This is a genomic window from Pseudarthrobacter sp. H2 (assembly GCF_050157045.1).
Classification (GTDB): domain Bacteria; phylum Actinomycetota; class Actinomycetes; order Actinomycetales; family Micrococcaceae; genus Arthrobacter.
The window spans coordinates 339237-451025 of the sequence record NZ_CP189594.1 but is presented as its reverse complement, the minus strand read 5'-3'; the positions used below and the strand labels follow the sequence as shown (position 1 = coordinate 451025).

The following is a 111789-nucleotide window of genomic DNA, read 5'->3' as shown; positions in this document are numbered from 1 at the left end:
CACCCGGGCGGCCCGTTCGACCTTCCCCAGACCATCGGCCCCCTCCTGCGCGGCCACGGCGATCCGTCCATGCGCACCGCCCCTGACGGGGTCTGGATGGCGTTCACGACGCCGGCCGGCCCGGCCTCGCTGCGCCTCACCGCGGCGGGCCCGCGGGCGGACCCGGCCCTCGATGTGCAGGGCTGGGGGCCGGGCGCGGACGCCGCCGTCGGCTCCGTCCCCCGCATGCTGGGCCGCGACGACGACTGGTCGGCCTTTGACGAGCCCGCCTTCCACGCCACCCTTCCCCGGATGGTCGTGGAGGCCCGACGACGGAACCCCGCCCTCCGGCTGCCCGCCACCGGCCGGATGATCGATGCGCTCGTCCCGACCATCCTGGAGCAGAAGGTCACGGTGATCGAGGCCCGCCGCGGCTACCGCTACCTGATGGACCGCTTCGGAACCGCGGCCCCTGGGGCGGGCACCGTGGCCCCCGCCGGCCTGATGGTCCAGCCCACTGCCGGGCAGTGGCTGCGCATCCCGTCCTGGGAATGGCACAAGGCCGGCGTGGGTCCGCAGCGCTCGGCGACCGTCATGCGGGCGCTGCGCTCCGCCGTCGCCCTTGAACGCCTCGCCCGGCTTCCGGCCGCGGAAGCTGCGGCGAAGCTGCAGGCCATTCCCGGGATCGGCGCCTGGACCGCGGCGGAGGTGGTGCAGCGCACGCACGGCTGCCCGGATTCGATCGCGGTGGGCGACTACCATCTGGCGGCCTACGTGGGCGCGGCGCTGACCGGACGGCGGACCGATGACGCCGGCATGCTGCGGCTGCTCGCGCCGTGGGCCGGCCACCGGCATCGCGTGGTCCGGATGATCGGGCTGAGCGGCTTCCGCAAACCGGTCTTCGGCCCGCGCATGACCATCCAGGACCACCGCGGCCACTGAAGCAACGCGGGGTCACTTACGGCCCATCCGGGGCGCGTTTATGGGCGCTATCTGACCCCGCGTTGGACTAGACAGAGCGGAATCGCGCCTTTTTGATCCTGGCGATGACGCCGTGGAAACCGCCCGCGAGATCGTCGGCGTTGGCCTTGAAGTAGGACCAGCCCGCGTTGAGGAAAGCCTCGTCCCGGTAGTTGTCCCGTGACTGCTGATCCCTCGTGCGATGGTGGGCGCCGTCGTACTGCACCGCTATCCGGAACCGCCGGTAGCCAAGATCGGCAGCGGGCGACCATGCGTCGTGCGGGTCGAGGCGAAGCTGCAGTTCGGGTTCCGGCAGCCGTGCGTCCAGCATTGCCAGCCGCAGGAACGTCTCGGGGAAAGAGTCGGCGCCCACCCGCATCTCGTCCAGGGCAAGCCGGGCCTTCTCAACGCCCTTCAGATTGGGATGCTGCCGGATGAGCAGCCGCAGCCCGTCCTTGTAGGCGTAGGGGACGGACCTGCCTTCCAGTCCTGGCCTGGGCATCCGGATCAGCTGGTCGCCCATGGCAATGAGGTAGCTGATCGGCAGTTTCGCGGCCAGGTCCAGCCAGGTCCGGGGCCGGCCGGAGACCGGAATGCCGTCGATTTCGGTCAATTCTCCGGGGATTACCCGAACTCGGTGGCCTGTGACTCCGGCCCGGCGCACCCGCGGCAGTTCGTGCGGCTTGCTCAGGTGAATTGTTGATTCGACGTCGGACCATGGCGGCAGGCCGAGCGCGGTCAGGTATGCCGCCGTCTCATGCGAGACCCAGGCGCGGGGAGTTGCCGTGGCAAGGACCCGCGCTCGCTCGATCGTCTCCAGATGGCGACCCGCCGGCAGATAGATCAGCCGGCCGCCGTCGGACAGATCCTTGGCCCGCAGGCGTTTGGAAGGTATGCCCAACGCGCGGGACTCATAGACGGTGAACGGGGTCTGGCTGAGGCTCTCCGGGAGCGGCGTAATTCGGACCATGGGCACCAGTGTGGCCTCTCGCCGGCACCCTCGCAGAAGTTATCCACAGGTTGCGTCACGTCCCCGGCAACGAGGGGTCAGATACAGCCGGTTCCAGCCGCCAACATGGGCGCGAAGTGACCCCGCGTTGCCTTCAGAGACCCAGCCGGGCCACCGCCTCTTCGCGCATCTCCACCTTGCGGATCTTGCCGGAGACCGTCATCGGGAAGCTGTCCCGCACGTCGACGTAGCGCGGGATCTTGTAGTGCGCCAGCTTGCCCCGGCAGAACTCGGCCACGCCCGCGGCGTCCAGGGGTGCGGCGCCGGGCTTGAGGATCACGCAGGCCATCAGTTCCTCGCCGTAGCGTTCATCCGGGACGCCGATCACCTGCACATCCTGGATGTCCGGGTGGGTGTACAGGAACTCCTCGATCTCGCGCGGGTAGACGTTTTCGCCGCCGCGGATCACCATGTCCTTGATCCGGCCCTCGATCACGACATACCCGTCCTCGTCCATCCGGGCCAGGTCCCCGGCGTGCATCCAGCCCTCGTCGTCGATCGCTTCGGCGGTCTTCTCCGGCTGGTTCCAGTAGCCCTTCATGACGGCGTAGCCGCGGGTGCACAGTTCGCCGATCTCCCCGCGCTGCAGCACCCCGCCCCCGGCCGGGTCCAGGATGCGGCTCTCCAGGTTCGGCATGGTCCGGCCCACGGTCCCGGTACGCTGGGCCAGGGTGTCCCCGCCGCGGGTCATGGTGGAGACCGGTGAGGTCTCGGTCATGCCGTAGCAGATGGCCACGTCCGCCATGTTCATCTCCGAGATGACCCGGTTCATCACCTCGACGGGGCACGGGGAACCGGCCATGACGCCGGTGCGCAGCGTGGAGAGGTCGTAGGAGCCGAAGTCCGGCAGGGCCAGCTCGGCGATGAACATGGTGGGCACCCCGTACAGCGAGGTCCCGCCGAAGTCCTGCACGGCCTCCAGGGCCGCGGCGGGTGCGAATCCGCGGCCCGGGATGATGGTGGCCGCGCCGTGGCTGAGCGCGGCCAGGTTTCCGATTACCATCCCGAAGCAGTGGTAGAACGGCACCGGGATCACCACCCTGTCATCCTCCGTGTAGCCCAGGAGCTCCCCGATGGAGTAGCCGTTGTTCAGGATGTTGCGGTGGGTCAGCGTGGCACCCTTGGGGAAGCCAGTGGTGCCGGAGGTGTACTGCAGGTTGATGGCGTCGTGCGGGTCCAGTTCGGCCATGCGCGACTTCAGGGCCGAATGCCCGATGTCGTCCGCGCGCCTGAGCACTTCCGCAAAGGTCCGCTCCGCCCCGGCCTGCGGCTCGCCGGCGGTCAACCCGGCCAGGCCTGCGTCCGGCAGGAACACCAGTTCGCGCAGTTCCGGGCATCCGGCCAGCGCCTGGCGGGCCATTGCGGTGTAGTCGCTGGTCTTGTCCGACGGCGCCGTGACCAGCATCCGCATGCCGTTCTGCCTGACCACGAACTCCAGCTCATGGCTGCGGTAGGCGGGGTTGACGTTGACCAGGACCGCACCGATTTTCGCCGTCGCGTACTGCAGGATGGTCCACTCCGCGCAGTTGGGGCTCCAGATGCCGATCCGCTCCCCCTTGGCCACGCCGAGCGCGAGCAGCGCGCGGGCGAGGCGGTCGACGTCGTCGTTCAGCTTGGTGTAGCTCCACCGCCGGGCCTCCTCGCCGGGGACAGCCGCGGCTTCGATCAAGGCATCGTGGAGGGGGAACCTGGCCACAATCCGCTCGAAATTCTCGCCGATGGTCTCGTCGAGCAGCGGGACGTCAGTGTCCCCGGCTGTGTAAGCAAGCATGGTGTGACGCTACCAACAGACGGACGCCAAAAGAAGACTGAAGCCTGGCGGCCCTGGGAAATTTCGGGGCTTGCGGCCGGCTGGCGGGTATTGTGGTCGGATGAGCGCTCCCCTTGACCTCCAGGCCACCTACATCCCCAACGCCGGCGAATTCTTCCGTGTGAAGCTCGCCCTGGAAATCGCGATGGACGAGGTCGTCAACGAACCCGGCTGCCTCCGTTACGAGCTCACCGAAGCCACCGAGGAGCGCCTCGTGCTGACCGAGCGGTGGGCCTCGCAGGACGACCTGGACAAGCATGCCAAGGGCACGGCACTCCAGGACCTGAACGAGTCCCTGAGCGCGCTGCTGGCCGAGCCGGCCACGTTCAAGCAGCTCTAGCCGCGTCTGCGCACCACCGGATAGCCCCACCAGCCCCACAACGCGGGGTCACTCCGCGCCCATGATCCTTGTCATCATGGGCGCGGAGTGACCCCGCGTTTCAGGTCAAGGGCGCTTAGAACTCGGGGATCTGGGTGCCGTCCTGCTTGTTCGCAGCGGCGGCAGCCTCGGCCTGCGAGCGGGCCACGTGGGCGTGGACCTCGTCCATGTCCAGGGCCTTGACCGCATCCACGACCTGCTCCAGCTGCTGGGCGTTCAGCGCGCCGGGCTGGGAGAACACCAGCACCTTTTCGCGGAAGGCCATCAGGGTGGGGATGGACGAGATGCCGGCTTCCGCGGCGAGCTGCTGCTCCGCCTCGGTGTCCACCTTGGAGAAGACGACGTCCGGGTGCTTCTCGGACACGGCTGAGTAGGTGGGTCCGAACTGCTTGCACGGGCCGCACCATTCGGCCCAGAAGTCGACGAGGACGATGTCGTTGTCCTCGACGGTCGATGCGAACTGTTCACTTGTGATGTTGACGGTTGCCATGCGTTCAACGGTACGCGAGCGGTCCGGGTATGTCCCCTGCGTTTCGCTGATGGCACATCCTGGAAGGCCCGACGCCGCTCGCCGGGTACGGAGTCACGCCCAGACGTGCGGGGCAGGACGCCGCGCCCCGGGGAGCGCGTTGGTTCGCGCCATTCGTGGATCCACTCGGGCAGCTCCAGGTCCGCCGGGGGCTGGCCGAACTCCCGCAGGATCTCCTCCTGGCTGACCGGCTTGCCCTTGCTGACCAGCCGGGTGGCGATGTAGGCGCGGGCGTAGATTTCGCCGTCGACCACCATCCGCTGCTCGAAGTAGATCGCCTTCGCGTCGAGTCCGATGATCTTTGTTTCGATGATGTACCGCTGCCAGAGCTGCAGCGAGCGCCGGAAGGCGATGGTCTCCCCCGCGGCCACCGGGGTCCAGCCGCGGCGGCGGATCTGCTTCCAGGTCCCGCTGCGCGCCATCAGGTCGAAGCGGCCGAGGTCCATCAACGAGAAATACATGCCGTTGTTGACATGCATCGCGATGTCGATGTCGGTCGGCAGGACCCGCAGCGGCAGCGAAGACGTGCCCCAGATGCTCAGTGGCGGCTGCCGGGAGGACGTGAACAGCAGGATGAGAGTGCGGAGCAGCAAATGCATGGACACGATGTTACCCACCAGTAACTAAACGGCCAAGTGGCCGGGCCGGGCGACATGGCCGGTGGGCGTCATGCATGGCGGGCGGCCATCCGGAGCGGCTTCAATCACAGCCTCCTGGGGGAGGCACCCGGGGCTTCCCCGCCGAGCCAGCCGGTGCCAGAGTCGAATCATGAATGAGCAAGCAACCGGCCTCACACTGGAGCTGAGTCCTGCCTTCAGCGCGCCCCGGGAGCGGATTTTCGCCATGCTGACCGAACCGGCCGAGCTGGCGGAGTGGTGGGGTCCGCGCGGGTTTGGACTGCCCGCGGCCGAGCTCGAGCTCAGGGTGGGCGGCCGGTACCGCTTCACCATGAAACCGCCCGACGGCGAGCCGTTCCATCTCTCGGGCACGTTCCTGGAGATCGGCCCTCCCGGCCGCCTCGCCTACACCTTTAGCTGGGACGAGCCCGCGCCCGATGACAGGGAAACGGTGGTCACGCTGATGCTCCACGCCCACGACGGCGGCACGCGGGTCGCGCTGTCACAGGGCCTGTTCGCGACCGAGGAACGACTCGCCCTGCACCGGAACGGCTGGACCGAGAGCTTCGAGAAGCTGCGCGAGGTTCTTACGGCGCGCGGCTGACGCCTGACCGGTTCAGGAACAAGGGCACGGCACTTCGAGAACGGTCTCCAGTCCGTCCACGTCGTCCCACTGCTCCCCCACTTCCTGGAAGCCGTACTGGTCCAGGAGCCGCCGCGAGGGGGTGTTGTCCGGCCGCACGGAGGCCCGGACGACGCTGATCCCCGGGTGCTCCCGCGCCGTCTCGAGCAGAATCACGAGGGCGGCACGGGCATATCCCTGGCGGCGGTGGACAGGATCGATCGAGTAGCCGACCTCCACCATGCCTGCCTCGTCCGGAGGCCCGTGGTACCCGGCCCGGCCCACCACCTTCCCTGATCCCCGGTCCACCGCGAGCCGGGTCACCCACGCGGCGTCGGCCGGGTTCCGGGCAAGCTGATCGCGCCTGATCCGCCAGACGCCCACACAGTCGTCACTGGCAAGGTACGGCGTGAGGTCCCGGGCCGTCGCGCGCCGGGCCGCAACGAGGTCACCGCCGGCGAGCGCGGCCAGGACTGACGGCTCCAGTTGCACCAACTGGAGCCGTCCCGCCGCCGGGTTCCGGCACGTCCAGGGTTCTTCGCTGATTTCCATCCGGCCATCATGGCAGACGGGCCCCCGCCCGCCGGAGCCGTCAGCTTCCCTGTTTGAGCTTTCGCCAGCCGCCGGCACGGTTGTTCGCGATGATCTGCCGGAACATCTCCACCAGGGCCGGCGCGTTGATGGCTTCGCCCTCGCGGAAGGCCACGGTCCGGGCGGTCTTGTTGCCGTGCCCGGCGGTGATGATCCCCGCCGGATCCGGGACGATCCCGCCGTCGTACAGGAAGACGTTGACGTGGTCCCTGGCCGCCAGCAGCGCGCAGACGTTGCCGTCCAGCACGAAGTAGGGCTGGGTGGTGCGCTTGATGGTCTCGGAGACGTCCGGGTCGGCGGCATGCACGAGGTCGCGGACCTCGCGGCAGATGACCTGCTGCCAGCCGGGCAGCGCCCCGATGAACGCATCGACGCGGGGGTCCCGGCTCGAGCCCGGACTGCCGGCCGGGCTCATGCCGCCAGGTCCCGGCGGCGCCATCCCGAATAGCCGACGGCGGCGAGCGCCGCCGCGGCAAGGGCCAGGCCCAGCAGCGGGGCGAGGTCGCCGGAGTCCAGCGGCAGCAGCGGCGTGTGCCGGAACGGGGACAGGTCCATCAGCCATTGCGGCGCGTTCCAGAGCACCCCGAACTCGCCCAGGGCGACAAAGGCGAGCAGCAGCCCCCAGACCGCCCCGGTCAGGCGGGGCGCCCAGCCGAAGACGGCCAGCACGGCGCTCGTGACGACCCAGGCGGCGGGGATCTGGGCGAGGGCGGCCAGCGTCACCCGGCCAAACTGGGCGCCGTCGGCCAGGACGACGGCGGCACCCGCGCCGACCGACAAGCCGGCAAGCAGCATGAGCAGCGCCGCCCCTGCCAGGGCGGCCGCGAAATGGCTGGTGGCCCACCGGGTCCGGGTTGTCGCGGTGCCCAGCAGCGCCTCGACGTGGCCCGCGGTCTCCTCCTCGCGCAGGCGGGTGGCCGCGGAAAGCCCGTAGGCGGAGGCCAGGAGGCCCATGAAGCCGACTTCCGCGGACAGGAACGCATCAGTCATGGCCTGGCTTCCCCCCAGCGTCCTGATCAGCTCCCGGGCGTTCGGGGAACTGAGCAGATCCGCGACGTTGCCGGCCAGCGAGCCGATCATGACCCCGAACACCAGGAACGCCACGGACCAGGCCACCAGCATGCGGAACTGAAGCCGCACGGCCAGGCCCCGGACGCCACGCAGTCTTCCGCGCGCCGGGCCGGGACGCGGCTCGCGCAGGCCGGAGCCCAGGTCCCGGTGCGCCCGGAGGTTGAGGGCCACCGGGACGAGGGCCGCGCACAGCGCCAGCGGCAGGGCGAGCACCCACCAGCGGTCCCCGGCAAAGGCACGGATCTGCTGGTTCCAGCCGATCGGGGACAGCCAGGACAACGCGGAAGGCCCCGGTTCGGCCAGGTCCCCCACCGCCCGCAGGGCGTAGGCCACGGCGATGACGCCGATGCCGAGCCCGGTTGTGGACCGGGCGCTGGAGGCCAGCTGGGCGGCCACGCCGGCCACGGCACTGAACGCCATGCCGGTGGCCGCCCAGCCCAGCCCGAATGCGAAGGACCCGACAGCCGGCAGCCCTCCTGCCGCCAGGGACGCGGCGGTCACGAGCCCGAGCACGAGGCTGGCGCCGCAGCTGATCACGAGGGCAGCGGCGAGCGGGGCATCGCGCCCCAGCCGTCCGCCGCCGAGCAGCTCCAGCCGCCCGGACTCTTCGTCGGCGCGCGTGTGCCGGACCGTGATGATGACCATCAGGACGGCCACGATGGCCGCCATGAAGGCGGTGTACTTGATCAGTGACAGCGCACCCAGAGAGGCGGGGTCGTAGATCCGGCCGAACACCGCCACCAGGGACGCTGTGGCGTTCAGGGCGGTGGCCGCCTCAACCCGGCTCGCGGCGTCGGGATAAAGCCCGGCTCCGGCCACAGCCGTGGAATACGCCAAAATGGCGAAACCGGCGATCCAGACCGGAAGCAGCCAGCGGTCCCGCCGCAGGCCCAGCCGGATCAGGACCCCGGTCCCGGCGAGCGGCTCAGGCATGGCCGGGCTTTCCGGTGCGCGATGCTGCCACGGCGGCGGGCCCCGCCGGCACCGACCGGCCTGCGGGGCCGTAGTGCCGGAGGAAGAGGTCTTCCAGGGTGGGCGGCTGGCTGATCAGCGAATGGAGCCCGACGTCGGTCAGCGCCCGCAGGAGCGGGGCCAGGCCGGAGGGCTCCACCTGGGCGCTGATCCGGTGGTCCACCACGACGACGTCGTGCACCCCCGGGATGGCGTCGAGCCCCGGCGGCACCGCTGCGACGTCGGCCGAGACCGAGGTCCGGGTCAGGTGCCGGAGCTCCTCCAGGCGGCCGGTGTCCACCACCTGGCCCTCGCGGATGATGCTGACACGGTCCGAGAGCGCCTCGGCCTCGCTGAGGATATGGCTGCTGAGCAAAACGGTGCGGCCCTGGTCCCGCAACTCCCGGACACAGCCACGGAATGCCTCCTCCATAAGCGGGTCCAGCCCGCTCGTGGGTTCATCGAGCAGGAACAACTCGGCGTCGGTGGCCAGTGCAGCGATCAGCGCCACCTTCTGGCGGTTCCCCTTGGAGTAGGCGCGCGACTTCTTCGTCGGGTCCAGGTCGAACATGGCCAGGAGGCGGTCGCGCCGGGCCGGGTCCTGGCCGCCTTGGAGCCGTCCCAGCAGCTCGATCACCTCGCCCCCGGTCAGGTTCGGCCACAGCGCCACATCCCCGGGAACATAGGCCAGGCGCCGGTGCAGCGTGGCTACGTCGCGCCAGGGATCCAGGCCCAGCACCCGGATCGAGCCCGCGTTGGCCCGCAGCATGCCCAGCAGCAGCCGGATCGTCGTGGACTTGCCGGACCCGTTGGGGCCGAGGAAGCCGTGGACCTCGCCCGCTTCGACTGAAAAGTCCAGTCCGTTGAGGGCAGTCACGGGCCCGAACCGTTTAACCACCCCGGCCATTTCCAGGACGCTCGCCATAGGGAACACGATACGCCCGGTCCCTCGCCGGCGACCCCTGAACCCCCGTCAACGGTCCGGGCACCCGCCCGGCGACGGATATCCTGCCGGGCGTTTCCCTTCCGCCGCACGGCCCCTCCCCATAGCATCGAAGTAGGCCGCCCATTTGAACAGACGGCAAACTTGCGGTCACGGAATTGGGGACGTACATGATTGACGATCGTGCCAGCACATCAGGTGGCATCACCGACCCGTTGCTGGACCTTGTCCTTGCCGCCACCGACGCCGCCACGGATGCCGATGCCGGCGTCGACGATTTCCTGACTGGATTGGCGGCGCACGCCACGTGGCACTTCGCACGTCCCGACCGCCCGGTGTCCTGCGGAATCAGTCTCTTCCAGCGGAAGAAGCTTCCCCTGGACGTCGGCAGCAGCGGCGCTGGAGCCGGCTCCACCCTGCGCATCCCCCTGGCTCTGGATGGCGGCAGCACCGCCGTTCTCGAGCTGTATTCGGTCCCGCCCGATGCCTTTTCCACCGACGACGCCGAGTCCGCCGAGGCCTTCGCGGAACGGGCTTCGCGCTTCCTGCTGCTGGCCCTGCGGCTGGCCCGGCTCGCCGAATCGCGCGACGACATGGCCGCCGCAATGCAGTCAAGGACAGTGATCGACCTGGCCGTCGGCGCCATCATGGCCCAGAACCGCTGCAGCCGGGAGGCCGCCTTCAAGATCCTGCGGAACACCTCCAACAACAGGAACATGAAGATCCGCGACGTCGCAGCTTCCCTGATCTCATCGATCGCGGGAGACGAGGACCTGTCCCCGCACTTCGACGAATGACGAACGAGGCACCGGTGGAGGATCCCTTCGAGCTTGAACGGTTCGTGACGGCCCAGGATGCCGGCGGAACGTATGCACGGGCCCTCACGGAACTTCGAGAGGGATACAAGCGGAGCCACTGGATGTGGTTCATCTTCCCCCAGCTCGCCGGCCTGGGGCAGAGTCCGACCTCCCGGAAATATGCCATCTCCTCTTTGGCCGAGGCACAGGCCTATCTGCGGCACCCGGTGCTGGGTCCGCGGCTGAAGGAAAGCGCCGGGGCCGTCGCCGGCCAGCAGGGGCTCACCGCCGGCCAGGTCTTCGGCGGCGTCGACGCCCGGAAGCTGCACTCCTCCATGACGCTGTTCCTGCGGGCGGACCCGCAGGCCTCCGTCTTCGAACAGGTCCTCGCGAAATACTTCGAGGGCGTGCCTGATCCGGCCACGGAGCAGTTGCTGGGGAACCTGGGCTGAGCTGACCCGTCCCCGGAAGTATCGACGGCGGGGCCGATACGGAGGAAGATTAATACGCAGTCACCATAAGGAGGTCAATTATGTGCTATGGGTACAGCAGGGATTTCCGGCGGGACATCAAGAAGGATGCCTCACGGGAACCTGAGGAGCGCCCCGAGCCCCGGGTGGAAGCGAAGGACACCAAGTTCTGGGCCTTCCCCCGCCGCAGCAGGGAATTCACGGTCGAGGAGGCGGAGCCGGCTATCGATCGGACCCGCGAGAAGGTGTAGCTCCAGAAACCAAAGGGAAGGCTCCTCGGCGAGGGGCCTTCCCTTCATCACGCGCCGTCGTCCTGTCCCGTCGTCATGTCCCGTCGTGCACGGGACCTGAAAAGGTGCGCAAGACTGGGAGCTCTCGATCACGAAGGTGGGACCCACATTGATAAATCTCCAGCAGGACGCCGAAGGCTTCATCCGGATGAACAGGCACTTCCCCGACAGCGCGCTCATCTCCATCACTTTCACCGATGGACAGTCCGAGGAGTTCTCGGGCCGTCAGCTCAACCGGGTCTACGACGAAGCGCTTGCAGAGTACCGGGCGCAGAACCACCTGGATGCCAAAGGATTTTCGCGGGGCCCGAGGAAGATCGCCCACCCCGGGAACCACATCGAGTTTGTGCGGGTCCATGCCGGGATGGCCACGTAGCGTCCCGGCGACCCATTGACACGGCCGGACCGTCGAATTATCCAGCGCGCGGATCGGATCGCGGACATTCCCACCGAAGGATAGAAAGGGTTCAGCCATGGCAGTCATCAGTTCCGTCAAGAATCTGGAGGCGCTGAGCCTCACCCTCGTCGCCGAGTTCGACGCCGGCGTTGAGCGCGTCTGGCAGGTCTGGGAGGACCCGCGCCAGCTCGAGCGCTGGTGGGGTCCGCCGGCCTGGCCTGCCACCTTCGACCGGCTTGACTTCGTGCCCGGGGGAAAGGCCAGCTACTACATGACCGGGCCGGAGGGTGAGAAGAGCCGGGGCTGGTGGCTCATTACCGCCATCGAGGCACCGCACCGCCTCGAGTTCGACGACGGTTTTGCCGATGAAAACGGCAACCCGGTGGGCGACATGGGCACGACCCATGGCGTCGTAACGCTGGAGTCAATCGGCGACCGCACCCGGATGACCATCATGTCCACGTTCGAGGCGGAAGAGCAGATGGAGCAGATCCTCGCCATGGGCATGGAAGAAGGAATGAAGGAGGCGATCGGCCAGATCGACGCCATCCTCGCAGAGCCCGCAAAATCCTGATTGCAAAATCCACGATCGGCGTATGCTAGTAAGCGTGCTGATCGATTCGGTAACGTCGCCGGCACAGAGCCGTCAGCGTTTCAACGAAAGGAAAGTGCAGTCATGGGAATTCTCGGATTTCTCCTGCTCGGGCTGATTGCGGGAGCCATTGCGAAAGCCATCCTTCCCGGCAGGCAGGGCGGAGGCTGGGTAATCACGCTCGTCCTGGGCGTCGTCGGGGCAATACTCGGTGGCTGGATCGGTTCGCTGATCTTCGGCGGCGGTCTTGGCAATTTCTTCGACCTGCGGACGTGGTTGCTGTCCATCCTCGGCGCCGTCATTGTGCTGCTGATTTTCGGTGCCGTCGCCGGCCGCAGAAGCAGGGGAAGCAGGGTCTGACACCCGGTCCCGACCACGCGCACGTCTGGCCTGCTGTCCCTGCCAGCCATCCGGCAGGACGCGGAATAGGACGTCCCGGCGGGAAGTGTGCAGGAAAAGAAAAAGCCTCCGGAACCTGTTGGTTCCGGAGGCTTTTCCAAGGGTGGCAGATGAGGGATTCGAACCCCTGTTAGCGGCCATGAAAAACTGCCCGTAGGCGGCCACGGAACTGCCCACTGACGGCCATGAAAACTGCCCGTTGGTGGCCATGAGATCTGCCCACTTCCTTACTGACCCTGCTGCTTAAGCGGCGGGAGCCTCTTCCCGGGGTTTGATGACGGTGTCTAGTCGCACCAAAGTCGCCCGGGAAGAGGCCCTAATGAAGTTTGACGGAGAAATCATGGAAATACTTGCTGCGTACGATCTGACCGGATCGTTGCGTGCTGCCGCGGAACTCACCGGTTGTTCGCACCACACCGTTGCCAGGCACGTCGCTGCCCGGGACGCCGGCCAGCCGATCGCCGAGCCGGCCTACCGGGGCCGGGTCACCGACGCGTTCCTGCCCAAGATCGAGGAATGGATCGAGGCCTCCAAGGGCAAGATCCGCGCCGACAAAGCCCACGAGAAACTCCGGGCCCTCGGCTACGAGGGCTCGGAACGCTCGACCCGCCGGGCCGTCGCCCAGGTCCGCGCCGCCTGGCGGCTCGGCCATGTCAGGGTGCACCGGCCCTGGGTGACCGAGCCTGGTCAATGGATTCAATACGACTTCGGCGACGGGCCCCTGATCGAGGGGAAGAAGACCGTGCTGTTCGTGGCATGGCTGGCATGGTCCCGCTTCAGGATCGTCATCGCGCTGCGGGACCGGACGGCGCCGAGCGTGTTCGCAGCGCTGGACCGCACGTTCCGGGTCCTGGGCGGCGCCCCAACCTATGTCCTGACCGATAACGAGAAGACCGTGACGGTTTCCCATGTCGCCGGCGTCCCGGTGCGCAACCAGCAGACGGTCGACTTCGCCCGCCACTACGGCGTGACGGTGTTGACCTGCCGGCCGGCGGATCCCGCGTCCAAGGGCGGCGTGGAGTCCTCGGTGAAGCTCGCCAAGGCCGACATCGTGCCCAAGGACACCAACCTGCGTGCCGAATACGCTTCCTTCGCGGAGATCGAAGCGGCCTGCCAGGCGTTCATGGACGAGGTCAACCACCGGGAGCACCGGGCCACCCGCCGCAAACCCGCGGTGATGCTGGCCGAGGAGGCGCCGCGGTTGCACCGGATCCCGGACACCGCGCACACGGTTGCGTTCGGCCTCTCCCGGGCCGTCCCGGAGAACACGCCGATGGTCACGTTCGAGAACGGCCAGTACTCCGTGCCTGCACATTTGCTCGGCGCGCGGGTGTTCGTCAGATCCCACGGCGCCGGAGGTGACGAGCAGGTCATCGTCGTCCACCACGGCAGCAAGGGCCCGGTGGAAGTCGCCCGGCACCGGCGCGCCCGCCCGGGCAGCCCGGCGATCGACGACGCCCACTTCCCGGACCACCGGCCCAGGATCCCGGGCGACTACACGGCGAAAGCCAGGACGGCCGCGGAGGCGGAGTTCCTTAGCATCGGGGACGGCGCGGACCTGGCTGCTCGAGGCCGCCGCGGCAGGCACCGGGCGAATGAACGTGAAAATGGCCGAAGCGGTCGCCCTGGCCAAGATCGCCGGGCAGGCCGAAGTCGATCACGCGTTGGGGACCGCGGCCATCCATGGCCGCTTCGCGAACAAGGACCTCGCCTCGATCCTGAACGCCGCGGGTTCACGCACCACCACCCATGCCGCCGGGGAAACCCAGTCCCTCACCCAAGGCACCGCCGGGTGGGCCGCGATCGGCCGCCCACCTGTTGCCGCCCGTGTTGACGGCGCCCTGGGAGAAAGCGCATGAGTCCGGTCCCGGTCACCGCACCGGCGTTGCCGGCGGAGCTGGAGGCGTTGATGCGGCAGTTGAAGATGCCCCATGCGCGGGCTTTGGCGCCGGAACTGATCGCGACTGCCCGCGCCCAGCGCTGGGAGCCGGCCGAGGTCATCAAGGCGCTCTTCACCGAGGAAGTCGCCGGTCGGTCCCGGTCCATGCTCGCCACCAGACGCAAGGCCGCGGGCTTCCCGACCGGGAAGACCTTCGACACCTGGGACCCGGCAGCCTCCTCGATCCCGGCCCCGACTCAGCAGGCGCTGCGGACGCTGGAATGGATCGGGCGGAAGGAAAACGTCGTGATCTGCGGCCCCTCCGGCACGGGCAAGACGTTCTTCCTTGAGGCTCTCGGCCAGCAGGCCGTCGAGGCCGGCCTGCGGGTGGCATGGTTCCGCCTCGAGGACCTCGGCGCTCTCATGCGCGCCCACCGCTCCGATGACAGCGTGACGGTCGTCGCGCGGATCCTGCGCGCAGATTTGGTGGTGGTCGATGACATAGGCCTCTTGCCGGTGGGCACTGACGCGGCGGAGGGGCTCTACCGTCTCGTCGACGCGGCCTATGAAAAACGGTCCATCGCGGTTTCCTCAAATTTGCATCCTGCCGGCTTTGACGAGCTCATGCCCAAAACCCTCGCCACGGCGACCGTGGACCGGCTGCTGCATCACGCGCACGTCTGCCAAACCTCAGGGGAATCGATCCGCCTCAGCCAGGCCCTGGCCGGAAAAGGAGTCACGCCAATGAGCTAAACAAGTCCCGAACATGGCCAACGCCACCGAACATCTGGTGGGCAGATCCGGTGGCCATGACTGGGCAGTTTTCATGGCCACCAGCGGGCATTTTTGCTGGCCGCCCGTGGGCACAAACTATTGGCCATTGACAAACCCCCTTTGCGTCCAAGCTCAGAGGCCAGTTCCGCTGAATTTAGGGGCTAGTGCGTATCCGGTTAGCTCAGGTCGGCAGGGTGAATAAACCAGACCCGGGCTGATCGCGGGCGATCCTGACGTTCCATGAGGGTTTCGGCGATGAACAGGCCTGTTTGGTCTGCGTTTTCGAGTGCCGCTGACACAACCTGAGCTAACGGGATACGCGCTAGTGCCGTTTTGGCGCTCCACAAGGGCAGTTGTGAAGCAACCAATGGGGTTTCGCGGCTATTCCAGGCCGGCGCCGTGCCCTCACTCCGGCCATATGACGGAAATGGCCGCTATCGGGCCCGCATTCCGGCCGTCTGCGGCAATCGGGTGCCGTCCCTGGACGCAGCCTCCCGATCCCGTCCGGATCCGCTGCGGATTCAGCGACTTCAACGACCCGTGCTGCCTCAATCACCGGCGATCTGACGGATATGGCCGCAATGAAGCCGTCATTCCGGCCATATCCGGCAATCGGCGGCCCGCCTGGCTACCTCCCGACGTGCCGGTCCAGACCCGGCTGCGGTTTCGGCGATGAACAGGCCTGTTTGGGCTGCGTTTTCGAGTGCCGCTGACACAACCTGAGCTAACGGGATACGCACTTAGGGGCTTATGGTGCCACCAGCCCATGCCATTTCACGCGCCTTCCATCCATGTGTGCTCAAAATGTGCGCACGGAAATGCTTCGTCCCCTACGGGGTCCCGCGGGATCGGGCCGGACACTTCCGGTGGCAGGGCGGGCGCCGTTTCTTGAGCTTAAGTTCCGATACTCGGTCCTGGGACTGCCCTCGTGGAGTAACGTGTGTCTCAACTCACTAGGAGGGGTCGACATCAGCTACAAGTATCGAACCGTCAGGGTTCGCGGCACCGACATGGTTGGAACCATTGCGCGCAAGCACGGGAGCGCGCCCGAGATATACGAAACTTCAAAAGACCCGAGCACTTCTGTAGTTCCGGTGTTTTTTCAGGCAACGGGCGAGGTCCGTTTCTTTGACAGGTCTGTGCTGGAGGACGTACCCACGCCTGCCGACTAGCAGCCATAACGGGCCCTTCGCAGATGAGCATGGTTAGGGGCATCTGACGCCGGTCTTCTATCGGAAACCGGACCGCGGGCAGACCATGAAGCGCGGCTTCACGTCCAAGCGGGACGCTGAATTGTTCCTGGCCTCCGTCGAGGTCTCAAAAGCACGCGGTGAATACATCGAACATGCCCAGAGCTGGGCGACCGTGGGGCTACTGGGGACTGCTTGGCTGGCAAGGCAGACGCATCTGAAGCCGCCGTCTCTGCGCCCTGTCGAGGCCGCTTGGCGAGTGCAGCGAATGCTCGGCCACAGCAGCACTGCCATGACCCTGGACATCTACGCGGATCTATTCGATGACGATCTGGACAGGTTGCCGACGCACTGGATCAGGCCGTTTCACAGGAAGGTGTGCTCAAAATGTGCTCAAACGAGACTTTTGACAAATAACAAAGGGCCCTACTTCCTTGCTATTGCTAGGAAGTAGAGCCCCTCGTAAGGGTGGCAGATGAGGGATTCGAACCCCCGTAGGCGTTGCCAGCTGATTTACAGTCAGCCCCCTTTGGCCGCTCGGGTAATCTGCCGAACTTCAAAAGAAGATCACTCGCGGCCACTATGGTCAGAACGGCTGTTTCCAGTTCGTTCCGCTTCCAGTAACCGCGGGCAAGACAACTTTACAGAACTTCCGCCGAAGAATCGAATCGGCGTCCCGCGGCCCCAAAAAGCCCGGAATTTCAGGCTTCTTCAAGGATGCGGCCAGCCAGTTTCGCCTCGAACCTCGCGGCCTGCTCCTCCGTTACCTGGTTCAACTGCACCGCGCGGGCCAGATCCGCATGGACGCCGTCCAGCCGGGAGGAGGCAGCCGCGGCCGGACTGAGGATGATGGAGGCGGCCAACGCCGCGGCGGCCACCGACGATGCCGCCGTGGCAATCGTGCCGGCGGCGGCAGTGGAACTGGTGACATAACGGACGGCCTTGCGCTGCATGTGCTTTTGCCTTTCGACTGACTCTTCCAACCCATCCAACTCTGGCAGTCAAACCTTCGTTCCCGCCCTGTCCCGGCTTTGAACGGGCTGTGAACTTGGCCCGCGCCGGCCGGCCTTCACATCGGGGGCATCCGTACTAGTCTGGAACGCAGATATCATCGCCTTTCAACAGGCACCCCGGCAACCATCAGGAGGACAGTCATGGCAGGCGAATCCACATTCGACGTCGTCAGCAAGGTAGACAAGCAGGAAGTCGCCAACGCGCTGCACCAGGCGCAGAAGGAACTGGTCCAGCGCTACGACTTCAAGGGCGTCGGCGCCGAGGTCGATTTCAGCGGCGAAACGCTCCTCATGAAGGCCAACTCCGAAGAGCGGGTGCTCGCTGTCCTGGACGTGCTGCAGTCCAAGCTCATCCGCCGCGGCATCTCGCTGAAGTCGCTGGACACGGGCGAGCCGTACCCCTCCGGCAAGGAGTTCCGGCTGGAAGCCACCATCAAGGAGGGCATCGCCCAGGACCTGGCCAAGAAGATCAACAAGCTGATCCGCGACGAGGCCCCCAAATCGGTCAAGTCGCAGATCCAGGGCGACGAGCTCCGCGTGACCTCCAAGTCCCGTGATGATCTCCAGGAGACCATGAACATCCTCAAGAAATTCGACGAGGCCGATCTGCAGTTCGTGAACTTCCGCAGCTGACCTGCCGCGGCCGACGCGCAGTCTGCCGTGCGACGCGCAAAAAGGCTGGCGACACCGGGATTCCGGTAGCGCCAGCCTTTTCCGCAGCGCGGGGCAGTTCGCGCATCGCGCGTCCGGGAAGCCGCCTGGCCGGGAAGCACGACGGCGGCGCTCAGCCCAGCGGCCGGCCGGCCATCCGCTCCAGCCGGCTGATCCGCTCGCGCATCGGCGGGTGTGTCGAGAACAGCTTCACCATGCCGCCGCCGCGGAACGGGTTGGCGATCATCAGGTGCGAGGTGTTGACCAGCCGCTGCTCCGGCGGCAGCGGCGCCACTTGCACGCCCTGCTCGATCTTGCGCAGGGCTGAGGCGAGCGCCAGCGGGTCTCCCGTGAGCGCGGAGCCGTCCTCGTCGGCGTCGAACTCCCTGGTCCGGGAGATGGCCATCTGGATCAACGACGCCGCAAACGGGGCCAGCAGCGCCATGGCGATCATGGCGAGCGGGTTCGCGTTGCGCCGGTCCCCGCCGCCGAAGAACAGGAGCAGCTGCCCCACCGAGGTGATCACGCCTGCGACGGCGGCGGCCACCGAGGAGGTCAGGATGTCCCGGTTGTAGACGTGCATGAGTTCGTGGCCCAGCACGCCCCGGAGTTCCCGCGCGTCGAGCAGCCGGAGGATCCCCTCGGTGCAGCACACCGCCGCGTTCTGCGGGTTCCGGCCGGTGGCGAAGGCGTTCGGGGCCGTCGTGGGCGAAAGGTAGATCCGCGGCATCGGCTGGTTGGCCCGGGCGGACAGCTCCCGGACAATCTGGTGCAGCTGCGGCGCCTGGGCCTCCGTGACCGGATAGGCCTGCATGGACCGGATGGCGATCTTGTCACTGTTCCAGTACCCGTAAGCCGTGGTGCCGACGCCAATCAGGGCCATGATCCAGATCGGGCCGGAGCTGCGCGTGCCGGCTCCGATGAGGGCACCCAGGGCAAGCAGCACCGCCCACAGCACCCCGAAAAGCGCCGCGGTCTTCAGTCCGTTGTGATGCTGGTGCACTGTTCCTCCCAGGCTGCGGGCTCCCGGCTGCGGGCTCCCTTTTTGTCAGGAAATTCGTCAGGAAAAGTTTTGTCAGGAAAGGTCTCTTCAGGAAAACGAACTGCTACGGGACCGGGTTCCGGGCGTCGTACTCCAGGAAACCGGACTGGACATGCGCCACCGTCCATGCGAGCACAACGCACACCAGCCCGCCCAGGAGCACCACCCAGCCCTCACTCAGAAGCTTAGTCCCGCCGCCCGCGAGCAGGTCCCCGATCCGTGGGCCGCCCGCCACGACGACGATGAAGACGCCCTGGAGCCGCCCGCGCAGGTGGTCCGGGGCGGCCGCCTGCAGGATGGTGTTGCGGAAGACGGCGCTGACGGAGTCGGCGATGCCGGCCAGCGCGCAGCACGCAGCGGCCGGCAGCAGCCATCCCGTCGCACCGTCCGCACCGGAGCGGCCTGCCAGCAGCACCACGAGGCCGAACCCGGCGATCGAGGCGCCCCAGCCCATCACGGACCAGACGACGGCGGCCCCCTGCCGCCGGACCGCGCCGAGCGGCCCGGAGAACAGGCCGGCCAGGAACGCCCCCACGGCGGTGGAGGCCAGCAGGATGCCGACCGTTGCCTCCCCGCCGCCGATCATCAGCGCACCGATCGCGGGCATCAGGGCCCGGGGCTGCGCGAAGATCATGGCCACGAGGTCGATCACGAACGTCATCCGCAGGTTGGGCCGGGTACCCAGGAAGCGGAAGCCTTCGACGACGGACCGCAGCCCCGCCGGACGGGCATGCTCCCCCGGCGGCATCGGCGGCAGCCGCAGGATCGCCCAGACGGCAAAGCCGAAGCTGGCGACGTCGATCGTGTAGGTCCAGGCGAAGCCGATCCAGGCGACCAGCACGCCGGCCAGGAGCGGCCCGGCCGTCATGGACAGGCCGAAACTGATCATGCTCAGGGCGTTGGCGGCCGGCAGCAGTTCCTTGCGGACCAGTACGGGGATGATGGCGCTGCGGGCCGGCTGGTTGATGGCCTGCGCGCCGCTCTGCACCGCGACGAGCACGTACAGCACCCACACGTTCCCCAGCTGCAGCCAGGCCTGGAGCGCCAGGCAGGCCGTGGTCAGCCACAGCACGGAGGAGGCCAGCAGGGCCACCTTGCGGCGGTCGTGGGCGTCCGCGATCGATCCTCCGAGCAGGCCGCCGAACACCAGCGGGACCAGGGCGAAGATGCTGAGCAGACCCACGTACAGGCTGTCCTGGGTGAGCCGGTAGACCTCCAGGCTGACAGCGACCAGGGTCAGCTGGCTGCCCAGGGCGGCGACGGCGGACCCCAGCCACAGGCGGCGGAAGGCCGGACTCTCGCGCAACGGCGTGATGTCCGCCAGGAATTTCCCCACCCGGCAACTCTAGGTGCGTGGGTCGGTAGTGGTTTGACGGTTCCGCTGGTTTGAGTCGTGATGGTCCAGAGGCCGGCCGCCTTTTCGTGGAAGGGGGCCGGTCTCCGGGCGTTTTCGCGGAAGGAAGCCTGGGAGGCTCCCGCGGGGCGCGGTCCGGTGCTGCAGGTTTGATCCCGGGGCATCGTCCCGGCCGTGTTCAGGCCGTGGCGGTGCGGTAGGTGAAGAGTTTGAGCAGGTTGTGGCAGCCGGCCATCAGCTTCCATTCCCCGGATGCCTTCTCCAGCCCGCGCAACAGGACATGCTTGCCCTGGCGGGTGTTGATCTGTCCGAAGACCGGTTCGACGATGGCTTTGCGCCGGGCATAGACCGCTTTGCCCTTCTTCGTTTTCAGTTTCCGGGCCATCCGCTCGGCCAGGGTCGCGTCCGCCGGGATCCTGCCCCTGGGCGAGTCCGGGACCGGGCGTCCGTGTTTCATCCGCCGGGTGGAGATGAAGAACTCGGTGCCGGCGCCGGCTTCGAGGTCTTTGACGTGTTCCAGGTTCGCTGCCGAGCAGTACCCGGCGTCGGCGCTCCACTTCCCGGGCATGGCTTCCAGGGTGTCCTGCGCGTTCTTGACCATCGGGACCAGTTGCTGGACGTCCACCGCGGTGTTGGTCAGTTCGGTGGCAACGATGACCTGGTGATCTTTATCAACGACGCCCTGGGCGTTGTAGCAGTAGTGGTAGGAACCGTCCGCGGTCTTCATGATCCTCGCGTCGGGGTCGGTGAAGTTGCGCTGGGCGGTGGGCTTGGGCACCGCCGCGGCAGCGGCGGCATCGCCCTTGCCCGAGACATCGTCGTCATCGTCCCCGCGGGACCGGGCCTTCTCCTGGGCCTCACGGCGGGCCCTGTCCGCGGCCTCGGCCTCGATGGATGCCCGGGCGGTCTTCATCGCCTCGGCGCGCCGGGCCCGGTTGGCCAGTTCGGCAGGCAGTTCATCGCCGCGTTTGCCCGGCCCGAAGCGGGCGTCCTCGGCCGCGTCCACGGTCTTCGCCTCCGCCATCAGGTCGCTGATCTCATCGGCCAGGACCTTCTGTTTCTCCGTCAGCCGGGCATAGCTCATGGCCTTGTGCCGGGAAGCGTTGGCACGCACCTTCGTCCCGTCCAGTGCGACATGGCCCAACGAGACCATGCCCGCGGCCCGGCAGAGCTCCAGGGCCTGCAGGAACACGTTGGCCAGCGCCGCGAGGTGGCGTTCGCGGAACCGGGCGATGGACCGGAAATCCGGGGCCTGCTGGGCGGCCAGCCAGCGGAACGCGACCACGTCCGTGCAGGATTTTTCCAGTTCCCGCGAGGACCTTACCCCGACGCAGTACCCGTAGAGCAGGATCCGCAGCATCAGCCGCGGATCATACGGCGGCTGGCCCTTGGCCTTGGCGTAGGAGGCGTGGAACCGGGTCAGGTCCAGTTCCCCGTCGACGAGTTCGGCGATGAACCGGGCCAGATGGCCCTGGGGCAACCATTCATCCAGCGACGGCGGGACCAGCATCACCGCATCGGGCTCGAAGGCCTTGAAGCGTTTGTTGACCCCGCCGTTGGCATCCATCGGCACATCGGTGGGCTGCCCGACCCGCTCCACGAGCGACTTGTCGAACAAACCATCCTGCGCGGAAGAACCGGTATCCATACCCCGATTCTCCCAGCCACCCCCAACCGGCCCCGGTTAATCTGCCGGCGTTTTAAAAACCGGCACCCTCACTACTGACCCACGCACCTAGTGGCGCCTGCAGCCGGCCCTGCGCCGCCGGCACTGCGCAGCCGGATCCGGAACGCCAGGGGGCGTGCGAGCGCCACGGGCGCGGGCGTCCTTAGGCTTGCCTTATTGTTAGCGAGTCATAATAAGTGCTTGAATAGGGGCATGACGGATCAGATGGGCACCCACGAAGCATGGGCTATGGCCCTGCGTGCCCACGGCCGCCGGGTGACCAAACAGCGCCTGGCCGTGCTCGCCGCCGTCGAACACCATCCGCATTCCCCGGCAGAGGGCATCCTCGCCGCCGCCCGGCAGGAGCTGCCCGAGCTGACGGCACAGTCCGTCTATGTGGTCCTGGGCGACCTGACGGAGCTGCAGATGCTGCGCCGCTTCGAGCCGCCGCACTCCCCCGCCCTTTATGAGACGCGGGTGGGCGACAACCACCACCACGCCATCTGCGTCGGCTGCGGCCGGGTCGAGGACGTCGAATGCGCCGTCGGCCACGCACCCTGCCTGACCCCGCACTGGGGCGGAAACGCCAGGCCGATGACCATCCAGATCGCCGACGTCATGTACCAGGGCGTCTGCCAGGACTGCCAGCGCACCCAACAACTTCCCTCCGAATCCAAGTAAAAACCCAACCAGAAGGAGAAAGATGACTGCGAACATTTCTGCGCCCATCACCCCTGCCCACTCGACGACGCAGTCGGGTGCCCCCGTCACGTCGGATGCCCACTCCCAGGCAACCGGCGCCGACGGCGCCATCATCCTGACCGATCACTACCTGATCGAAAAGCTTGCCCAGTTCAACCGCGAGCGGGTGCCGGAGCGCGTCGTGCACGCCAAGGGCGGCGGCGCGTTCGGTACCTTCACCACCACCGCGGACGTCTCGAAGTACACCAAGGCCGCACTGTTCCAGCCGGGCACCGAGACGGACCTGCTCATCCGCTTCTCCTCCGTCGCCGGCGAAAACGGCTCCCCGGACACCTGGCGCGACCCCCGCGGTTTCGCCGTGAAGTTCTACACCACCGAGGGCAACTACGACCTCGTCGGCAACAACACCCCGGTGTTCTTCATCCGCGACGGCATCAAGTTCCCGGACTTCATCCACAGCCAGAAGCGCCTCCCGGGCACCCACCTGCGCGACGCGGACATGCAGTGGGACTTCTGGACCCTCTCCCCCGAGTCCGCCCACCAGGTCACCTGGCTCATGGGCGACCGCGGCCTGCCGGCCTCCTGGCGTGAAATGCAGGGCTACGGCTCGCACACCTACCAGTGGATCAACGCCGAGGGCGAGCGGTTCTGGGTCAAGTACCACTTCAAGTCCAACCAGGGCGTCAAGTCCATCACGGGCGACGAGGCCGAGGCACTGGCCGGCGCTGACGGGGACTTCTACATCCGCGACCTGCAGGAAAACATTGCCGCCGGCAACTTCCCGTCCTGGGACCTGCACGTCCAGGTCATGCCGTACGAGGACGCCAAGACGTACCGCTTCAACCCGTTCGACCTCACCAAGGTCTGGCCGCACGCGGACTACCCGCTGGTCAAGGTCGGCACCATGGAGCTGAACAAGAACCCGGAGAACTACTTCGCGCAGATCGAGCAGGCCACCTTCACGCCGTCGAACTTCGTGCCGGGCATCGCCGCTTCCCCGGACAAGATGCTGCAGGCCCGCATCTTCTCCTACCCGGACGCACACCGTTACCGCGTGGGCACCAACCACGCCCAGCTGCCGGTGAACCTGCCCAAGAGCCAGGTCAACAACTACAGCCAGGACGGCCAGGGGCGTTACAACTTCAACGCCCCGTCTGTTCCGGTGTACGCTCCGAACTCCCTCGGCGGCCCCGCCGCCGTGGAGCCGCAGAACCCGGCCGGCGGCTGGGAGAATGACGGCGCGCTGACGCTCTCCGCGCACTCCCTGCACGCCGAGGACGGCGACTTCGGCCAGGCCGGCACGCTGTACCGCGAGGTGTACAACGACGGCGAGAAGGCCCGCCTGCTGGAGACCATCACGGGCGCCGTGGGCGGGGTCAAGAACCCGGGCATCAAGGAACGCGCCATCCAGTACTGGACGAACGTCGACGACGAGCTCGGCGCCAAGCTGCGCGCCAACCTGGGCGCTGAGGCTGCGGCTTCCCCGGCCGCTTCCGCCTCCGAGGCAGCCAACAAGATCGGCTGATTCCCCTCCTGCGGCCCTTGGGCCACAACACGAAACACCCCGCCACGGATCTTCCGTGGCGGGGTGTTTCGTGTGTTGTCGGTAAGGGCTACGCGACGTCGGTCCGGGCACCCGCCGCGGGCGGGGCCGGCGTCGGGCCGGCAGCGTGGCGTGCCGGCGTCGGGCCTGCCGCTGATGAGCCGGCCGCCGCGGGGCGGTGGCCCTTCTTGGCGAGCTGGATCTGTTCGTAGACGTGGTGGCGGAGTTCGGTGAAGCGCGGCAGGGACCGGGTCTCCAGCTGGTCACGGTCCACCGGAAGATCAATGGTGATGTCTTCCTGGACCACCGTCGGGGAGCTGGAGAGGATGATGACGCGTTCGCCGAGGTAGACGGATTCGTCGATGTCGTGGGTCACGAAGAGCACCGTGATGCCGAGTTTTTTCCAGACCGTGCGGATCAGGTCTTCCAGGTCGGCCCGGGTCTGGGCGTCCACGGCGGCGAAGGGCTCGTCCATCAGCAGGACCTCGGGCTGGTAGGCGATGGCGCGGGCGATCGCCACGCGCTGCTGCATGCCGCCGGAGAGCTGCCAGGGGTAGGAGCGCGGGACGTGGGACAGTCCCACCGCCTCGAGGGCCTCGTCCACGAGCGTGTCGCGTTCGGCCTTGGGCACGCCCCGGTTCTTCAGCGGCAGCTCCACGTTGTCCCGGACCCGCATCCACGGGAACAGCGACCGGCCGTATTCCTGGAATACTACGGCCATCTTCTTCGGCGGGCCCACCACTCGCTTGCCGTCCAGGAGCACCTCGCCCTCGGTGGGGGCCATCAGCCCGGAGATGCACTTCAGGAGCGTGGTCTTGCCGGAGCCGGAGGGGCCCACGAGGCAGGCCAGTTCCCCGGCGCGCAGGTCGAAGGTGAGGTTCCGGACCGCCTCGATGTCGCCGCCGTCGGTCTGGTACACCTTTTTCAGGCCGCGGACCGAGAGCATCGCCTCCGGCAGTGTCTTCCCGGCCGGGGCCGGGGTTAGGTCAGGCTGCATTTTCTACCTCTTTCTGGCCGTGGTACCAGCGCAGGATGTTCCGCTCGGCCCACTGGAAGATGAATGACAGGCCCACGCCCAGCAGGCCGAGCACCACGATGCCGGACCACATTTCCGGGATGGCGAAGGACCGCTGGAACTGGACGATGGTGAAGCCAAGCCCCGAGGACGAGGCGAACATTTCGGAGATGACCATCAGGATCAGCCCGAGGGACAGGCACTGGCGCACGCCGGCCATGATCTGCGGGCTGGCCGAGGGCAGCACGAGGTACCGGACCCGGGCCCAGCCGTCGATGCCGTAGGTGTGGGCCGAGTCCGAGAGGACCCCGTCGACGGCGCGGACGCCTTCGATGGTGTTCAGCAGCACCGGCCAGACGCAGCCGGAGATGATGACCGCGACCTTCATGGAGTCCGTGATGCCCATCAGCAGGATCAGGACCGGGACCAGGACCGGCGGCGGGATGGCGCGGAAGAACTCCAGCACCGGTTCGAGCAGGGCGCGGAGCCATCTGACCGATCCGATCAGCACCCCGCCGACGACGCCGATCACGATCGCCGCGATTACGCCGACGAGGAGCCGGGCGATACTGGGCAGCACGTCGGAGAGGAAGCGGGGGCCGAACCAGACTTGGCCGAACTTACTGACCAGGGTGGCCGGGGTGGGGACGAAGAAGTTGACCGCCCCGAGGGTGGAGGCCCACCAGAGCAGGACAAGCAGGACGGGCAGCGCCAGGACATAGCCGAGGGTCTTCAGGGCTTTCATGCGATCACCTCGGAACGGACGGAGGGGTGCCAGGACAGGGTCTTGCGCTCGATGAAGCGCATCAGGACGTTGATCAGCACGCCGATCAGGCCGGTGGCGAGCACCAGGGCATACATGCCGGAGATGGCGCCGCCGGACTGCGCGAGGGCGATTTCACGGCCCAGGCCCGGCGAGCCGATCACCAGTTCCGCCGTGATGGCCAGGACCAGCGCCACCGTGCCGGCGAGCCGGACGCCCGTCATCAGGTAGGGCAGGGCGGTGGGGAACACGACGTAGCGGATCCGCGCCATCCGGCCCAGGCCGTAGGTCTTCGCGGTGTTGTTGGCGACCATGTCGACGTCGGCCACCCCGTAGAGGACCTGGATCAGGACCTGCCAGAAGGCAGCGTACGTGATCAGCATGAGGGACGATTCGATCTTCACGCCGAACAGCAGCACCGCCAGCGGGATCAGCGCCACCGACGGGATGGGCCGCAGGAACTCGACGGTGGAGTTGGTCGCTTTCCGCAGGAAGTCACTGGAACCGATGATGAAGCCCAGCAGCACGGCCAGGGCGACGGCGATGACCAGGCCCAGGAACCAGGCCGTCATGGTTTCGCCGACCGAGATCCAGAACGCGGTCAGGCCGAAGTCCCGCACCAGCGCCAGGATCACCTCGGACGCGGGGGGCAGGTAGCGTTCATCGATGATGCCCAGCCGGGGAACCAGTTCCCAGGTGGCCAGGAATCCGAGGATTCCGGCCAGGCCGAGCAACTGTTTTGCCGGCAGTTTGCGGACGGACCCGCGGTCCAGTCCCACGCTGGGGGCGGGACCGCGGGAGGCTGGAGCGTCGGAACTCATGGGAGGAGGTCGCCGGCGTTCGGTGCCTTGGTCAGCGTGCCGTACTTGGTGGCGGCGTCACCGAGGGTCTTGAAGGCGTCCTTGTTGAAGTCGACCTTGTAGTGCGGCAGCACGATCTTGGCGCGGGCGGCCTCGTCGATCTTGGTGTAGGTGCCTACGATGTCGCGGACTTCCTGCGGATGCGCCTGGGCGTACTCGAGGGACTTGTTCATGGCCCGGGTGAACTTCTGGGTCAGTTCAGGCTTGTTCTTGATGGTGTCCGCCTTGGTGAAGTAACCGGCGATGTCCAGGTCCGGGCTCATGTCCACGAAGTTCCAGGACACGACGGTCCCGCCCTCGGCGACAGCCTTGGACAGGAACGGCTCCAGGATCCAGGCAGCGTCCACCTGCTTGTTGGCCAGGGCGGCGGGGGCGTCCGGGAAGGCTACCTCGACGAACTTCACGCTTGAGGGATCGCCGCCGTCCTTTTCGATGGCGGACTTGATCGTGGTGTCGCCGATGTTGGACAGGTTGTTGACCGAAACGGTCTTGCCGGCGAGGTCCTTCGCGGATTTGATGCCCGAGCCGGCCGGGACGACGACGCCGCCGACGTCCTTGCCCTTCTCACCGGTGGTGGATGCGCCGTTGGCGACGAACTTCAGGTCAAGGCCCTTGTCCTTGGCGACCATGACGGAGATCAGGTTGGAGAAGGCGAAGTCGAAGCTGCCGCTGACCACGCCCGGGACGATCGCTGCGCCGCCGGTGGCCGTCTGGATATCCAGCTGCAGGCCCTCATCCTTGAAGAACCCCTGCTTGGTGCCCAGGTAGATCGGTGCGCAGTCCACGATCGGGATGACGCCGACGCTGACCTTCGTCAGTTCCGTGCTTCCGGTGGATCCGGCGGACCCAGTTCCACCCCCGGTGGAACTGGGTGAGCCGGACCCACAGGCTGACAGGCCTAGGACGGATGCTGCGGCAAGCACCGCGATGATACGACGTTTCATGTTCACTCCTTTGTGCGCACGGGCATGGGAGTGCGAAGCCCCCAAGCCCCAGTTGTTCGCTATCCGAACAAGCGTTCAAAGCAAGTCTGGTTTAGGGGCGCTGTGGGGTCAACCACATCTGTCCATTGTTATCCTCCTGATACGTGAGTAACCGGATGGTGGGCGCGGACGCTTTCCACATACGCGCCGCCGGCTCTGGCTGGAGCAGGCTGCGGTGCCTAGGATCACTGCATGACGACATTCCAGGGCATCCCGGCGGGTGCTTTCGCGTTCTATGCCGAACTTGAGCACAACAACAACCGGGAGTGGTGGCTGGAGCACAAGGACACCTACGACAGCCTGGTCAGGAATCCGGTCACGGCGCTGCTGGCGGAGCTGGAACCGCGGTTCGGGCCGGGGAAGGTTTTCCGGCCCAACCGGGACATCAGGTTCTCCCTGGACAAGTCGCCCTACAAGACTGCCCAGGGCGCGTTTGCCTCAGCACAGGAAGGGGTCGGGTATTACCTGCAGATCAGTGCGGACGGCCTGTTGGTGGGCGGCGGCTACCATTCCCATGCACCGGCCCAGCTGGTCCGCTTCCGGAACTCCGTGGATGCGTCCGGGACGGGTGAGTCGCTGCGGCACATCGTCGACGGCGTGGCCGCTGCCGGCTTTGCGGTGGAGGGCGAGAAGCTGAAAACCGTGCCCCGCGGCTTCGACAAGGACCATCCCCGGGCGGAGCTGCTCAAGCACAAGTCATTGTCCGCCGGCATGGAACTGGGCCAGCCGGAGTGGGTGGATTCACCGGCTGCGGCGCAGGAAATCGCGGCATTGTGGGACCGGCTGCGGCCCCTGGTGGAGTGGGTCGGCCGGCACGCCGCGCCCTGACCCCTGCGAGGGGCAGGCTTCAGTGGGCAGGCCGGCCCTGGACATGGGATGGCTCCCTATACATGGGATAATTGCGGCATGGAAGCTAATCCCGCAGGGGCCCGGACGCTGGAGCGCGGACTCAGCCTGATCGACCACGTTGCTGCGGGCGCCCACCGGCTGGAAGAGATCACCCAGGCCTCAGGCCTCAGCCGCTCCGCCACCCATCGCATGCTGACCTCGCTCGTGGCAGGGAGGTATCTCAGCCAACAGCCGGACCACAGTTATCATCTGGGCATCAAACTGCTGGAACTCGGCACCAAGGCGGAGGCGAAGATCAGCCTCCCCGACGCCGTGCAGAGCATCCTTGCCGGCATCGCAAAGACCACGCAGGACACCACGCACCTTGGAATTCTCAGCGGCGACGACGTCCTGTACCTGGCCAAGGCCCGCGGCCACCGTGGCATTGAGATGGCGTCCCGTCCCGGCGCCCGGCTGCGGGCCCAGAACACCGCTATGGGCAAGGCGCTGCTGGCCCAGCGCGGCAACGACGAGGCGGCCAGGGCTTTCGACACCGCCGCGATCGCCACGCCGCGCTCGATTCAGGACGTTCAGGCCTTCAGGGCGGTCCTGGATCGGGTCCGGCTCGATGGCTACGCCCTGGACGACCAGGAGAACGAGCTCGGTATCACCTGTGTGGCTATCGCCATCCCGGATCTGCTGGGCAAGGTCGCGGCGGCAGTCTCCATCTCGGCCCCCAGCGTCTACATGACCCCGGAACGGATCCAGGCCCTCGTGGCTCTGCTCAAGGATGCACAGCCGGAGCTGAGCCGATGCCTGCCGCCAGGATTTGAAAGGGCCTGGATCTAGCGCTCACGCGCCGGTCCAGGCCCTTCCCGGCACCCTCTTACGGGGTCAGATCCGGTCAGCGTGCCACAGGTTCCGTGGCGTCCAGCATGGCAAGCTCGTGCCGGCGCGGCATGCCCTCCCAGTCGCCGGGCACCAGGCAGGCAAAGGCTCCCGTGCGGACCGCCGTGAGCAGCCGCGCCTGCACCGGGGCGCCGGCGAGCAGGTCTGAGATGTAGCCGGCAACGAAGGCGTCGCCGGCGCCCACGGTGTCGATGGCGTTGACCCGGACCGCGGCCTGCTCGTATTCCACACCGTCGACCACCGCGGCACAGCCTTCGGCCCCACGCTTGATGACCGCCTGGCTCGGCCCCAGGGAGGCGACCCTTCGGGCCAGCTCCAGGGAGTCCTCCGACTTTCCCACCGCAATCCCGGCTTCGTCGTCACCGGCGAACACGATGTCCGCCTGCGCGATAAAGTTCCGGAAGACCCCACGGGCTTCCTCGGGCGGCCACAGCGCGGACCGGTAGTTGAGGTCGAAGGAGACCAGGACACCGGCCTCACGGGCGACATCCAGCGCGTATTGGGCCGCCTGGGCCGCCGATGGCGAAAGGGCGGGAGTGATCCCGGTGAGGTGCAGCAGGCGGGAATTGGCAATCCGCTCGGCCGGGATGTCCTCCCGGGACAGCCGGGAACCAGCGCTTCCGGCCCGGTAGTACCAGACCTTGAGCTGGTCCATGGTGCGGCGCTCCTTGATCATGAGGCCGGTGGGCGCCGCCGGATCGCGCAGGGGATCAACCACGATCCCCTCGGCCGCGAGCTCGCGCAGGACGAGTTCACCCAGGCTGTCGTCGCCTACGCGGCCTACCCACGTCACCGAGGTGCCCAAGCGCCGCAGCGCAATGGCAAAGTTACTCTCGGAGCCACCCATGCCCAGGCTGAGGGAGGACACCTGGGCCAGCGGACCCGGCGTCTCGGCCTTCATCAGGCCCATGGTTTCGCCGATGGTGACGACGTCGGTGAAGGTCACCGGGTACCCCTCGCCTGGACGGCGTCCGCGACCAGGGAACTGAGCTGCTCGGCGCGGGCGGTGAGGGCGGCGAGGTCACCGCCGGAGAAGGCGTCACGCAGCAGCGGGCCGCCCAGGCTGACGGCAAGCGCCCCTGCCGCGATCCAGTCTGCGGCGTCGTCGATGCCGATGCCGCCGGACGGAATGACCCGCATGTCCGGGAACGGCCCGCGCAGCTGCCCCAGGTAGCCGGGACCGACCGTGGAGGCGGGGAAAAGCTTCACGGCCGTGGCCCCCGCCTGCATGCCGGCGAGCAGTTCGGTGGGCGTCAGGCCGCCGGGAAAGACGGGAACGCCGGCCGCAACCGCCGCGTGGATCACGTCGGTCACCATGGCTGGCGTCACGAGGTAGTCCGCGCCGCCGTCGAGCGCCTGTGCAGCCTGCTCACCGGTGGTGACGGTGCCGACGCCGATTTCCGCGTCGGCGCCGAACTGCCGTTTGATCTCGGGCAGCAGATCGAACACGCCGTCCGTGCTGAGGGTCAGTTCGATGGACCGGACGCCGCCCCTGACGAGGGCGTCGATGACCGGCGCGTACTCGCGGGCATGCCGCGCGCGGAGCACGGCCACCACAGGATTGGCCTGCAGGATGGCGGAGACGGGCGTGCTCTGGACATTACTCATCGGGCCAGCCACCCGCCGTCGACCGGCAGTACCACGCCGTGGATGTAGTCCGCGGCCGCTGAGGCCAGGAACACCACGGCCCCGGCGAGGTCGCCGCCGGTGCCCCAGCGTGCCGCCGGGATCCGCACCGAGATCTGCTCGTTGCGCTCGGCATCCGCCAGCAGGGCCTCGTTCATGTCGGTGGCGATATAGCCCGGCGCGACCGCGTTGACGTTCACGCCGCGGGGCGCCCATTCGTTGCACAAGGCCTTGGTCAGCTGCGCCACGGCGCCCTTGGAGGCGGCGTAGGCCGGAACGCGCAGGCCGCCCTGGAACGTAAGCAGGGACGCCAGGTTGATAATCTTCCCGCCGCCGCGTTCCACCATCGGGCCGCCGAAGCCCTGGCACAGCTGGAAGACCGCTCGGGTGTTGATGGCCATCACGCGGTCGAAGTCGGACAACGGGAACTCCACCGCATCGTGCCGGATCTGGGTTCCCGCGTTGTTGACCAGGATGTCGACCTGCTGTCCGGCGAGCGTTTCCGCCGTGGCTGCGGCGACGGACTCTTCGCTCGCCAGGTCCAGGTGGACCGCTGATGCGCTGACGCCGGCTGCTTCCGCAGCTTCCGCCAGTTCCGGAGACAGGGGCCCACGCTGCAAGGCGACGACGCTGGCGCCGGCGTTGACCAGCCCGAGGGCAATGCCAAGGCCGATCCCGCGTGATGCGCCGGTCACGGCTGCGGTTTTGCCGCTGAGGTCAAACGGCGATTTCTCTACTGTGTGGTTCATGAACTTTCCTGGGTTTTCGCGGCGGGCGCCACGGCTGGGCTGACAAAGACTTTGAGGACACGTCCGGAAGCCATCGCCTGGTCAAAGGCCTGGCGCGTGTCCTCCAGCGCGAACACCTGGGTGGGAATACGGTCCAGCCCCAGCTCACGGCTTTCAATAAGTTCCACCGCGCGTTCCACGGCGGCCCTGGTGTAGACCCGGACTCCCACCACGGTGTTCTCGGCAAACGTCAGGGCCTGGAGGTCCAGTTCGACGGGCTTCTTGTAGACACCCACCAGGACAATTGTGCCGCGGACCCTGACCGCACGGGGCAGCATCGCCGCGACCGACGAGTGGGCGGCGGAATCGAAGACGATGTCCGCCCCGTCCCCGCCGGTGGCGGCAAGGATGGCCTGGATGGGGTCGTCCCCGGGTGCCACCGTGGCGAAACCGAGTTCTTCGGCCACCTGGCGGCGGGCCTCGGAGGGCTCCGAAATGAGGACGCTGCGGGCTCCCTGGTGGCGTGCCACCAGGGCTGTCAGGATGCCGATGGGCCCGGCGCCGAAGACCACCACGCGTTCCCCGCCGGCCAGGCCGGCACGGGATACGGCGTGGACGGCGACGGCCAGCGGTTCGGCGAGGGCGGCCTCCTGGAGGGGCACGGAGGTGCTGACCGGGATGAGGGCGGAGGCAGGCAGGGCCACGTATTCGGCGAGGGAGCCTGCGACGTCGATGCCGTACAGTTTCAGCGCCCGGCAGACGTGGGTGTCTCCTCCGCTGCACGGGTGGCATCCGCCGCAGTGGATGAGGGGCTCCACGGTGACGCGGGTGCCCGCGGCCGGGCCGGATTCCGCCGCGACCTCCACGATGCCGGTGATCTCATGGCCCATGACCAGGGGAGCCTCGGCGCGCGGGTGCGTTCCGTGCAGGATGGAAAAGTCGGAGCCACACAGTCCCGTCATTTCCGTCCGGACCAGCGCCCAGCCTGCGGGGATCTCGGGCAGGGGCAGCCGCCGCGGCTCGACCGTGTCCGGCGCCGTCCACACGGCGGCGCGCATGGTCGTGTCCAACAGCGCGGGGCTCACACCAGCACCCCGGCGTTGAGAAGGTTCCGCGGCACGCGCCCCGCGCACACCTCCACGACGTTTTCGATGGTGCGGCGTTTCAGTTCCGCATAGGATTCCTCGCTGTACCAGGCGGCGTGCGGCGTCAGCACGGCATTTTCGCAGCCAATCAGGGGACTGTCCAGGGCCAGCGGCTCTTCCTCAAAGACGTCCAGCCCGGCACCGTAGAGCTGCCCGCTGGCCAGGGCCTCGGCCACCGCCGCGGTGTCCACTACTCCCCCACGGCACGTATTGACCAGCACCGCGCCGCGCTTCATCCGCGCCAGCACGCCGGCGTTGATCAGGTGGTGCGTATGGGAGTTGAGCGGAACGTGGAGGGAGACCACATCAGCGCGGGATATCAGGTCCTCAAACCCGACGACGGCGACTCCGCCCGCCGTCGTCGTACCGATTTCAGCGAGCAGGTCAGACCCGATCACCGTGTAGCCCAGCCCCCTGGCCTTGCGGGCGGTGGCCGCGCCGATCAGTCCCAGGCCCACCACCCCGAACACCCGGGTGGACATCCGGTGCAGGGGCTGGACCGGGAGCAGCGAATGCTCGCCGCGCCGCATGCCGCGGTCCAGCCGGGTGATTCCCCGGGCGAGGCTGACGGCCAGGGCAATGGCGTGGTCGCTGACGTCTTCGGTGCCGTAGTCCGGCACATTGCAGACCGCGACGCCGCGGGCGGTGGCCGCGTCGACGTCGAGGGTGTCCACCCCCACGCCGTAACGGCCGATCGCCTTCAGCTGCGGCAGGGCCGCGAGGACGCGGTCGGTAATGGGGGCGTACTGGACGACGATTCCGTCGGCGCCAGCCGCGGCGGCAATGACGTCGTCCTCGGTCCGGCACTGGGCCAGCACGAGCTCCACGCCGGCGGCGTCGGCGACGTCCTGCTCTATGGCGATGGAGTCGTGGTCGCAGTCGGTGATGACGATGCGGGTGGGGGTGGCTGGCATTACTTGGCGTCCTCTTCGGTGAGCAGGTCACGATCGACGGTTTCCGGAGCCTTGATCGTGGTGAACAGGCTGATGGCCATCATCGCCATCATGTAGATGGCGACGGGGAGCCATGATCCGCTGAACGCCGTGACCAGCGAAGAGCAGATGAGCGGTGCGATGCCGCCGCCGAAGACGGAGGAGAACTCGCGGCCCAGGGCGACTCCGGCATAGCGGTACCGCGATCCAAAGAGCTCCGGGAAGTACGCTGCCTGGACGCCGACGGATCCCTGCGCGGCGAAGATGAACCCGAGCACGATCACCAGGGAGATCAGGAACAGGTTTCCGGTGTTCAGCAGCACGAAGGCGGGGATGGGGAAAACGAACAGGAAGGCCGTGACGATCAGGTACATCCGGCGTCGACCGAAGCGGTCTGACATGGAGCCGAAGGCGTACGCCGAGACGCAGGCGAAGAGCGCGCCGACGAGCAGCACCTTGGGAATGAACGTCGCATCGATCTTGAGCTGGGAAATCAGATAAGAGCCCAGGAAGACCTGGAAGATGTAGGAGTGCGCGTTGGCGCCCACGTTCATGAAGAAGACGCGGACCAGGCCCTTGCGGCCGTTCTTGACGACGTCGGCGACGGGAGTGGCACGGACGACGCCCGCGATCTCCTCCTTCTTTTCCTCAAAGACCGGTGATTCCTTGAGCTTGCGGCGGATGACGTAGGCGGCGATGGTGACGAAGATCGAGGAGAAGAACACGAGCCGCCAGCCATAGGCTTCCAGGGCTTCGCGGGGCATCAGCTGCACCAGGATCCAGACGACGGCGCCGAGCGCGGTGCCGGCCGCGGCACCGACGAACACGAGCGAGGCATACCGTCCGCGGCTGCCCGTGGGCGCCGTTTCCGCAACCAGGACCACACCGCCTGCCTGTTCAGCGCCTGCGCCGAACCCCTGCAGGAAGCGGCAGGCAACCAGCAGCACGGGGGCCCAGATGCCCGCCTGCCCGTAGGTGGGCAGCAGGCCGATGGCGAACGTGGCGATGCCCATCAGGAAGAGCGTGGCAACGAGCACCCATTTGCGTCCCAGCCGGTCGCCGTACTTCGAGAAGAAGAGGCCGCCCAGGGGGCGTGCACCGAAGCCGACGGCGTAGGCACCGAACGCGGCGATGATGCCGATGGCGGGGTCAATGTTGGGGAAGAAGATTTTGTTGAAGATGATCGCCGATGCGGTTCCGTAGATCACAAAGTCGTACTGCTCAAGCGCCGTGCCGATGAGGCCGGCCCAGGCGGCCCTGCGGACGGGTGCTTTGTCGGTGGTCCCGGGGGCCACCTCATGGTCTTGGGGGTCGAGGACCGCCGACTTACTGCGAACAACATCGTTCTCAGCCACAGTTCACCATTTCTCTCTTGAGTGCCTAAGCACATTCCGATTATCGGGACGACATCCCGAAAACTCCAAGCACGACTATATCGGGCTTGTCGGCCAGATCACAACAGCTGGGATTCACGGTTCCTCGGATGCCTCTGCACCACCGGACATGCCCTCCGCCCAGCCCCGGGCCTGGACGTATTCCCCTTCTGCCCAGTCCCGGGCACAAAAAATGGACATGCCCTCCGGATAAGGGAGGGCATGCCCATTCAGGGGCCGGAACCGGTCAGGCGCGGGTGAGCACGTCCTCGGACTTGGCGTCGCCGGCCGGAACCGTAGCGTCGTTGTCAGCACTGCCGTTCACGCTGGCCCGCGCCTCGGCGAACTTCTCGTTCAGCCGGGAGTGGCGCTGGCCGTAGGCGAAGTAGATGACGATGCCGATCACGAGCCAGCCGGCAAAGAAGATCCAGGTCTCCACGGCGAGGTTCGTCATGAGGTAGAGGCAGAGCACCGCCGAAACAATGGGGAGCACCTTGCCGAACGGCACGCGGAACGCCGGCTTGAGGTCCGGGCGCTTCTTCCGCAGCACCAGGATGCCCAGGCTGACCGTCACGAAGGCGGACAGCGTGCCGATGTTGATCATTTCCTCCAGCAGGTCCACGTTGGTCAGCCCGGCGACGACGGCGACGCCGGCGCCGCAGATCACCTGCAGCCGGACCGGCGTCGAACGCGTGGCGCTGGTCCTGGACAGCGAGCGCGGCAGCAGGCCGTCGCGGCTCATGGCCAGGACCACGCGGGACAGGCCCATGAGCAGCACCATGATCACGGTGGTGAGGCCCACGAGGGAGCCGAAGGCGATGATCTTGGCGGCGTCGGTGTTGCCCACGGCCTCGAAGGCCGTGGTGAGGGTGGGGTTCTTGGCCTCGGCCAGCTGCGTGTACGACACCATGCCGGTCAGCGCCAGCGACACCAGGATGTACAGGACGGTGACCACGGCGAGGCCGCCGAAGATGCCGCGCGGCAGCGTTTTCTGCGGGTTCTTGACCTCTTCGGCCGAGGTGGCCACGACGTCGAAGCCGATGAAGGCGAAGAACACCAGGGCCGCGCCGGCGAAGATGCCCAGGGTGCCGTACTGCGCCGGGGCGGCGCCCGTCAGGAAGCCGAAGAACGACTGCTTGAGCACGTCCGCGGCGCCGGCGGATGCGGTGGGCTCGGACGCCGGCACGAACGGGGTGTAGTTCTCGAACTTCACGTACGTGAAGCCCACGACGATCACAAACAGGACGACGGCGATCTTGATCAGCGTGAACACGTTGCCGACGCGGGCGGACAGCTTTGTCCCCATCACGAGCAGCAGGGTGAACACGGCCACAATCAGGAAGGCGCCCCAGAAGAGGTCGACGCCGCCGATCGAGATGGACGGCGGGATGTCCACGCCCATCAGTGCGAAGACCTTGCTGAGGTAGATCCCCCAGTACTTGGCGATGACCGCCGCGGCCGTGAACAGCTCAAGGATGAGGTTCCAGCCGATGATCCATGCCAGCACCTCGCCCATCGTGGCGTAGGTGAAGACGTAGGCGGAGCCGGCCACCGGGATGGCGGTGGCGAATTCGGCGTAGCACATGATGGCGAGCGCGCAGGTGACCGCTGCGATGGCGAAGGAGAGGGTCACGGCCGGGCCGGAGAAGTTCGCGGCAGCCTTGGCGCCGACCGAGAAGATCCCGGCACCGACCGCGACGGCGACCCCCATGATCATCAGGTCCCAGGAGCTCAGCGAGCGCTTCAGTTTGCGTCCGGGTTCATCGGCGTCGGCCATGGACTGCTCGATTGATTTGGTCCGGAAAAGATTCATAGGAAAGTCAACAATCTCCGTAGCGTGTTGGAAACAGACCTATTTATCTTAGGGTCCATCCAGTGGACGGCCATTTTAATCCCACATGTTGAGACAGCGCCCGGGCCTCCGTCCCGGCGCGAACGGACACTTGAGGCCCCATCCCCGCACCGCGGAGGGCCTCAAGTGTCCGTTCGCGCTGTTGGATTGGGCTGGTCAGCGCTGCGGGTCAGACCGGCCAGTCAGGCCGGCCAGTCAGACCGGCCAGTCCATCAGCGTGGACCGGATCAGGAACCTCTTCCCCTCCGGCGCTTCCACCGAGAAGCCGCTCCCCCGGCCCGGGACGACGTCGACGGTCAGGTGGGTGTGGCTCCAGTAGTTGAACTGCTCCCTGGACATCCAGAACTCGAGGGGCTGGGGTTGCACGCCATCAGTGATGTCGAACAGCCCCAGGAGAACGTCCGCATCGGCGGTGATGAACTCTCCCGCCGGATAACACATGGGCGAGGAGCCGTCACAGCAGCCGCCCGACTGGTGGAACATCAGGGGTCCGTGCTGGACCCACAGCTTCCTGAGCAGTTCCACGGACTCGGCGGTGAGCGCCACCCGGGAGATATCCTCCCCGGGCAGCGTCACTGCCGCATCAAGCCTCACCGCCGTCATCAGAACGCCTCCGTCTTCAGTACTTGATGACGACGCGGCCGTCGATCTTGGCGTGCTTCATCTCGTCAAGAACGGCGTTGACCTCGGAGAGTTCCCGGGTGGACACGGTGGGGTGGATCTTGCCCTCCGCGTAGAACTCGAGGGCTTCCTCAAGGTCCTGCCGGGTTCCCACGATCGAGCCGCGGACCGTCAGGCCCTTGAGCACGATCTCGAAGATCGGCGCCGGGAAGTCACCCGGCGGGAGCCCGTTGAACACGATGGTTCCGCCGCGGCGGGCCATGCCGATCGCCTGCCCGAACGCCGAGGGGTGCACGGCCGTGACCAGCACACCGTGGCAGCCGCCGGTTTCGCGCTGGATGACTTCCACGGGGTCCTCATGCAGGGCGTTGACGGTCAGCTCCGCACCGTGCTTCTTCGCCAGGGCGAGTTTGTCGTCGGCGATGTCCACAGCGGCGACGCGCAGGCCCATGGCAACCGCGTACTGCACGGCAATGTGCCCGAGCCCGCCGATGCCGGAAATCGTGACCCACTGGCCGGGCCTGGCCTCGGTCATCTTCAGGCCCTTGTAGACCGTGACGCCGGCGCAAAGCACCGGGGCGATCTCCACGGGGTCCGAGCCGGCAGGGATGCGGGCCGCGAAGCGGGTGTCCACGAGCATGTATTCGCCGAAGGAGCCGTCAACGCTGTAGCCGGCGTTTTGCTGCGCCTCGCACAACGTTTCCCAGCCGGTCCGGCAGTACTGGCAGTCGCCGCAGGCGGACCAGAGCCAGGCATTGCCCACGAGGTCGCCGACAGCAAGGTCCGTGACGCCTTCTCCCAGCGCAACCACTTCGCCCACGCCTTCGTGGCCGGGGATGAACGGCGGTGTCGGCTTGACCGGCCAGTCGCCCTCCGCCGCGTGGAGGTCGGTGTGGCAGACGCCGGTGGTCAGTACCTTGACCAGTGCCTCGCCGCGGCCCGGGACGGGAACGGGGAGCGTCTGGATCTGGAGATCCTTGCCGAATTCGGTTACTACAGCTGCTTGCATCGTCGTCATTGTCGAAATCCTTGCGTAGTCATGCGTTGGTGTGATTCGTACGGTGTAAGCGTTCGTACTGCCTTCCGGAGGGGTGCCCAGGGTGCGGGCGGGGACGCATCAGTGCTAATCCGTCCCCGCCCGGTTCAGAACGGCTTAGAAGAAGCCGAGCTTGTTCTCGTTGTAGCTGACCAGGAGGTTCTTGGTCTGCTGGTAGTGGTCCAGCATCATGGAGTGGTTTTCACGCCCGATGCCGGAGGACTTGTAGCCGCCGAACGCGGCCCCTGCCGGGTAGGCGTGGTAGTTGTTGACCCACACGCGGCCGGCCTGGATCTCGCGGCCGGCACGGTAGGCGACGTTGCCGTTGCGGGACCAGACGCCGGCGCCGAGGCCGTAGAGGGTGTCGTTGGCGATTTCCATGGCGTCGTCGTAGTCACTGAACCGGGCAACGGAGACGACGGGTCCGAAGATTTCCTCCTGGAAGATCCGCATCTTGTTGTGGCCTTCGAAGACGGTGGGCTGGACGTAGTAGCCGCCGGCCAGGTCGCCCTCCAGCTGGGCACGGGCCCCGCCGGTGAGCACCTTCGCGCCTTCCTGCTTGCCGATGTCGATGTAGGAGAGGATCTTCTCGAGCTGGTCGTTGGAGGCCTGGGCGCCGAGCTGCGTGTTGGTGTCCAGGGGATTGCCCTGGATGATCTTCTCCACCCGGGCCACGGCGTCGGCCATGAAGGAATCGTAGATGCCTTCCTGGACCAGGGCACGGGACGGGCAGGTGCAGACTTCGCCCGAGTTGAAGGCGAAGAGCGCGAAGCCTTCCTGTGCCTTGTCATAGAACGCGTCGTCGGACTCGGCAACATCGTTGAAGAAGATGTTCGGGCTCTTGCCGCCGAGCTCCAGCGTGACCGGGATCAGGTTCTGGCTGGCGTACTGGCTGATCAGCCGGCCGGTGGAGGTCTCGCCTGTGAAGGCAATCTTGCGGATCCGCGGGCTGGAAGCCAGCGGCTTGCCGGCCTCGACGCCGAAGCCGTTGACCACGTTGAGCACGCCGGCCGGGAGCAGGTCGCCGATGAGTTCCATCAGGACCAGGATGGAGGACGGCGTCTGCTCGGCAGGCTTGAGGACCACGGCGTTGCCGGCGGCCAGGGCCGGGGCGAGCTTCCAGACGGCCATCAGGATGGGGAAGTTCCAGGGGATGATCTGGCCCACGACGCCGAGCGGCTCGTGGTAGTGGTAGGCGGTGGTGTCGTCGTCGAGCTGGGACAGCCGGCCCTCCTGGGCGCGGACCGCGGAGGCGAAGTAGCGGAAGTGGTCGGCGGCGAGCGGGATGTCGGCGTTGAGGGTTTCGCGGATGGGCTTGCCGTTGTCCCACGATTCGGCGACGGCCAGCATCTCGAGGTTCTCGTCGATCCGGTCCGCGATCTTGTTCAGGATGGCGGCGCGCTCCGCGACGGAGGTCTTGCCCCAGGACGGTGCGATCTTGTGGGCGGCATCCAGCGCCAGCTCAATGTCCTCGGCGGTGCCGCGGGCGACCTCGCAGAAGGCCTTGCCCGTGACCGGGGTGATGTTTTCGAAGTACTGGCCCTTGACGGGGGCGACCCATTCGCCGCCGATCCAGTTCTCGTAGCGGTCCTTGAACGTGACCTTCGAACCCTCGGTACCGGGCTGTGCGTAAACAGTCATTGCTAGCTCCTTTGCTATGGCATTTGCTATGCCTTCAGCGTAGGAGCCGGGAGGTTGCAGTCAGGTTGCAACCGTGTGATTCAGCTCACGCACCCTGTCAGGCGCTGAGTTCCGTTTCGAGCCGTTCCAGATCGGCGACGACGGCGGCCCGCTTGGGCGAGCGGGGCGGCAGCAGCTTCAGCGCTGCAGTCCGGACCCCGACGTCGTCCCTCGCCTCGGGCAGCTCCGCGTACTTCAGCAGCGCCTCGGCGCTGCCGTCCGTCAGCAGGGCTTCGCGCAGCAGGGAGGAGACCCGGTGGCGGAGCTCCGCGATGCCGGGCGCTTCCGAGCGGGGCAGCACGGCGCCACGGTAGATTTCCAGGGCAATCCGGTGGGCCCCGCGCTGCAGGCAGTTCAGGACCTGGCCGGCGTCCGGAACCAGGTCCAACGGCAGCCGGTACGGGCGGGACTGCGGGACGGCCTCCGGGTTGAGCTGCTGCAGGATCTTCCGCAGGCGCACCATCTCGGCCCGCAGCGTCATGGTCGAGGCATCCCCGGCGTACAGCAGGGAACAGAGTTCCTCGGCATTCAACCCTTCCGGATGGGTGCTGAGCAGCGCCAGGATCTCGCTGTGCCGGGCGGACAGCGCCACCGTGCGGCCGCCGATGCTGAGCAGGGCCTGGTCCCGGCCCAGGAGCTGAAGGCTGTTCCGGTACAGGCTGCCCGCCGCTGACCCGTCCCGGCCGGAGTTCGGAGCGGCCGTGGAGCTCCGCCGCCGTACCGGCGACGTTTGCGCGGCGGCGGCCAGCTGCAGCCGCTCCACCCGCAGCTGCGCCTGCGCCGCGGCCACGGTGGCCTGCACGAGGGACAGCGTGTGCGGGGCCACCGCGGACTCCGTGCCGGTGATGTCCACGACGCCCAGCAGGGCCCCGGAATCGGGATCGTGGAACGGCACCGCCGTGCAGCTCCACGGATGGACCGAGCGCTTGTAGTGTTCCGCGCCGGCGATCTGGATGCCCCGGCCCAGGGCGAGCGCGGTGCCCGGCGCACTGGTGCCCACGGTGGCCTCGGACCAGTCGGCCCCCGCCACGAACATCATGCCCTCGGCCCGGCGCTGCAGGGCGGCGTCGCCCTCCACCCAGAGCAGCCGGCCCAGCTCATCGCCCACGGCCACGAGCATCCCGCTGTCGTGGCTCGGCAGAACCAGGAGCTTGTGGATGACCGGCATGATCGCGGCCAGCGGATGCTGCCGCCGGTATTCTTCGAGTTCCTCGCGGTCCATGGCCAGCGGCGCCTCGGGATGGTCCGGGTTGGCGTGCAGCTGCGCCGAGCGGCGCCACGATTCCTGGATCAGGCTGCTGAGCCCCGGCAGCTTGTGTGCCTCCGGGAACACCAGGCCCGGCGTGTCCAGCTGCTCATGGGCCGCACTGGCATACAGCTGGCGCAGCTCCGCGGTGTAACCACCGGGAGCTGCCGGATGGATCAGGTTCCGCATTGAACTCCCACCGGGCAGGCGACGGCGTGCCAGAGGCAGCCATGTATGCCCAGTCTAGTTCCGGACGGGGAGTTTGGAAATGGCGGCGGAGCTCCGCCGCCAGGTTGTGGCGGTGCCCGGCGGCAGGACGTCATCGCTGCGCGCCGCATGCCCCCGGCCCCGGACATGCCCCGCGCCGGGGTCGGCGGATGGACATGTTGGCACTATGTCCAGTGCCCGCGGGCAGGACTGGGCATGTCCTCCCGTCCCGGGCGCGAAGACTGGGCATGTCCTCCCCGGGAGCGACGAGCCCTGGGGCCTGGGGAGGCCCGCGGAGGCATCGGCGCACGGCGGCCCGGAGCGAAGCCCGTGCGTCAGCCCTCGGACGAGCCGCGGGAGATCTCGATCATGGCCTCGCGGGGAACCACCTTGACGCGTTCCCGCAGGATGCCGCTGGCGACCTCCTGCGCCGACCATTCCTCGCCGAGGGCAAGCTCGTGCGCATCGAGCTTGATCCAGCCTTCCCACGTGGTGTACGCGATCCCGCGTTCCTCCAGCAGCCTGATGATCGCCTGCGGATCCGGGTTCGCGGCCGGCGGCAGGCCCAGCCGGTCCTCGAGCAGGAAGCCGATCGTTTCCAGGGCATCGCCCTTGGTGTGGCCGATCAGCCCCACCGGCCCGCGCTTGATCCAGCCGGTGGCGTAGATTCCGGGGACGGGCTTGCCCTCGGCGTCCAGCACGCGGCCGCCCTCGTTCGGGACCACTCCGCGCCTGGCGTCGTATTCCAGCTCATCCAGCGGTGAGCCGTGGTAGCCGATGGCGCGGTAGACGGCCTGCACGGGGTAGTCCACAAACTCGCCGGTGCCCTTGACGTTGCCTGTCCCGTCGAGCTCCATGCGCTCAAACTTGATGCCGGCCACCTGGCCGGACCCGCCGTCGTCGTATATCTCCACCGGGCTGTGCAGGAAATGCAGGTGCAGGCGGCGGGAGGAGGGCTGCTCCGCTTCGGCGTGCTCCTCCACCAGCCAGTTGGTCAGCGTGTTCACCATGGTCTTGATCTGGTTGTTGCTGCGGATCGCCTCGTCGGAGGCCTCGTCGAAATCGAAGTCCTCCGGATACAGCACGATGTCCACGTCCCTGGCATGGCTGAGTTCACGCAGTTCCAGCGGCGTGAACTTCACCTGGGCGGGGCCGCGGCGGCCGAAGACGTGCACGTCCGTGACCGGGGAATCCTTCAGGCCGCGGTAGACGTTGTCCGGGATTTCCGTGACGAGCAGTTCGTCCGCATGCTTGACCAGCATCCGGGCCACGTCCAGGGCCACGTTGCCGTTGCCGATCACGGCGATCTCCTTGGCGTCCAGCGGCCACTCGCGCGGGACATCGGGGTGGCCGTCGTACCAGGAGACGAAGTCCGCCCCGCCGAAGGAGCCTTCGAGGCCGATCCCGGGAATGTCCAGGTCCGCGTCCTTGATGGCGCCGGTGGAGAAGATCACGGCGTCATAGAACGCGCGGAAGTCGTGGAGGGTCAGGTCCCGGCCGTAGGTGACGTTGCCGAGGAAGCGGATGTCGCCCCGGTCCAGGACCTTGTGCAGCGCGTTCACGATCCCCTTGATGCGCGGGTGGTCAGGGGCGACGCCGTAGCGGATCAGGCCGTAGGGGGCCGGGTAGGCCTCGAAAAGGTCGATGCTGACCTCGAAGTCGCCGTCCTTCACGCCGTTTGACTTGGTCAGGATGTCCGCGGCGTAAACACCTGCCGGTCCGGCGCCGATGATCGCAACGCGGAGCGGACGTTTGGACGTGGATTCGGCCGGGTTGGACACGGGAGCCCTTCTGAGTCTTGGCGGCTGCGCCCGTTGATGCAGCGCACAGTCTCCCATTCTAAATGTCCGGATGAATGAAAGGGCAGGAATAGCGGCATCAGGGATGGTGTTATTGATCTTGTGCCTAAACCCGATGGATCCATCTCCCCCGCCCCACTGACCACGGGAACCCCAGCAGCCGCGGGAGGCCGCCCCGCCGGGCCGGTTGCCCTCAAGGCGGTGGACAAGGATACGACGGCGGGGGTCCTGTTCGGCATCGGCGCGTACGGCCTGTGGGGGCTGCTGCCCCTGTACTTCTTCGTGCTCGCGCCGGCCGGCGCCGTCGAGATTGTGGCCAACCGGGTGGTCTGGTCGCTGCTGTTCTGCGCCCTGCTGATCACCATCACCCGGTCCTGGCGGGTGCTCGGGGCCGCGTTCCGGAACCGCACCGTGATCGGCCCGCTTGCCCTCGCCGCCGGCCTGATCGCCGTGAACTGGCTCACGTACACGTACGGGGTGACCACCGGCCAGGCCGTGGAAGCCTCGCTGGGCTACTTCATCAACCCGCTGGTCTCCGTGCTGCTGGGCGTCTTTGTCCTGAAGGAGAAGCTGAGGCCGCTGCAGTGGGCCGCCGTCGGCATCGGCTTCATTGCCGTGGGCGTGCTGACGGTCTCCTACGGAAAACTGCCCTGGATCGCCCTGACCCTCGCGCTGAGCTTCGGCCTGTACGGCTTCGTCAAGAAGCGCGTGGGCCCGCGGGTGGATGCGATCACGAGCCTGTCCGTCGAGACGATAGTGCTCGCGCCGCTGGCCGCGGCCACCATGATCTTCCTCGGTGCCAGCGGCCTGGCCACGCTGGGCAGCAACGGCCCCGGGCACTTCTGGCTGCTCGCGGCGTCGGGCATCATCACCGCCGTGCCGCTGCTGTTCTTCGGCGCTTCCGCGCGCCGGCTTCCGATGACAACGATCGGGCTGCTGCAGTACGTCGCCCCGGTGCTGCAGTTCATCGTGGCGCTGGCCGTGTTCCGGGAAGCCATGACGGCGGACCGCTGGATTGGCTTCGGCGTCGTGTGGCTGGCGCTCCTGGTACTGACGGTGGACATGCTCACGGCTGCCCGGAAGAATTCGGTGACCCGGAAGCGGGCGCGCGCCGCCGCCCGCGCCTGACCGTCCCCGTGCCTGACCGTCCGGGCGCCCGGACACAAGAGTGGGGCAGCCGGGTCCCTGCGTGGCGACGGAGTCGACACGAAAGGGCCTGCCCCAATCCCCGAGTAGGATGAGGGCGTGATCGTTGAACCCTGCCGTTCAACCCTTAGCCCGAACTGAGGAACGCTGGTGCCGGATACGGACGTTAGGCCCGGGGGCGGGCCGGATATCGCTTCCCTGGACTTCGATGCCGACGGCGTCCTGCGCCTCGAGTGGGCCAGATGGGCCGCCATTGACGGGCCCAACGCCCAGCTCGCCATGGACCTGGTCAACGGGCTATGCCAGGGCCGGCCGACACCGCTGCTGATCGACATGGCGGCCACCGGGTCTGTGAGCCGGGCCGCACGCGCCGTGTTTTCCCAGGCCTGCGATGCCTCGGCCATCGCCCTGCTGGGAGCCTCCGCCGTCGACCGCGTCCTCGCCAACTTCTTCCTCGGCGTCAATCCGGCGCCGGTGCCCACCAGGTTCTTCACGAGCAACGATGAGGCGGTCCGTTGGCTGGCCGTGCAGGGCCATGCCGGGGGCTGACGATGACCGCCGCCTTGAGGAACTCGTGGACGGCATTGTCATCCTCTCCTCCGGCGATCTCTCCCACCGGCTGCAGGTTTCTCCGGCCAGGGACGGCATCGACGCCGTCACCACCGGAATCAACCTGCTCGCCGAAGAGCTCCGCAGCATGTATGAAAGCCTGGAAGTGCGGGTGGCCGAACGCACCGCACTGCTGGAAGCGGCCAGGGCCGAACTCCGGCGGGTCATCGACACCGACGAGCTGACCGGCCTGGCCAGCCGTTCGCTGCTGCGGGACAAAGTGTTCGAAGCCGTGGCGGCGGCGGCGGACGGAGGCGCACAACCTGCCATCATCCTCCTCGACCTGGATTCCTTCCGGCTGATCAACGACAGCCTGGGCCCGGCGGCCGGCGACGCCGTCCTGCGGGAGGCGGCCCGGCGTCTGCAGACGGCAGCGGGCGCGGCAGCAGGAGCGCATCATGTCATCGCCCGGCTCAGCGGCGACGAGTTCGCCGTCCTCGTTGTGGACCCTGAGCCGGACGCCGTCCTTCAGCTCGCGGCCCGGCTCAGCGCGGCGCTGAAGGACAGGATCGTCGCCGGCGGCATCGTCCTTTCGGTGACGGCGGCAGGCGGTGTGCGGTTCGGGGAACCCGGGCTCCGGGGCGATGAACTCTTCCGGGACGCCACGATTGCGATGCACGAGGCGAAGAAACGCGGCAGGGACACCCTCCTGGTGTTTTCCCCCGCGATGCATGAGGCTGCCAAGCAGCGGGTCCATCTGGCGGCGGAACTCCGGACGGCGCTGGCCTCCGACCAGCTGGAACTTCAGTACCAGCCGATCGTGGACCTGCGCACCGGCGGGCTGGCGGGCGCCGAGGCCCTGATCCGCTGGCGCCATCCGGTGCTGGGGCTGCTGGCCCCGGAGGCGTTCCTGGGCGCCGCCGACGAGGGCGGCCTCACCGTGGAAATCGGGCACTGGGTTCTCCGGAACGCCATTGCCCAGACCGGCCGCTGGAACAACGCGCCGGGGCTCCCGCCGGACTTCAGCACCCACGTCAATCTCGCCCCGGCCGATCTGCACCACGTCGATCTGGCCCCGTACATAGCGGGGCTCCTGGTGGAGCATCAGCTGGCACCGGGCCAGATCGCCATCGAAATGACCGAAACGGCGATCATGCGGGGCGGACCGGAAGTCGCCGCCACCATGGCCTCGCTCCACGGGCTCGGAGTCCCGATCGAAATCGACGACTTCGGCACCGGCTACTCCTCGATCCGCTACCTGCGCGACCTGCCCGCCAGCCAGGCGAAAATCGACAAGTCACTCATTGACGACCTCGCGAAGGACAGCCGGCAGGAGCAGTTTGTCGGAGCCATCCTGCAGCTGATCCATTCGGCCGGGCTGCGGGCCGTGGCCGAGGGAATCGAGCATCCGGAGCAGGCGGAGAAGCTCCGGCGAATGGGCTGTGAATTCGGCCAGGGCTACTTCTACAGCCGGCCCCTGCCGGTGCAGGACATGACGGCGCTCCTGGGGCGTCAGTCCTCCGGGACGGTGTCCACCTGCTCGTAGTCACGCGGAACCACCACCATGGGAACGGGCAGGGCCCGGAGCACCTTGTGGGCGGTGGTGCCGATGAACAGCTTGTTCTTCTCCGCCAGGCGGGAGGATCCCACGATCATGACCTCCCCGTCGTCCCATTCGAGGTCGTCGATCGCTTCCTCGATGGTCCGGCCGTGTGCGACTTCAGCGCTGACCTTGTGCCCTGCAGGGAGCCGGCGGCCGGCGGCGGTGAGCACGGTGTTGGCGTGGATGTGCGCGGCGTTGACCGCTTCGCCGCTGTCCCCCGCGGCGTCCAGTTCCACGAGGGAGACGAGCCGCAGCGGCGCGCCCTGGCGTTCGGCTGCTTGGAGCGCGACGTCGATGGCGGCCTCCGCGCCGGTGCGTTCGCCCACGGCGAGGGTCAGCCGGGTGATGGGATCGGTGCGGCGGTAGCCGCGCGGGGCGAGCGCCACCGGAACGGGAGCGGCGTGCAGCAGGGCGTTGGCCGCGCTGCCCACGGTGTAGCGCTTGAACAGGCCGACGCTGGCGGCGCCGACCACGATCAGCCCGGCCCGGTATTCCACCGCCGCGTCGATCAGTCCCGCAGCGTGCGATTCCGCGCGGCGGACGTGGAACCTCGCCTCCAGTCCCTCGGGCACGAGGGCAAGGCCCTGCCGTTCGGCGGCGAGCAGTTCCTGTTCCAGGGCGCTGAGCGGTTCTCCCTCCCGGTCCAAAGCAACGTGCGGCGTGTGCCGGCCCACCACGTAGACCAAATCAAGGTGGGTGTCCTGGGCGCGGCCCAGGGCCGAGGCCAGTGCGACGGCGTCGGCGCCGCGGTCATCGGGGGTGTAGCCAACCACGTATCGCATGTAAAAACCCCTTATCGGTGTGGGGCAGATGCCGGCGATGCTCCGGGGTGCCGGGCGACGTCGGCCGGTCTGCGTTCCTGCAGTGGTAGCACAGACTCTAGCCGAGCGCGGCCTTGAATAGTTCGTGACTTTTGGCCCTGAGCCGGGGCACTCTTCCCGGGCTAGGCTGGGACCGTCGAGGGGAGCTCATCATGAGCGAGATCACCAGCCGAAAAACCAGCCGGAACGCCAGCCGGACAATCGGGACAAGGACTACGGGACTGGGGTTGCTCACGGCACTGCTCCTCACCGGCTGCACCCCGTCCACGCCGCAGCCTGGTTCGAGCAGCCATACCACGGCTCCAGCCTCCGCTTCGGCCACGTCAACGGCTGCGCCGGCGCCTTCGGCGTCTGCCACGGTGCCTGCGGATTCGGACGAGACGGCGCCCCCGCAGTCGGGCGACACGGTGATTTCCTCCACGATCACCCACGACTGGTCCTGGCCCGGGCCGGGTTCGCCCTACAAGATCGCGCATCAGGTCACGCCGCCCATCGCGCCGCCGCCGGAACCGCCCCTGCCGTATCTATACACGCTCGGCGCAGGCCAGCATCCATCCGACAACCCGCCGTATGACCAGATGAGTTTCCGGTTCAAGGGCGCCTTCCCCAGCTACGAGATTGAGTACGTGCCCGAGCTGATCCAGGACGGCAGCGGAAAGACCATCCCCATGCCAGGCACGGCCAGCATCCTCCGGGTGGTTTTCCACAGTGCCCAGGCCCACTCGGCGGACGGCACGTCCAGCACAATCGTCTCGGCTCCCCCGGAGTCGGTCGGCTACAAGGCCATCACCAGCTACGCCCAGGCCGGCGACTTCGAAGGCTATGTCAGTTACGGGATCGGCGTCGGCCGTCCGATGGGCACCGTACCGCAGACGAAGGTGCGCGTGTACGAGGTCGAGAAGATCGAGCAGGGCCAGCACCTGTACGTCGTCGCGGTCCAGCTCGACAGCACGGCCTGGAAGTAAAGGTCTGGAAGTAAACCGCGGGGCTACAAGGGCAATCGAAGGGGCCGCGGACGATTGGTCCGCGGCCCCTGCCGGCTTAACGATGTGCCACGGTTCCACCGGTTTTCCGGGGCCGGGATCGCCTGCCCCGGTGGGATGTCAGGCGTTGGCCTTGATCGCCGATGCGAGGACCGCCAGGCCGTCCAGCAGCAGCTCGTCGCTGATGACCAGCGGCGGCAGCAGCCGGATGACGTTGCCGTAGGTGCCGCAGGTCAGGATGATGACACCCTCCTTGAGGCAGGCGGCGGCGACGGCCTTGGTCAGCTCCGGGTTGGGTTCCTTGGAGCCGGCCTGGACCAGTTCGATCGCGAGCATGGCGCCGCGGCCGCGGACGTCACCGACGGCGGAACCCTCACCAAGCTCAGTTGCGAGTTCGCGCAGCTTCCCGAGGGCGATGTCCTCGATGTGCCGGGCGCGGGCGTTCAGGTCGTACTGTTCCATCGAGCCGATGGCGGCCAGCGCCGCGGCGCAGGCGACAGGGTTGCCGCCGTAGGTGCCGCCGAGGCCGCCCGGGTGGACGGCGTCGAGCAGTTCCGCGCGGCCGGTGATGGCGGACAGCGGCATGCCGCCGGCGATCCCCTTGGCCATGGTGATGATGTCCGGCACAACGCCTTCGTGGTTCACGGCGAACCATTCACCGGTGCGGCAGAAGCCGGACTGGACCTCGTCGGCGATGAAGACGATGCCCTTGTCCCTGGCCCAGGCCGCGAGGGCGGGAAGGAAGCCCTCGGCCGGGACGATGAAGCCGCCCTCGCCCTGGATGGGTTCGATGATGATCGCGGCCACCTGGTCGCCGCCGATCTGCTTTTCGATCATGGTGATGGCGCGCTTGGCGGCCTCGGCACCGGTGATCTGCGGGTTTTCCTCGCGGTAGGGGTAGCTCATCGGCATGCGGTAGACCTCGGGCGCGAACGGGCCGAAGTTGGTCTTGTACGGCATGGCCTTGGCGGTCAGCGCCATAGTCAGGTTGGTGCGGCCGTGGTAGGCGTGGTCAAAGGCGACGACGGCGTCGCGGCCGGTGGCCAGGCGGGCCACCTTGACGGCGTTCTCCACGGCCTCGGCGCCGGAGTTGAAGAGCACGGTGCGCTTCTCGTGGTCGCCCGGCGTGAGGCGGTTCAGCTGCTCGGCGACGGCGACATAGCCTTCGTAGGGCGTGACCATGAAGCAGGTGTGGGTGAAGTGCTCCACTGCTTCCTTGACGGCGCCGACGACGGCGGGATCGGACGCGCCGACGCTCGTCACAGCGATGCCGGAGCCAAGGTCGATGAAGGAGTTGCCGTCGACGTCCTGGACGATGCCGCCGTCGGCGTCGGCCACGAAGACGGGGACGCTGGAGGCGACGCCGGCCGCGACGACGGCCCGGCGGCGTTCGGTCAGCGCAATCGACTTGGGGCCCGGGAAGTCGGCCTGGACGCGGCGTTTCTGCTCAAGGCGGTAGGTGATCTCGTGTGCGGTGGTGGTCATGGGTAAGCCTTTCTATGCGACTGAGCTATGCAGCTGAGCTATGCGACTGAGTCACGCATCGAGCGCGGACATGACGTGCTTGATGCGGGTGTAGTCCTCGACGCCGTACATGGACAGGTCCTTGCCGTAGCCGGACTGCTTGAAGCCTCCGTGCGGCATTTCGGCGGTGAGCAGGATGTGGGTGTTGATCCAGACGGCCCCGAAGTCCAGGTCGCGGCTCACGCGCATGGCCGTGCCGTGGTCGGTGGTCCAGACGCTCGAGGCGAGGGCGTAGTCGACGTCGTTGGCCATTTCCACGGCCTCGTCCTCGGTGCTGAACTTCTGCACGGTGATGACCGGGCCGAACGTTTCCTTCTGGACGATGTCGTCGGTCTGCTTCGCGCCGGTGACGATCGTGGGCTCGAAGAAGAAGCCCTTGTCCCCCGCGCGGTGGCCGCCGGTCTCGATCCTGCAGTTCGCCGGCAGGTGCTCCACCACCGAGGTGACAGCGTTGAAGTGGTTGACGTTGTTCAGCGGGCCGTAGTAGTTCTCGGCGTCGTTCTGTGAGCCGGTGTGCAGCGTCTTGGTGTGTTCCACCATGGCCGCCACGACGTCGTCATGCACCGAATCCTGGACCAGCACCCGGGTGATGGCGGTGCAGTCCTGGCCGGCGTTGAAGAAGGCGAACTCGGCGATGGCCGCGGCGCTCTTCTTGAGGTCGGCGTCGGCGAACACGATCGCCGGGGCCTTGCCGCCGAGCTCGAGGTGGGCGCGCTTGAGGCCCTTCGCCGCTCCCGAGGCCACGGCGATGCCGGCCCGGACGGAGCCGGTGATGGAGACGAGCCCGGGGACCTTGTGCTCGACCATGAGCGCGCCGGTCTCGCCGGTGCCCAGGACGACGTTCAGCACGCCGGGCGGCAGGATCTCGCCGGCGAGGCGGGCCAGGACCAAGGTGGATTCCGGGGTGGTGTCCGAGGGCTTGAGGACCACGGTGTTGCCGGCGGCGAGCGCGGGGCCGATCTTCCAGATGGCCATCAGGAAGGGGTAGTTCCACGGCGCCACCTGCGCGACGACGCCGATCGGCTCGCGCCGGACGTAGGAGGTGTGGCCCTCGAAGTACTCTCCGGCGGACTTGCCTTCCATGATCCGGGCGGCGCCGGCGAAGAAGCGCAGCTGGTCCGCGCCCGCGGCGACTTCCTCGGAGGCGATCAGGGACCGGACCTGGCCGGTGTTGCGGTGCTGGGCCTCGACGAGTTCGTCGCTGTTCGCCTCGACGGCGTCGGCGAGTTTGAGCAGCATGAGCTGGCGCTGCCCCGGGGTGGCCTTCTTCCAGCTTTTGAAGGCGTCCCGGGCCGCGTCCATGGCGGCGTCGACGTCGGCCTGCACCGAGATCGGCGACTTCGCCACGACGTCGCCGGTCACGGGATTGACGATGTCCAGCATCCCCGTCCCGGCGGGAGTGACGAACTCGCCGTTGATGAAGTTCTGCAAGGTTTGAACCACGGTGTACAACCTCTTTCGCGCTGAAGGGGCCCGACTGGACTGCTTCGAGCCTATGCCAGGCACCCGCGGCAGGGAATAGGCACCTGCACACCGGCTCCGGGATACTTTAGTGCGCTTGACCAGCGCGCGGCTATCCTGAATCCATGGCCATTTCATTAGCCGCCCTGCTCGGGGTCCCCTCGCTCAAGCTCGCCAAGGCCGGCCTCGCCGAGACCACCTGGCACCAGGACATCCTCTGGGTCGCCGTCACCGAACAGGAGGACCCGCAGCGCTTCCTCAACGGCGGCGAGCTCATCCTCACCACCGGCATGCGGCTGCGGAGCGCCGCGGACCAGCGCCGCTTCGTCCGCCAGGTCCAGCGGGCCGGCGCGGTGGGGATCGGGTTCGGGATCGGCCTGACGCACGACGCCGTTCCGCCGGCCCTGATCGCCGAGGCCAACCGCTGGGGCCTGCCCGTCGTCGAGGTGCCGTACGAGACGCCCTTCATCGCCATCGGCAAGCTCGTGGCGGACGCCCAGGCCGGGGACCACTTCGCCAAGCTCGAGCGCCTCATCGCCGGGCACCAGATCCTGGCCCGCGCCCTGCTGACCGGCGGCGGCCTCACCGAGCTCCTGAAGCACCTGGGCTCCATGCTCCGCACCGAGATCGTGCTGACCCAGTTCACCGCCCAGCTGTACAACAGCGTGGCCGGCCACCCGGCGCCCACCGCCGACGCCTGGGCCTCCTACCCCATCCCCACCGGACGCCGCGACGCGTGCACGCTGTGGGTGAAGCAGCCGTTCGAGGACTCCGGCATCGTGGGCTACGCGCAGAACCTGATCAGCGTCGAGCTGAACAACATGGTCAAGCAGCGCCAGTCCCGGCGGGCCCTCGCCGGGCAGGTCCTCGAGGACGTGATCCACGGGACCCTCGATCCCAGCGAGGCCACCCGGCGGCTCGCGGGGATCGGCATCAACAGCACCCGCAAGAACGTCGTGCTGCTGGCCGAGTCCGCCGCCCACCACAAGCAGCTGGAAACCTCCTCGGTGCCGCAGCCGCTGGCGAAGGCGGTGAGCGCCGTCGTCGGCAACGACCTGATCGTGGTGGTCCACGACGACGGCAGCGCCGCGGGCACCCTCGCCAGGAGCCTCAGCGACCATCTGGCCGAGGCCGGAATCCACGCCACCATCGGCATCGGCGGGGCCTACACGAAGCCCAACGGGCTGCGCTGGAGCTACTTCGAGGCCCGCGACGCGGCACGCCACGGGCTGCCCGTCAATGAACCCGAACGGCTCAGCCTGACCTCGCTGCTGCTGGCCAGCGAGGATGTGCCGCTGGCGGACATGGCCAACGAGTCGCTCAGCCCGCTGCGCAGGTTCGACGCCACGCACGGGGCCGAGCTCATGGCCACGCTGGAGAGCTACCTCAACAACAACGGCTCGGTGGCCGCCGTCGCCGGGGACCTCACCCTGCACCGCAACACGGTCCGCTACCGGCTCGCGCAGATCACCGAGCTCACCGGCTACGACCCCGCCCAGACCCCGGACCGGGTGCAGCTCTGGCTGGCGCTGGCCGTTCAGCGGCTCGGGACCCGCCACCCGGGCTGAGTCCCCCGGACCGAGGCAACGCGGGGTCACATCGCGCCCATCCGGGGACCCCTGATGGGCGCGATCTGACCCCGCGTTGCCTTCGGGCGAGAACTTCGACACAAAACTCGCGCCTCCAAACATCAAACGTCTAACCTTTAGACATGACAAGTACGACGGCGGCCTCCGCCGGTTCCGATCCCACCGCCCACTCCGCCCCGCTGCGGACGCGCACCGTCGCCGTGTTCGGGACGATTGCCATCGTGCTGATCGGCCTCAACCTGCGTGCCGGCATCAGCGGGGCCGCCGCGCTCTTCCACGATCTCCAGGCGGTCCTGGGGTACGGGGCGTTTGTCGCCGCCATCGTTCCTTCGGTTCCCACGCTGTGTTTCGCGGTGGCCGGGGCCGCCACGTCCTGGCTCACCCGGCTGCTCGGCGTCGAAAAGGCGATCCTGCTCTCGCTCGTCATGCTCGCCGGCGGCCTCCTGCTCCGCGGCGTGCCCTCGACGGGCATGCTGGTGGCGGGGACCGTGGTGGGCATGTCCGGGCTGGCCGTGTGCAATGTCGCCATGCCCTCCTTCATCCGCGAGTACTTCGCGGACCGGACCTCCCTGATGACCGGCCTCTATACGATGACCATGACCACCGGGGCCACCGTCACCTCCGTCCTGATCGTGCCGATGGCCCTGCAGCTCGGATCGCCTTCCGCCGGGCTGGGGTCGATCGGCATCCTCGCCGTCGCCGCTTGCCTGGGCTTCCTGCCGATTGCGCTGCATGCGCACCGCAATGCCCCGGCGGTCAAGGCCACGCAGGTGTCACCGTGGCCGTTGCTGCGGACCCGCACCGGGCTCCTGATCACGCTCGGCTTCACAGTCCAGGCCCTCCTGGCCTATTCCGTGCTGAGCTGGTTTCCGTACATGCTGGCCACGGAGGGGGTCAGCGCCGCCGAGGGCGGCCTCATGTTCGGCCTCATGCAGCTCGTCTCGGTCCCGGCCGGAATGGTGCTGATCGCGATCGGTGCGCGCCCCCGGATGTTGCGCCCCGCGTTCTACTTTGCCAGCGTGGCCACCGTGCTGGGCGTCGCCGGCATGCTCCTGCTGCCGGCCGCCATGGCTCCCCTGACCGCGGTTCTCCTGGGCCTCGGGCTCGGCATCTTCCCGCTCATCATGGTGATGATCAGCCGCAGCGGCCGGAACACCACCGAGACCACCGCGCTGTCCACCCTCGCCCAGTCGGTGGGTTACCTGCTCGCGACCCTGGGTCCCTTCGGCATGGGCCTGCTGCACAGCGCCACCGGCAGCTGGACCGTGCCCCTGGTCCTGCTGCTGGCTGTGGCCGTGGGCCAGGTCTTCGTGGCCCACCTGCTCACGGCCCGGGCGAAGCGATGACGCTCAGCACTTCACACCGGCCGCCCCTGGTCGAGGAAATCACCGGCAAGCTCCGGGAACTGATCCACTCCGGGGAATGGCCGCTGCAGCAGCGCATCCCGGCCGAACCGGAGCTGATGGCGGCCCTCGGCGTCTCGCGGGGAACCCTGCGCGAGGCCATCAAGGCGCTGGCGCACAGCGGGATGCTGGAGGTCCGCCGCGGGGACGGGACCTATGTCCGGAACACGAGCGAGATCGCCGGCGCGGCCCAGCGCATGTACCTGGATCACACCCAGGAACACATTCTCGAAGTCCGGGTGGGGCTGGACACCCAGGCCGCCCGGCTCGCCGCCCGGCATGCCACGGCCGAGGACGTGGCCGCCATGCGGGAGCTGCTCGCCGCACGCCGCGCCGCCTGGCTGGCCGGGGATTTCACCGCGTGGGCCCGCGCCGACTGGGACTTCCACGTGCTGGTGGCACGGGCGTCGGGAAACCCGCTGCTGCACGAACTGTACGTCAGCTTCGGCGTCGTCTTCCACGATGACCTGCTCCGCCAGCAGCGCCGCGGCGGCTACAACGGCCTCCCCCATGAAGGCCACGGCGGGCTGGCGGATGCGATCGAGGCACACGACGAACAGGCCGCCGTCGACAGCGTCAACCGGAACCTGAACTCCTGCGCCGAATGGCTGCAGGAGTAGCCGCCAGCCAGCCGCAACGGCTGGATCAGCCCGAGCAGCTAGTGCGACAGGCCCTTGAAGACATTCTTGGGACGCTGCATCTCGCCGTGCTTGGCGCCGAGGATGATCACCCAGCCGGCAAAGAACGGGATCGCCCACTGCAGGATCTTCAGCTGCTGCTGGGCGGAACGGAGCTCGTCGGAGGCTCCGGGCCGGGGCTCGGTGGCGCCTTCCGCTCCTTCGCCCGCGAGTTTTTCCACCTTCGCCCCTTGGAAGCCGGCGTACAGCGTGACCGCGGCACCGACAAGCGTGACAACCGTCTTGTAGATGCTCAGCCGCGTGACGCCCTCCTGCTTGGCCATCCGCTCCTTGTTCTCCCAGATGATGGCCAGTCCGGCGAGGATGTGCGCCCCGAAAGCCGCCGTCTGGAACGGGGCCCATTTCTTCCAGCCCAGGCTGGAGAGCCTGGTGCGCTCGGCCGGGTCCATCGCTTCCGCGGCGGCGCCGTTCAGTCCGATGGCACCCATCAGTGAACCGCCAAACCACGCGCCTGCGGTGAGGTCGTGAATGGATCGGGCAACAAGATTACCTGCCATGGCGAGCTTCCTATCGTGTGTAGTCCGGCTGCGGTTAGAGCATGACTCGGCTATAGTAAGCACACTTAGCAACAACGTGCTACCCCTCCGCACCAGGCAGGGGCCGCCCCGGAGGGGCGTGCAGGGTGCGCGTAAGATCGTCGCCATGAACGAAACTGGACACCTCTTCGGCTGGGCCTTCGGCGACATGTCCAAGGCCGACGTCGCCGGGTACCTCGAAACCCTGCAGGACGCGGCGCTGGACAACGCGAGGCAGGACGCGGCCTCCCGCGGCTTCGAGGTCGAGGCCGGGACGGAACACTTTGCGGTCATCGAGCAGGGCGAAACCCTGGTCGACGTCGGCAACGCCCCGGGCGGCCTTGTCGTCCGCTGCACCGTGACCATCCTGGGGGCCGGCGCGGCGGGTGTCCACCCCGAAGGCCCGATGAACGGCTGACACGGCAGGAACGGCTGATGGCGGCGGACGACATGCCAGAGAACGGGACGGCTATCGGCGGGGCTGCGGACGCCGCTGAGGCGGCGTCGAACAGCACGGCGCTCGACGTCGTCGCCCGCTCGGGATTTGCCGTGATGGCGCTGCTGCACATCATCATCGGCGCCATCGCCGTGGCCCTGGTCCTCGGCGCCCCAGGCCAGGCCGAACCGACCGGCGCGATCGAGCAGCTCGCCGCAAATCCCTGGGGCCCGGCGGTGATGTGGGCCGGGTTCACCGGCTGCGCCGGGCTCTCCCTGTGGCAGCTGAGCGAAGCAACCCTGCGGGCCCGCCACCTGCCGCGCGGCGAGCGGCTGGGCAAGCTTGTGTCCTCCGGTTTCCTCGCCATCGCCTACGGCAGCGTCGGGCTGAGCTTCGCGGCCTTCGCCGTCGGGCAGCGCGGCAATTCCGGCGACTCCACCCGCGATTTCAGCACCGTCCTCGTGCAGGGCCCGCTCGGGGTGCCCGCGCTGATCGGGCTGGGACTCGTGATCATGGGGATCGGCGCGTACTTCATCGTCAAGGGCGCCGGAAAGAAGTTCAAGGAGGAGCTGCACCACTTCGAGGGGACGCGCCGCGGACACCTGGTCAGTGCCCTGGGGGTGGCCGGGCACGTCGCCAAGGGCGTCGCCCTGGTCCTCACCGGGCTGCTGTTCGTCATCGCCGCGGCGACCATCGATCCCGGCTCCTCCACGGGACTGGACGGGAGCCTGAAGGCCCTGCGGGACCATCCGTTCGGCCCTTACCTGCTGCTCGCCATCGGGGCCGGGTTCATCGCCTACGGCGCGTTCGCGCTGGTCCGGGCCCGCTTCGGGCGGATGCAGGGGGCAGGGCACCCGCCGGGCGACCGGGCTGGCGGCCGGCCCGCCGCTAAGTGGTCCAGCAGGCGGGGATCCACGTAGCTTTTCCGGGCGTAGTCGCGGTGCCAACCGGTCAGTTCGACCATCTCGTCCAGGATCCGGGATTTCCCTGCACGATCGGCGCTTCTATAGGCGAGGGCTTTTTTTCTTCGTCACAGCCTGGCGCTGGGCCATCGTTAGCTCCGTGAAAACGGGCATAACCTGCATCCGCTGCCGGCGACGGAAACACGCCGCTACGCGGAGGTTTTCATCTGAGGCAACGTATCCGGCCACGCGGAGGTTTTCTATGAGTCAACGCGCGCCCTAGCCAATTCGCTCGCCCGCGCTTAGCCTTGGCCGAGGACGATCCCAGGAATCGGATCACAGTCAGCGGGGGCGCTATGAATCGAACCGGTACGGCCGCAATCTGTGCGATGCTGCTGATGTGCAGTGCCTTGGCCTCCTGCGCCCAACCGCCGCCGGGACCTTCCGCGGAAACTCCTGCGCCGTCGGCGGCACCTGTCGATGCGGGCGTGCAGCAGCGCGTAAAAAACGGGTGTTTGAACCAGCTCCAGGCGCAGGCCTCGGGTGCAACTCCAGCACCCGGTGAGCTGCACGCACGAAAAGTCACCCTCGTAAGAGTCGCATTCCTCGGAGACGTCAAAGAGGTCGTGCTCCCGGGAGGCATGACAGGCTACGAACTCGGCATCGAATTCGTCTCCAAACTGGGAGACGACGATTCCCAAACCGGCCGGAAGCTGTGCAGCATAAATTTGGCCGACTCGAGCGTGGATTGGAAGCCCTTCGCCTAGGCTTCCTGCCAGGCTCACCGCAGCCGGACGACGTCACCTTCGCTGTACAACAGGGCCCGGACCTCGGATTCGGCCGAGTCCAGCCGCTTCGGATCGATGGTCTCGGCCGCGGCGAAGTGGTCCAGCAGGCGGGGATCCACGTAGCTTTTCCGGGCGATCGACGGCGTGTTGCCCAGCACGGCGGCAGCGTCCTGCATCGCCCGGCTGATGGCGCGCTTGCGGGCCGAGACCCTGGGCTGCGGCCCGCTCCGCGCCAGGCTGGCGGCCGCCGTCACGGTGCCGCGCAGGGTGCGGAAGTCCTTGGCCGTGAAGTCCTCCCCGGTCCGCTCCTTGACGTAGGCGTTGATGTCCGCGCTGGAGACGGGGTGCCAGGTCCGGCCGTTCCGGTACGCCAGCAGCCGGGCGTTGCCGCCGCGGCGCTTGAGCAGCCGGACGACGGCGGCCAGGTCGGCGTCGTTGATCCGCGACTCCCAGGTCTTGCCGCTCTTGGCCGGGAAGCTGAGCCGGAGTTCGTCCTTGCGCACCGCCACGTGGGCACAGAGCAGGGTGGCCAGGCCGTGGCTGCCGTTCTCGTTGGTGTACCGTTCGGAGCCGACGCGCAGGGAGCCGCTGCCCAGCATCCTGAACGCGGCCGCCAGCACCCGCTCCCGGGTCAGCCCCTCCGAGCGCAGGTCCATCGTGACGAGCCGGCGCGCGGAAGGCAGGGTTTCCGCGAGCTGGAGGGCACGGCCGAACTTCAGCCGGTCCTTCCGCTCCCGCCAGCTCGGGTGGTAGATGTACTGGCGCCGGCCGACGGCGTCGAGCCCGGTGGCCTGGATGTGCCCGTTGTCGTAGGGGGCGATCCAGACGTCCGTCCAGGCCGGCGGGATGCCGGTGCCTTCCAGCCGGTCCCGCACAGGCCCTGGCGGCAGGGTGGAGCCGTCCAGGTCCTTGTAGCTGAAGCCCGTCCCGGAGGGAACCCGGCGGTAGCCGCGGCCGGACGCGTTGCTGCGGCGGAGCCTCATCGGCTGGCCGCGTGCGGGTGTCGCCGGGAGCGCCGGGACGGAAATCGCGAGGTCGCCGGAAGGCTACGGGAACGCCGAAGCCTTTCGGCGATCTGGCACGATTTCGGCGAATCCCGGGCCCAGCAGCGGGCCGCGTGCGGGTGTCGTAGTTCCACGACGGTAAGCCTACTGACTACCGGCCCGGTTTTCGCCCGCCTTAAAGCAACGCGGGGTCACTTGGCGCCCATAAGTCCCTGTGGGATGGGCGCGGAGTGACCCCGCGTTGTGGTGGAGTTCTGGTGTGACCCGGCTGAGGGCTGGTGGGTCTCCGGTCAGAGCTGCGCGGCCACGCCGTCGCGGGAGATGGCCACCATGTCCTCGCGCGGGACCACCTTGATGCGCTCGCGGGCGACCTCGACGCCGTGCGAGCCGCCGCCGGCCGTCGCCTTCCCGCCCAGGGCCCGCTCGTGCGCGTCCAGCGCCAGCCAGCCCTCCCAGCTCGTGTACCGCACGCCGCGGGACTCCAGGAGTTCGACGACGGCGCTGGCCTCGGGTGCCGCGGCCAGCGGCAGGTTGGCGCGGTCCTCGAGCAGGTACGTCACGGTTTCGAGGGCGTCGCCCTTGGTGTGGCCGATCAGGCCGACGGGTCCGCGCTTGATCCAGCCGGTGGCGTAGATGCCCGGCACGTGGGCGCCGGAGGCGTCCAGGACGCGGCCGCCGTCGTTGGGGACAACACCCTTGCTGTGGTCGAACTCGACCTCGGGCAGCGAGGAACCGAAGTATCCGATCGCGCGGTACACGGCTTGGACGGGGTAGTCGACCAGCTCGCCGGTGCCGCGGGCGTTGCCCGTGCCGTCCAGCTCGGTGCGCTCGAACCGGATGCCGGCGACGCGGCCGGCCGTCTCGGCGTCGTCGTACACCTCGACCGGGCTGTGCAGGAAGTGCAGGTGCAGGCGCCGGGAGGCCTTGAGCTCGGTGAGGTCCTCGGGCTGCTCGGCGATCCAGTTGGTGAGGGTGCCCACCATGGTCTTGGTCTGGTTGTTGCTCTGGATCTGGCGGTCGGATTCGGCGTCGAACTCGAAGTCCTCGGCGTAGAGGATGATGTCCACGTCCTTGGAGTGGGAGAGTTCGCGCAGCTCCAGCGGGGTGAACTTCACCTGGGCCGGGCCGCGGCGGCCAAACACGTGCACGTCCGTCACCGGCGAATCCTTGAGGCCGGCGTAGACGTTGTCCGGGATTTCGGAGACCAGGAGGTCGTCGGCGTGCTTGGAGAGCATCCGGGCCACGTCCAAAGCGACGTTGCCGTTGCCGATCACGGCGACTTCCCTGGCGTCCAGCGGCCATTCGCGGGACACATCGGGGTGGCCGTCGTACCAGGAGACGAAGTCGGCGCCGCCGTAGGAGCCCTCGAGTTCGATGCCCGGGATGTTCAGGTCCGCGTCCTTGATGGCGCCGGTGGCGAAGATGACGGCGTCGTAGTGGGTGCGCAGGTCCTCAATGGAGAGGTCCGTGCCGTAGTCGACGTTGCCGAAGAAGCGGATGTCGCCGCGGTCCAGGACCTTGTGCAGGGCGTTGACGATGCCCTTGATGCGCGGGTGGTCGGGGGCGACGCCGTAGCGGATCAGGCCGTAGGGCGCCGGGTAGCGGTCGAAGAGGTCGATGCTCACGGTGAGCTCGCCGCTCTTGACGGCCTCGCTCTTGGTGAGGATGTCCGCGGCGTAGACGCCGGCCGGGCCGGAGCCGACGACGGCGACGCGCAGCGGGCGGGCAGCGGTTCCTACGGGGGTGTTTGTTGACACGGCTGTGTTCCTTTTGTTCGTTCCGGCCCAACTGACTCGCAGCAGTTGTCGTTTTGAGGGCTCATAACGACATCTAATGCGAGCTAGTTGGGTGGGGGCTACGGGGGTCGGGCGGGCTGGGGCGGGGGGCTGCGGTGGGGCGGGGTGGGGCGGGGGTGAGGGCTACGGGGTCAGGACGCGGTTGCGGGCAGTGCGGGGCGCGTTGGGCGAGGTGGTGCTGTAGTCGGCGGTTTTGAAGTGCGGCGGCGCGAACGGGCTGACGCGCACCACGTCGCCGATCACGATCACGGCGGGATTCGCGACGCCGGCGGCCTCGGCCTGGTCAGCAATGGTCCCGAGCGTTCCGATGGTCACCCGCTGGTTCGGCAAATACCCGTTCTCTACGATGCCAACCGGAGTGTCCTGTGGCAAACCGGAGCGGCCCAGGGCGGCGGCCGACTCGCGCAACTGGCCCACGCCCATGAGCAGGATCACGGTATGGTCCGCCCGTGCCGGAACTTCGGACAGTTCCTCGTGGCCGGTGACCACGCTGAACCCCTTGGCCAGCCCGCGGTGCGTGACCGGGATGCCGGCGGCTGCGGGGACCGAGATCGCCGACGTGACGCCGGGGACCACTTCGACCTCGACGCCGTTCTGCCGGCAGAACTCGGCTTCCTCGCCGCCGCGGCCCAGGACGTACGGGTCCCCGCCCTTGAGCCGGACCACGCGGTGGCCCTGCAGGGCTTCCGCGACGAGGATGGTGTTGATCTCGGACTGCGGCACGGGGTGGTGGCCGGGGGTCTTGCCGACCTCGATCACGCGGACGTCGGGTGCGAGTTCGTTGAGGAGTCCGCGCGGGCCGAGGCGGTCTGCCACCACGACGTCGGCCTGGCCCAGGAGCCGCCGGCCGCGGACGGTGATGAGGCCGGTGTCGCCGGGTCCGCCGCCGACGAGGGCGACACTTCCCTGGTGATTGAGCTTGTCGAAATCCGAGCCCGTCGCGGGCCGGTGGCGGCGGAGCGGCAGGTCTCCGGTTTCCAGTGCGGTGGCGACGGCGTCGCGCAGGGCCATCGCGCGGCGCGGGTCTCCCCCGGCGTTCACGGCGATCTTGACGTCGTCCACCACGGCAACGGCGGGGGTCCAGGCGGCGGAGGCTTCGTGGTCGGAGGCGTTGACGCACCAGATCCGCTGCGCCTCGGCGTTGGCCGAGACCCGGGCGTCCACCGCGGGATCGCCGGTGGCGGTCTGGACGAACCAGACGCCGTCGACGTCGGAGCTGCGGTAGCCGCGCGGCTCCCAGCTGAGGAGCCCGGCGCCGGCCAGGTCCGCCAGCGCCGGTGAGGCCTGGGGCGCGACGACGGTGACGCGGGCGCCGGCGTCGAGCAGTCCCCTGGCGCGACGTGCGGCGACCGGGCCGCCGCCGACCACCAGCACGGGGCGGCCGAGGAGGCGAAGCGCCGTGGGGTAAATGTCCTGAATTGCCATGCATCGACGATAGGGCCGCGTCACAGGGCGGAACAACGGTGCGGAAACACCAGTTCATCCAAGGTAACGCCGCGTCACATAGCTGGCCTCCCCTGGTGGCCCCCGACGGCGGCCCGGCGGTCTCGCCCGCGCGTCATGGCGCCGTCCGGGGGCACGGAGAAGGACCGCGGCCTTTGGCAGGAGCACGGCGCCTATTTCACGGCAATGAGTTCAATCAGCTTGATGTCGGGGTCGCTGGCGAGCATGGCCGGACCGTGCTCACCGAGGGCTGCCGGGATGGCGCCGTTGAGGTGGGCCTGCCTGTCCTCCTCGGTATCGAAGGTGTCGAAGATCCCGAACGTGTTCTCGTTGACCCGGAAGGCATACCAGGTGCGTGTGCCGGGCTCGTTGAGCACGATTTCACGGCCGCCATTCAGGAAGTCCCAGACGTCCTGCTCCTTTCCCGGCTTGGCCTCGACCAGTGCCAGCACTCCGTATTTTGGTGCCACGGCTGTCTCCTCAGAATTGGGCTGGATCGGCCGCACACCGGCCTACAGGCGTGAGTGTAGGCCGGTGGCAGTGGCCGGACAAGGACCGTTAAAAGCAACGCGGGGTCACTTACGGCCCATAGTCCTGAGGATCATGGGCCGTAAGTGACCCCGCGTTGGGGTAGAAGGGGTACCGGGGGAGGCTGGAGGTGCGTGCCTACCGGGTGCTGCCGGCCAGGAGGCCGCGGCGCCGGAGCAGGCGCTTTTCGATCGGGGCGAAGACCAGCAGCTCGATCAGGATGCCGACCGCGAGGATCAGCAGGATGGCTGCCATCACGGTGGTCATGTCGGAGAGCACCCGGCCCTGGTCCAGGAGCGAGCCGAGGCCGAAGCCGATGGACCCGCCGACCGCGATGATTTCCGCGGCCATGAGCGAGCGCCAGGAGAAGGCCCAGCCCTGCTTGAGCCCGCCCAGGTAGCCGGGGAGGGCGGCGGGAAGGATGATCTGCAACGCCAGCTGCAGCCGCGACGCGCCGAGGACCTTGCCCACGCTGCGGTACTGCGGCGGGATCTGGTCCACGCCGGAAATCAGGCCGTTGATGATGGAGGGGATCGCGCCCATGAACACCACGAAGTACACGGTGCCGTCGGTCAGGCCGAACCAGATGATGGCCGCCGGCACCCAGGCCACGGACGGCAGCACCTGCAACCCGGAGATCAGCGGCCCGAAGGCCCGCCGCAGCGGCGCGACCTGGGCCAGCAGCAGCCCGACGGGTGTCGCGATGGCCACGCTGATCAGGAAGCCGACGACGCCGCGCTGCAGCGAGGTCCAGACGGCTTCCTGGGTTTTCCCTTCGCCCCAGAGCGTTCCGAGCTGGCCGAGGACATCCAGCGGGCCGGGCACGAGGTCGCGCCGTTTGATCCCGAGGGACACATACACCTGCCAGACGATCAGCAGGACGGCCAGCGCGGCGACCGGCAGCAGGATCCGGCTCCAGTCGATCCGGGACTTGCGGACGGCGTCGGACTGGAGCGAATCCAGTCCGGCCTCCAGCTGGCGCAGGTCCTCGGTCCCGGTGGAGGACCGGGTCAGGGCCGCGTGGACTTTGTGTGATTCCGGCTGAGCGGTGATTGAGCCTGTCGAAATCGTGGTCTCGACAGGCTCGACCACCGGAGTTTGCTTACTGGGCATGGCGGCGGATCTCCTCGCGTAGCCGGGCGGTGATGATGCCGGTCAGCTGGCCGGCGAGCCCGGCATCGGTGCGGTGCTCCTCGCTGACGTTCCACTCCTGCACCACGCGGCCGGGCCGGGAGGAGAGCAGCAGCACGCGCTGGCCCAGCCGGACGGCTTCGCGGACGTTGTGGGTGACAAAGACGATGGTGCGCCCGGTTTCCTTCCAGATCCGCTCCAGCTCGTCGTGCAGCAGGTCGCGGGTGATCGCATCGAGCGCGGCGAACGGCTCATCCATGAGCAGCAGCTGCCGGTCCTGCGCCAGCGAGCGGGCCAGGGCCACGCGCTGGCGCATCCCGCCGGAGAGCTCGTGCGGGCGCTTGTCCCCCGCCCCGCCCAGGTGCACCAGCTCCAGCAGCTCGTCCGCCTTGAGCCGGCGCGCGGCCTTCGGGACGCCGCGCAGCTTCAGGGCCAGCTCGATGTTCTCCCGCGCGGTCAGCCAGGGGAAGAGGGCCGCATCCTGGAACATGAAGGCGGCGCCGTCGCTGGGCACTTCCAGGGCGCCCGACGTCGGGGCCTCCAGTCCCGCCATGATGTTCAGCAGGGTGGACTTGCCGCAGCCGGACGCACCGAGCAGTGCGACGAATTCGCCCTGCCCGATGGTGGCGTTGACGTCGTCCAGCACCGGGGCGCCGTCGCCGAAGCGCTTGCCCAGGTGTTCCAGTACGACTGGCATGGTCACGTCCTAACTTTTGTCGCGGGGCCGGTGATGGGGACTGGCTAGTCCTTGCCGAGCCCCTGCGCGGAGGTCTTCTTGCCGGTGACGGCATTGAGCGCCGTGAGGTCGAAGATGCCGGTGATGTCGGCCTGCTTGGTGGTGCCGGCGTCGACGCCGTCCTGGAGCAGCTTCTTGTACGTTCCGGCCAGAGGGTCAACGGTGAAGACAATGTTCTTCAGCGACCGGTCGATGACGTCGGCCGGCAGGGTGGCCCCGGCCGATTCCTTGAGTGCGGCGTTCAGGACGCTGGCCTTCTCGGCGGCGGGGGCGGCGTTGAGCCAGTCCACGGATTCGACGTGGCCCTTCAGCAGCGCCTTCACCGTGGCCGGATGCTCGGCCGCGAACTTCTTGTTGACGATCAGGACGGTGGTGATGAACTCGCCTTTGTCCCACAGGTCCTTCTCGTCCACGAGGACCTTGGCGCCGGCCTGGAGCACCAGGCGGGAGGCCCAGGGCTCCGGCAGCCACGCGCCGTCGAGCTTTCCGTCCTGGAACAGCTTCAGGGTCTGGGCGTTCTCGGAGGGGTTGATGGCGACGTCGCCGCTGCCGTCCGTGGAGGTCTTGTAGCCCTGCTTGCCGAGCCAGGCGCGGAGGGCGACGTCCTGGGTGCCGCCGAGCTGCGGCGACGCCAGCGTCTTGCCCTTCAGGTCCGCCGCGGAGTTGATTCCGGGCTTGACCACCAGCTGCGCCCCGCCGGACGCGGCGCCGGCGATGATGCTGACCGATTCGCCCGCGCTCTTGACGTAGGAGTTGATGGCCGGGTTGGGGCCGATGTAGGTGGCGTCGATGGCGCCGGCGTTGAGGGCCTCGATCGCGGCGGGGCCGGCGTTGAAGACCTGGGTGCTGAGTTTGGTCCCGCCGAGGTCCTTGGCGATGAGGCCCTTGCTGACGCCGACGAGGGCCGGGGCGTGCGTGATGTTGCCGAAGTAGCCGAGCCTGAGTTCGGCGGCCGGGTTGGCGTCTGCAGCGGCAGGAGCCGCCGCGGCCTCATTGTTGCGGGACACGCTGGACGCCACGGCGGCGCCGGCGCCGATCAGCAGGACGAGCCCTGCGGCCAGGGAAAACTCAAGGGTGCGCTTGCGCTTCGGCTTGCCGGACTCACCGGCGACGATCCGGGTGGTGCCCGGGGCGGGCTCTTTGGGTCGGGGGTTCTCGGGGGTGGATGACATGTGCGAAGTCCTGTTCTGGGAAGGCGGGTTGGCCGGGCGGTTGTTCAGCTCCGGCGACATCGCCCCCGGAAGTTCCGGCGGAAGCGGCCGGAGAGGCGTTCGGTGGTTGTCATGGATTCACCATAGGGAGTGACATAAACGAGGTTCAATGGCCCGGAAACCCGGGGTCACGCGAGTTCATGCAACGTCACATGCGGGCGCGATATCCGGACTTTTGCGCTTTTCAGTCACCTTTGACGTTGACGAGCTGCCGCAGCTTGTGCTGTATCGTGACGAGGTCCGCGGCGTCCCGCATCACCCGGTCGATGGGTTTGTACGCGGCCGGGATCTCGTCGATGAAGGCCTCGCTGGCACGGAATTCAATGCCCTGCATGGCCGTCTTCAGCTCGGCGAGCGTGAAGGTCTTCCGGGCGGCCGTCCGGGAGTACTGCCGCCCCGCGCCGTGCGGGGAGGAGTTCAGGGACACCGGGTTCCCCAGCCCGACGACCACGTAGGACGCCGTGCCCATGGAGCCGGGAATGAGCCCCAGGTCGCCGGCCTCGGCTTTGATGGCGCCCTTGCGCGAGACCCAGACGGACTTGCCGTAATGCTGTTCCCGGGCGATGAAGTTGTGATGACAGTTGATCCTTTGCGTTTCCGCGACGGAGCCGCCGATCCAGGATTCAAACTGCCGGACCACCCGGTCCATCATCTCCTCACGGTTCAGCAGTGCGAAGTGCTGGGCCCAGCGGAGTTCCCGGATGTAGCGGTCGAATTCAGGTGTTCCTTCCGCCAGGAAGGCCAGGTCGCGGTCCGGCAGGACGACGCGCCGGCGCAGGACCGCGCTCCGGGCCTCAGTGATGTGCCGCTGCGCGATCTTGTTGCCCACGCCGCGGGAGCCGGAATGCAGGAACAGCCACACCGCATTGCCCTCATCCGCACACACCTCGATGAAGTGGTTGCCCGAGCCCAGGGAACCCAGCTGCAGCTCCCACTTCGCCAGGTACTGGGCCGGGTCGAAGCCTGCCTCGGAGGCCAGCTTCCTGAGCTCGGCAAGCCGGGGTTCGGCGGTGGGCGTGATCTTACGGTTGTTGTGGCCGGCAGAGAGAGGGATGGCCCGCTCGATGGCCTCGCGCAGCCGTTTGCGGTCCCGGGGCAGGTCGTTCACGGAGTACTGGGTGCGGACGGCGATCATTCCGCAGCCGATGTCCACGCCCACCGCCGCGGGGATGATGGCGCCCAGCGTCGGGATGACGGATCCCACCGTGGCGCCGATGCCGAGGTGCGCGTCCGGCATCAGGGCCAGGTGCGGGTAGATGAAAGACAGTTGGGACGCGGCCACGGCCTGCGCCCGCGTCTTCTCGTCCAGGATGGACGCCCAGCTGATGAGCCTGCTGTTGATGGTTTCCACGGATTCCCCTCCCACTGACGATGATGGTGGGCTGGGCAATGGGTGGCAAGGGCCAGAAACGGCGGGCTCGCCGGAAACGCGCGGGGTCGCCAGAAACAGCGGGGTCGCCGGAAACGCGCGGGGTCGCCGCAAGTCTACGGCGACCCCGGCACGTGTCCGGCGACCCCGCAGGGCAGTTCCAGCTGGGACCTAGATCGAGTAGCGCTCGTCCTCGTGGTCCCCCGGGTGGTCGCTGACCAGGCCCGCGGCCAGGGTGTTCCCGTCCAGCGGGTCGATCACGAGGAACGCCCCGGTGCGGCGGTGGTGCAGGTAGTTCTCCAGCGGCAGCGGGGCCGCGAGCCGCAGCTGGGCGTTGCCGATGTCGTTGAGCTCCAGCGTGGTGGTCGGCTCCAGCCGGAAGCTGGCGAGGTCCAGCTTGCCGGTCACGTTCCGCACCATGGCCTGTACCGTGCGGGTCCCGTGCTTGACGAGGACCTTGGCGCCCTCGCGGAGCGGTTTGGGGGAGAGCCAGCACAGCGCCGCGTACAGGTCCGCCGAGGCCTCCCGAATGGTCCCGGCCGCGGCGATCGTGTCACCGCGGGCGACGTCGAATTCATCGGCCAGGCGCAGCGCCACGGAATGCGGGGCCACGGCCTCGCTGAGCTCGGCGCCGGCGAAATCGATCCCGGTCACGGTGGTGGTGCGCGGGTCCTGGCCGGGCGTCAGGACGCTCACGCTGTCCCCCACCTTGACCGAGCCTTCGGTGATCTGGCCGGCGTAGGCGCGGTAGTCGCGGTATGCCTCGGCGTCGAGTCCGCCGGCGACGGCGTCCGGAGCCAGCGCGCCCTGCGGCCGGATGACGAGCTGCACCGGGAAGCGGAAGCTCTCCAGGTCGCTTTCGAGTTCGTCCGCGGCCGGCAGCGATTCGAGGACCTCGAGCAGGGCCGGGCCGCCGTACCAGGGGGTGCGGGCGGAGCGGTCCACGACGTTGTCGCCGTCGAGCGCCGAGACCGGGATGACCAGCAGATCGGTGACGCCGTCCCCGCCGGTTTCCGGCAGGCGCAGCCCGAGCTCGCGGCCGACCTTCCGGACGTCCGCCTCGATCCCGCGGAACACGGCCTCGCTGAAGTCCACGAGGTCGATCTTGTTCACGGCCACGATCACGTGCGCCACGCGGAGCAGCTTCAGCACGGACAGGTGCCGGCGGGTCTGTTCCAGGACACCCTTGCGGGCGTCGATGAGCACGACGACGGCGTCCGCGGTGGACGCGCCGGTCACCGTGTTCTTGGTGTACTGCACGTGGCCGGGGCAGTCCGCGAGGATGAAGCTGCGCCGGTCGGTGGCGAAGTAGCGGTAGGCGACGTCGATGGTGATGCCCTGCTCCCGCTCGGCGCGCAGGCCGTCGGTCAGCAGCGCCAGGTCAATCGCCTGGGTGCCGGTAGCCCCGGACCCGCCGAAGCCGCGGTCCGCGGAGGTGCGGGCGACGGCGTCGAGCTGGTCGGCGAGGATCGCCTTGGAGTCATGCAGGAGCCGGCCCACGAGGGTGGACTTGCCGTCGTCGACCGAGCCGGCGGTGGCGAAGCGGAACAGCGTTGCGTTCGTCAGCGGGGCCTCGTCAAGTAGTGCCGCGGCGCGGGCTGTATCAATTTCGGTGCTCATTAGAAATAGCCGTCCTTCTTGCGGTCTTCCATGGCGGCCTCGGAGATGCGGTCATCTGCCCGGGTGGCCCCACGTTCGGTGATGGTGGACGCGGCAACTTCAATGACGACGTCGCGCACGGTGGCGGCGCCGGATTCGACGGCGCCGGTGCAGGACATGTCCCCCACGGTGCGGTAGCGGACGGTCTTGGTGATGACGTCCTCGTGCTCGCGCGGCTGGGAGACCTCGCCGACAGCGCGCCACATGCCGTCGCGGGCAAAGACCTCGCGGTCGTGGGCGTAGTACAGGCCCGGCAGGTCGATGCCTTCGCGCTCGATGTAGCGCCACACGTCCAGCTCGGTCCAGTTGCTGATCGGGAACGCCCGGACGTGCTGGCCCACGGTGTGCCGGCCGTTGTACAGGTTCCACAGCTCGGGCCGCTGGTTGCGCGGGTCCCACTGGCCGAACTCGTCGCGCAGGCTCAGGATGCGCTCCTTGGCGCGGGCCTTGTCCTCGTCGCGGCGGCCGCCGCCGAACACGGCGTCGAACTTGTTGCGCTCGATCGCGTCCAGCAGCGGGACGGTCTGCAGCGGGTTGCGGGTGCCGTCGGCGCGCTCGGCGAGCTCGCCGCGGTCGATGAACTCCTGGACGGAGCCGACGACGAGCTTGAGTCCCAGCCGCTCCACCGTGCGGTCGCGGAACTCGAGGACCTCCGGGAAGTTGTGGCCGGTATCCACGTGCAGCACCGGGAACGGCACCTTGCCCGGCCAGAAGGCCTTCGTGGCCAGGTGCAGCATCACCACGGAGTCCTTGCCACCGGAGAACAGCAGCGCCGGCTTCTCGAACTCGGCGACGACTTCGCGGATGATGTGGATCGCTTCGGACTCGAGGGTGTCCAGGCTGGAGAGGCGGGCCGGCTCTGAGACGCCGATTGCCGCCCCCGCCCCTGCGCCGCGCGGCTGATCTTCGATCAGCCCAGCGCGCGGCTCCGACAGGCCCGATGCCACTCCCTGGGCGGCAATCGGCGTCTCAGCAGCGTCGTTGTCCAGCACAGACAGCTCCAGGTCCTCGTTGGTGATTTGGGTGCTCATACGTGTAGTCCGCATTCTGTCTTGTCGGTTCCTGCCCAGCGGCCGGCGCGGGGGTCGTCCCCGGGCGCCACCTTCCGGGTGCAGGGCTGGCAGCCAATGGACGGGTAGCCCTGGGATAGCAGCGGGTTGACGGGAAGGAGGTTGTCGTCGGAGTACTGCACCAGCTGGTCGAAGCTCCAGGCCGCCAGGGGGTTGACCTTGACGAGGCCGTTGGTTTCGTCCCAGCTGACCAGCGGGGTGTTGGTGCGGGTGGGGGCCTCGTCGCGGCGGACTCCGGTGAACCAGAGTTCGTAGCCGGCGAGGGTGCGGCGCAGCGGCGCCACCTTGCGCAGCGCGCAACACTGGGCGGCGTCGCGGGCGAAGAGGTCCTTGCCCAGGAGCCGGTCCTGCTGTTCCACCGTGTTCTCCGGCAGCACGTCCACGACGTTCACGCGGAGGTTCGCGGCGACCTCGTCCCGCGTGGCGTAGGTTTCCGGGAAGTGGTAGCCGGTCTCCAGGAACAGGACGTCGACGCCGGGCAGCTCGTCCGCGACGAGCGCCGGGAGCACGGCGTCGGCCATGGAGCAGGCGACGGCGACGGCCGGCAGCTGGAAGTTCCGCGCCACCCAGGCGATGACATCCCGGGCCGGGGCATCCCAGCCGAGCTCGGCGGCGCCGGCCTCGGCGAGGGCCTTGAGCTCGTCGTGGGGGCGGAGGGATGAAACGCTCACTGGAGGTCCCCCTCATCGGCGGCGAAGGCCCATTCGGCGAAGGTCTGGCCTTCGGCGTGGTCGGCCACGAACTTGCGGACCACCCGTTCGACGTAGTCGGGCAGTTCCCCGGCGGTGACCTTGAGGCCGCGGACGGTGCGGCCAAGGCCTGCTTCCTCGCGGTCGACGGACGCCAGCCCGCCGCCCAGGTGGACCTGGAAGCCGGGGGTGGGGTCGCCGTCGGGCGTGGGAAGCATCATGCCCTTGAGTCCGATGTCCGCCGTCTGGATGCGGGCGCAGGAGTTGGGGCAGCCGTTGATGTGCAGGGACAGTGCCTGCGGCAGCTGCTTGCTGTCGACGAGGTCGGCCAGGCGGCGTTCCAGTTCGGCGACGGCGGTGGCGGCGGTGACCTTGGTTTCGACGATGGCCAGCTTGCAGTATTCGATGCCGGTGCAGGCGATGGTGCCGCGCCGGAACACGGACGGGCGGGCGGACAGGCCCAGCGCGTCGAGCTCGGCCACGAGCGGCTCCACCTCATCCTTGGGCACGTCGAGGACCACGATCTTCTGGTGCGGGGTGGTGCGCAGCCGCCGGGAGCCGCGGGCCTCGAGGGTGTCCGCGAGCCTGACCAGCTGGCTGCCGGAGAGGCGGCCGGCCAGCGGGGTGGCGCCGATGAAGAACCTGCCGTCCTTCTGTTCGTGGACGCCGATGTGGTCGCCCGGCGCGGAGGGCTTGGGTGCCGCGGGGCCGTCGCTGAGCTTGTAACCGAGGTATTCGTCCTCGAGGACCTGGCGGAACTTCTCGGTTCCCCAGTCGGCCAGCAGGAACTTCAGGCGGGCCTTGGTGCGCATCCGCCGGTAGCCGTAGTCGCGGAAGATGCTGGTCACGCCGAGCCAGACGTCGGCGGCCTGGTCCGGCTTGACGAACGCGCCGAGGCGTTTGCCCAGCATGGGGTTGGTGGAGAGCGCGCCGCCCACCCAGAGGTCGTAGCCGGCCCCGAGTTCGGGGTGGACCATGCCCACCAGGCCGATGTCGTTGATCTCGTGGACGACGTCCTGGCTGGGGTGGCCGGTGATGGCGGTCTTGAATTTGCGCGGCAGGTTGGCCAGTTCGGGGTCGCCGATGAAGCGTTCGGCGAGTTCCTGGATCAGCGGCGTGGGGTCGATGATCTCGTCCCTGGCGATGCCGGCCACCGGGGAGCCCAGGATGACGCGGGGAACGTCGCCGCAGGCCTCGGTGGTGGACAGGTCCACGGACTCGAGCCGGCGCCAGATTTCCGGCATGTCCTCCACCCGGATCCAGTGCAGCTGGATGTTCTGGCGGTCGGTGAGGTCGGCCGAGTCGCGGGCGAAGTCCACGGAGATCTGGCCGATGACGCGCAGCTGTTCGGTGCTGAGCGCGCCGCCGTCGATCCGCACGCGCAGCATGAAGTACTTGTCTTCGAGCTCGTGCGGTTCGAGCGTGGCGGTCTTGCCGCCGTCGATCCCGGGCTTGCGCTGGGTGTACAGGCCCCACCAGCGGAAGCGGCCGTGCAGGTCCGTGCCGTCGATGGAGTCGAAGCCGTGCTTGGCGTAAACGGACTCGATGCGCTCGCGGACGTTGAGGCCGTTGTCCTCCTGTTTCCAGGTTTCGTTGGCGTTCAGCGGCGCGGTGCCGTCCACTTTCCACTGCCCGTGCGGCTTTGAGGCGGGGCGTTTGGCGCGGGCGGGGGCAGCCTGGTCCGGGGACGCTCCGGCTAGAGCTGTATCAGTCATGGATCGACTGTAGGCGGCCCGTAATGCCGTCACAAAGGGCCTGAAACGGGAAGTCACCTAGGGAAATATTTCGTCACGAACCGCCCGGAAGCCTTGAATAACGGGGGCACGCGTGCATGGCGGGGCTTGAATTTACTCCCTTGGGGCCCGCGCCGCGAGGGCGGCGTCGTACCGTTCCAGGGCGATCGCGGCGAGCACCGGCGAGGGCAGCAGCGGCGCCGTGACCAGGTCCGCCCCGGCCTTGGCCAGCTGGTCGTGGAAGAAGCCCGGCGCCAGCAGGTAGGACGCGATGACCACCCGGACTGAGCCCGTCTCCCGTCCCGTCGACTCGCCGGCGCCGCCGGCGGCCTCGCCGCGAAGCGCCGCCTCTTCGCGCAGCGCGGCCACGGCCTCGGGCACGGACGGTTTGGCCGAGGCGCCGTAGCCGGCCACGATCCGGTTGGGCCGCAGCGCCCGCAGCTGGCCGGCGAGTTCCTCGACATTCTTCGCGGCGGCGGGATTGGAGGAACCGGCGGCGGCGAGGACCACGGCGTCGTTGTCCGTCACGCCGGCCTCCCGCAGGCGCGCATCCAGCAGGGCCGCCAGCCGCGGGTCCGGCCCGAGCGGGGCGGCGGCGAGGGTGTCCGGCCGGCTTTTGACCGCCCGGGCGATGTCGACCTTGACGTGGTAGCCCACGCTCAGCAGCAGCGGCACCACGACGGCGGCCTCCACCGCCGGCAGGCCCGCCACCACAGCCGGCAGCGCGGGATCCTGGACGTCCACGTAGGCCTCGCGGACGTCGAGCCCGGGGCGCAGGGCCGCGATGCCGGCCCGGAGGGCGTTGACCTCCGCCGCGCCGGCCGTGCTGGAGGTGCCGTGGGCGCAGGCGATCAGGATGGGGCTATTCATAGCCGCTAGCGTAACCTTGGAGCCGCCCCATCCGCCCCCTGCTACCGACCGGGACGCCCCATGACCTTCTCCTTCAGCATCGCCCTGGTCTGGCTGGACCTGGCCGGCGTGTTCTTCTTCGCGGTCTCGGGTTCGCTGCTCGCGGCACGGAGGCAGTTCGACATCGTCGGTTCCCTGCTGCTGGCCTCGGTGGTGGGCCTGGGCGGCGGCGTCATCAGGGACATCATCATCAACGCCGGCCCGCCCGCCGCCTTCACAAACCCCGCCTACCTTGCGCCCCCGCTCCTGGCCGCGGTGCTGGTGTACTTCCTGTTCTCCAGCGTCGAGCGCGTCACCTCGCTGCTGGTCCTGTTCGACGCCGGCGGCCTGGCCCTGTTCTGCATCACCGGGACGCTGAAGGCGCTCGGTGCCGGGATGCACCCCGTGCCGGCCGTCCTCCTGGGGGTCACGACGGCGGTGGGCGGCGGGCTGCTGCGGGACATCACCGCCAATGAGGTACCCCAGCTCTTCGACCCCAAGGACATCTACGCCCTGCCCGCCTTCGCGGGGGCCGCGCTGACGGTGTTGCTCTCCATTACGGGGAGCTTCAACGTGGTGACCGCGGGTGCGGTGGCCGCCGTCGTCTTCGCCTTCCGTGTCACGGCCTGGCGACGCCACTGGCACGCCCCGCTGGCCGTCCGCGGCTGGCACCGCCTCGGCCTGGACCCGGCGGATAACGGCCCCCGGGATTAGCTAGGATAAGTGCATGACTGACATGTTCCTCGAGAAATTCCGCGCGCTTGTCCCGAAGTATCTCGAAGACGAATGGCAGGAAGAGGATGGCCTGCCGGCCGAGGACCTCGAGAAGGCCCTCGCGGAGCACCAGTTCCAGGTGCCGCTGGTCCTGCGGGAGTTTTACCAGGCGGTGGGCGGCTGCGAGGACCTCATGGAGGCCTACCACTACTTCTGGGACCCCGAAGAGCTCGAGGTCGATGACGAAGGCTTCCTGATGTTCCTCGAGGACGAGGAGGAACAGTTCACCTGGGGCTTCCGGGTGGGCGACCTCGGCGTCCCGGACCCGATCGTGTGGCGCCGCAACAACGCCCGCGGCCAGTGGAAGAGCGAAGAAGGAACCTTCTCCGAGTTCGTCTTCGACATGTTCGAGTGGGCCTTCAACGACGACGACGAGGACTAGGCCTCCGCGCCTGGCGGCGTCCGGCGCGGATTCTCCCCAGGTTCGGAGGGCCGGTCCGGCGTGTTGCCCGGAATCGCCGCGGACTTCCGGGGCTGCGAAGCCAAACCCGGGGAATTTCAGCGCACGACCCTGCCGCGCAGCACCTGCCGGACCTCGTCGAGGACCTTCTGCTGCTTGTACACCACGTCCTGGTACCCGTACCGGAGCACGGCATAGCCCGCCAGGGCGCTGGCATTGTTCCTCCCCCGGTCCTTTTTGACCTGTCGGGCCTCCAGATGGCTGCTTCCGTCGATCTCGATGATGAGGAATCCTTCGAGCAGGAAGTCAACGATCCCGATCCCCGGCAACTCCACCTGGGTCTGCGTGTAGATCCCCTCGCCCCGGAACAGCAGCCTCGCCACGATTTCGATCGCCGAGTCCGCCGTGCCGTCCACAAGGTCCAGCACCTTCCGCGCAGCGCCGTTGCGGTTGGCCGGAAGATGTCGCCTGAGGTAGTCAAGGGTGGTGCGCCCCTGCAGCACGGCGCTTTCCACCATGACGGCGGCATCGACGGCGGGCAGGCAGCGCAAGGCGTGCAACAGGGTGTCGGTCAGCCCTGCCACCGGGCGCGGAAACTCCTGCGGGACGACGCTTCCGCGATGGATGACAACGCCGGCCGCAGAACCGTGCCGGCATAGGAGGTGCAGCCGCTCCGGATCGTGGAGCCTCCAGAGCCCATGATGGGGTGCCGCCGAGGCACACGACAGCAGCCCGTTGGCCAGCACGGCGCCCACCAGGTCCGGCGCCGCTCCCCGCAGCGCGACGACTCCGTGGCGCAGACGCGCGATGTCCCTGGCAGCCAGCGAGTTCCGGATGGTCCGTTCGGTGAATCCGGCCTGCACCAGCGTGGCTGTCCGCGCGACGGAGCCGGCGTATTTCAAGTATGTGGTGAGGTCCATACGTCCAGCAGACCGGCTGCAGACCCGTCCAGGGAGCCGCCAGTTCGCCCATGTGGACAATTCCGGTGCGAGGATTCCCCACTTTTGGCGGTACCCGACGGCGTGTCGCCGGGAACCCGCCGTCGTATGCGGCACGGCGCGGCGAGACATGGGGAAATTCCGCCGAGCCGAACGCGGACGGCGCCGGTCCAACCCCGGCCGGGAAAAACTAGCTGCTGCGGTCCACCACGGCCAGCGCGAAGCTGGTCAGCGACGCCTTCACCACGCCCTCGGGCAGCGGGGCCAGGGCGGCGATGGCCTCGTCGGCCCAGGCGCGCGCGACCACCCAGGATTCCGCGGTGACGGGGTGTTCGCGGAGCCCGGCGACGGCGGCCGCGAGGGCCTCGTCCGAGGACAGGTCGCCGTCGATCAGCTGCAGGAGCTCGACGGCGGAGCGGTCACCGTCCGCGGCGGCCTTGCGCAGCAGCAGGACCGGCAGGGTGGGCACGCCTTCGCGCAGGTCGGTGCCCGGGGACTTGCCGGACTTGACCTTGATGCCGGTGACGTCGATGACGTCGTCGGCCAGCTGGAACGCCACGCCCACCTTCTCGCCGTACTCGACCAGCAGCGGTTCGTAGGACTCGTCGGCGCCGGCGAAGATCGCGCCGAGCTGCCCCGAGGCCGCCACGAGCGAGCCGGTCTTGTCCGCGATGACGGAGAGGTAGTGCGCCAGCGGATCCTCGTCCGGGCGGGGGCCCACCGTCTCGTGCAGCTGGCCCAGGCACAGCCGCTCGAAGGTGCGGGCCTGGATGCCGAGCGCGCGGGACCCGAGTTCCGAGACCAGGATGGAGGCCCGGGCGAAGATCAGGTCGCCGGTGAGGACGGCCACGGAGTTGCCCCAGACCTCGTGGGCGGTGGGGGCGCCGCGGCGGAGCGGAGCCGAGTCCATCACGTCGTCGTGGTACAGCGTGGCCAGGTGCGTCAGTTCCATCACGACGGCGGCCTGCACCACCGCGGGCCGGGAGGCGTCGCCGAGGTGGGCGCACAGCAGGGTGAGCAGGGGGCGGATCCGCTTGCCGCCGGCTTCCACCAGGTGCCGGGACGTGGCGTCGGCCAGCGGGTCCGAGTTGGCGATCGCTTCGCGGAGCTTCTTCTCCACGCGGGCCAGGTTGGTGGTCAGCGCGGGGCCCAGTTCCGGGTCCCCGGCGATGGCTGCGAAGCCGGCCGGGAGCTGCAGGCCGGTGGCGATGGCGGTGGTGTTGAGGTCGGGCTCGGAGCTCGGCAGGCCGTGCCCGGCGTGCGTCCAGCTGCGGTCTGGAGAGTTGGTCACGGGTTAACCCTAACTTTTGTTGCGGAAACCGCGGAGTCGGCGCCGGAGTGCGCGGGGCCGGAGCTGTTGGACGTGGCGGGCACCAGTGATTCCAGGACCCGGATGGCGCGGTCCTCGAAGCCCTTGGCCGCAGGATCGGTGAGGTTGGCCAGCAGCCGCACCACGAACCGCATCAGCACAGGAATGGGCATGCCCGTCCGGAGCGCGAGCTTCATGACGGCCGGTTTGCCGATCAGCGCGGCGAAGGCCCGGCCCAGGGTGAAGTGCGAGCCCCACTGGTCCCGGACATGGTCCGCGTACCGGGCGAGGTGGGCGTCGGCGTCGGCCTTGGTCCAGCCTGCGGCGGCGGACCGGGCGGCGCCGTCGATGATGAACTCGGCCGCGAACCGCGCGGATTCCATCGCGTAGGAGATGCCCTCACCGTTGAACGGGGACACCATGCCGCCGGCGTCACCGAGGAGCAGCAGCCCGGGCGAATAGTGCGGGGTGCGGTTGAAGCCCATGGGCAGCGCGGCGCCGCGGATCTCGCCCACCTGGTTCTCCGGCGTGAAACCCCACTCGGCGGGCATCCCGGCGGTCCATTCGCGGAGCACCTGCTTGTAGTCCAGTTTGCCGAATTCCTTGGAGGAGTTCAGGATGCCCAGGCCCACGTTCGAGGTGCCGTCGCCGACGCCGAACACCCAGCCGTAGCCGGGCAGCAGCTTGCCGTCGCGGCCGGGAAGCTCGAGCCAGCCTTCCATCCAGTCGTCGTCGTGGCGCGGGCTGGTGAAGTAGGTGCGCACGGCGACGCCGAGCGGCCGGTCGTCGCGCTTCTGCAGGCCCAGGGACACGGCCGTGCGCGAAGAGTTGCCGTCCGCGGCCAGGACGACGTCGGCGGCGAAGTCGCGCGTTTCGCCGGTCTTGCGGCCGGATTCGTCCAGGAGGGCGGCGCGGACCCCGGTCACGCGGCCGTCCCCGGAGCGCAGCGCCTCGGTGACGCTGTGCCGCTCCAGCACGACGGCGCCCGCGGCCTGGGCGTGCCGGGCGAGTTCCTCGTCGAAACCGAGCCGGGTCCGGATCAGCCCGTACTGCGGGAAGTCGGAGACCTCGGGCCAGGGCAGTTCGATGCTGCGCCCGCCCGCGATCAGGCGCAGGCCCTTGTTTCGGCGCCAGCCCCCGGCCTCGGGATGCGGCAGGCCGAGCTTCTGGATCTCGCGGACGGCGCGCGGGGTGAGGCCGTCGCCGCAGACCTTTTCGCGGGGGAAGCTGGTCTTCTCGAGCACGGTCACGGAAATGCCCGCCCGGGCGAGGTAGTAGGCGGCGGTGGACCCGGCGGGCCCCGCCCCGACGATCAGTACATTCACGGGCAGCGCTCGGCTAACGCGCCGGCCGGGTGATGTTCCGGCGCAGCTTTGCGACCGGGCCGCTGTGGGCGGCAATGGCGGCAGCGCCGCCGTCGGGCGTTGACTCGAGGGGCTTCCGGGCGCGGTGCACGGCCACGATCCCGCCGCTGAGGTTCCGGTAGGTGACGTCCTCCCAGCCGGCTTCCTGCAGCCAGGCGGCGAGGTGGTCCTGGTCCGGCCAGGCGCGGATGGACTCGGCCAGGTAGACGTAGGCGTCCGGGTTGGAGGAGACCTTCACGGCGATGGCCGGCAGGGCGCGCATGAGGTACTCGGTGTACATGGTGCGCCACAGCGGCACCACGGGCTGGGAGAACTCGGCGATGACCAGCTTGCCGCCGGGCTTGGTGACGCGCAGCATCTCGGCCAGGGCCGTCTTCGGCTCGTTGACGTTGCGCAGGCCGAAGGAGATGGTGGCCGCGTCGAAGGTGTTGTCCGCGAACGGCAGCGCGGTGGCGTCGCCGGCGATGAAGTCGAGGTCCGGGCGGCGGCGCTTGCCCACCTTGAGCATGCCGAGGGAGAAATCGCAGGCGATCACGTTGATCCCGGCATCGGCGTACGGCTCGCTGGAGGTGCCGGTCCCGGCGGCGAGGTCCAGCACGCGCTGGCCGGGTTTCACGCCCATGGCCTCGACCACGATCCGGCGCCAGCGGCGCGTCTGCCCCAGGGACAGGACATCATTCACGACGTCGTATTTGGGCGCCACATCGTCAAACATGGTGGCTACTTCGTCGGGACGCTTATCCAAGGATGCTCGGTTCACCATGACATTGTCTCAGACAAATTTGAGAAGGACCTTCGAGGAGCCGGTCCCCCGGTCCGAGGCCACGGCAAACGCTTCGGCCACCTCGGCGGCGTCGAAGGTGTGGGTGAGCAGCGGCTCCACGTCCAGGCCGTCGGCCAGGTACGCGAGGGCGTCGTCCATCTCGTCCGCGAAGCGGAAGGTTCCGCGGTAATCGATCTCACGGAACACGAGTGCCGCGAGCTCGGCGGTCACGGGACCGGCCGGCAGGTTGCCCACCTGGACCACGGTGCCGCCGCGGCGCACGGCGGCGAGTACGCCGCCCAGCGCACGGGCGGCGCCGGAGGCCTCGAACGCCACATCCACCTCTGGCAGGGCCGCGCCCGACCCCACCAGCACGACGTCGTCGGCCCCCATGCGCTTGGCGATCGCCAGCGAGGTTTCGGACAGGTCGCTCGCGACGACGCTCGCCGCGCCGGCGCGCCGGGCGGCGGCCACCACGAGGGCGCCGATGGGCCCCGCACCGTTCACCAGCACGTCCTTGCCGGCCAGGCCGCCGGCCCGGTTGACGGCATGGATCGCGACGGCGAGCGGCTCGGCGACGGCGGCCCGGCGGGTGGACACGCCGTCGGGCAGCCGGCGGAGCTGGCTTGCCGGCACGGCCTTGCGGGAGGCGAACGCGCCGTCCGTGTGCGGGCTGTGCGCGGCGCTGCCGTAGTAGGTGACACGCGGGCACAGGTTGGTGCGCCCGGCCAGGCAGTCCGCGCAGGCGCCGCAGTACACGGCCGGGTGGACGGTCACGGCGTCACCGACGGCGAAGCCCTCGACGCCGTCGCCGAGCACGGAGATCCGGCCGGCGACCTCGTGGCCCAGGACCATGGGATCGGCCAGGATGCTCAGTCCCGAGGCGCCGTGGCTGACGTAGTGCAGGTCCGAGCCGCAGATGCCGCCGTATTCAATGTCGACGATCACCGAGCCGGCCGGGCAGTCCGGGTCCGGCCGGTCCTCCAGGCGCAGGTCTCCGGCGGCGTGGACAACGACGGCTTTCATGCCGCGTCCTCCACGAGGGTCAGGTCGCGGCCCTTGGTTTCGGGGGCGAGGAAGGTGGCAACGAAGGCGATCGCGGAGTAGAGGACCATCATGCCGGCAATCGGCCACCAGGAGTTGGTGAACAGGGCCAGGAGGCCTGCGGCGATGATGGGGGCGAGGCCGCCGGAGAGCACGCCGCCGATTTCCTTGGCCAGGGCCAGCTGGGTGTAGCGGTTGCGGGAGCCGAAGAGCTCGTTCACGTAGGCCGACTGGACCGAGAACATGCCGAGCACCGAGACGGACAGGCCGATGATCAGGGCCAGCGAGACCAGGAACGGATCGCGGGACTGCATCATCAGGATGGCGGGAATGGCGAAGATCATCTGGAAGCCGGACAGCGCACGGTACATGCTGCGGCGGCCGAACTTGTCGGACAGCCAGCCGGCCAGCGGGACGGTGGCGAACCCGATGATCGAGCCGATGAGCAGCGCGAAGGTGCCCACGCCCTTGTCCATGTGCAGGCCGGTGACGATGTAGCCGATCAGGAACGTCTGGATCATGGCGGAGTTGCCGGATTCGCCGATCCGCAGGGCCATGGCCAGGAAGAACGCCTTGCCCTTGCGCTTGGCCTTGGCAGGCTGCGCGGCGGAGTGCCCGACGGCGGTGCCGGAGGTCGCGGCGGAGGCGGCGGCAGCTGCGGCGTCCTGCTCACGGGTGGCCTCGAAAACAGGGCTTTCCTTGAGGTTGCGGCGCATCCACAGGGCATACAGGGTGATGCCGATGCTGGCAATGAACGGCAGGCGCCAGCCCCAGCTCATGAGGGCTTCCTCAGGCAGGAGGGTCAGCAGGACCCACAGGCCGGAGGCCAGCAGGGTGCCGGAGTTGGTGCCCAGGCAGACGAAGGAGGCGATCAGTCCGCGCTTCTTGGGCGGGGCGTACTCGGCCAGCATGACGGAGGCGCCGGAGAGTTCGGCGCCGGCGCCGAAGCCCTGCGCCAGGCGGAGGACCACCAGCAGGATCGGCGCTGCGAGCCCGATCTGGGCGTAGCCGGGGAGGAAGCCGATGAGCATGGTGGACACGCCCATCATCATGATGGTGATGACGAGGACCTTCTTGCGGCCCACACGGTCGCCCATGCGTCCGAAGAACCAGGCGCCCACGGGGCGGGCCAGGAAGCCGACGCCGTAGGTGATGAAGGCGACCAGCAGGCCGACTGCGGGGTCGAAGTTGGGGAAGAAGATTTTGGGGAAGATGATGGCTGCGGCCAGCGAATAGAGCTGGAAGTCCATGTATTCCATGGCCGTGCCGAGCCAGCCGGATACTGCTGTTCTGATCAGGTCTTTGGATGAGCGCTGGGTGGCGCCGATCTGGATTGTTGCCGTCATGAACCCCTCTGTTCTACGGGCCGGCTGAATGCGCATCTTCAATGATGGGGCATGCTGCCAGAGTCTTCATGCCTCCACCATTGGAAACATAACTGCCATTCAAGCACTGCCATACCAGTATGTCAAAGTGACTGGCGCCACCCCGCGGCGGGGCGGGCGCGGCGCGGCCCGGGCCCTGCTCCCGGCCCGCCTGGTGCCTGACCGCACCGCGCCGCCCGGCTACTGTGGAAGCATGGCCGCCTCCGACAACACCCCCCGCGCCTCGGCACGCATGATGGCGTATGCGCGGATCCGCGAGCGCATCATCTCCGGCCAGGACGCACCGGGCACCCTCCTCTCCGAAAACGAGCTCGCGCACCATCTGGGCACCAGCCGCCAGCCGATCCGAGAGGCGCTGCTGCTCATCGCCCAGGAAGGGCTCGTGGAGATCCGGCCGCAAAGCGGCACCTACGTGACCTACATCGATGCCGACACCGTGGCCCAGGCCCAGTTCATCCGCGAGGCCATCGAGGTGGCCTCGCTGGCCGAATGTGCCCGCAACATCACGCCGGAAGCCACCGCCGCGCTCCGCGGGCTCCTGGACCGCCAGGACGCGTGCACCAGCCGCGAGGAGTTCTACCCCCTGGACGAGGAGTTCCACCGCGCCCTGCTGTCCATCGCCGGCCACGAAACCGCCTGGGCCACCGTTTCCAACGCCAAGGGGCACCTGGACCGGGCCCGGTACCTGGGACTCAGCGGCTACCGCGGCATCACGGAGTACGCGGCCGACCACCGCCGGGTCCTTGAGGCGGTCCTGGCCGGCGACCTCACGGCCGCGGAGGACTGCCTGCGCAGCCACCTGCGCTTCATCCTGGACGACGTCACGAACATGCGCGCATTGCGGCCGGAGCTGTTCTCGGCCCCTGCCGTACCGGAGCGCCGCACGGGCCGTCCGGCGCGGGTCTGATCCCAGGGCCGCACCCGAACGGCCAAACACGGGTCCGCGCCCGCTCCGGAGTAATGTTGTCCCATCATGACGAGCCCGTTCCGCACCAGCACTTTGAAGACCCTGACAGTCCCCCTCGAAGCTGACCCAGCTTCCGGGGGGCTGCCGTCGTTTCTGGTCCGGGACGACGTCCTGTGCTGGACCCGCCGCGAGGCCGGCCTGGTGGGCTTCGGCGAGATCGCCCGGTTCACGGCCACCGGCCCGGAGCGCTTCCTCGAGGCGGACATCTGGTGGCGGCACCTGGTCCTCGAGGCGGACAGCGTGGACGCCGTCCAGTGCCCCGGCACCGGCCCGGTGGCCTTCGGCTCCTTCGCCTTCTCCAAGGCCTCCCCGCACGAGTCGCGGCTGATCGTCCCCGAGATCGTGGTGGGGCTCCGCGACGGCAACTACTGGCTCACGCAGCTGACGTTCGACGACGGCGAACTCACCGAAGCGGGCGCCCTCGCGGCGCTGGACGGCTGGCTGCGCGGCGGCGGCGCAGGCGGCTCCCCCACCGCCGTCGTACGCCCCCTGCCTCTGGCTGCCGGCGCAACGCTGCACACCGGCTCGCTGAGCGAGGCGGACTGGATGGCGGCCGTGGCCGAGGGCGTGGCCGAGATCCGCACGGGGGCGCTGGAGAAACTGGTGCTGGCCCGCGACATCGTCGCCACGGTGCCGGCCGGCGTGAACACCGCGGAAATCCTGCGCCAGCTGGCCGTCCGTTACCGCGAGTGCTGGACCTACGGGGTGGACGGACTGGTCGGCTCCACCCCCGAGATGCTGATCCAGGTGGAGGGGCGCACCGCCCAGGCCCGCGTGCTGGCCGGCACCCTGGACCGCCGCGACGCCGAGGGCATGGACGGCTCACCGCTGGAGTTCGCCGAACGCGTCCTGGCCGGGTCCGAGAAGCAGCGGCACGAACACGACATCGCCATCCAGTCCCTGACCACCCAGCTGGCCCCCTTCTCCGAGGCCCTGAATGCGCACGACGAACCCTTCATCCTGGAGCTGCCTAACGTGTGGCATCTGGCCTCGGACGTGAAGGCCGAGCTGGCCGAGGTCGAGGGCCACGTGCCCACCTGCCTGGCCCTGATCAACGCCCTGCACCCCACCGCGGCGGTCTGCGGCACCCCCACCACGGTGGCCGGTGCCCTGATCCGCAGGCTCGAGCACCTGGACCGCGGGCCCTACGCCGGCCCGGTCGGCTGGCTGGACGCGGCCGGCAACGGCGAATGGGGCATCGCGCTGCGCGGCGCGGTGATCGAATCCCCGCAGACCGTCCGGCTGTACGCCGGCTGCGGGATCGTGGAGGGTTCCGCTCCGGAGGCCGAGCTGGCCGAGACCTGGGCCAAGTTCCGCCCGATGCTCGAATCTTTGGGCATCAGCAGCTAGAGTCCGGGATAGGAGACAGTGCAACGGCCTTCGGGCTTGTGCCGGCCCCGGTTTTAGTTATCCAATAGTGAAACTAAGTTTTCTGTGATGTACCTCTCGCGTCCGGCGTTACACTATAAGCCGTCCAAGTCACGTATGCCCCTGCAACAAAAGGTAAGAAACCATGCAGCTCAAGTCCCTCGCCCCGGCGAAGCTGGCCGCCAAGGCGGCCGCCATCCTCGCCGTCGGCGCCCTCACCCTCACGGCCTGCGGCGGCAGCTCCACCCCGGCGGCCTCCTCCGCGGGCGGCGTGCAGCTCATCAACGCCGGCAAACTCACGGTCTGCTCGGACATCCCCTACGAGCCCTTCGAATTCCAGAAGGACGGCAAGAACGTCGGCTTCGACATGGACATCGCCGCCGAAATTGCCAAGGACGTCAAGGCCGACCTCAACGTGGTGGACAGCTCCTTCGAGGCGATCGAGACCGGCACCGCGCTGACCCAGTGCGACGTCTCGATCTCCTCGATCTCCATCACGGACACCCGCAAGTCGGTCATGGACTTCTCCTCCCCGTACCTGGACGATGACCTGACGCTCGTGGCCACCGCGGCGTCGGGCATCACGAACATCGACGGCGCGAAGGGCAAGAAGGTGGGCGTCCAGCAGGCCACCACCGGCGCCGCGTACGCCAAGGACAAGGGCATCGACGCCCAGCAGTTCGAGGACTCCGGGCTCCTGGTCCAGGCGCTCAAGGCCGGCACCATCGATGCCGCCCTGGGCAACCAGTCCGTCCTGGGCTACGCCATCAAAGACGAACCCACCATAAAGCGCGTCGAAAACTACGCCACCGGCGAGAAGCTCGGCATCGCGATCAAGAAGGGCAACACCGCCATGGCCGACAAGGTCAACGCCACGCTCAAGCGCCTCACCGACGACGGCTCCCTGAAGAAGTTCACGACCACCTGGTTCGGCGAACCCACCAAGTAGCCAAATCCGGCCCGGGAGAAACACAGCCCTGAGGCCACCGCAGCCCTGAGACACCCGGCTGAGGCCCCGTCGATCTGTCTGGCAGCCCGCTGCCAGCAGGCTGTTCTACCGGACGGGGCCTCAACTGCGCAAAACGAATGTGAGCACCCCATGGCAATGACCGCACGTCAGCGAGCCAAAATCAGCCTGTACATCCAAGCCGGAATCTTCGTGGTGGCCGTGGCCGCGCTGATCCTCGCCACGGACTGGAAAACCGTCGGCAGCAACGTCTTCAACTTCGCCAAGATCGGCCCCATGTTCCCGGGCATCATCGTGGTGGGGCTGAAGAACACCCTTATCTATACGGCGCTGGCGTTCGTCGTGGGCCTGTCCGGCGGCCTGCTGCTGGCCCTGATGAAGCTGTCCACCTTCCCGCTGTACCGCTGGATCGCCACCGGCTACATCGAGTTCTTCCGCGGCGTTCCGGCGCTGCTGGTGTTCATCGCCTTCGGCTACGGCGTGCCCCTGGCGTTCGGCGTGTCCTGGGATGTCAACGTTGTGGTGATGGTGTCCCTGGGCATGGTGGCCTCCGCGTACATCGCCGAGACCCTCCGGGCCGGCCTGCAGGCCGTCCCGAAGGGCCAGATGGAAGCGGCCCGGTCCCTGGGCATGCCCATGTGGCGGTCCATGGTGTCCATCGTGATCCCGCAGGCATTCAGGATCGTGCTGCCGCCGCTGACGAACGAGGTCATCCTGCTGACCAAGGACTCCTCGCTGATCTATGTGCTGGGCCTGACAGCCGCGCAGTACGAGCTGACCAAGTTCGGCCGCGACGGCATCTCCAGCCTCGGCGCGGGCCTCACCCCGCTCCTGGTGGCCGGCGCGTTCTACCTGGTCATCACCATCCCGCTGAGCCTCTTGGCCCGGAAGTTCGAAAGCCGCTCAGCGCGGACGAAGCGATAGGCAGGACAGTCATGAACGACGTCGTAATCCACTCCCGCAACCACACCGGGCCCGTCCACGCGGCCGGCGTTTCCATCAAGGACCTGCGCAAGTCGTACGGCGCCATCGAGGTCCTCAAGGGCATCAGCCTGGACGTCGCCCCGGGTGAGGTGGTCTGCCTGCTCGGCCCGTCCGGCTCCGGCAAGTCCACCCTGCTGCGCTGCGTGAACCTGCTGGAACGGCCCAACGAGGGAACCATCCATGTGGGTGGTTTCGAAGCCACGCACCTCGATGTGGACGTCGACAAGATGCGCCGCAAGGTGGGCATGGTGTTCCAGCAGTTCAACCTGTTCCCGCACCTGAGCGCCCTGCAGAACTGCACCATCGCGCAGACCAAGGTGCTCCGGCGGGCGCAGCCCGAGGCCGACAAGGTGGCCCGCACCAACCTGGAACGCGTGGGTCTCGGCCATCTGGCGGACCGTTTCCCGGACCAGCTCTCCGGCGGCCAGCAGCAGCGTGTGGCGATTGCCCGCGCGCTGAGCATGGATCCGGAGCTGATGCTCTTCGACGAGCCCACCTCCGCATTGGATCCCGAGACCGTGGGCGATGTCCTGTCCGTCATGCGGAACCTGGCCAAGGAGGGCATGACCATGCTGGTGGTGACCCACGAGATGGGCTTCGCCCGCGAGGTCGCCGACCGCGTGGTGTTCATGGACGGCGGCGTGGTGGTGGAGGAAGGCGTGGCCGAGCGTGTCATCAGCGCCCCCACGCAGTCCCGCACCAAGGAATTCCTCAGGCGCGTCCTGGACCCGACCCACATCGACATCACGGAGTAGGGGGCGGGCGGGCCACCTTGCCGGCGACGCGCACCCCACCCCCACCCGCGACACGCACCCCACCCCCACCCCGCCCGCCCTGGCGACGCGCCGTTTGCCTGGCGACGCGCCGTTTGCCTGGCGCTACTGGAATTCCGAATTCGCGCAGCGCCAGGGAATTTGCGCGTCGGGAACCAGTTTGCGCGTCGAGGGATGGCCGCAGCGCCCCACCCGGCCGCCTGCCGACATGCACCCCACCCCGGGTCGCCTGGCGACGCGCCATTTACCAGGCGCTGTGCCGTTTGCCTGGCGCTACTGGAATTCCGGCGGCGTCAGGGAATTTGCGCGTCGAGAACCAGTTTTCGCGTCGAGGATGGCCGCAGCGTCAGGGCATTTGCGCGTCGTGAACCAGTTTGCGCGTCGAGGATGGGGCCGGACTCACCCTGCGGAGCGGGGCCGACGGCGGGGCACACCGGCCGCGGCCAGCTTCCTCTCCAGCTGCCCGGCTGCCATCAGGTCTGCCCAGACCCAGCGGACTATCCCGTTTCCCGCGGCCCGGATCCGGTCTTCCCGGAGCTTCTCCTCCACGACGACCTGCGAGGCGGTTCTGCCCCGCAGATGTTCGGGCTTCAGGTATTTCTCTATGCCGTCGAACTCGCCGGCCACCCGCACCCCGTCCCAGTAGAAATCCGTGAACCCGGCGAACCCGGAGGCGTCGCGGATCTCCCGCTGCAGATCCGGCGGCTGAAACCCCGCAACCCACATGAGTGCCCGGCTGAAGGACTCCCCCGCAGAACCGGACCGCGGGTCCGCGAACTCCACGGCGGCCCGGATCCGCCGCACGGCAGCCCCGCTGTAGTGCCCGTCGATTCCGGCCAGGAGCGCGTCCTTCGTCAACGCCGGCAGACCGTGCACCTTGTCCGGCTTGAGCACGTGGTCCACGGGCACCACCGCCTCGGCAAACGGAGTGAAGGCGGCGAGGTCCAGCACCGTGCGAACCCTCCCGGTCACCAGGAGCCCCTCCCGCCGGACTGCCTTCAATCCAGCCGGTGGAGCGTAGTGCCGCACCACCCCGGAACGCGAGCGTCCGCCGTCGTTCTGGAGGGTCAGGGCATGGACGGGATGGCGCAGGCCGATGGTGGGAATCGCCCATACGGACGCCGCGGAGTGCCACGCGAAGATCGTCGGGGCTGAGAATGCCTCGGCCGCGGCGCTGACCCGCACACGGTATTGCTCCCAGAACTTCAGCGCCCTCCACGCGTTCCCGTCAACGTAGATCCCCTGTCGCACGCGGACGAGCGCGCCGGACCTGCAGCGGTGGGCGAGCTCTTTGGGCGTGACGCCCTGTTGCATGTGCTCACGGGTGAGGATCAGCCTGGGTAACTCGTTCATGGAACGAAGATCCCAGCCGCGGAACGCCGGCACTATGCCCCGGAGCGTCCATGTGGACAACTCCGAAGCACCCGCTGGCGATGCGCACCCTGCCCTGCGACGCGCCCCCTGTCCTGCGCGGCGCAGAATTCCTGGCGCGGCGGGTATCCGCGTAGCGCCGGGAAATTTCCGCCGCGCGGGCCAATGTGAGCGTCGCAGCAGCGGCCACTCCGCCCCGGCAGCAGGGAACCGGCAGCGAGGGAAGCAGCCGCTACTCCGCCACCGGCAGCCCGGCGACGGCGGCGCCCACGGCGGCCCGGATGCGCGCGTGCAGTTCACGGAGGCCGTGCCGGTCCGTGCGCACCTCGATGATGCTGCGCCCGGACAGCGGCGCGGACAGCGCCCGGGCGAGTTCCGCCGTCGTGCTGACCGCGCGGTGGGCGACGCCGTACGCGGCCGCGAGTGCCGCGATGTCCACGCTGTGCGGGGTGCCGAAGAGGCGTTCGACGGCGTTGCCGTAGCGGCCCGTGGCCTCGACCGCGCCGTGTTCCAGGAGCCCGAAGATGGCCCCGCCGGCGTCGTTGAGTACCACGATCCGCAGCGCCGGCTCGGCTTCCCCGGAGCCCAGCAGCAGGCCGCCGGCGTCGTGCAGGAAGGTGACGTCGCCCAGCAGCACGGTGGTGTCCTGCCGGCCGCCGAGGGCGATTCCGGTGGCGGTGGAGATGGTGCCGTCGATCCCGGCGAGGCCGCGGTTGGCGAAGACGGTGGCCTGCGGTGCCGCGGCGGGCGCGCCGGCGAGGTCGGCGTCGCGGATGCCGTTGGAGGAGCCCAGGACCAGCTGCCCGCGCGTGTTTTCCCAGACCAGCGCGGCCACCGACGGGCCGGTGGCCGCGGCGGAGCCGGACAGCACCAGGTCCAGGGCGTGCTGGGCGGCGGCCCCGGCCAGCAGCCAGGCATCGAGCCATGCGGCGGGGCCGCGGCCGGCAAAATCGCCCAGCTCCGACAGCTTCTCCAGCGGCAGCTCCGTGCGGCGGCCGGGTTCATACCAGGCCACGGGGACCGGCTGGTAGAGGGCCGAGGGGATGTCGGCGCGCGCCAGCAGGTCACTGACCGGCCGGGAGAGCGTGGCCCGGCCGAACAGGACCACACGCTCGACCGGCTGCGCCGACTCCGGCCCGAAGTGTTCGAGCAGCAGCCCGTAGGGGCCCACCGCGTTCGGCCCGTACCGGGCGTTGGAGGACGGCTCGGCGAGCAGCGGCAGGCCGTGGGCGCGGGCAAACGCCTCGGCGACCGGGCCGGCGTCGTGCCCGGCGAGCACCACGGTGCGCCGCTCCGGCAGGGCCGCGGGCGCCGCCGGGAAATCCAGGGCCAGCGGGCCCGGGGCCGCCCGGTACACGCGGCGCCCGGACCCGGCGGGAAGCCGGTCGCCGGGGGCCGGGACCAGCGGGTCGCGGAAGGCGAGGTTGAGCTGCACCGGCCCGGGCGGGGTGTCCTCGAACGCCCCGGTCGCCGCGTTGAGGGCGGTCTCGACGGCGCGCTGCGGGTCGGCCCCGGCGGGAACGTCGACGGCGAAGCGGACGTGCTCGCCGAACAGGTCCAGCTGCACGGTGGTCTGGTTGGCGCCGGTCCCGCGGAGTTCCTCGGGCCGGTCCGCGGAGATGACCACGAGCGGCACGGCGGCGTGGTTGGCTTCCATGACGGCCGGCAGGAGGTTCCCGACGGCGGTCCCGGAGGTGGTGAGCACGGCCGCGGGCGCGCCGGTGGCCAGGGCCAGGCCGAGGGCGGTGAAGCCGGCGGAGCGTTCGTCGATCCGGACCAGGATCTCCAGCCGGCCCGCGGCGTCGGCCTCGGCCAGGGCGTAGGCCATCGGCGCGGAGCGCGAGCCGGGAGCCACCACCACGGTGCGCACCCCGGCGTCCAGCAGGGCGGCGACGGCGATGCGGGCGGCGTCGATCGAGCTCAGCCCGGGCAACGGCGGGGTGAGGGAAGCTGCCCGCGTTGCGGCGTCCTCCGGGTCCAGGGCGTCCAGCGGGTCCAGCGGGTTCTCAGAAGTCACCAAACCAGTCTGCCACCACCACCCCGACCCTCCCTCACTTCCCGCGCCCCAAACCCCGACGCTCCCTCAGATCCCGCACCCGATGTGCAGCTTGTGAGGGCGCGTCACCGGAAAACGCCCCGAACGTGAGGGAGCGTTGCGGGGACGGAGGCCTACATGTTCTCCGGCGTCTCGATGCCCAGCAGTTCCAGGCCGCCGGAGAGCCGGCGCAGCACCAGCGCGCACAGGGCGAGCCGTGATTCCCGGACCGAGTCCTCGGCCTTGAGCACGGGGCACTGGTCATAGAAGGAGGTGAAGAGCTGGGCGAGCTCGAACAGGTAGGTGCAGAGCCGGTGCGGCTCGAGCAGTTCGCCCACCCGCTGCAGGGTGACGCCGTATTCCAGCAGGTGCAGGGCGAGCGCCCGTTCGGCGGGTTCGACGACGGCGATCGCCGTTGCGGGGGCGGCCGCCTCCGAAGCCGTACCCGCCTCCGAAGCCGTACCCGCCGCCGTCGGGCCGCCAACGGTCCCGGCCCCGGCACCGGTGTAGTGTTCCAGGACCCCGGCCTTGCGCAGGATGGAGCGGATCCTGGCGGCCGCGTACTGCACGTAGGGTCCGGTGTTGCCGTTCAGGGCCAGCATCCGGTCGAAGTCGAAGACGTACTCGGTGTCGTGCCCCACGGAGAGGTCGGCGTACTTGACGGCGCCGATGCCCACCTGCCGGGCTGTCACGGCCCGCTCCTGGTCGGTGAGCTCGGGCCGGCCGGCGTCGATGACGGCCCGGGCCCGGTCCACGGCCTCCTCCAGCAGGGCCATCAGCTTCACCGGGGCGCCGGAGCGGGACTTCAGGATCTTCCCGTCCTCCCCGAGGACGTTGCCGATCTGCACGTGCACGGCCTCGACGGTGTCCGGCAGCCAGCCGGCGTCGCGGGCGGAGGCCATGACCATGCGCAGGTGGACGTTCTGCGGCGCGCCCACCACATAGAGGACGCGGTCGGCCGCCAGTTCACGGACCCGGTAGCGGATGGTGGCGAGGTCGGTGGTGCCGTAACCGTAGCCGCCGTCGGACTTGCGGATGATGAGCGGCTGCGGCGCACCGTCGCGGCCGGTGAAGCCCGCCGGGAAGGTGCACAGGGCGCCGTCGCTGATCCGGGCGATGCCGCGGGCCTCGAGCTCCTCGCACAGTTGGGCCAGATGCGCGTCATAGGAGCTTTCGCCGGCGATGTGGTCATCGGTGAGGCTGATGCCGAGCATGGCGTAGATGGCGTTGAAGTAGCGCTTGGACTGCGCCACGAGCCGCTGCCAGACGGCGAAGGTTTCCGGGTCCCCGCCCTGGAGGGCCACGACGCGGAGCCGGGCCCGGGTGGCGAAGCCGTCCTCGTCGGTAGCGGAGGCGTCGAACTTGGCCCGGGCCGCCTGGTAGAAGGCGCTGGGATCATCCACCAGCAGGGCGGCCTCCGGGGAGTCCTCGCCGATCTCCAGCCAGTGCTCGATCAGCATGCCGAACGGTGTGCCCCAGTCGCCGATGTGGTTCTGCCGGATGACGGTGTCGCCCAGCGCTTCGAGGACCTTGACGAGGCTGTCCCCCACCACCGTGGTGCGCAGGTGCCCCACGTGCATTTCCTTCGCCACGTTCGGGGAGGAATAGTCGACGACGACGCGCCCCGGTTCCGCGGCCGGCCCGGCCGCCGCCGTGGTTCCGGCGGCCGTGGACGCCTGTGCGTTGAGCAGCTCCTCGATCCAGGTGCCGTCGAAGGTGAGGTTGATGAAGCCCGGCCCGGAGATCTCCACGGCGGTGCAGATGCCGTCCAGGTCCAGGTCGTCCACGATCCTGGCGGCGGCGTCCCGCGGCGGCAGGCCCACCCTCTTGGCCAGGGCCATGGCGGCATTGATCTGGATGTCCGCAAACTGCGAGGGCCGGATCACCGGGTCGGTGCCGCGGAACTCTTCGCCGAACGCGCTGGCAATTGCTGCCTGGACTCTGGGGATAACCATTTCGGCCGGATTATTCACCCTCCCAAATTATCAGTCCCTGGGTGACGCTCCCTCACGTTTCGCGGGTTCCAACCCGACGCTCCCTCACGTCCTGCTCCCCCAGGTCCTGCTCCCCCAGACACTTGGGATTGAGACGCCGTTCCTACAACTCAACATGCCCAGCATTTCGGCTGGTCAACTGAGTTTTGCAACGCCCCAGGATCTGGAACGACCCCGGGATGCCACTTGTCCTATCGGAGTCCCCGCCGTGTCGTGTGCCGAGTCTATCTGCGGCAGGGGCGGGATCCGGGAACCGGTACTGTCGGACTTCGAACGATTTTGGGGCGGCGCCAGACTGGGACTGTGCGTGAGCGTACTAGTCTGGCGCTGCCAGAGGAGCGGATCTACATAAATCTATCAAAATCTAATTTTTTGCTATACTTACGTAGATTCTATTAGACATCTGTAGAGATGAGGCCCATGGACCCGGTATTGAACCCCTACTCGCCCGGCGCCGGACGGAAGCCAGCGGCCCTGGTAGGCCGGGATCAGCATCGTTCGGATTGGCAGGTTGCGATAGATCGGGTTGAAGCTGGTCGGACGGCTCAGCCCTTCGTCCTCTATGGGTTGCGAGGAGTGGGGAAGACCGTTTTGTTGTCGGATTTTCGACGGTCCGCGACCAAGCGCGATTGGCTTGTTGCGCAGGTCGAGGCGGGTGCCGACAAATCACTGCGCGAGGCTCTCGGGGAAGCCCTTCATGCACCACTTGCTGATCTCGCGCGCCCTTCGGCCGGACGAAGCTTGATGAAAGCGCTAAAGACGGCACTTAGCTTCAAGGCTTCATACGACCAGAGCGGAACGTGGAACTTCGGTTTAGATCTAGCCGGCACATCCGGCGGCGGAGCAGACACTGGTGTTCTCGAAACCGACCTTCGGAAGCTCGTCCACGATCTAGCTTCAGCCGCTGAAGAGGAAGGCGTTGGCCTTGCAATTCTGATTGACGAAGCGCAAGACCTTAGCCAGGCGGAGTTGGTGGCTCTCTGCGCGATTGCCCATGCTGCCGCGCAGGATGACTGGCGTGTGCTTTTTGCGTTTGCGGGTTTGCCCAGCCTCCCCAGAGTTCTTGCGGAAGCGAAGTCCTACGCGGAACGGTTCAACTATGAAAAAATCGAAGAGCTTCGCGGGACTGTCGCTTCGGAAGCACTGACAAAACCGGCAGCCGATGACGGAGTTGAGTGGGAAGAGTCAGCCGTCGCGCTGATCGTCGAGGAAAGCGCCGGATATCCGTACTTCCTGCAGCAGTTCGGACAGGACACATGGAACGCCGCCTCAGGTTCGAAAATTACTTACGATGATGCTCGAGTCGGTGCCGCCTACGGCCGAGCGGCACTGGACAGTGGATTCTTCCGGGCCCGCTGGGATCGAGCGACCAGGGCCGAGCAGAACTACCTCAGAGCGATGGCCGAAGACGGAGACAAGGGAAGTTCATCGGGTGAAATCGCAGCCCGATTGGGGCGAGGCCCGGCCAGCTTTGGCCCAATTCGAGCGAACCTGATCGCAAAAGGCCTCGTTTACGCGCCGGAGCACGGAGTAATAGCGTTTACCGTACCGGGGATGTCAGGCTTTATTACACGGCAGCTCAATTAGCCCAGGCGGTCTGACCTATGGTCCGACCACGTAGCGACACGGGAAGCCGTTCCGTCAGCCGCGGAAGTCCCAGTCGACCGGATAGCCCAGATCCTCGAGCGTGAGCAGCAGCGGCCCGGGATGATGGCCGAAGACCGTCCAGTCGAGGTTGCCCTCTCCCCAGATGCCGAGGCTCGGCGTGGGATTCAGCGCGAACACCTCGCCAGCACCACCATCACAAACTAACCAGACCACAGACCCCGACCCTGTCAAGGGGTCAATTTTCAATCAGCAAAAAGGGGTCAATTTTCACTCGGCGTTGACACTGCCTGCGTATCCTGCCGGAGCTGCCGGAGCTGCCGGAGCGTGACGGTGGTGGTTCGCGGGAGGTAGGCGCCGTTGTAGCCGGAGACTGCCGTGGTGACGGGCTGGTCGAAGTTTGTCCCGTTGTTCCGGGTGGCTGCTGAGCCGGCCTTTCTTTTCCCGGTCGTATGTGGCTGTCAGCAGGGTGTGCGCGGTTCCGCCCTGCGGGGTGACATTTTGGGCGGTGGTCCGGTTGAGTGCGTCGTAGTTGTATCCGGTGAGGGTCCCGGCCGCGTCGATGGTTGAGGCTATCCGGTGCTCAGCCTCCCGGTGTCGGGGTCTGTGGCGGAGGTCCGGCGCCCTGCCCGGATCACCCGCGGCAGCCTCATCGACAGGCTCTTCACCCAGGTCGAACGAGTCATGAAAATCAACGAACTGGGCACCATCACCGACGACGTCATCGAAGCTGCACGCTCCACCCTCGTCATCGGAATCAGCTAAAACCGCCAAACGAACCTGCGAAAAAGCCGCCAAACGAAGTTAACAGTCACGGCTCACGGCTCTTGGAACTGAGACGCCCGGAGCTGGGCCTGTACCCCACACCATCCTCTGTGTTCGAATGCGGGGAATCGAGGAGGACGCCTTCCATGTCCACATTGTTTGAGAGGCAGGCCCTGTGATCGAATCGGCAGCTTTCGTGATCAGGGCATGGCACCATGTCGTGGATTTCGTCGTGGAGCCATTTCCTCCGGCAGACCCTGTAGCTGCCCTGCAGGCCTCGATGCGTGACGAGAGGCAGGACTCGTCGCTGAGGATTCCGTTGGTTTCCACGGGAGTGTATTCAGGACCCGTTGACTTGACGGTGGAGGTTCTCGGGGCAAAACCGGAGGTACCCGCGTCCGGATGGGAAGACATCCACGAGATGTCCCTGATGCTCCCGGCGGGACGGGCCTTCTTCAACGAGCCCACAGGCTGGGAGATGAAGGATATCGGCACCATTACGGGCGATGAGCAGGGCAGCTACCGTGCCCGGCTTCACGCCACAGGCCGGGACACAGCCTTTGACGAGGTCGTGGAATCACCAGTCGAGCGACACCTGATCCAGTTCTGGAAGGAACCGCCTTCACCAGTGTCTGTCCTGTCCTCCGAATCAGAGCGAGGCAAGAGCCTGCCACGTTTCATCAAGCTGTGGCAGGACCGCCCGCCGCCACGGCGCACACTGGACCACGACTTGTAACCCGGGATCGTGATCAGTGCTTCGCACGCTGAGCGATAGGGCTCAATCACCGCCTTGATGGGGTCAGCGAACGCGGCGATGGCGGCGGTGCGGTCGCCTGCACGGAATGTCACCTCCCGCGTCCTCCGGTAAATGCTGAGGGAGCGTTACCGAAGAACGTGCGGAAGGTGAGGGAGCGTCGGCGGTTAGGAGTTGTTGTTGTCGTTGTTGTTGGAGTCGCCGCGGAAGACCTGGACCACGGAAGGGCGCGGCGCGCGCGCCTGGCCGCGCTTCGGCGTCGTACCTGCCGCAACGTAGTCCGGGAAGTACGAGTGCTGGGCCGCGAAGGAGCCCTCCTCGCCCGGGTGCTGCACGGCCACGAACACGGTGCGCTCCTCGTCGTGGATGATCGGGCCGCAGGTTTCGGCTTCGCGCGGGACCGCCAGGAACTGTTCCACCTTGCCGCGTTCCGCGCCGTCCAGGGTGACCTTGAAGAGGCCGTCCGCGTAGTGGATGACCGAGGGGGCGCCGTCGGTGGAGATCCACAGGTTGCCCACGGAGTCGAAGGCCACGTTGTCCGGGCAGGAGATCGGCGACACCTTGTCCGCCGGGAAGCCGCTGAAGTAGGTGGACTTGTTCGTGGCCGGATCGCCGCAGACCATCAGCAGGTTCCAGTTGAACTTGGTGGAGGTCTGGTCGCCGGTCTCGGTGATTTCCACGATGTGGCCGTCGCGGTTTTCGTTGCGCGGGTTGACCTCCGTGGCGCTTTCCTTGCCGCCCGGCCCGCGGTCCTTGTTGTTCGTGCAGACCACGTAGACCTTGCCGGTGTGCAGGCTCGGCTGGACGTCCTCGCAGCGGTCCATCTTGGTGGGGCCCACCGTGTCGGCGGCCAGGCGGGTGTAGACCAGGACTTCCTCGACCGACATCCCGTCCACCGCCGAGGCGCCGCCGACCACGAGCGGCAGCCATTCGCCGGCGCCGTCGAACGCGCCGTCAGAAGGAAGTGCGCCGGCGCCGGTGATTTCGGCCGCCGGGGAGGCACCGGTGAACTTGGCCACGAAGAGGTCACCCTCCGCGAGCAGATTCATGTTGTTGCGGCGGGCGGCCTTGGAGTCGCCGGCCTGGTACGTGCCCTTGGAGACGAACTTGTAGAGGTAGTCGAAGCGCTCGTCGTCGCCCATATAGGCCACCACATGCCCGGACTCGGCGACGATCACGTTGGCGCCCTCGTGCTTGAAGCGGCCCATCGCGGAGTGCTTCCTCGGGGTGGAGGTGGGGTCGAACGGGTCCACTTCGACGATCCAGCCGAAGCGGTTCGTCTCGTTTTCGTAGCCGGCGTTGCGGGTGTCGAAGCGGGGCTCATCGAGTTCCCATTTGCGGGCCGTGGCGGACGACGTCAGGCCGTAGCGCGTGTCCCCCGCGGAGGTGCCCGGGGAGACGAAGTAGCCGTTGAAGTTCTCCTCGCCGGACAGGATGGTTCCCCACGGCGTGGTGCCGCCGGCGCAGTTGCCCAGGGTGCCCTTGATGGCGCGGCCGGACGGATCGGCCACGGTGGTGACCAGCGCGGAGCCGGCGGCCGGTCCCGTGAGTTCGTACGTGGTGTCGGTCAGGAAGCGCCGGTTCAGTGGGGCGCCCTTGACGTAGCTCCAGGGCTTGTTCTTGTTCTTCCGCTCCAGTTCGACCACCGTCAGGCCGTGCGCGGCGCGGCCGATCTCCCGGGCAGCGGCGGCATCGAAACCCTTCGGGAACATGATGCTCTCGTTGGTGTATTCGTGGTTGGCGAACAGCACCGCGCGGCGGTCCTTGGAGCCCTCGAGCGGAAGGATGTCGGTGTAGTCGTTGTTGTAGCCGAACTGCCGGGCCTGCGCGGCGGCGGTCTGCCGGTCCAGGTCGAAGTCCGGGGCATCCTTGAACAGCGGATCGCCCCAGCGGATGACCGGCTGCCAGCTGAAGCCCTCGGGAACGGTCAGGGCGTCCACGGTGGCGGCCACGGGCGCAATGGCGGTGAACTCCAGCCTGGACTTCGCGAATCCCTGCTTCGCGGCGGCCGCAAGGCCGGGACCGCCGTCGGCCACTGCCGTCGGGGAGGACGTCACGGCGTTGCCGAGCACGACGGCGAGCGCACCGGCGGCGCCGAGGCCCAGGGCAGCGCGGCGGGACATGGTGGCGGAGGCGATGTCGCGGAAGTAGCTGTTGGAGCTGGTGTTGCAGACCTCGCCGGTGCAGGCGTTGTCGCACTTCAGCGCGCAGGTGACGGGGCTGCGCTTGCCTTTGGTGTGGCCGAGCATGGGGAGCAGGCTGAAGCGGCGGGCGGCGGTTTCGGGCATGGGGAGAGACCTTCCAAGCGGGATGAGTTGCGATCCCGCCCACCGTTTCAGCCGCCGGCTACGCGGATCGGTCCCCCGGGTGAAGTTCCGGTGAATTCGCCTAGTTCGGAGTCTGGTCCGGCGCGCTCGCCGCGGCGATCAGCCTCTGGCCGATGCCTTCGAGAAACGTCGCGATGTCGGCGATGCTCCCCTCAGAGGATCCATGGAGGACCGCTGACGCCGCTTCGGCAAAGTGTTCGTTGGCCCATTGCATCGCATGGGTCCCGGCCGGGCTCAGGTGTAGGAAAACGCTGCGGCGGTCCGAGGGGTTGGGCTTGCGGACCATGAAGCCCTTGGATTCCAGGCGGTCCACCATCGCGGTCACCGATCCGGTGGTGATGTTGAGAATATTTCCGAGGACCTTCGGGGTCATGCCGTCGACCTCCCCCACGAAGGCCATCGCGTTGATGTCGATCGTGCCGATCCCCAGTTTCTCGGCCAGCCGGATCCTGAGTGCATAGGTCCCCACGTCAACCCGCCGCAGGCCTTGGGTGATTCGCAACAATGCGTCCGTGTCTGCCGGCTTCTTTGCCTGCTCCGCCATATCTAGCTCCTTATCCCTTGCCCTACCAGCAGCACGGAGCCGCCACGAGTTCGCCGCTCCACAGCAACTACTGCGGCCGATCCTTAAAGCCGTATCAGGATCCACTTTACTCTCAAGCTAACAGCATCGAAAACCCCTAAAATACGTGGATTTCGGGCACCTAAATTTAGGGCAGATATCCTGTAACTTGAATTTCAAGCAACATGGTTGTAGCTTTACTTCTACAAGTTCCGCCTACGGAACATGTGCAAGGTCTCAAATGAAACGGAAACGTTTATATGGACAGTTCAATCAGCCCTGGCACGGTTCCCCGTCTGGGGGCATGGAACCGTCGATTTACCTCCGCACGCCGTGTGCTGGGCCTCATCGGCGCTACCGCCGTCACCCTGGTCTGCCTGGGCGTCGGCGTTGTGGCCCCACTGCTTCACATCGGGTTCTCTCCCGTCCTGACCGGAAGCATGCGGCCGGCATACGCCCCCGGGGACCTGCTTATCACCGCACCCCAGGACGTGACGGGCCTGCGCCCCGGCCAGATCGCAGTCTTCACACCCCCGGGTGAAAGCGTCCCGTTTGCCCACCGCATCACCGCCGTCGGCGGCACACCGGCGCAGCCGGTGCTCACCACCAAGGGTGACGCCAACCCCGCCCCGGACAGTTGGCGGGCCACGCTGAACCAGGCGCAGGTGCCCGCCGTCGTGGCCACCGTCCCGTCCGCCGGCACCGTTCTGCTCTGGATCCAGAACCCGGTCCAGCGCGCCCTCCTCACCGCACTGTTCGGCCTGATGGTGACCGGGGCCGCCGTGCTCTGGATCCTCCGCGCACCAACAGCATCCCCCGGCAGCGCAAGCTCCGCCGCCCCCGCTCTTTAAAACCACCCGTCACCCTCTCCCGTAAGGATCCGTCATGTCTGCTGCCACCACCCGCCCCGCACGCCGCCCCCGCGCCCGCCTGATCGCCGCCTGCGCCGTCGCGGCCACCGGCCTGGCCATCACCGGAGCCGGCGTGTACGCGGCCTTGAGCGCCACCGCCGTCAACACCACCGCCGAGAGCGTCACCTCGGGCACCCTGAGCCTGACCATGGCCAACAACGGCACCGGATTCAGCCAAGCCGTCTCCAACCTCGCCCCCGGCGACGTCGTGAACAGGTACATCACCCTCACCCAGGGCGCGGTCCTGGACGGCAAAGACATCACCCTGGCCGTCGCCGATGCCACCCCGACCCTCCTCACCACCAACGCCATCAAGGGACTGCACGCCACCGTCACCCAGTGCTCGGTCGCCTGGGTCCCCGGAACCGGCGCCGGGACCTGCAGCGGAACCCCCACCGTCCTGCTGCCCAGCACGCCCCTGAGCACGCTCGCCACCGCGGCAGCGGTGAAGTCCGGGGCCAACGCCGCCGGCTCTGTCCTGAACCTGCAGATCGCCCTAACCCTGCCGGACCAGGCCGAAACCACCGTCAACGGGGTCAACTCCGGCCCCGGCGTCACCATCCAGGGCCTGACCTCGGCGCTGACCTGGACGTTCTCCGAAACCCAGCGCACCGCCACCACCACCGGAAGCTAAGCTGCGTGAACGTGCACTCCTACGTCGGCAGGGCCGGGGCCGCCGCCGCGGCCGCAGCCCTGCTGGTGTGCACGTCTTTCACACCCGCAGAAGCGGCCGTCACCGCACGGGCCACTTCGGTGTCCCGGGCCGCCGGCAGCGGCACCTGGGGAGCCGCCGCCACCACGGACCCCGCCGCCCCGCCCGGCAGCCCCCTGACCCTGGCCTTCACCAACAACGGCAATCCCGCGCACCCCTCCTTCACCCCGCAGTACTTCACCGTCCGCAACACCGGGACCCTGGCCATCACCTCCGGGACCTACACCCTGACCCCCGCCGCGCCGGACACCGTGGGATTCGTCGTCGAATCATGCAGCGGCACATGGAACGAGACCGCCGACACCTGCACCGGAACCATCACCACCACCCTGACGGCACCCTCCGGATCCACGCCCACGACGACGACCTCCCCGACCATCCCGACAGCATCCGGAACAACAATCCGGCTCCGGGCCACGGTCAACGCCAACGGAAATATCCCCAACAACACCACTCAAACACTCACGATCGCCGTCACGGTCAACCGCACCCAGGTCCGGACTGCGACCACCACCGGCGGCTGACCCGTGCGTCGGCGACGCCAGCATCCGGCGGGAGCGATCAGGTACGAGCCTGGAACAGAATGAAATCATTGCAACCTATGCCTGCGAGACCGTCTTTCACTCGGCCGCTCTGCTCCGCCGCGCAGACGAGCTGTAATGCACCGCTGTTGCCAGAAACTATGCCGTGGCACCGAAGCCCGGCGCGGCACGGGGGACATCGCGGCGGAGGTGATGTTCCGGAAGTAAATGTTGGAGCTGGTGTTGCAGACCTCGCCGGAGCAGTCGTTATCGCATTTCAGCGCGCAGGTGACGGGGCTGCGCTTGCCCTTGGCGTGGCCGATCATGGGGAGCAGGCTGAACTTGCGGACGGTGGTTTCAGGCATGGGAGACCATCCAGGGGTGCGGGATGCGGTCCGGCCCGCCCTTCCAGCCGCCGGCTACGCGGAACGGTCCCCGGAGTGAAGATCCGGTGACGGCCACGTGGCGGCCAGCACCGCGTGGACCCGCCGCAGCCGGTCCAGCCACCAGTCCCGGCGCTCCTGGGACGCGGCGTGTTCCGCCAGCAGGTCCGGGTCGGCAGCCACGTCGCGGAGGCGGATGGCGCCGTCGTCGGGAACCAGGGAGTCCCGGGTGACGTCGGCGGCGAGCAGGGACACCGTCCCGAGCCCGCAGGCGTAGGGCAGTTCGGGGAGGGCCGCGGCGAGCGCCAGCCCGGCCCGGATCCCCACCGAGGTGTCCAGGGCCGAGCTGACGACGGCGGGGAGCCCGGCCTGCGCCACGATGTCCAGGGCGCGCCGCACTCCCCCGAGCGGGGCCACCTTCACGACGATCAGGTCCGCGGCGCCGGCGCGGGCCACCTTGAGCGGATCGTCCTCCTTGCGCACGCTCTCGTCCGCGGCGATGAGGACCGGGGTGCCTGCGGCACGGAGCCGGCGGCGCACTTCGGCGAGGCCGGCGATGTCCGGCACCGGCTGTTCGGCGTATTCGAGTCCGACGGCGGCGAGCCGGCGGAGTGCCTCGACCGCCTCCGCGACGTCCCAGCCGCCGTTCGCGTCCACCCGGATCGCGGCCTCCGGGAAGGCCTCCCGGACCGCCGCCACGCGGGCGGCGTCCTCGTCGAGGGTCTGGCCGCGTTCGGCCACCTTGACCTTGACGGCGTCCACCCGGCCGAAGCGGTCGAGGATTTCGGGGACGCGGTCCGCCGGAACGGCCGGGACGGTGGCGTTGACCGGGATGGACTCCCGCAGCGGTTCCGGGAAGCCCAGCCAGCCGGCCTCGATCGCGGCGGCCAGCCAGCGGGAGGCTTCGGCGTCGGCGTACTCGGGGAAGGGGCAGAATTCCCCCCAGCCCAGCGGCCCCTTCAGCAGCAGGGCTTCGCGGTGCAGGATCCCGCGGAATTTCACGCGCATCGGGAGGCTGACCACGCAGGCGCCGGCCAGCAGCTCATCCAGTCCGGGGAGGCTGCCGGAGGCAGCCCCATGGGGCCCAGTCCAAATGTGCTCCGGGGCGGGGGTGGCTGAGGGGCTCGGCATGATGTCACTCTACCGGGACGCCGCGCCGGCCGTCCGGGAGCAATCCCGGACCAGAGGCGTCTAAATGGACCGGCGCGCCTCGCCGGCCCCTTGATGGGCCGGCGCGGACTGGGGGTGAGTCCCTGATCTAGGAAACTCGTCTGCGCCGGCCCCGCTCAAGGAGCGACTTCACGGTGAGCCACACCGGTAGAACGAGTCTAGGAACCGCGTTCCCCCTTGGCACGAGTACCGGGTACTCGTTTTTCACGGCGGGCACTACCCGGAGACGCCATCGGGCGCCGCCGCGGCGGGGGCAAGCCCGGGCCGGAGGGTGGCCCGGCGCCGAGCGATCCTCCTTGACGTCCCGGCCTGCGGCGCCGATATTGGGGGAACGAGCCACCCGCCGGAAAGGTACACCATGGAGCACGCCGGAACGTTTGTGGAACCAGTCATCCAGCAAGTCCATATGCCGGCAGGAATGGCGGGGCCGGTGGAGCTCAGTTTTGACGTGCGCTGCTTCCTGGTGGGCCTTCCGGACGGGCTGGTCCTGATCGACGCCGGTCCGGCGGGCAGTGCCGGGGAGATCGGAGCGGCGCTGGAGCGGATCGGTGCGCACTGGTCCGACGTCACCGACGTCGTCCTCACCCACTCGCACCCGGACCATGTGGGCGGCCTCGGCGAGGTTACAGCACGGATGCCCGGGGCCAGGATCTGGGCCGGCGCAGCGGACTGCCCGCAGATCCCCTCGGCCGTCCCGCTGCAGCCGCTCTCCGACGATGACCGTGTCCGGGAGCTGCGCATCATATCGACGCCCGGCCACACGAAGGGCCACATCAGCGTGCTGCACGAAGGCGAAGGCCTGCTGTTCGTGGGGGACGCGGTGGGCACGATGTCCGGATCCCTGGTGCGGGCTGCCGCGCAGTTCACCGCCGACGCCGCGGAAGCGGAACGCTCGCTTCGACGGCTCAGCGAACTGGCGCCGGCCCGGATGCTTTTCTCGCACGGACCCGAGGTTGCCGACCCGGTCGCGGAGCTCCGCCGTCTGCTCGACGGTGCTGACGGGAACTAAGCCGCGCGGCCCCATCAGGCCGCTCGCAGGCTTGTGTGGGAACCTGTTAAGGATGAGTTTTCGGCAGGAACGCACCAGCAATCACCCGTCGGCGGACTACGCGGCGGCACGGCCCGGCCGCGCCCCAGTCCAGGGACGGCCCGCACCGGACCGCGCCCCAGTCCAGGGACGGCCCGCACCGGTGACGCAAACGCCCGGGGCCGCCACGGGGTTCCTGTTCGTGCTCGCCACCCTCGGCTGCCTTGCCGCCCTCGCCGCTACCTATTACTTCTTCGTCCGCACCACGACCGGCCAGTTCATCGACGAATCCGCGCTCGTGGAAGCGGTCGCCCTCAGCGGCACGGCAGGGAGGGCCGCCACCAGGTTCCTGGACTGGCTGCCCGCCCTGTCCGTGGTGATCGCCACCGTCGTCGTCCTCTTTGTCACGGTCATCCGGCGGCGCTGGGCGGCGGCCGGAATCGCGGTGGCAGCCTGCGTGGGTGCCAACGTGGCCACCCAGGTCCTCAAAGACCTGGTACCCGTGCGGCCCTACCGCGGCGTCGAGACGCTGGAGCTGAACTCGCTGCCCTCCGGCCACACCACCATGGCGGCGTCGGCCGCGGCCGCGGTGTTCCTCATGGTCTCGTCGCGCTGGCGGCCGCTGGCCGGCTTCCTGGGAGGCAGCTTCGCCGTCGCAACCGGGGTGTCCACGCTCATCAACCAGTGGCACCGTCCCGCCGATGTGGTCGCTGCCTTCCTCGTGGTGGCGGCGTTCATGCTCCCGGCCGGCTGGCTGATCATCCGCAACGGACCGCGCTGGAACGCCTGGGACGGCTACGGGGACCATTGGGCCGCAGCCAGGCTGTGGGTGGCGCTGCCGGCGATCCTGGGTCTCGCGTCGGCCGGGGTGGCCGGCTATTCGCTGCTGAAGATGGCACCGGGTTCTGGGCAGGAGATCAGCACCACCAACTACTTCTGGGCCGGAACGTCGCTGATCGTGATCGCCGGATACCTCGCCACCGCGGCCGGCATCTGGCTGTTCGGCCACGCCGCCCGCCGCACCGCACGACGGCGGGACGCGCCGCGGCGCTGAGCGGCAGCACGTCCGGCCACCCGGCCAACGGCCCGCCCCGGCAAACCGCCCGCCGGCCCAAACCCCGTTTACATCCTGCCCGCCGAGGGCCAGAATTAGTCCCGCCCAGCCACTGGCTCAGCAGCGCGTTGGGCCCATCCGTCCATACGGTCAAGCTGCCACGTCTCGAGGGACTGTCATGAGCACTGATTCTCTGGTTTCCCGGCGCGCCACCGCCCTCGCGTCCGTACCGTCGCAACAGCGGATCAACACCTTCCTCCGCGACTCCGCCTACTCCCGGCGCCAGAACGATCCGGGGATCTGCGACTTCACCTTCGGCAACCCGCACCAGATGCCGCCCGCCGCCTACGTCGAAGCCCTTCAGGACGCCCTGACGCCCCGGAATGAGCAGTGGTTTGCCTACAAGACGAACGAGCCGGAGGCGCAGGCCGCGGCTGCGGCGTCCCTGCAGCGCCTGCTGGGCCTGCCCTTCGAACCGGCGGACATCCACCTCACCACAGGAGGCTTCACCGCGATTCCGCTGGCGCTGAAGGCGGTCGCCGACCCCGGCGACGAGGTCATCTTCACTCTGCCGCCCTGGTTCTTCTATGAGCCGCTGGTGATCGAGGCCGGGCTGGTGCCGGTCAAAATCCGCTGCGACGCCGAGACGTTCGACGTCGATCTGGCGGCGCTGGGGGCGGCCATCACGCCGCGCACGCGGGTGGTGATCGTCAACACGCCCAACAACCCGACCGGCAGGATCTACCCGCCCTCGCTCCTGAAGGACCTGGCCGACATGCTGGAAGGGGCGTCGCGGAGCAACGGCAGGCGCGTCTACCTGCTTTCCGACGAGGCCTACAACCGGATCGTCTACGACGGCGCCCGGTTCCACAGCCCCGCCGAATACTATCCGTACACGCTCCTGGCCTACTCGTACGGCAAAACCCATCTGGCGCCCGGGCAGCGGATCGGCTACCTGGCCCTGCCGCCCGCCATGCCGGACCGCGGCGCGCTGCGGGAGGCGCTCACCGCCCTGCAGATGGCGATGGGCTGGATCTATCCCAACGCCCTGCTGCAGCATGCGCTGCCAAGGCTGGAACAGTTCTCGATCGACGTCGGGCAGCTGCAGCGCAAACGCGACCTGATGGTGGAAGCGCTGACCGGCATGGGGTACCAGCTCCCCCGGCCGGAGGGGTCGTTCTACCTGTTCGTCCGCACCCCCGCCGACGACGACGAGCAGTTCACCGCAGCCCTCGCGGACCAGGACGTCTTTGTGCTGCCGGGCACCCTGTTCGAGACGCCGGGCTATTTCCGGATCTCGCTCACCGCATCTGAGGAAATGATCCAGCGCAGCCTTCCGGTTTTCGCGGAGGCGCTCGCGAACACCGGGCAAGCAAAGGAGAACGTACCATGAGCATCCTGAACGTTCCGTCCGACGCCGAAGCCACCGGTCTCACGGCTGAAATCTTCGCGGACGATATACGCTCGATGGGGCATGTGCCCAGCCATACCAGGGCCCTCAGCCTCAACCCGGAGGCCTACGTCGCCTGGGATTCCCTGACCGGGGCCATCAGCTCCTCCCTGGGCGTGCGCCGCTACGAACTGGTGACCCTGGCTGCGGCCCAGGCCATCGGGTCGGACCATTGCCTGCTGGCCCATGGCAAGAAAGCCCTCACGGTCCTGCCGGAAGACCAGCTGTTGGCCGTCGCCCGGGATTTCCACGACGCCGGCCTGTCCCCCGCCGAGGTGGCCATGATGGACTACGCCGTGAAGGCCAGCACCGACGCCGCTGCCATGACCGACGACGATTCGCTGGCCCTGCGTGAGCTGGGCTTCACCGACCGGGAGATCGTGGACATCACGCTGGCGGCCGGCGCGCGCAATTACTTCAGCCGGGTACTGCTCGCCCTGGCGGTGGACCTTGACGTCCCTGAAGGCCTGAGCCCGGCACTCCGGGAAGCGTTGCTGGCCCCGCCCCCGGCCCGCCCAAGTAATTCGCGTTAGTTGCCGTTTTGGGCGCTCAAAACGACCAAGCTCGTCTTAGCGCCTTAACCCGCTCAGGGTCTTTCCCTGGGTTCATTAACTACATTTTTCAGCCTCGCAGGGGATGCTGCAGGCTCCGAAGGTCCAGTTCAATTTCACGGCCATTCACATGCACCACCATCTTTGCATCTTCGACGCCGGCGGCTGAGAGATAGTCCATAAGCGTAGAAAGAAGCATGTCTTCGCGTCGCTCCGTCTTCGAGACAACGCTCTGATCTATCCCGAGCCGCTGCGCCAAGTCATCCTGTGTCAGTTCTGCGGCCTTGCGGATAGTTGCCAGATTCAGCGCATAAATGCGGTCCTCTCTCGCTGAAGCTTCCCGGATTTCAGCGACACGTTCGGTCATGCCCGGCTTTGTCAAAATGCGGTCGAGCCGGTCATTGCCCTTCCGAAATGTCTTCCTTACCATTTTCATCAACCTCCCCTTCTCTGATCCATTGATCGATTACTTGGTCTGCTCTACTTCCCACGCTGTCGTAGAAAACATCGCCCATGTTGGCCTTATCCCCTGAAAACAGGGCGACCACTGCCGTGTTCTCATCTGGAGGAAACCAGCAGATCAGTCGGACCGCGATCCCGTGGTGATACGGGTGGGAAACCCGCCACACTTGGTATTTCTTAGCCTGACGAACCGTCTTCAGGGTCGGAGTCTCCTCGGTGGGTGGCGCGGTCAGGTGTCGCAGATAGTCCATCTCTGCGACGACATATTCGAATACTGCCTTGGCTCGCTCATCGCCGCCATTAGCCTCCTCCTCCAGCCGGTCCAGCTGCTCATCAAAGCTGTCCGGCCAGAAGAGTTCCATACCCAATTATGACTTGGAAGGCATATGCATCGCAAGTCATCGTTTAGAGGGTTGGGGAGGCTGGTAACCGGAAATGAGCAATCCCCGCGGTACCATCCAGGGCTGCATGCTTTCCACAACAATGCAGCCTCGCGGATACAACCTCCGACTTCCAGTGGGGCTTCGCCTCTGACCGCCGAGGTGATTGGCTGGCTGTCGCTGATGACGCCCGGTCTGCTGCGGTGCATTCTGGTGGTATCGGAGGCTCGTTGAGGGGATGCCGTGCTTGTGATGGTTAATGTCAATGAGATCCTCGAAGGCAACGTGGCCCTGGAGATTCAGCGCCCGGACCGGATCTATCTCAACGGCCACGTCCCGAACCTGCGGGTCGGCGTTCAAGTCGTTTCGTTCATGACCAGGCATTTAGGTTATCGGGGAGATTCCGACCTTGGATCCTTTCCACCCCGTTGTTTGCACGAATCATGTACTCGTCCACGGGGACGTTACCGACTTAATTGGCCTTTCTGCACAGACTCCCGGCAATAACTGCGACCCAGTTGGGCCAGAAAACGGGAGAGCCGGCCAGAAACCGGGTCAGCGCCGCGCTCGGCCCGGCTCAGTAGTTCCGGCGGTGCCTGAGCCGGGGAATGGTGACGCCGAAGACGGCCGCGGCGGCAAAGCCGAGTAGCCCCGTGGCGCCCACCCCGGCGCCGAGCGAGGCCGCGGCGGTCACGCCCGAGAGCAGCACGGGACCGCCGGTGGCGCCCGCGTCGGCCATGAACCGCCAGATGCCCAGGAACTGGCCGCGGCCGTTGTCCGGCGAGAAATCGGCCCCGAGCGTCATGTTCAGGCCGGAGCTGATGCCGTTACCGAAGCCGATCAGGAGCGCCGCCAGCATCAGGGTCACGAACCCGGTGCTGAGCGGGATCAGCAGCAGGGCCGTGCCCATGATGAGCGTGGACGGCACCGCCACCCATTGCCTGCCCTTGCGGTCCATCAGCTTGCCGGCCGGGTAGAAGACGAGCATGTCGATGGCACCGGAGATGCCGTAGATGAGCGAGGCCTGCGTGGCGTCCAGGCCCAGGTGGTCGGCCCACAGCGGGATGACCACCTGGCGGGAGGCCCGCAGCGCGCTGAGCAGGAGCACGCCCATCCCCACGCTCAGGAACACCCCTGCGTGGGACACCGCGACGCCGCGCAGCGTGGCCTGCCGCACGGGTGCGCCGCCGGCCGGGGCAGGTTCCGCCACGAGGTCCGGAATGGTCACGGCCAGGCCCGCGGCGGCGGCCATGGCCACCACCCCCACCCAGTACGCGCCGGTGATCCCGGCGAACTGCATCACCCCCGCGCCGATGAAGGGGCCGATGAAGATCCCGATCCTGGTCACTCCCCCGAGCGTGGACAGGGCCCGGGCCCGGAAGACCACCGGCACCGCCTCGGTCAGGTACTTCTGCCGGGCCAGGGCAAAGACACTCGCGGCCATCCCGACGACGACCATCGCCGCCGCCAGCAGCCACAGTCCCGCCGGGAGCAGCGGGGCCACCGCCGCGGCCGCCAGCGCCAGCGCGCTTGCGACGGCGGCCCCGACGATCGCCCAGCGCTCACCGAACTTCAGGGTAACGAGGGAGGCTGGCAGGTTGAAGAACCACGAGCCGAGGCCGATCAGGGTGACGATCAGGGCGGCCAGGGGTACCGAGGCGCCAAGCTCCCGGGCGGACAGGGCCACCACCGGCAGGACCGCGCCCTCGCCGATGGCGAACAGCAGGGCCGGCCCGAAGGCAGGGAGGGCGATGCTGCGGAGGCTGAAGGGGGCGGGGCGTGTGGTGGTCATCCCCTTCATCCTAGGGCCCAAGTAACTCGCAGTTGTTGCCGTTCTGAGCCCTCAAAACGGCAACAACTGCGAGTCAGTTGGGCGAACCAGGCGCGGGCGTTAGCCGCGTCAGGCGTCGAAGTGGGTGCGGACGTCCCCGCCGGGCAGGTTGCGGAGGAGTTCGGCGGCGACATCCCGGAGCTTCTGGTTCCGGTTGCTGGAGACCTTGGTCAGGATGGACATGGCCTCCTCCTGGGAGCAGCGGTTCTGGCCCATGATGACCCCGCAGGCAAGATCGATGGATGTGCGGTGCTCCATGGCGGCCTTCAGGTCCTCGGCGCGGGTCTGGGCGGTGCCGATCCGGACGGCCAGGCGCAGGGCGCGGCCCGCGAGGTCGGCGAACCCGGCCGCCTCCCTCACCACCGCCTCGGTGAAAACTCCATTTCCGGAGGCAAAAAAGTTCAGCGCAGCGGCCGCATCCTCACCGATTTCGAGGGGAACGCCCAGGGTGCTGCGGCATCCGTTGGCCGCGAGCTGCCGCTGGTAGTCCGGCCAGCGGCGGTCGGTGTCCACATCGGCCAGCAGGACCACGGTTTTGGTCCGCAGCGACTCCAGGCACGGCCCCTCGCCGAGGCTTTGTTCGATCCGGTCCAGCACCACCGCCCTCGGGCTGCTGCCCGCTACGGTCATGGTCCGCTTCCGGCGCTGGAGCGTCACACCACATTCGATCTCCACCCCGACAGACTGGGTCAGCGTGGCCGCCGAGAATTCCGCGAGGCGGTCAAGGAAATCCTCGACGTTCCCGGTGTCCATGATGAGGTCGTGAAGCTGGCGGGCGGCTTCATCCCCGGCATAGTTGGCCATGCCTAAGCTTAGACGTACCCGTCCACGATCGCGGCGGCGATCTCCTTGTAGGCCCGCCGCGTTTCCGGGCGGAGCACGTCGAGAGTGACCAGGTCGCCGTCGGCCACGCCGCGGTCATGGGGAACGGCGATCAGCTGGCGGCAGATGCCGGAGAGGTGGTCCTCGATCGCGTCCTTGTCCACCCGCGAGGAGACCTCGTCCTTGTCCGTGATGACCACGATCGCGTTGCGGGCCAGCTCCTCGTAGCCGTGGCCGGCCAGCCAGTGCAGGGTGGCGCGGGCACGCTTGGCGCCGCTGACGGCGTAGCCTGCCGCGATGATGAGGTTGTCCGCGGACTGCAGGATCCCGCTCATGGCGTTGTGCGTGACGCCGGTGCCGCAGTCGGTCAGGGCCACCGAGTAGTAGCCGGAGACGAGTTTGCGGATCCGCAGGTATTCCTCGGCCGTCAGCGAGTCGGAGACCTCGGGGTCCTGTTCGCCGGCGATCAGGTGCAGCCGGCCGGCGTGGTGCATGTACCGGGCCAGCTCGGTGAGGGAATCGACCTGCTCGATGTTCTGGAGCAGGTCCGTGATGGTGCGCGGGCTCTGCTGCTGGTAGAGCCCCTCGCCGAGCGCGCGTTCCACGAGGTCCCCGGAGTCCGGGTTCGCGTCGATCGCGCAGGGCGGATCCCCGCGGTATTCGGCCAGGGTCAGCCCGACCCCGACGGTGGTGGAGGTCTTGCCGATGCCGCCCTTGAGGCTCAGGATGGCGGTGTTGTAGCTGCCCTGGAGCTGGCGGGAGATGCGCTTCGCCAGCTCGTCTTCCGCGCGCTGCCGCGCGCTCGGGCCCAGGTTGATCCCGCCGCCGGTCATGGCGAAGAGCGCGCCGCGGAAGCCGCCTTTCGGGCGGGGCTTCTGCGCCCGGACGAAGCCCGGCGAACTGCTGAAGTCCGCCCCCGGTGCGGCCTGCGCCGCAGCACGGCCGGCGGAGCGGGTGGAACGGCCGGGCCGGGCCGGCACCGCGGGCGCCGTTTCGGGCGCGGCGGGCGTGGCGGCACGCGGCGGAAGCGGCGGGACCGCGTCTGCCGAAGCACCCTCAGCGGAAGCGCCCTCAGCCGCAGTGAGGTCAGCCGCAGTGAGGTCAGCGGCAGTGAGGTCGGCGGCAGCATCCGCGGCCGCGGCGGCCTCGGCCCAGGAGCCGCTGCGGACCGGACCGGGCGGGCGGGTGTCGACGTCGTCGGGCGTGATGATTGGCATGGTTCCTGTCCAGGCGTCGGAGCCGTCGCCGCGGCGGTAACGCCGGCGCCGGAGATCGGGTTGCTCTGCCCCTACGGCAGCGTCAGTAGAAGTGGTGTCCACCGGTTCCGGCATATGTGTTCCCCTAGGACTCACAGCGCAGACGGGTGCGGCGCTCGTATGAATAGGTCCAAGGACCAAGTCTAGGGGCAGGCAGCGCAGCCGCCGGACCAGCAGGTGCGGCGCGGCCGGAGAAGATTAGCGGTTCACCCCCGCCAGGCGAGCAGGACGACGACGAGCGTCGCCGCCGCGAGCGCGGCGAGTCCCGCGTAGCCCAGCGCCTGGAGGCGCCGCCTCCGGGACTCCCGTTTTGCGTTCCTGGCGTAGTACCCGCTGGCGTCTGTCCCCATGCCGATGATCGTATAGGCATAAAGTGGCAATTGGTGCAAGTCATACGAATATTTCTCGTCGCGTCCGCGCTTCGATGGCGGCCGCCAGGCGTGCCCGGGCCCCGGAGAGGGCTTCGTGGCGGACTTCCGAAAAGGGCTGTACCGAACCGCGGGCACCACGAAGAATGCAGCTTCTTCCGAGCGATTCCGCGCCCTGCTAAGAGGATTTGAGCACGCCAGCTAGCACAAGGCCATGTACTCCATCTACATGTCCGCTAGCACGGATGCCGGATTCTCGATCGCGTCGGCCACGTAGCCCAGGAAGCCGCCGGCGGTTCCGCGGGGGTCGCCTTGCCTTCGCGGACGACGGCGATCGGCAAGGATCGCGGGCGCCCGGCTACCAGCGTGCAAGGGCAAGAACGACGACGCCGGCAGTTGCCGCGGCCAGGACGGCCAGGCTGAGGTAGGGTCACCATTTGGGGCGCGACGAAGATCCATGCGTTGTGTGATGCGCGAATGCGTCCACTGGCCTTACTGCTCAGCCCTGGACAGGGCGGTGACTCGCCAATGTTTCTAGTCCTCCCGGCTTCCTGCCGACATGTCGCCTACGCCGGGCATTCCGTCGGCGAGGGCGTAACGCTGCATCACCGCGCCCTTTGGCGAGGTGACGACCGGCTCGATGAGTCTGAGGTTCGTCGGAACCACCCCGTCTGCGAAGACCTTCTTCCCACTGCCGAGGAGGATTGGGTACACCCAGAGCGTGAGCCGATCGAAGAGCCGTTCGGCGAACAGGGTCTGCACGAAATCGAGGCTGCCGATGACGTGGATGTTCGCGTGCCGGTCGCGCAGTTCGCGGACGGCGACGGCGGAATCCGGACGAAGCAGCGTGGAGTTGGCCCACTCAAGGCTCCGCGATTGGCGCGAGGCCACGTATTTCGGGAGGTGATTGAACAGTCGCGCAATACTCCCGTCCACACCTTCCC

General features: G+C 68.1%; 105 protein-coding genes, 1 tRNA gene and 4 pseudogenes (2 of these 110 running past the window's edge). 43 read left to right on the top strand and 67 right to left on the bottom strand.

Annotated elements, in window-relative coordinates:
- A protein-coding gene (locus ACQCSZ_RS02155) for a DNA-3-methyladenine glycosylase family protein (RefSeq protein WP_427006504.1) crosses the window boundary here: on the top strand, window positions 1–921 show its 3' portion. 60 nt of this gene lie to the left of the window's left edge; 921 of the gene's 981 nt are visible here — the last part of the coding sequence; its start codon lies off the left edge, out of view; its stop codon occupies window positions 919–921.
- A gap of 67 nt (window positions 922–988) precedes the next feature.
- Here the strand turns inward: ACQCSZ_RS02155 and ACQCSZ_RS02150 are convergent, their stop codons facing one another.
- Both ACQCSZ_RS02150 and ACQCSZ_RS02145 read right to left on the bottom strand, forming a co-directional pair.
- Window positions 989–1909 carry a hypothetical protein gene (locus tag ACQCSZ_RS02150; RefSeq protein WP_427006503.1) on the bottom strand — a complete coding sequence of 307 codons (921 nt, stop codon included), beginning with the start codon at window positions 1907–1909 and terminating at the stop codon, window positions 989–991.
- A gap of 133 nt (window positions 1910–2042) precedes the next feature.
- Window positions 2043–3719 carry an AMP-binding protein gene (locus tag ACQCSZ_RS02145; protein ID WP_427006502.1) on the bottom strand — a complete coding sequence of 559 codons (1677 nt, stop codon included), beginning with the start codon at window positions 3717–3719 and terminating at the stop codon, window positions 2043–2045.
- Window positions 3720–3819: 100 nt separating this feature from the next.
- On the opposite strand from ACQCSZ_RS02145, the gene ACQCSZ_RS02140 reads away from it, so the two are divergent.
- Window positions 3820–4098: a putative quinol monooxygenase gene (locus tag ACQCSZ_RS02140; protein WP_427006501.1), complete on the top strand. Its 279-nt coding sequence runs from the start codon at window positions 3820–3822 to the stop codon at window positions 4096–4098.
- 115 nt (window positions 4099–4213) lie between these two features.
- On the opposite strand, the gene trxA is transcribed toward ACQCSZ_RS02140, so the two are convergent.
- Entirely contained in the window at window positions 4214–4627 is a 414-nt protein-coding gene (trxA, locus tag ACQCSZ_RS02135; protein ID WP_427006500.1) for a thioredoxin, read from the bottom strand.
- Between the two features lie 93 nt (window positions 4628–4720).
- Window positions 4721–5265 (bottom strand): annotated as a pseudogene (locus tag ACQCSZ_RS02130) (acyl-CoA thioesterase).
- A 169-nt stretch (window positions 5266–5434) separates the two neighbouring features.
- On the opposite strand from ACQCSZ_RS02130, the gene ACQCSZ_RS02125 reads away from it, so the two are divergent.
- Window positions 5435–5887 (top strand): SRPBCC family protein, encoded by a 453-nt coding sequence (locus ACQCSZ_RS02125; RefSeq protein WP_427006499.1) that lies wholly within the window; start codon window positions 5435–5437, stop codon window positions 5885–5887.
- 12 nt (window positions 5888–5899) lie between these two features.
- Here ACQCSZ_RS02125 and ACQCSZ_RS02120 read toward each other — a convergent pair whose 3' ends face one another.
- The 4 genes from ACQCSZ_RS02120 to ACQCSZ_RS02105 are packed head-to-tail and all read right to left on the bottom strand — an operon-like array spanning window position 5900 to window position 9443.
- Window positions 5900–6457, bottom strand: coding sequence for a GNAT family N-acetyltransferase (locus ACQCSZ_RS02120; protein WP_427006498.1), 558 nt, complete (start codon window positions 6455–6457; stop codon window positions 5900–5902).
- Between the two features lie 40 nt (window positions 6458–6497).
- On the bottom strand, window positions 6498–6911 hold the full coding sequence (locus tag ACQCSZ_RS02115) for a DUF1801 domain-containing protein (protein WP_427006497.1): 414 nt from the start codon (window positions 6909–6911) through the stop codon (window positions 6498–6500).
- Entirely contained in the window at window positions 6908–8500 is a 1593-nt protein-coding gene (locus ACQCSZ_RS02110) for an ABC transporter permease (RefSeq protein WP_427006496.1), read from the bottom strand. The genes ACQCSZ_RS02115 and ACQCSZ_RS02110 overlap by 4 nt, the downstream gene beginning before the upstream one ends.
- The gene (locus ACQCSZ_RS02105) at window positions 8493–9443 is read right to left on the bottom strand and encodes an ABC transporter ATP-binding protein (RefSeq protein ID WP_427006495.1); all 951 of its coding nucleotides are present in this window, start codon (window positions 9441–9443) and stop codon (window positions 8493–8495) included. The genes ACQCSZ_RS02110 and ACQCSZ_RS02105 overlap by 8 nt, the downstream gene beginning before the upstream one ends.
- A gap of 188 nt (window positions 9444–9631) precedes the next feature.
- Between ACQCSZ_RS02105 and ACQCSZ_RS02100 the strand changes: the two genes are divergently transcribed.
- From ACQCSZ_RS02100 to istB, 8 genes and pseudogenes are all read left to right on the top strand, one after another.
- Entirely contained in the window at window positions 9632–10258 is a 627-nt protein-coding gene (locus ACQCSZ_RS02100) for an ANTAR domain-containing protein (RefSeq protein WP_427006494.1), read from the top strand.
- Window positions 10255–10710, top strand: coding sequence for a DUF1810 domain-containing protein (locus ACQCSZ_RS02095; RefSeq protein WP_427006493.1), 456 nt, complete (start codon window positions 10255–10257; stop codon window positions 10708–10710). Before ACQCSZ_RS02100 ends, ACQCSZ_RS02095 begins: the two co-directional genes overlap by 4 nt.
- 80 nt (window positions 10711–10790) lie before the next feature.
- Window positions 10791–10979: a hypothetical protein gene (locus ACQCSZ_RS02090; protein ID WP_211882566.1), complete on the top strand. Its 189-nt coding sequence runs from the start codon at window positions 10791–10793 to the stop codon at window positions 10977–10979.
- A gap of 148 nt (window positions 10980–11127) precedes the next feature.
- A complete protein-coding gene (locus tag ACQCSZ_RS02085; protein WP_427006492.1) occupies window positions 11128–11394 on the top strand; it encodes a hypothetical protein in 267 nt (88 codons plus the stop codon).
- 97 nt (window positions 11395–11491) lie between these two features.
- Window positions 11492–11989 (top strand): SRPBCC family protein, encoded by a 498-nt coding sequence (locus ACQCSZ_RS02080; RefSeq protein ID WP_427006491.1) that lies wholly within the window; start codon window positions 11492–11494, stop codon window positions 11987–11989.
- A gap of 102 nt (window positions 11990–12091) precedes the next feature.
- Entirely contained in the window at window positions 12092–12367 is a 276-nt protein-coding gene (locus ACQCSZ_RS02075; protein ID WP_427006490.1) for a GlsB/YeaQ/YmgE family stress response membrane protein, read from the top strand.
- Between the two features lie 358 nt (window positions 12368–12725).
- Window positions 12726–14265: pseudogene (istA, locus tag ACQCSZ_RS02070) on the top strand (IS21 family transposase).
- Complete coding sequence (gene istB, locus ACQCSZ_RS02065; RefSeq protein ID WP_427006489.1) at window positions 14262–15038, top strand: IS21-like element helper ATPase IstB; 777 nt, start codon at window positions 14262–14264, stop codon at window positions 15036–15038. The pseudogene istA and the gene istB overlap by 4 nt, the downstream one beginning before the upstream one ends.
- A gap of 1680 nt (window positions 15039–16718) precedes the next feature.
- Here istB and ACQCSZ_RS02060 read toward each other — a convergent pair.
- Both ACQCSZ_RS02060 and ACQCSZ_RS02055 read right to left on the bottom strand, forming a co-directional pair.
- A tRNA-Tyr gene (locus tag ACQCSZ_RS02060) sits at window positions 16719–16800 on the bottom strand.
- A gap of 150 nt (window positions 16801–16950) precedes the next feature.
- On the bottom strand, window positions 16951–17202 hold the full coding sequence (locus tag ACQCSZ_RS02055; RefSeq protein WP_427006488.1) for a hypothetical protein: 252 nt from the start codon (window positions 17200–17202) through the stop codon (window positions 16951–16953).
- A 201-nt stretch (window positions 17203–17403) separates the two neighbouring features.
- Between ACQCSZ_RS02055 and ACQCSZ_RS02050 the strand changes: the two genes are divergently transcribed.
- Window positions 17404–17895 carry a YajQ family cyclic di-GMP-binding protein gene (locus tag ACQCSZ_RS02050; protein WP_427006487.1) on the top strand — a complete coding sequence of 164 codons (492 nt, stop codon included), beginning with the start codon at window positions 17404–17406 and terminating at the stop codon, window positions 17893–17895.
- A 151-nt stretch (window positions 17896–18046) separates the two neighbouring features.
- On the opposite strand, the gene htpX is transcribed toward ACQCSZ_RS02050, so the two are convergent.
- The 3 genes from htpX to ACQCSZ_RS02035 form a co-directional block, all read right to left on the bottom strand.
- Window positions 18047–18916: a zinc metalloprotease HtpX gene (gene htpX / locus ACQCSZ_RS02045; protein WP_427006486.1), complete on the bottom strand. Its 870-nt coding sequence runs from the start codon at window positions 18914–18916 to the stop codon at window positions 18047–18049.
- 103 nt (window positions 18917–19019) lie between these two features.
- The gene (locus tag ACQCSZ_RS02040; protein WP_427006485.1) at window positions 19020–20291 is read right to left on the bottom strand and encodes an MFS transporter; all 1272 of its coding nucleotides are present in this window, start codon (window positions 20289–20291) and stop codon (window positions 19020–19022) included.
- 196 nt (window positions 20292–20487) lie between these two features.
- Window positions 20488–21876, bottom strand: coding sequence for an IS1182 family transposase (locus tag ACQCSZ_RS02035; RefSeq protein WP_427008300.1), 1389 nt, complete (start codon window positions 21874–21876; stop codon window positions 20488–20490).
- A 312-nt stretch (window positions 21877–22188) separates the two neighbouring features.
- On the opposite strand from ACQCSZ_RS02035, the gene ACQCSZ_RS02030 reads away from it, so the two are divergent.
- Complete coding sequence (locus ACQCSZ_RS02030; protein WP_427006484.1) at window positions 22189–22656, top strand: Fur family transcriptional regulator; 468 nt, start codon at window positions 22189–22191, stop codon at window positions 22654–22656.
- 22 nt (window positions 22657–22678) lie between these two features.
- A complete protein-coding gene (locus ACQCSZ_RS02025; RefSeq protein ID WP_427006483.1) occupies window positions 22679–24202 on the top strand; it encodes a catalase in 1524 nt (507 codons plus the stop codon).
- A gap of 88 nt (window positions 24203–24290) precedes the next feature.
- Here the strand turns inward: ACQCSZ_RS02025 and ACQCSZ_RS02020 are convergent, their stop codons facing one another.
- From ACQCSZ_RS02020 to ACQCSZ_RS02005, 4 genes are read right to left on the bottom strand one after another with little or no spacing between them, the layout of a single operon-like run.
- Complete coding sequence (locus tag ACQCSZ_RS02020; RefSeq protein WP_427006482.1) at window positions 24291–25217, bottom strand: ABC transporter ATP-binding protein; 927 nt, start codon at window positions 25215–25217, stop codon at window positions 24291–24293.
- Window positions 25207–25980, bottom strand: coding sequence for an ABC transporter permease (locus ACQCSZ_RS02015; RefSeq protein ID WP_427006481.1), 774 nt, complete (start codon window positions 25978–25980; stop codon window positions 25207–25209). Before ACQCSZ_RS02015 ends, ACQCSZ_RS02020 begins: the two co-directional genes overlap by 11 nt.
- Window positions 25977–26819: an ABC transporter permease gene (locus ACQCSZ_RS02010; protein WP_427006480.1), complete on the bottom strand. Its 843-nt coding sequence runs from the start codon at window positions 26817–26819 to the stop codon at window positions 25977–25979. Before ACQCSZ_RS02010 ends, ACQCSZ_RS02015 begins: the two co-directional genes overlap by 4 nt.
- A complete protein-coding gene (locus ACQCSZ_RS02005; protein ID WP_427006479.1) occupies window positions 26816–27802 on the bottom strand; it encodes an ABC transporter substrate-binding protein in 987 nt (328 codons plus the stop codon). The genes ACQCSZ_RS02010 and ACQCSZ_RS02005 overlap by 4 nt, the downstream gene beginning before the upstream one ends.
- A gap of 231 nt (window positions 27803–28033) precedes the next feature.
- Between ACQCSZ_RS02005 and ACQCSZ_RS02000 the strand changes: the two genes are divergently transcribed.
- Complete coding sequence (locus ACQCSZ_RS02000) at window positions 28034–28669, top strand: DUF2461 domain-containing protein (RefSeq protein ID WP_427006478.1); 636 nt, start codon at window positions 28034–28036, stop codon at window positions 28667–28669.
- A 78-nt stretch (window positions 28670–28747) separates the two neighbouring features.
- Complete coding sequence (locus tag ACQCSZ_RS01995; RefSeq protein ID WP_427006477.1) at window positions 28748–29518, top strand: IclR family transcriptional regulator; 771 nt, start codon at window positions 28748–28750, stop codon at window positions 29516–29518.
- A 55-nt stretch (window positions 29519–29573) separates the two neighbouring features.
- On the opposite strand, the gene ACQCSZ_RS01990 is transcribed toward ACQCSZ_RS01995, so the two are convergent.
- The 12 genes from ACQCSZ_RS01990 to ACQCSZ_RS01935 form a co-directional block, all read right to left on the bottom strand.
- Window positions 29574–30524, bottom strand: a complete 951-nt coding sequence (locus ACQCSZ_RS01990; protein WP_427006476.1) for a sugar kinase — start codon at window positions 30522–30524, stop codon at window positions 29574–29576.
- Window positions 30521–31186, bottom strand: coding sequence for a bifunctional 4-hydroxy-2-oxoglutarate aldolase/2-dehydro-3-deoxy-phosphogluconate aldolase (locus ACQCSZ_RS01985; protein ID WP_427006475.1), 666 nt, complete (start codon window positions 31184–31186; stop codon window positions 30521–30523). The genes ACQCSZ_RS01990 and ACQCSZ_RS01985 overlap by 4 nt, the downstream gene beginning before the upstream one ends.
- Entirely contained in the window at window positions 31183–31953 is a 771-nt protein-coding gene (locus tag ACQCSZ_RS01980; protein ID WP_427006474.1) for an SDR family oxidoreductase, read from the bottom strand. Before ACQCSZ_RS01980 ends, ACQCSZ_RS01985 begins: the two co-directional genes overlap by 4 nt.
- Window positions 31950–33017 (bottom strand): zinc-dependent alcohol dehydrogenase, encoded by a 1068-nt coding sequence (locus ACQCSZ_RS01975; RefSeq protein ID WP_427006473.1) that lies wholly within the window; start codon window positions 33015–33017, stop codon window positions 31950–31952. The genes ACQCSZ_RS01980 and ACQCSZ_RS01975 overlap by 4 nt, the downstream gene beginning before the upstream one ends.
- A complete protein-coding gene (locus tag ACQCSZ_RS01970; protein WP_427006472.1) occupies window positions 33014–33991 on the bottom strand; it encodes a C-terminal binding protein in 978 nt (325 codons plus the stop codon). Before ACQCSZ_RS01970 ends, ACQCSZ_RS01975 begins: the two co-directional genes overlap by 4 nt.
- Window positions 33991–35364 carry an MFS transporter gene (locus ACQCSZ_RS01965; protein ID WP_427006471.1) on the bottom strand — a complete coding sequence of 458 codons (1374 nt, stop codon included), beginning with the start codon at window positions 35362–35364 and terminating at the stop codon, window positions 33991–33993. The genes ACQCSZ_RS01970 and ACQCSZ_RS01965 overlap by 1 nt, the downstream gene beginning before the upstream one ends.
- Before the next feature lie 265 nt (window positions 35365–35629).
- The gene (locus ACQCSZ_RS01960; protein WP_427006470.1) at window positions 35630–37195 is read right to left on the bottom strand and encodes an amino acid permease; all 1566 of its coding nucleotides are present in this window, start codon (window positions 37193–37195) and stop codon (window positions 35630–35632) included.
- Window positions 37196–37429: 234 nt separating this feature from the next.
- A complete protein-coding gene (locus tag ACQCSZ_RS01955) occupies window positions 37430–37837 on the bottom strand; it encodes a DUF779 domain-containing protein (protein WP_427006469.1) in 408 nt (135 codons plus the stop codon).
- 16 nt (window positions 37838–37853) lie between these two features.
- Complete coding sequence (gene adhP, locus ACQCSZ_RS01950; RefSeq protein WP_427008467.1) at window positions 37854–38864, bottom strand: alcohol dehydrogenase AdhP; 1011 nt, start codon at window positions 38862–38864, stop codon at window positions 37854–37856.
- A 144-nt stretch (window positions 38865–39008) separates the two neighbouring features.
- The gene (gene exaC / locus ACQCSZ_RS01945; RefSeq protein ID WP_427006468.1) at window positions 39009–40532 is read right to left on the bottom strand and encodes an acetaldehyde dehydrogenase ExaC; all 1524 of its coding nucleotides are present in this window, start codon (window positions 40530–40532) and stop codon (window positions 39009–39011) included.
- Between the two features lie 97 nt (window positions 40533–40629).
- Entirely contained in the window at window positions 40630–42006 is a 1377-nt protein-coding gene (locus ACQCSZ_RS01940; RefSeq protein WP_427006467.1) for a GAF domain-containing protein, read from the bottom strand.
- A gap of 353 nt (window positions 42007–42359) precedes the next feature.
- Window positions 42360–43805, bottom strand: a complete 1446-nt coding sequence (locus ACQCSZ_RS01935) for an FAD-dependent oxidoreductase (protein WP_427006466.1) — start codon at window positions 43803–43805, stop codon at window positions 42360–42362.
- A 219-nt stretch (window positions 43806–44024) separates the two neighbouring features.
- Between ACQCSZ_RS01935 and rarD the strand changes: the two genes are divergently transcribed.
- The 3 genes from rarD to ACQCSZ_RS01920 all read left to right on the top strand — a co-directional run bounded on the left by rarD (window position 44025) and on the right by ACQCSZ_RS01920 (window position 47064).
- Window positions 44025–44951, top strand: coding sequence for an EamA family transporter RarD (rarD, locus tag ACQCSZ_RS01930; protein ID WP_427008466.1), 927 nt, complete (start codon window positions 44025–44027; stop codon window positions 44949–44951).
- A gap of 168 nt (window positions 44952–45119) precedes the next feature.
- The gene (locus tag ACQCSZ_RS01925; RefSeq protein ID WP_427006465.1) at window positions 45120–45518 is read left to right on the top strand and encodes an STAS/SEC14 domain-containing protein; all 399 of its coding nucleotides are present in this window, start codon (window positions 45120–45122) and stop codon (window positions 45516–45518) included.
- Window positions 45505–47064, top strand: coding sequence for a putative bifunctional diguanylate cyclase/phosphodiesterase (locus ACQCSZ_RS01920; RefSeq protein WP_427006464.1), 1560 nt, complete (start codon window positions 45505–45507; stop codon window positions 47062–47064). The genes ACQCSZ_RS01925 and ACQCSZ_RS01920 overlap by 14 nt, the downstream gene beginning before the upstream one ends.
- On the opposite strand, the gene ACQCSZ_RS01915 is transcribed toward ACQCSZ_RS01920, so the two are convergent.
- Window positions 47031–47903: a universal stress protein gene (locus ACQCSZ_RS01915; protein ID WP_427006463.1), complete on the bottom strand. Its 873-nt coding sequence runs from the start codon at window positions 47901–47903 to the stop codon at window positions 47031–47033. The two genes, ACQCSZ_RS01920 and ACQCSZ_RS01915, sit on opposite strands and share 34 nt — an antisense overlap.
- A 191-nt stretch (window positions 47904–48094) precedes the next feature.
- Here ACQCSZ_RS01915 and ACQCSZ_RS01910 point away from each other — a divergent pair, with 191 nt between their 5' ends.
- Window positions 48095–48907, top strand: a complete 813-nt coding sequence (locus ACQCSZ_RS01910; RefSeq protein ID WP_427006462.1) for an AMIN-like domain-containing (lipo)protein — start codon at window positions 48095–48097, stop codon at window positions 48905–48907.
- 138 nt (window positions 48908–49045) lie between these two features.
- On the opposite strand, the gene gabT is transcribed toward ACQCSZ_RS01910, so the two are convergent.
- Together gabT and ACQCSZ_RS01900 are read right to left on the bottom strand one after the other, a co-directional pair.
- Entirely contained in the window at window positions 49046–50410 is a 1365-nt protein-coding gene (gabT, locus tag ACQCSZ_RS01905) for a 4-aminobutyrate--2-oxoglutarate transaminase (RefSeq protein ID WP_427006461.1), read from the bottom strand.
- Window positions 50411–50461: 51 nt separating this feature from the next.
- Entirely contained in the window at window positions 50462–51892 is a 1431-nt protein-coding gene (locus ACQCSZ_RS01900; RefSeq protein ID WP_427006460.1) for an aminobutyraldehyde dehydrogenase, read from the bottom strand.
- Between the two features lie 143 nt (window positions 51893–52035).
- Here ACQCSZ_RS01900 and ACQCSZ_RS01895 point away from each other — a divergent pair, with 143 nt between their 5' ends.
- From ACQCSZ_RS01895 to ACQCSZ_RS01885, 3 genes are all read left to right on the top strand, one after another.
- Window positions 52036–53478: a PucR family transcriptional regulator gene (locus ACQCSZ_RS01895; protein WP_427006459.1), complete on the top strand. Its 1443-nt coding sequence runs from the start codon at window positions 52036–52038 to the stop codon at window positions 53476–53478.
- 143 nt (window positions 53479–53621) lie between these two features.
- A complete protein-coding gene (locus ACQCSZ_RS01890; RefSeq protein ID WP_427006458.1) occupies window positions 53622–54845 on the top strand; it encodes an MFS transporter in 1224 nt (407 codons plus the stop codon).
- A complete protein-coding gene (locus ACQCSZ_RS01885) occupies window positions 54842–55522 on the top strand; it encodes a FadR/GntR family transcriptional regulator (protein WP_427006457.1) in 681 nt (226 codons plus the stop codon). The genes ACQCSZ_RS01890 and ACQCSZ_RS01885 overlap by 4 nt, the downstream gene beginning before the upstream one ends.
- Window positions 55523–55560: 38 nt before the next feature.
- On the opposite strand, the gene ACQCSZ_RS01880 is transcribed toward ACQCSZ_RS01885, so the two are convergent.
- On the bottom strand, window positions 55561–56097 hold the full coding sequence (locus ACQCSZ_RS01880; RefSeq protein ID WP_427006456.1) for a hypothetical protein: 537 nt from the start codon (window positions 56095–56097) through the stop codon (window positions 55561–55563).
- Between the two features lie 145 nt (window positions 56098–56242).
- Between ACQCSZ_RS01880 and ACQCSZ_RS01875 the strand changes: the two genes are divergently transcribed.
- The 3 genes from ACQCSZ_RS01875 (at window position 56243) to ACQCSZ_RS01865 (ending at window position 58220) form a co-directional block, all read left to right on the top strand.
- Window positions 56243–56533 carry a hypothetical protein gene (locus tag ACQCSZ_RS01875; protein WP_427006455.1) on the top strand — a complete coding sequence of 97 codons (291 nt, stop codon included), beginning with the start codon at window positions 56243–56245 and terminating at the stop codon, window positions 56531–56533.
- 17 nt (window positions 56534–56550) lie between these two features.
- Window positions 56551–57471: a DUF1206 domain-containing protein gene (locus ACQCSZ_RS01870; RefSeq protein WP_427006454.1), complete on the top strand. Its 921-nt coding sequence runs from the start codon at window positions 56551–56553 to the stop codon at window positions 57469–57471.
- A 497-nt stretch (window positions 57472–57968) separates the two neighbouring features.
- Window positions 57969–58220 (top strand): hypothetical protein, encoded by a 252-nt coding sequence (locus ACQCSZ_RS01865; protein ID WP_427006453.1) that lies wholly within the window; start codon window positions 57969–57971, stop codon window positions 58218–58220.
- Between the two features lie 14 nt (window positions 58221–58234).
- Here ACQCSZ_RS01865 and ACQCSZ_RS01860 read toward each other — a convergent pair whose 3' ends face one another.
- The 13 genes from ACQCSZ_RS01860 to ACQCSZ_RS01800 form a co-directional block, all read right to left on the bottom strand.
- Entirely contained in the window at window positions 58235–59224 is a 990-nt protein-coding gene (locus tag ACQCSZ_RS01860) for a DNA topoisomerase IB (protein WP_427006452.1), read from the bottom strand.
- Between the two features lie 311 nt (window positions 59225–59535).
- The gene (locus tag ACQCSZ_RS01855) at window positions 59536–61002 is read right to left on the bottom strand and encodes an FAD-dependent oxidoreductase (protein WP_427006451.1); all 1467 of its coding nucleotides are present in this window, start codon (window positions 61000–61002) and stop codon (window positions 59536–59538) included.
- A 162-nt stretch (window positions 61003–61164) separates the two neighbouring features.
- Window positions 61165–62466 (bottom strand): uroporphyrinogen-III C-methyltransferase, encoded by a 1302-nt coding sequence (gene cobA / locus ACQCSZ_RS01850; RefSeq protein ID WP_427006450.1) that lies wholly within the window; start codon window positions 62464–62466, stop codon window positions 61165–61167.
- A 191-nt stretch (window positions 62467–62657) separates the two neighbouring features.
- On the bottom strand, window positions 62658–62954 hold the full coding sequence (locus ACQCSZ_RS01845; RefSeq protein ID WP_427006449.1) for a putative quinol monooxygenase: 297 nt from the start codon (window positions 62952–62954) through the stop codon (window positions 62658–62660).
- Window positions 62955–63150: 196 nt separating this feature from the next.
- Window positions 63151–64125, bottom strand: a complete 975-nt coding sequence (locus ACQCSZ_RS01840; RefSeq protein ID WP_427006448.1) for an ABC transporter permease — start codon at window positions 64123–64125, stop codon at window positions 63151–63153.
- The gene (locus tag ACQCSZ_RS01835) at window positions 64115–64840 is read right to left on the bottom strand and encodes an ABC transporter ATP-binding protein (protein ID WP_427006447.1); all 726 of its coding nucleotides are present in this window, start codon (window positions 64838–64840) and stop codon (window positions 64115–64117) included. Before ACQCSZ_RS01835 ends, ACQCSZ_RS01840 begins: the two co-directional genes overlap by 11 nt.
- A 44-nt stretch (window positions 64841–64884) precedes the next feature.
- Entirely contained in the window at window positions 64885–66051 is a 1167-nt protein-coding gene (locus ACQCSZ_RS01830) for an ABC transporter substrate-binding protein (RefSeq protein ID WP_427006446.1), read from the bottom strand.
- Window positions 66052–66274: 223 nt separating this feature from the next.
- Window positions 66275–67441 carry an RtcB family protein gene (locus ACQCSZ_RS01825; protein WP_427006445.1) on the bottom strand — a complete coding sequence of 389 codons (1167 nt, stop codon included), beginning with the start codon at window positions 67439–67441 and terminating at the stop codon, window positions 66275–66277.
- A 189-nt stretch (window positions 67442–67630) separates the two neighbouring features.
- Window positions 67631–69079, bottom strand: coding sequence for a sulfate adenylyltransferase subunit 1 (locus ACQCSZ_RS01820; protein ID WP_427006444.1), 1449 nt, complete (start codon window positions 69077–69079; stop codon window positions 67631–67633).
- Window positions 69079–70149: a sulfate adenylyltransferase subunit CysD gene (gene cysD, locus ACQCSZ_RS01815; RefSeq protein ID WP_427006443.1), complete on the bottom strand. Its 1071-nt coding sequence runs from the start codon at window positions 70147–70149 to the stop codon at window positions 69079–69081. Before cysD ends, ACQCSZ_RS01820 begins: the two co-directional genes overlap by 1 nt.
- Window positions 70146–70859 (bottom strand): phosphoadenylyl-sulfate reductase, encoded by a 714-nt coding sequence (locus ACQCSZ_RS01810; protein WP_427006442.1) that lies wholly within the window; start codon window positions 70857–70859, stop codon window positions 70146–70148. The genes cysD and ACQCSZ_RS01810 overlap by 4 nt, the downstream gene beginning before the upstream one ends.
- Window positions 70856–72592, bottom strand: coding sequence for a nitrite/sulfite reductase (locus ACQCSZ_RS01805; protein ID WP_427006441.1), 1737 nt, complete (start codon window positions 72590–72592; stop codon window positions 70856–70858). Before ACQCSZ_RS01805 ends, ACQCSZ_RS01810 begins: the two co-directional genes overlap by 4 nt.
- 132 nt (window positions 72593–72724) lie before the next feature.
- A complete protein-coding gene (locus ACQCSZ_RS01800) occupies window positions 72725–73480 on the bottom strand; it encodes a sirohydrochlorin chelatase (RefSeq protein WP_427006440.1) in 756 nt (251 codons plus the stop codon).
- Window positions 73481–73540: 60 nt separating this feature from the next.
- Between ACQCSZ_RS01800 and ACQCSZ_RS01795 the strand changes: the two genes are divergently transcribed.
- Entirely contained in the window at window positions 73541–74212 is a 672-nt protein-coding gene (locus tag ACQCSZ_RS01795) for a trimeric intracellular cation channel family protein (protein ID WP_427006439.1), read from the top strand.
- Window positions 74213–74225: 13 nt separating this feature from the next.
- Window positions 74226–74654: a hypothetical protein gene (locus ACQCSZ_RS01790; protein ID WP_427006438.1), complete on the top strand. Its 429-nt coding sequence runs from the start codon at window positions 74226–74228 to the stop codon at window positions 74652–74654.
- 116 nt (window positions 74655–74770) lie between these two features.
- On the opposite strand, the gene ACQCSZ_RS01785 is transcribed toward ACQCSZ_RS01790, so the two are convergent.
- The 6 genes from ACQCSZ_RS01785 to ACQCSZ_RS01760 all read right to left on the bottom strand — a co-directional run bounded on the left by ACQCSZ_RS01785 (window position 74771) and on the right by ACQCSZ_RS01760 (window position 81436).
- A complete protein-coding gene (locus tag ACQCSZ_RS01785) occupies window positions 74771–75592 on the bottom strand; it encodes an endonuclease domain-containing protein (protein ID WP_427006437.1) in 822 nt (273 codons plus the stop codon).
- 208 nt (window positions 75593–75800) lie between these two features.
- A complete protein-coding gene (locus ACQCSZ_RS01780; RefSeq protein ID WP_427006436.1) occupies window positions 75801–76901 on the bottom strand; it encodes a polyprenyl synthetase family protein in 1101 nt (366 codons plus the stop codon).
- A complete protein-coding gene (locus tag ACQCSZ_RS01775; protein WP_427006435.1) occupies window positions 76898–78244 on the bottom strand; it encodes a geranylgeranyl reductase family protein in 1347 nt (448 codons plus the stop codon). Before ACQCSZ_RS01775 ends, ACQCSZ_RS01780 begins: the two co-directional genes overlap by 4 nt.
- 13 nt (window positions 78245–78257) lie before the next feature.
- Complete coding sequence (locus ACQCSZ_RS01770; RefSeq protein ID WP_427008465.1) at window positions 78258–79043, bottom strand: demethylmenaquinone methyltransferase; 786 nt, start codon at window positions 79041–79043, stop codon at window positions 78258–78260.
- A gap of 12 nt (window positions 79044–79055) precedes the next feature.
- On the bottom strand, window positions 79056–80072 hold the full coding sequence (locus ACQCSZ_RS01765) for an L-idonate 5-dehydrogenase (RefSeq protein WP_427006434.1): 1017 nt from the start codon (window positions 80070–80072) through the stop codon (window positions 79056–79058).
- The gene (locus ACQCSZ_RS01760; RefSeq protein ID WP_427006433.1) at window positions 80069–81436 is read right to left on the bottom strand and encodes an MFS transporter; all 1368 of its coding nucleotides are present in this window, start codon (window positions 81434–81436) and stop codon (window positions 80069–80071) included. Before ACQCSZ_RS01760 ends, ACQCSZ_RS01765 begins: the two co-directional genes overlap by 4 nt.
- Before the next feature lie 127 nt (window positions 81437–81563).
- Between ACQCSZ_RS01760 and ACQCSZ_RS01755 the strand changes: the two genes are divergently transcribed.
- The 5 genes from ACQCSZ_RS01755 to ACQCSZ_RS01735 all read left to right on the top strand — a co-directional run bounded on the left by ACQCSZ_RS01755 (window position 81564) and on the right by ACQCSZ_RS01735 (window position 86516).
- Complete coding sequence (locus ACQCSZ_RS01755; RefSeq protein WP_427006432.1) at window positions 81564–82382, top strand: GntR family transcriptional regulator; 819 nt, start codon at window positions 81564–81566, stop codon at window positions 82380–82382.
- Between the two features lie 66 nt (window positions 82383–82448).
- The gene (locus ACQCSZ_RS01750) at window positions 82449–83792 is read left to right on the top strand and encodes an isochorismate synthase (RefSeq protein WP_427006431.1); all 1344 of its coding nucleotides are present in this window, start codon (window positions 82449–82451) and stop codon (window positions 83790–83792) included.
- A 163-nt stretch (window positions 83793–83955) separates the two neighbouring features.
- A complete protein-coding gene (locus tag ACQCSZ_RS01745) occupies window positions 83956–84759 on the top strand; it encodes an ABC transporter substrate-binding protein (protein WP_427006430.1) in 804 nt (267 codons plus the stop codon).
- Between the two features lie 150 nt (window positions 84760–84909).
- Complete coding sequence (locus ACQCSZ_RS01740; protein WP_427006429.1) at window positions 84910–85701, top strand: amino acid ABC transporter permease; 792 nt, start codon at window positions 84910–84912, stop codon at window positions 85699–85701.
- 11 nt (window positions 85702–85712) lie between these two features.
- Entirely contained in the window at window positions 85713–86516 is an 804-nt protein-coding gene (locus ACQCSZ_RS01735) for an amino acid ABC transporter ATP-binding protein (protein ID WP_427006428.1), read from the top strand.
- A gap of 417 nt (window positions 86517–86933) precedes the next feature.
- On the opposite strand, the gene ACQCSZ_RS01730 is transcribed toward ACQCSZ_RS01735, so the two are convergent.
- The 3 genes from ACQCSZ_RS01730 to argS form a co-directional block, all read right to left on the bottom strand.
- Complete coding sequence (locus ACQCSZ_RS01730; protein ID WP_427006427.1) at window positions 86934–87887, bottom strand: hypothetical protein; 954 nt, start codon at window positions 87885–87887, stop codon at window positions 86934–86936.
- Window positions 87888–88137: 250 nt separating this feature from the next.
- A complete protein-coding gene (gene menD, locus ACQCSZ_RS01725) occupies window positions 88138–89886 on the bottom strand; it encodes a 2-succinyl-5-enolpyruvyl-6-hydroxy-3-cyclohexene-1-carboxylic-acid synthase (protein WP_427008464.1) in 1749 nt (582 codons plus the stop codon).
- 188 nt (window positions 89887–90074) lie between these two features.
- Window positions 90075–91895, bottom strand: a complete 1821-nt coding sequence (gene argS / locus ACQCSZ_RS01720; protein WP_427006426.1) for an arginine--tRNA ligase — start codon at window positions 91893–91895, stop codon at window positions 90075–90077.
- A gap of 459 nt (window positions 91896–92354) precedes the next feature.
- Between argS and ACQCSZ_RS01715 the strand changes: the two genes are divergently transcribed.
- Window positions 92355–93521: an ATP-binding protein gene (locus ACQCSZ_RS01715; RefSeq protein WP_427006425.1), complete on the top strand. Its 1167-nt coding sequence runs from the start codon at window positions 92355–92357 to the stop codon at window positions 93519–93521.
- A 54-nt stretch (window positions 93522–93575) separates the two neighbouring features.
- Here the strand turns inward: ACQCSZ_RS01715 and ACQCSZ_RS01710 are convergent, their stop codons facing one another.
- Window positions 93576–93719: a hypothetical protein gene (locus tag ACQCSZ_RS01710; protein WP_427006424.1), complete on the bottom strand. Its 144-nt coding sequence runs from the start codon at window positions 93717–93719 to the stop codon at window positions 93576–93578.
- Window positions 93720–94169: 450 nt separating this feature from the next.
- Between ACQCSZ_RS01710 and ACQCSZ_RS01705 the strand changes: the two are divergent.
- Both ACQCSZ_RS01705 and ACQCSZ_RS01700 read left to right on the top strand, forming a co-directional pair.
- Window positions 94170–94304 (top strand): annotated as a pseudogene (locus ACQCSZ_RS01705) (AAA family ATPase); the annotation flags it as partial.
- A gap of 175 nt (window positions 94305–94479) precedes the next feature.
- Window positions 94480–95040, top strand: a complete 561-nt coding sequence (locus tag ACQCSZ_RS01700; RefSeq protein WP_427006423.1) for a hypothetical protein — start codon at window positions 94480–94482, stop codon at window positions 95038–95040.
- 185 nt (window positions 95041–95225) lie between these two features.
- Here the strand turns inward: ACQCSZ_RS01700 and ACQCSZ_RS01695 are convergent, their stop codons facing one another.
- Window positions 95226–97346 (bottom strand): PhoX family protein, encoded by a 2121-nt coding sequence (locus ACQCSZ_RS01695; RefSeq protein ID WP_427006422.1) that lies wholly within the window; start codon window positions 97344–97346, stop codon window positions 95226–95228.
- A gap of 100 nt (window positions 97347–97446) precedes the next feature.
- On the bottom strand, window positions 97447–97929 hold the full coding sequence (locus ACQCSZ_RS01690) for a MarR family winged helix-turn-helix transcriptional regulator (protein WP_427006421.1): 483 nt from the start codon (window positions 97927–97929) through the stop codon (window positions 97447–97449).
- A 278-nt stretch (window positions 97930–98207) separates the two neighbouring features.
- Between ACQCSZ_RS01690 and ACQCSZ_RS01685 the strand changes: the two genes are divergently transcribed.
- From ACQCSZ_RS01685 to ACQCSZ_RS01675, 3 genes are read left to right on the top strand one after another with little or no spacing between them, the layout of a single operon-like run.
- Window positions 98208–98798, top strand: coding sequence for a signal peptidase I (locus ACQCSZ_RS01685; protein WP_427006420.1), 591 nt, complete (start codon window positions 98208–98210; stop codon window positions 98796–98798).
- A 34-nt stretch (window positions 98799–98832) separates the two neighbouring features.
- Window positions 98833–99492: a TasA family protein gene (locus ACQCSZ_RS01680; RefSeq protein WP_427006419.1), complete on the top strand. Its 660-nt coding sequence runs from the start codon at window positions 98833–98835 to the stop codon at window positions 99490–99492.
- Between the two features lie 5 nt (window positions 99493–99497).
- Complete coding sequence (locus ACQCSZ_RS01675) at window positions 99498–100094, top strand: hypothetical protein (RefSeq protein WP_427006418.1); 597 nt, start codon at window positions 99498–99500, stop codon at window positions 100092–100094.
- A gap of 165 nt (window positions 100095–100259) precedes the next feature.
- Here the strand turns inward: ACQCSZ_RS01675 and ACQCSZ_RS01670 are convergent.
- A pseudogene (locus tag ACQCSZ_RS01670) lies at window positions 100260–100456 on the bottom strand (hypothetical protein); the annotation flags it as partial.
- 54 nt (window positions 100457–100510) lie between these two features.
- Entirely contained in the window at window positions 100511–101482 is a 972-nt protein-coding gene (locus ACQCSZ_RS01665; RefSeq protein ID WP_427008463.1) for an o-succinylbenzoate synthase, read from the bottom strand.
- 520 nt (window positions 101483–102002) lie between these two features.
- Here ACQCSZ_RS01665 and ACQCSZ_RS01660 point away from each other — a divergent pair.
- The 4 genes from ACQCSZ_RS01660 to ACQCSZ_RS01645 all read left to right on the top strand — a co-directional run bounded on the left by ACQCSZ_RS01660 (window position 102003) and on the right by ACQCSZ_RS01645 (window position 105708).
- Window positions 102003–102653 carry an MBL fold metallo-hydrolase gene (locus ACQCSZ_RS01660; protein WP_427006417.1) on the top strand — a complete coding sequence of 217 codons (651 nt, stop codon included), beginning with the start codon at window positions 102003–102005 and terminating at the stop codon, window positions 102651–102653.
- A 52-nt stretch (window positions 102654–102705) separates the two neighbouring features.
- Window positions 102706–103725 carry a phosphatase PAP2 family protein gene (locus ACQCSZ_RS01655; RefSeq protein ID WP_427006416.1) on the top strand — a complete coding sequence of 340 codons (1020 nt, stop codon included), beginning with the start codon at window positions 102706–102708 and terminating at the stop codon, window positions 103723–103725.
- Between the two features lie 178 nt (window positions 103726–103903).
- Complete coding sequence (locus tag ACQCSZ_RS01650) at window positions 103904–105118, top strand: aminotransferase class I/II-fold pyridoxal phosphate-dependent enzyme (protein WP_427006415.1); 1215 nt, start codon at window positions 103904–103906, stop codon at window positions 105116–105118.
- The gene (locus ACQCSZ_RS01645; RefSeq protein ID WP_427006414.1) at window positions 105115–105708 is read left to right on the top strand and encodes a carboxymuconolactone decarboxylase family protein; all 594 of its coding nucleotides are present in this window, start codon (window positions 105115–105117) and stop codon (window positions 105706–105708) included. Before ACQCSZ_RS01650 ends, ACQCSZ_RS01645 begins: the two co-directional genes overlap by 4 nt.
- Before the next feature lie 88 nt (window positions 105709–105796).
- Here the strand turns inward: ACQCSZ_RS01645 and ACQCSZ_RS01640 are convergent, their stop codons facing one another.
- The 7 genes from ACQCSZ_RS01640 to ACQCSZ_RS01610 all read right to left on the bottom strand — a co-directional run.
- Entirely contained in the window at window positions 105797–106093 is a 297-nt protein-coding gene (locus ACQCSZ_RS01640) for an XRE family transcriptional regulator (RefSeq protein ID WP_427006413.1), read from the bottom strand.
- 31 nt (window positions 106094–106124) lie between these two features.
- Window positions 106125–106550, bottom strand: a complete 426-nt coding sequence (locus ACQCSZ_RS01635) for a hypothetical protein (protein ID WP_427006412.1) — start codon at window positions 106548–106550, stop codon at window positions 106125–106127.
- 595 nt (window positions 106551–107145) lie between these two features.
- Window positions 107146–108360, bottom strand: a complete 1215-nt coding sequence (locus ACQCSZ_RS01630; RefSeq protein WP_427006411.1) for an MFS transporter — start codon at window positions 108358–108360, stop codon at window positions 107146–107148.
- Window positions 108361–108468: 108 nt separating this feature from the next.
- Window positions 108469–109203, bottom strand: a complete 735-nt coding sequence (locus ACQCSZ_RS01625) for a GAF and ANTAR domain-containing protein (RefSeq protein WP_427006410.1) — start codon at window positions 109201–109203, stop codon at window positions 108469–108471.
- 8 nt (window positions 109204–109211) lie between these two features.
- Window positions 109212–110438: a MinD/ParA family ATP-binding protein gene (locus ACQCSZ_RS01620; RefSeq protein WP_427006409.1), complete on the bottom strand. Its 1227-nt coding sequence runs from the start codon at window positions 110436–110438 to the stop codon at window positions 109212–109214.
- Window positions 110439–110683: 245 nt separating this feature from the next.
- A complete protein-coding gene (locus tag ACQCSZ_RS01615; RefSeq protein ID WP_427006408.1) occupies window positions 110684–110827 on the bottom strand; it encodes a hypothetical protein in 144 nt (47 codons plus the stop codon).
- A gap of 552 nt (window positions 110828–111379) precedes the next feature.
- Window positions 111380–111789, bottom strand: partial view of a dihydrofolate reductase family protein gene (locus ACQCSZ_RS01610; RefSeq protein ID WP_427006407.1) — the 3' portion only. The gene runs 226 nt beyond the window's last position; the window shows 410 of its 636 coding nt (coding positions 227–636); its start codon lies beyond the right edge, outside the window; its stop codon occupies window positions 111380–111382.

Bases quoted from the DNA above. Each gene is read 5' to 3' on its own strand.
- ACQCSZ_RS02125 (WP_427006499.1), top strand. From the start codon at position 5,435: ATGAATGAGCAAGCAACCGGCCTCACACTGGAGCTGAGTCCTGCCTTC.
- ACQCSZ_RS02030 (WP_427006484.1), top strand. From the start codon at position 22,189: ATGACGGATCAGATGGGCACCCACGAAGCATGGGCTATGGCCCTGCGT.
- ACQCSZ_RS01870 (WP_427006454.1), top strand. From the start codon at position 56,551: ATGGCGGCGGACGACATGCCAGAGAACGGGACGGCTATCGGCGGGGCT.
- cobA (WP_427006450.1), bottom strand. From the start codon at position 62,466: ATGGCAATTCAGGACATTTACCCCACGGCGCTTCGCCTCCTCGGCCGC.
- ACQCSZ_RS01890 (WP_427006458.1), top strand. From the start codon at position 53,622: ATGACAAGTACGACGGCGGCCTCCGCCGGTTCCGATCCCACCGCCCAC.
- ACQCSZ_RS02010 (WP_427006480.1), bottom strand. From the start codon at position 26,819: ATGAGTTCCGACGCTCCAGCCTCCCGCGGTCCCGCCCCCAGCGTGGGA.
- ACQCSZ_RS01790 (WP_427006438.1), top strand. From the start codon at position 74,226: ATGACTGACATGTTCCTCGAGAAATTCCGCGCGCTTGTCCCGAAGTAT.
- ACQCSZ_RS02090 (WP_211882566.1), top strand. From the start codon at position 10,791: ATGTGCTATGGGTACAGCAGGGATTTCCGGCGGGACATCAAGAAGGAT.
- ACQCSZ_RS02020 (WP_427006482.1), bottom strand. From the start codon at position 25,217: ATGCAGCCTGACCTAACCCCGGCCCCGGCCGGGAAGACACTGCCGGAG.
- ACQCSZ_RS01695 (WP_427006422.1), bottom strand. From the start codon at position 97,346: ATGCCCGAAACCGCCGCCCGCCGCTTCAGCCTGCTCCCCATGCTCGGC.
- ACQCSZ_RS01735 (WP_427006428.1), top strand. From the start codon at position 85,713: ATGAACGACGTCGTAATCCACTCCCGCAACCACACCGGGCCCGTCCAC.
- ACQCSZ_RS01885 (WP_427006457.1), top strand. From the start codon at position 54,842: ATGACGCTCAGCACTTCACACCGGCCGCCCCTGGTCGAGGAAATCACC.
- ACQCSZ_RS02095 (WP_427006493.1), top strand. From the start codon at position 10,255: ATGACGAACGAGGCACCGGTGGAGGATCCCTTCGAGCTTGAACGGTTC.
- ACQCSZ_RS01785 (WP_427006437.1), bottom strand. From the start codon at position 75,592: ATGGACCTCACCACATACTTGAAATACGCCGGCTCCGTCGCGCGGACA.
- ACQCSZ_RS02100 (WP_427006494.1), top strand. From the start codon at position 9,632: ATGATTGACGATCGTGCCAGCACATCAGGTGGCATCACCGACCCGTTG.
- ACQCSZ_RS01620 (WP_427006409.1), bottom strand. From the start codon at position 110,438: ATGCCAATCATCACGCCCGACGACGTCGACACCCGCCCGCCCGGTCCG.
- ACQCSZ_RS01660 (WP_427006417.1), top strand. From the start codon at position 102,003: ATGGAGCACGCCGGAACGTTTGTGGAACCAGTCATCCAGCAAGTCCAT.
- ACQCSZ_RS02110 (WP_427006496.1), bottom strand. From the start codon at position 8,500: ATGCCTGAGCCGCTCGCCGGGACCGGGGTCCTGATCCGGCTGGGCCTG.
- ACQCSZ_RS01665 (WP_427008463.1), bottom strand. From the start codon at position 101,482: ATGCGCGTGAAATTCCGCGGGATCCTGCACCGCGAAGCCCTGCTGCTG.
- ACQCSZ_RS01635 (WP_427006412.1), bottom strand. From the start codon at position 106,550: ATGGAACTCTTCTGGCCGGACAGCTTTGATGAGCAGCTGGACCGGCTG.
- ACQCSZ_RS01800 (WP_427006440.1), bottom strand. From the start codon at position 73,480: ATGAATAGCCCCATCCTGATCGCCTGCGCCCACGGCACCTCCAGCACG.
- ACQCSZ_RS02115 (WP_427006497.1), bottom strand. From the start codon at position 6,911: ATGAGCCCGGCCGGCAGTCCGGGCTCGAGCCGGGACCCCCGCGTCGAT.
- argS (WP_427006426.1), bottom strand. From the start codon at position 91,895: ATGGTTATCCCCAGAGTCCAGGCAGCAATTGCCAGCGCGTTCGGCGAA.
- ACQCSZ_RS01715 (WP_427006425.1), top strand. From the start codon at position 92,355: ATGGACCCGGTATTGAACCCCTACTCGCCCGGCGCCGGACGGAAGCCA.
- ACQCSZ_RS01685 (WP_427006420.1), top strand. From the start codon at position 98,208: ATGGACAGTTCAATCAGCCCTGGCACGGTTCCCCGTCTGGGGGCATGG.
- ACQCSZ_RS01875 (WP_427006455.1), top strand. From the start codon at position 56,243: ATGAACGAAACTGGACACCTCTTCGGCTGGGCCTTCGGCGACATGTCC.
- ACQCSZ_RS02150 (WP_427006503.1), bottom strand. From the start codon at position 1,909: ATGGTCCGAATTACGCCGCTCCCGGAGAGCCTCAGCCAGACCCCGTTC.
- trxA (WP_427006500.1), bottom strand. From the start codon at position 4,627: ATGGCAACCGTCAACATCACAAGTGAACAGTTCGCATCGACCGTCGAG.
- ACQCSZ_RS02000 (WP_427006478.1), top strand. From the start codon at position 28,034: ATGACGACATTCCAGGGCATCCCGGCGGGTGCTTTCGCGTTCTATGCC.
- ACQCSZ_RS01840 (WP_427006448.1), bottom strand. From the start codon at position 64,125: ATGCCCAGTAAGCAAACTCCGGTGGTCGAGCCTGTCGAGACCACGATT.
- ACQCSZ_RS01895 (WP_427006459.1), top strand. From the start codon at position 52,036: ATGGCCATTTCATTAGCCGCCCTGCTCGGGGTCCCCTCGCTCAAGCTC.
- ACQCSZ_RS01920 (WP_427006464.1), top strand. From the start codon at position 45,505: ATGCCGGGGGCTGACGATGACCGCCGCCTTGAGGAACTCGTGGACGGC.
- exaC (WP_427006468.1), bottom strand. From the start codon at position 40,532: ATGACTGTTTACGCACAGCCCGGTACCGAGGGTTCGAAGGTCACGTTC.
- ACQCSZ_RS01830 (WP_427006446.1), bottom strand. From the start codon at position 66,051: ATGTCATCCACCCCCGAGAACCCCCGACCCAAAGAGCCCGCCCCGGGC.
- adhP (WP_427008467.1), bottom strand. From the start codon at position 38,864: ATGCAAGCAGCTGTAGTAACCGAATTCGGCAAGGATCTCCAGATCCAG.
- ACQCSZ_RS01760 (WP_427006433.1), bottom strand. From the start codon at position 81,436: ATGACGGCAACAATCCAGATCGGCGCCACCCAGCGCTCATCCAAAGAC.
- ACQCSZ_RS01625 (WP_427006410.1), bottom strand. From the start codon at position 109,203: ATGGCCAACTATGCCGGGGATGAAGCCGCCCGCCAGCTTCACGACCTC.
- istB (WP_427006489.1), top strand. From the start codon at position 14,262: ATGAGTCCGGTCCCGGTCACCGCACCGGCGTTGCCGGCGGAGCTGGAG.
- ACQCSZ_RS01615 (WP_427006408.1), bottom strand. From the start codon at position 110,827: ATGGGGACAGACGCCAGCGGGTACTACGCCAGGAACGCAAAACGGGAG.
- ACQCSZ_RS02035 (WP_427008300.1), bottom strand. From the start codon at position 21,876: ATGGATGCCAACGGCGGGGTCAACAAACGCTTCAAGGCCTTCGAGCCC.
- ACQCSZ_RS02105 (WP_427006495.1), bottom strand. From the start codon at position 9,443: ATGGCGAGCGTCCTGGAAATGGCCGGGGTGGTTAAACGGTTCGGGCCC.
- ACQCSZ_RS01740 (WP_427006429.1), top strand. From the start codon at position 84,910: ATGGCAATGACCGCACGTCAGCGAGCCAAAATCAGCCTGTACATCCAA.
- ACQCSZ_RS01650 (WP_427006415.1), top strand. From the start codon at position 103,904: ATGAGCACTGATTCTCTGGTTTCCCGGCGCGCCACCGCCCTCGCGTCC.
- ACQCSZ_RS01910 (WP_427006462.1), top strand. From the start codon at position 48,095: ATGAGCGAGATCACCAGCCGAAAAACCAGCCGGAACGCCAGCCGGACA.
- ACQCSZ_RS01915 (WP_427006463.1), bottom strand. From the start codon at position 47,903: ATGCGATACGTGGTTGGCTACACCCCCGATGACCGCGGCGCCGACGCC.
- ACQCSZ_RS01690 (WP_427006421.1), bottom strand. From the start codon at position 97,929: ATGGCGGAGCAGGCAAAGAAGCCGGCAGACACGGACGCATTGTTGCGA.
- ACQCSZ_RS01995 (WP_427006477.1), top strand. From the start codon at position 28,748: ATGGAAGCTAATCCCGCAGGGGCCCGGACGCTGGAGCGCGGACTCAGC.
- ACQCSZ_RS01960 (WP_427006470.1), bottom strand. From the start codon at position 37,195: ATGAATCTTTTCCGGACCAAATCAATCGAGCAGTCCATGGCCGACGCC.
- ACQCSZ_RS01860 (WP_427006452.1), bottom strand. From the start codon at position 59,224: ATGAGGCTCCGCCGCAGCAACGCGTCCGGCCGCGGCTACCGCCGGGTT.
- ACQCSZ_RS01645 (WP_427006414.1), top strand. From the start codon at position 105,115: ATGAGCATCCTGAACGTTCCGTCCGACGCCGAAGCCACCGGTCTCACG.
- ACQCSZ_RS01880 (WP_427006456.1), bottom strand. From the start codon at position 56,097: ATGGCAGGTAATCTTGTTGCCCGATCCATTCACGACCTCACCGCAGGC.
- ACQCSZ_RS02055 (WP_427006488.1), bottom strand. From the start codon at position 17,202: ATGCAGCGCAAGGCCGTCCGTTATGTCACCAGTTCCACTGCCGCCGCC.
- cysD (WP_427006443.1), bottom strand. From the start codon at position 70,149: ATGAGCACCCAAATCACCAACGAGGACCTGGAGCTGTCTGTGCTGGAC.
- ACQCSZ_RS01680 (WP_427006419.1), top strand. From the start codon at position 98,833: ATGTCTGCTGCCACCACCCGCCCCGCACGCCGCCCCCGCGCCCGCCTG.
- ACQCSZ_RS01655 (WP_427006416.1), top strand. From the start codon at position 102,706: ATGAGTTTTCGGCAGGAACGCACCAGCAATCACCCGTCGGCGGACTAC.
- ACQCSZ_RS02075 (WP_427006490.1), top strand. From the start codon at position 12,092: ATGGGAATTCTCGGATTTCTCCTGCTCGGGCTGATTGCGGGAGCCATT.
- ACQCSZ_RS01640 (WP_427006413.1), bottom strand. From the start codon at position 106,093: ATGACCGAACGTGTCGCTGAAATCCGGGAAGCTTCAGCGAGAGAGGAC.
- ACQCSZ_RS02140 (WP_427006501.1), top strand. From the start codon at position 3,820: ATGAGCGCTCCCCTTGACCTCCAGGCCACCTACATCCCCAACGCCGGC.
- gabT (WP_427006461.1), bottom strand. From the start codon at position 50,410: ATGACCACCACCGCACACGAGATCACCTACCGCCTTGAGCAGAAACGC.
- ACQCSZ_RS01940 (WP_427006467.1), bottom strand. From the start codon at position 42,006: ATGCGGAACCTGATCCATCCGGCAGCTCCCGGTGGTTACACCGCGGAG.
- ACQCSZ_RS02050 (WP_427006487.1), top strand. From the start codon at position 17,404: ATGGCAGGCGAATCCACATTCGACGTCGTCAGCAAGGTAGACAAGCAG.
- ACQCSZ_RS01750 (WP_427006431.1), top strand. From the start codon at position 82,449: ATGACGAGCCCGTTCCGCACCAGCACTTTGAAGACCCTGACAGTCCCC.
- ACQCSZ_RS02145 (WP_427006502.1), bottom strand. From the start codon at position 3,719: ATGCTTGCTTACACAGCCGGGGACACTGACGTCCCGCTGCTCGACGAG.
- ACQCSZ_RS01955 (WP_427006469.1), bottom strand. From the start codon at position 37,837: ATGACGGCGGTGAGGCTTGATGCGGCAGTGACGCTGCCCGGGGAGGAT.
- ACQCSZ_RS02005 (WP_427006479.1), bottom strand. From the start codon at position 27,802: ATGAAACGTCGTATCATCGCGGTGCTTGCCGCAGCATCCGTCCTAGGC.
- ACQCSZ_RS01745 (WP_427006430.1), top strand. From the start codon at position 83,956: ATGCAGCTCAAGTCCCTCGCCCCGGCGAAGCTGGCCGCCAAGGCGGCC.
- ACQCSZ_RS01820 (WP_427006444.1), bottom strand. From the start codon at position 69,079: ATGAGCACCGAAATTGATACAGCCCGCGCCGCGGCACTACTTGACGAG.
- ACQCSZ_RS02015 (WP_427006481.1), bottom strand. From the start codon at position 25,980: ATGAAAGCCCTGAAGACCCTCGGCTATGTCCTGGCGCTGCCCGTCCTG.
- ACQCSZ_RS01970 (WP_427006472.1), bottom strand. From the start codon at position 33,991: ATGCCAGCCACCCCCACCCGCATCGTCATCACCGACTGCGACCACGAC.
- ACQCSZ_RS02080 (WP_427006491.1), top strand. From the start codon at position 11,492: ATGGCAGTCATCAGTTCCGTCAAGAATCTGGAGGCGCTGAGCCTCACC.
- ACQCSZ_RS02120 (WP_427006498.1), bottom strand. From the start codon at position 6,457: ATGGAAATCAGCGAAGAACCCTGGACGTGCCGGAACCCGGCGGCGGGA.
- ACQCSZ_RS01805 (WP_427006441.1), bottom strand. From the start codon at position 72,592: ATGACTGATACAGCTCTAGCCGGAGCGTCCCCGGACCAGGCTGCCCCC.
- ACQCSZ_RS02025 (WP_427006483.1), top strand. From the start codon at position 22,679: ATGACTGCGAACATTTCTGCGCCCATCACCCCTGCCCACTCGACGACG.
- ACQCSZ_RS01795 (WP_427006439.1), top strand. From the start codon at position 73,541: ATGACCTTCTCCTTCAGCATCGCCCTGGTCTGGCTGGACCTGGCCGGC.
- ACQCSZ_RS01980 (WP_427006474.1), bottom strand. From the start codon at position 31,953: ATGAACCACACAGTAGAGAAATCGCCGTTTGACCTCAGCGGCAAAACC.
- ACQCSZ_RS01835 (WP_427006447.1), bottom strand. From the start codon at position 64,840: ATGCCAGTCGTACTGGAACACCTGGGCAAGCGCTTCGGCGACGGCGCC.
- ACQCSZ_RS01730 (WP_427006427.1), bottom strand. From the start codon at position 87,887: ATGAACGAGTTACCCAGGCTGATCCTCACCCGTGAGCACATGCAACAG.
- ACQCSZ_RS01765 (WP_427006434.1), bottom strand. From the start codon at position 80,072: ATGAAAGCCGTCGTTGTCCACGCCGCCGGAGACCTGCGCCTGGAGGAC.
- ACQCSZ_RS01985 (WP_427006475.1), bottom strand. From the start codon at position 31,186: ATGAGTAATGTCCAGAGCACGCCCGTCTCCGCCATCCTGCAGGCCAAT.
- ACQCSZ_RS01630 (WP_427006411.1), bottom strand. From the start codon at position 108,360: ATGACCACCACACGCCCCGCCCCCTTCAGCCTCCGCAGCATCGCCCTC.